99 protein-coding genes and 2 riboswitches (2 of these 101 running past the window's edge) are annotated in these 113174 nt (G+C 70.1%); of the genes, 32 read left to right on the top strand and 67 right to left on the bottom strand.

The window, feature by feature from the left end:
- The 3 genes from mreD to QTI20_RS28365 all read right to left on the bottom strand — a co-directional run.
- Positions 1–317: the 5' portion of a rod shape-determining protein MreD gene (gene mreD, locus QTI20_RS28375; protein WP_286554874.1), read on the bottom strand. It extends 205 nt beyond the left edge of the window; 317 of the gene's 522 nt are visible here — the first part of the coding sequence; the start codon lies at positions 315–317; its stop codon lies off the left edge, out of view.
- Positions 314–1294 carry a rod shape-determining protein MreC gene (gene mreC, locus QTI20_RS28370; protein WP_286554876.1) on the bottom strand — a complete coding sequence of 327 codons (981 nt, stop codon included), beginning with the start codon at positions 1292–1294 and terminating at the stop codon, positions 314–316. The genes mreD and mreC overlap by 4 nt, the downstream gene beginning before the upstream one ends.
- A 120-nt stretch (positions 1295–1414) precedes the next feature.
- Positions 1415–2458 carry a rod shape-determining protein gene (locus tag QTI20_RS28365; RefSeq protein ID WP_140844795.1) on the bottom strand — a complete coding sequence of 348 codons (1044 nt, stop codon included), beginning with the start codon at positions 2456–2458 and terminating at the stop codon, positions 1415–1417.
- A gap of 222 nt (positions 2459–2680) precedes the next feature.
- On the opposite strand from QTI20_RS28365, the gene gatC reads away from it, so the two are divergent.
- The 3 genes from gatC to gatB are packed head-to-tail and all read left to right on the top strand — an operon-like array spanning position 2681 to position 5960.
- Positions 2681–2980 (top strand): Asp-tRNA(Asn)/Glu-tRNA(Gln) amidotransferase subunit GatC, encoded by a 300-nt coding sequence (gene gatC, locus QTI20_RS28360; RefSeq protein WP_183029052.1) that lies wholly within the window; start codon positions 2681–2683, stop codon positions 2978–2980.
- Positions 2977–4467 (top strand): Asp-tRNA(Asn)/Glu-tRNA(Gln) amidotransferase subunit GatA, encoded by a 1491-nt coding sequence (gene gatA / locus QTI20_RS28355; RefSeq protein ID WP_286554885.1) that lies wholly within the window; start codon positions 2977–2979, stop codon positions 4465–4467. Before gatC ends, gatA begins: the two co-directional genes overlap by 4 nt.
- A gap of 2 nt (positions 4468–4469) precedes the next feature.
- On the top strand, positions 4470–5960 hold the full coding sequence (gatB, locus tag QTI20_RS28350) for an Asp-tRNA(Asn)/Glu-tRNA(Gln) amidotransferase subunit GatB (protein WP_286554888.1): 1491 nt from the start codon (positions 4470–4472) through the stop codon (positions 5958–5960).
- An 18-nt stretch (positions 5961–5978) separates the two neighbouring features.
- On the opposite strand, the gene QTI20_RS28345 is transcribed toward gatB, so the two are convergent.
- Both QTI20_RS28345 and pyrE read right to left on the bottom strand, forming a co-directional pair.
- Complete coding sequence (locus QTI20_RS28345) at positions 5979–6656, bottom strand: DUF4124 domain-containing protein (RefSeq protein WP_286554891.1); 678 nt, start codon at positions 6654–6656, stop codon at positions 5979–5981.
- 26 nt (positions 6657–6682) lie between these two features.
- Positions 6683–7363: an orotate phosphoribosyltransferase gene (pyrE, locus tag QTI20_RS28340; protein WP_183029056.1), complete on the bottom strand. Its 681-nt coding sequence runs from the start codon at positions 7361–7363 to the stop codon at positions 6683–6685.
- 12 nt (positions 7364–7375) lie between these two features.
- On the opposite strand from pyrE, the gene QTI20_RS28335 reads away from it, so the two are divergent.
- Positions 7376–8179 (top strand): exodeoxyribonuclease III, encoded by an 804-nt coding sequence (locus tag QTI20_RS28335; RefSeq protein WP_286554893.1) that lies wholly within the window; start codon positions 7376–7378, stop codon positions 8177–8179.
- Between the two features lie 30 nt (positions 8180–8209).
- On the opposite strand, the gene QTI20_RS28330 is transcribed toward QTI20_RS28335, so the two are convergent.
- The 5 genes from QTI20_RS28330 to QTI20_RS28310 form a co-directional block, all read right to left on the bottom strand.
- Positions 8210–8602: a VOC family protein gene (locus QTI20_RS28330; protein ID WP_286554896.1), complete on the bottom strand. Its 393-nt coding sequence runs from the start codon at positions 8600–8602 to the stop codon at positions 8210–8212.
- Positions 8599–9567, bottom strand: a complete 969-nt coding sequence (locus QTI20_RS28325; protein ID WP_183029059.1) for an isopenicillin N synthase family dioxygenase — start codon at positions 9565–9567, stop codon at positions 8599–8601. Before QTI20_RS28325 ends, QTI20_RS28330 begins: the two co-directional genes overlap by 4 nt.
- Positions 9568–9592: 25 nt before the next feature.
- Positions 9593–10609: an ABC transporter substrate-binding protein gene (locus QTI20_RS28320; RefSeq protein ID WP_286554900.1), complete on the bottom strand. Its 1017-nt coding sequence runs from the start codon at positions 10607–10609 to the stop codon at positions 9593–9595.
- A gap of 143 nt (positions 10610–10752) precedes the next feature.
- Positions 10753–11676: a LysR family transcriptional regulator gene (locus QTI20_RS28315; RefSeq protein ID WP_286554904.1), complete on the bottom strand. Its 924-nt coding sequence runs from the start codon at positions 11674–11676 to the stop codon at positions 10753–10755.
- Positions 11677–11728: 52 nt separating this feature from the next.
- Complete coding sequence (locus QTI20_RS28310) at positions 11729–13165, bottom strand: SGNH/GDSL hydrolase family protein (RefSeq protein WP_286554906.1); 1437 nt, start codon at positions 13163–13165, stop codon at positions 11729–11731.
- Positions 13166–13352: 187 nt separating this feature from the next.
- Positions 13353–13527, top strand: a riboswitch (yybP-ykoY riboswitch).
- Between the two features lie 10 nt (positions 13528–13537).
- Between QTI20_RS28310 and mntP the strand changes: the two genes are divergently transcribed.
- Positions 13538–14107, top strand: coding sequence for a manganese efflux pump MntP (gene mntP / locus QTI20_RS28305; RefSeq protein ID WP_286554907.1), 570 nt, complete (start codon positions 13538–13540; stop codon positions 14105–14107).
- 17 nt (positions 14108–14124) lie between these two features.
- Here mntP and QTI20_RS28300 read toward each other — a convergent pair whose 3' ends face one another.
- Positions 14125–14967: a M48 family metallopeptidase gene (locus QTI20_RS28300; RefSeq protein WP_286554909.1), complete on the bottom strand. Its 843-nt coding sequence runs from the start codon at positions 14965–14967 to the stop codon at positions 14125–14127.
- 37 nt (positions 14968–15004) lie between these two features.
- Between QTI20_RS28300 and QTI20_RS28295 the strand changes: the two genes are divergently transcribed.
- The 6 genes from QTI20_RS28295 to QTI20_RS28270 all read left to right on the top strand — a co-directional run bounded on the left by QTI20_RS28295 (position 15005) and on the right by QTI20_RS28270 (position 22220).
- Complete coding sequence (locus QTI20_RS28295) at positions 15005–16372, top strand: AmpG family muropeptide MFS transporter (RefSeq protein ID WP_286554911.1); 1368 nt, start codon at positions 15005–15007, stop codon at positions 16370–16372.
- 93 nt (positions 16373–16465) lie between these two features.
- Positions 16466–17689 (top strand): beta-ketoacyl-[acyl-carrier-protein] synthase family protein, encoded by a 1224-nt coding sequence (locus QTI20_RS28290; protein ID WP_286554912.1) that lies wholly within the window; start codon positions 16466–16468, stop codon positions 17687–17689.
- Entirely contained in the window at positions 17686–18489 is an 804-nt protein-coding gene (locus QTI20_RS28285) for a beta-ketoacyl synthase chain length factor (protein ID WP_286554915.1), read from the top strand. The genes QTI20_RS28290 and QTI20_RS28285 overlap by 4 nt, the downstream gene beginning before the upstream one ends.
- Before the next feature lie 2 nt (positions 18490–18491).
- Positions 18492–20168, top strand: a complete 1677-nt coding sequence (locus QTI20_RS28280; protein ID WP_286554917.1) for an NAD(P)/FAD-dependent oxidoreductase — start codon at positions 18492–18494, stop codon at positions 20166–20168.
- Positions 20169–20296: 128 nt separating this feature from the next.
- Positions 20297–21019 (top strand): response regulator, encoded by a 723-nt coding sequence (locus QTI20_RS28275; protein WP_286554920.1) that lies wholly within the window; start codon positions 20297–20299, stop codon positions 21017–21019.
- 19 nt (positions 21020–21038) lie between these two features.
- Entirely contained in the window at positions 21039–22220 is a 1182-nt protein-coding gene (locus QTI20_RS28270) for a sensor histidine kinase (RefSeq protein ID WP_286554922.1), read from the top strand.
- A gap of 7 nt (positions 22221–22227) precedes the next feature.
- On the opposite strand, the gene QTI20_RS28265 is transcribed toward QTI20_RS28270, so the two are convergent.
- The 3 genes from QTI20_RS28265 to QTI20_RS28255 are packed head-to-tail and all read right to left on the bottom strand — an operon-like array spanning position 22228 to position 24192.
- Positions 22228–23028, bottom strand: coding sequence for a glycosyltransferase family 2 protein (locus QTI20_RS28265; protein ID WP_286554924.1), 801 nt, complete (start codon positions 23026–23028; stop codon positions 22228–22230).
- Positions 23029–23041: 13 nt separating this feature from the next.
- Entirely contained in the window at positions 23042–23251 is a 210-nt protein-coding gene (locus QTI20_RS28260) for a zinc-finger domain-containing protein (protein WP_183029072.1), read from the bottom strand.
- 2 nt (positions 23252–23253) lie between these two features.
- Positions 23254–24192 carry a branched-chain amino acid transaminase gene (locus tag QTI20_RS28255; RefSeq protein ID WP_286554927.1) on the bottom strand — a complete coding sequence of 313 codons (939 nt, stop codon included), beginning with the start codon at positions 24190–24192 and terminating at the stop codon, positions 23254–23256.
- A 118-nt stretch (positions 24193–24310) separates the two neighbouring features.
- Here QTI20_RS28255 and QTI20_RS28250 point away from each other — a divergent pair, with 118 nt between their 5' ends.
- Together QTI20_RS28250 and QTI20_RS28245 are read left to right on the top strand one after the other, a co-directional pair.
- On the top strand, positions 24311–25285 hold the full coding sequence (locus tag QTI20_RS28250; RefSeq protein ID WP_286554929.1) for a recombination-associated protein RdgC: 975 nt from the start codon (positions 24311–24313) through the stop codon (positions 25283–25285).
- A gap of 2 nt (positions 25286–25287) precedes the next feature.
- Positions 25288–26547: an O-antigen ligase family protein gene (locus QTI20_RS28245; RefSeq protein ID WP_286554930.1), complete on the top strand. Its 1260-nt coding sequence runs from the start codon at positions 25288–25290 to the stop codon at positions 26545–26547.
- A 9-nt stretch (positions 26548–26556) separates the two neighbouring features.
- On the opposite strand, the gene QTI20_RS28240 is transcribed toward QTI20_RS28245, so the two are convergent.
- From QTI20_RS28240 to radA, 3 genes are read right to left on the bottom strand one after another with little or no spacing between them, the layout of a single operon-like run.
- Positions 26557–26985: a glycerate kinase gene (locus tag QTI20_RS28240; RefSeq protein ID WP_286554932.1), complete on the bottom strand. Its 429-nt coding sequence runs from the start codon at positions 26983–26985 to the stop codon at positions 26557–26559.
- 27 nt (positions 26986–27012) lie between these two features.
- On the bottom strand, positions 27013–28530 hold the full coding sequence (locus tag QTI20_RS28235) for a BCCT family transporter (RefSeq protein WP_286554933.1): 1518 nt from the start codon (positions 28528–28530) through the stop codon (positions 27013–27015).
- 25 nt (positions 28531–28555) lie between these two features.
- Positions 28556–29950 (bottom strand): DNA repair protein RadA, encoded by a 1395-nt coding sequence (gene radA / locus QTI20_RS28230; RefSeq protein ID WP_183029077.1) that lies wholly within the window; start codon positions 29948–29950, stop codon positions 28556–28558.
- Between the two features lie 91 nt (positions 29951–30041).
- Here radA and QTI20_RS28225 point away from each other — a divergent pair, with 91 nt between their 5' ends.
- The 4 genes from QTI20_RS28225 (at position 30042) to QTI20_RS28210 (ending at position 33929) form a co-directional block, all read left to right on the top strand.
- A complete protein-coding gene (locus QTI20_RS28225; protein WP_286554936.1) occupies positions 30042–30860 on the top strand; it encodes an aldolase/citrate lyase family protein in 819 nt (272 codons plus the stop codon).
- Between the two features lie 185 nt (positions 30861–31045).
- Positions 31046–32035, top strand: coding sequence for a Bug family tripartite tricarboxylate transporter substrate binding protein (locus tag QTI20_RS28220; RefSeq protein ID WP_286554937.1), 990 nt, complete (start codon positions 31046–31048; stop codon positions 32033–32035).
- 142 nt (positions 32036–32177) lie between these two features.
- Entirely contained in the window at positions 32178–32921 is a 744-nt protein-coding gene (locus QTI20_RS28215) for a class II aldolase/adducin family protein (protein WP_286554939.1), read from the top strand.
- Positions 32922–32942: 21 nt separating this feature from the next.
- Positions 32943–33929: a 2-dehydropantoate 2-reductase gene (locus tag QTI20_RS28210; protein WP_286554941.1), complete on the top strand. Its 987-nt coding sequence runs from the start codon at positions 32943–32945 to the stop codon at positions 33927–33929.
- A gap of 9 nt (positions 33930–33938) precedes the next feature.
- Here the strand turns inward: QTI20_RS28210 and alr are convergent, their stop codons facing one another.
- Entirely contained in the window at positions 33939–35045 is a 1107-nt protein-coding gene (gene alr, locus QTI20_RS28205; RefSeq protein WP_286554943.1) for an alanine racemase, read from the bottom strand.
- Between the two features lie 176 nt (positions 35046–35221).
- Here alr and lplT point away from each other — a divergent pair, with 176 nt between their 5' ends.
- Together lplT and QTI20_RS28195 are read left to right on the top strand one after the other, a co-directional pair.
- Complete coding sequence (gene lplT / locus QTI20_RS28200) at positions 35222–36526, top strand: lysophospholipid transporter LplT (RefSeq protein WP_286554946.1); 1305 nt, start codon at positions 35222–35224, stop codon at positions 36524–36526.
- Between the two features lie 35 nt (positions 36527–36561).
- Entirely contained in the window at positions 36562–37047 is a 486-nt protein-coding gene (locus QTI20_RS28195; protein ID WP_286554948.1) for a glutathione peroxidase, read from the top strand.
- Positions 37048–37061: 14 nt separating this feature from the next.
- Here the strand turns inward: QTI20_RS28195 and QTI20_RS28190 are convergent, their stop codons facing one another.
- The 8 genes from QTI20_RS28190 to QTI20_RS28155 form a co-directional block, all read right to left on the bottom strand.
- Positions 37062–37493 (bottom strand): carboxypeptidase regulatory-like domain-containing protein, encoded by a 432-nt coding sequence (locus QTI20_RS28190; RefSeq protein ID WP_286554951.1) that lies wholly within the window; start codon positions 37491–37493, stop codon positions 37062–37064.
- Between the two features lie 111 nt (positions 37494–37604).
- The gene (locus tag QTI20_RS28185) at positions 37605–38414 is read right to left on the bottom strand and encodes a hypothetical protein (RefSeq protein ID WP_286554952.1); all 810 of its coding nucleotides are present in this window, start codon (positions 38412–38414) and stop codon (positions 37605–37607) included.
- A 216-nt stretch (positions 38415–38630) separates the two neighbouring features.
- Complete coding sequence (locus tag QTI20_RS28180) at positions 38631–39512, bottom strand: LysR family transcriptional regulator (RefSeq protein WP_286554955.1); 882 nt, start codon at positions 39510–39512, stop codon at positions 38631–38633.
- Between the two features lie 70 nt (positions 39513–39582).
- Positions 39583–40602 (bottom strand): AraC family transcriptional regulator, encoded by a 1020-nt coding sequence (locus QTI20_RS28175; protein WP_286554956.1) that lies wholly within the window; start codon positions 40600–40602, stop codon positions 39583–39585.
- A gap of 73 nt (positions 40603–40675) precedes the next feature.
- Entirely contained in the window at positions 40676–41902 is a 1227-nt protein-coding gene (gene glcF, locus QTI20_RS28170; protein WP_286554958.1) for a glycolate oxidase subunit GlcF, read from the bottom strand.
- A 21-nt stretch (positions 41903–41923) separates the two neighbouring features.
- Complete coding sequence (locus tag QTI20_RS28165) at positions 41924–42745, bottom strand: YoaK family protein (protein WP_286554959.1); 822 nt, start codon at positions 42743–42745, stop codon at positions 41924–41926.
- Positions 42746–42755: 10 nt separating this feature from the next.
- The gene (gene glcE / locus QTI20_RS28160) at positions 42756–43865 is read right to left on the bottom strand and encodes a glycolate oxidase subunit GlcE (RefSeq protein ID WP_286554961.1); all 1110 of its coding nucleotides are present in this window, start codon (positions 43863–43865) and stop codon (positions 42756–42758) included.
- Positions 43866–43906: 41 nt separating this feature from the next.
- Positions 43907–44827, bottom strand: a complete 921-nt coding sequence (locus tag QTI20_RS28155) for an SMP-30/gluconolactonase/LRE family protein (RefSeq protein ID WP_286554963.1) — start codon at positions 44825–44827, stop codon at positions 43907–43909.
- Between the two features lie 137 nt (positions 44828–44964).
- Here QTI20_RS28155 and pcaD point away from each other — a divergent pair, with 137 nt between their 5' ends.
- From pcaD to QTI20_RS28135, 4 genes are all read left to right on the top strand, one after another.
- On the top strand, positions 44965–45741 hold the full coding sequence (gene pcaD, locus QTI20_RS28150) for a 3-oxoadipate enol-lactonase (protein WP_286554966.1): 777 nt from the start codon (positions 44965–44967) through the stop codon (positions 45739–45741).
- A gap of 32 nt (positions 45742–45773) precedes the next feature.
- Complete coding sequence (locus QTI20_RS28145) at positions 45774–46166, top strand: hypothetical protein (protein WP_286554968.1); 393 nt, start codon at positions 45774–45776, stop codon at positions 46164–46166.
- A 40-nt stretch (positions 46167–46206) separates the two neighbouring features.
- Positions 46207–47181, top strand: coding sequence for a Bug family tripartite tricarboxylate transporter substrate binding protein (locus tag QTI20_RS28140; RefSeq protein WP_286554969.1), 975 nt, complete (start codon positions 46207–46209; stop codon positions 47179–47181).
- A gap of 67 nt (positions 47182–47248) precedes the next feature.
- Positions 47249–48028 (top strand): IclR family transcriptional regulator domain-containing protein, encoded by a 780-nt coding sequence (locus tag QTI20_RS28135; protein ID WP_286554971.1) that lies wholly within the window; start codon positions 47249–47251, stop codon positions 48026–48028.
- A 218-nt stretch (positions 48029–48246) separates the two neighbouring features.
- Here the strand turns inward: QTI20_RS28135 and QTI20_RS28130 are convergent, their stop codons facing one another.
- The 3 genes from QTI20_RS28130 to QTI20_RS28120 form a co-directional block, all read right to left on the bottom strand.
- Entirely contained in the window at positions 48247–49662 is a 1416-nt protein-coding gene (locus tag QTI20_RS28130; protein ID WP_286554973.1) for an ammonium transporter, read from the bottom strand.
- Positions 49663–49696: 34 nt separating this feature from the next.
- Entirely contained in the window at positions 49697–50035 is a 339-nt protein-coding gene (glnK, locus tag QTI20_RS28125; RefSeq protein ID WP_183029109.1) for a P-II family nitrogen regulator, read from the bottom strand.
- Between the two features lie 62 nt (positions 50036–50097).
- Positions 50098–50829: a TorF family putative porin gene (locus QTI20_RS28120; protein ID WP_183029152.1), complete on the bottom strand. Its 732-nt coding sequence runs from the start codon at positions 50827–50829 to the stop codon at positions 50098–50100.
- A 217-nt stretch (positions 50830–51046) separates the two neighbouring features.
- On the opposite strand from QTI20_RS28120, the gene QTI20_RS28115 reads away from it, so the two are divergent.
- Positions 51047–52573, top strand: coding sequence for a YifB family Mg chelatase-like AAA ATPase (locus QTI20_RS28115; protein WP_286554976.1), 1527 nt, complete (start codon positions 51047–51049; stop codon positions 52571–52573).
- A gap of 13 nt (positions 52574–52586) precedes the next feature.
- On the opposite strand, the gene QTI20_RS28110 is transcribed toward QTI20_RS28115, so the two are convergent.
- Positions 52587–53771: a fumarylacetoacetate hydrolase family protein gene (locus tag QTI20_RS28110; RefSeq protein WP_286554978.1), complete on the bottom strand. Its 1185-nt coding sequence runs from the start codon at positions 53769–53771 to the stop codon at positions 52587–52589.
- A gap of 214 nt (positions 53772–53985) precedes the next feature.
- Here QTI20_RS28110 and yihG point away from each other — a divergent pair, with 214 nt between their 5' ends.
- Positions 53986–54894: a 1-acylglycerol-3-phosphate O-acyltransferase, YihG family gene (yihG, locus tag QTI20_RS28105; protein ID WP_286554980.1), complete on the top strand. Its 909-nt coding sequence runs from the start codon at positions 53986–53988 to the stop codon at positions 54892–54894.
- Here yihG and QTI20_RS28100 read toward each other — a convergent pair.
- The 11 genes from QTI20_RS28100 to QTI20_RS28050 form a co-directional block, all read right to left on the bottom strand.
- Entirely contained in the window at positions 54891–58643 is a 3753-nt protein-coding gene (locus QTI20_RS28100; protein ID WP_286554981.1) for a molybdopterin cofactor-binding domain-containing protein, read from the bottom strand. The genes yihG and QTI20_RS28100 overlap by 4 nt on opposite strands.
- Positions 58640–59116: a (2Fe-2S)-binding protein gene (locus tag QTI20_RS28095; protein WP_286554982.1), complete on the bottom strand. Its 477-nt coding sequence runs from the start codon at positions 59114–59116 to the stop codon at positions 58640–58642. The genes QTI20_RS28100 and QTI20_RS28095 overlap by 4 nt, the downstream gene beginning before the upstream one ends.
- 13 nt (positions 59117–59129) lie before the next feature.
- Positions 59130–59837 (bottom strand): bifunctional nicotinamidase/pyrazinamidase, encoded by a 708-nt coding sequence (gene pncA / locus QTI20_RS28090; RefSeq protein ID WP_183029120.1) that lies wholly within the window; start codon positions 59835–59837, stop codon positions 59130–59132.
- 34 nt (positions 59838–59871) lie between these two features.
- A complete protein-coding gene (locus QTI20_RS28085; protein WP_286554983.1) occupies positions 59872–60606 on the bottom strand; it encodes an ABC transporter ATP-binding protein in 735 nt (244 codons plus the stop codon).
- A 2-nt stretch (positions 60607–60608) separates the two neighbouring features.
- Positions 60609–61406 (bottom strand): ABC transporter ATP-binding protein, encoded by a 798-nt coding sequence (locus tag QTI20_RS28080; RefSeq protein WP_286554984.1) that lies wholly within the window; start codon positions 61404–61406, stop codon positions 60609–60611.
- 88 nt (positions 61407–61494) lie between these two features.
- Positions 61495–63417, bottom strand: coding sequence for an ABC transporter permease (locus QTI20_RS28075; RefSeq protein ID WP_286554986.1), 1923 nt, complete (start codon positions 63415–63417; stop codon positions 61495–61497).
- A 132-nt stretch (positions 63418–63549) separates the two neighbouring features.
- Positions 63550–64755: an ABC transporter substrate-binding protein gene (locus QTI20_RS28070; RefSeq protein ID WP_286554989.1), complete on the bottom strand. Its 1206-nt coding sequence runs from the start codon at positions 64753–64755 to the stop codon at positions 63550–63552.
- Between the two features lie 292 nt (positions 64756–65047).
- Positions 65048–65632 carry an amino acid synthesis family protein gene (locus tag QTI20_RS28065; protein ID WP_286554991.1) on the bottom strand — a complete coding sequence of 195 codons (585 nt, stop codon included), beginning with the start codon at positions 65630–65632 and terminating at the stop codon, positions 65048–65050.
- Between the two features lie 28 nt (positions 65633–65660).
- Entirely contained in the window at positions 65661–66302 is a 642-nt protein-coding gene (locus QTI20_RS28060; RefSeq protein ID WP_183029132.1) for an amino acid synthesis family protein, read from the bottom strand.
- Between the two features lie 22 nt (positions 66303–66324).
- Positions 66325–67224 carry a UPF0280 family protein gene (locus tag QTI20_RS28055; RefSeq protein WP_286554994.1) on the bottom strand — a complete coding sequence of 300 codons (900 nt, stop codon included), beginning with the start codon at positions 67222–67224 and terminating at the stop codon, positions 66325–66327.
- Positions 67225–67237: 13 nt separating this feature from the next.
- Positions 67238–68860, bottom strand: coding sequence for a 6-hydroxynicotinate reductase (locus QTI20_RS28050; protein WP_286554996.1), 1623 nt, complete (start codon positions 68858–68860; stop codon positions 67238–67240).
- Positions 68861–69202: 342 nt separating this feature from the next.
- On the opposite strand from QTI20_RS28050, the gene QTI20_RS28045 reads away from it, so the two are divergent.
- The 3 genes from QTI20_RS28045 to QTI20_RS28035 all read left to right on the top strand — a co-directional run bounded on the left by QTI20_RS28045 (position 69203) and on the right by QTI20_RS28035 (position 72114).
- The gene (locus QTI20_RS28045) at positions 69203–69976 is read left to right on the top strand and encodes a ferredoxin--NADP reductase (protein WP_183029137.1); all 774 of its coding nucleotides are present in this window, start codon (positions 69203–69205) and stop codon (positions 69974–69976) included.
- Between the two features lie 157 nt (positions 69977–70133).
- Positions 70134–70925 carry a TetR family transcriptional regulator gene (locus QTI20_RS28040; protein ID WP_286555000.1) on the top strand — a complete coding sequence of 264 codons (792 nt, stop codon included), beginning with the start codon at positions 70134–70136 and terminating at the stop codon, positions 70923–70925.
- 1 nt (position 70926) lies between these two features.
- Entirely contained in the window at positions 70927–72114 is a 1188-nt protein-coding gene (locus QTI20_RS28035; protein ID WP_286555003.1) for an amidohydrolase family protein, read from the top strand.
- 4 nt (positions 72115–72118) lie between these two features.
- On the opposite strand, the gene QTI20_RS28030 is transcribed toward QTI20_RS28035, so the two are convergent.
- A complete protein-coding gene (locus QTI20_RS28030; RefSeq protein WP_286555005.1) occupies positions 72119–72877 on the bottom strand; it encodes a zinc ribbon domain-containing protein in 759 nt (252 codons plus the stop codon).
- Between the two features lie 99 nt (positions 72878–72976).
- Positions 72977–74518 (bottom strand): MFS transporter, encoded by a 1542-nt coding sequence (locus QTI20_RS28025; protein WP_286555006.1) that lies wholly within the window; start codon positions 74516–74518, stop codon positions 72977–72979.
- Between the two features lie 145 nt (positions 74519–74663).
- Between QTI20_RS28025 and QTI20_RS28020 the strand changes: the two genes are divergently transcribed.
- A complete protein-coding gene (locus QTI20_RS28020; RefSeq protein ID WP_286555008.1) occupies positions 74664–75578 on the top strand; it encodes a LysR family transcriptional regulator in 915 nt (304 codons plus the stop codon).
- Here the strand turns inward: QTI20_RS28020 and QTI20_RS28015 are convergent.
- Positions 75563–76432: an oxidoreductase gene (locus QTI20_RS28015; protein WP_286555011.1), complete on the bottom strand. Its 870-nt coding sequence runs from the start codon at positions 76430–76432 to the stop codon at positions 75563–75565. The two genes, QTI20_RS28020 and QTI20_RS28015, sit on opposite strands and share 16 nt — an antisense overlap.
- A 109-nt stretch (positions 76433–76541) precedes the next feature.
- On the opposite strand from QTI20_RS28015, the gene QTI20_RS28010 reads away from it, so the two are divergent.
- Positions 76542–77510, top strand: a complete 969-nt coding sequence (locus QTI20_RS28010; RefSeq protein ID WP_286555014.1) for a LysR family transcriptional regulator — start codon at positions 76542–76544, stop codon at positions 77508–77510.
- A gap of 10 nt (positions 77511–77520) precedes the next feature.
- On the opposite strand, the gene QTI20_RS28005 is transcribed toward QTI20_RS28010, so the two are convergent.
- The 4 genes from QTI20_RS28005 to QTI20_RS27990 all read right to left on the bottom strand — a co-directional run bounded on the left by QTI20_RS28005 (position 77521) and on the right by QTI20_RS27990 (position 84088).
- On the bottom strand, positions 77521–78216 hold the full coding sequence (locus tag QTI20_RS28005) for a glycine zipper 2TM domain-containing protein (protein WP_286555015.1): 696 nt from the start codon (positions 78214–78216) through the stop codon (positions 77521–77523).
- A gap of 108 nt (positions 78217–78324) precedes the next feature.
- Positions 78325–81087, bottom strand: a complete 2763-nt coding sequence (metH, locus tag QTI20_RS28000) for a methionine synthase (RefSeq protein WP_286555016.1) — start codon at positions 81085–81087, stop codon at positions 78325–78327.
- A 23-nt stretch (positions 81088–81110) separates the two neighbouring features.
- Positions 81111–81187, bottom strand: a riboswitch (S-adenosyl-L-homocysteine riboswitch).
- A 180-nt stretch (positions 81188–81367) separates the two neighbouring features.
- Positions 81368–83587, bottom strand: coding sequence for an ATP-dependent DNA helicase DinG (dinG, locus tag QTI20_RS27995; RefSeq protein WP_286555018.1), 2220 nt, complete (start codon positions 83585–83587; stop codon positions 81368–81370).
- A 54-nt stretch (positions 83588–83641) separates the two neighbouring features.
- Positions 83642–84088 carry a PACE efflux transporter gene (locus QTI20_RS27990; RefSeq protein WP_183028394.1) on the bottom strand — a complete coding sequence of 149 codons (447 nt, stop codon included), beginning with the start codon at positions 84086–84088 and terminating at the stop codon, positions 83642–83644.
- Positions 84089–84193: 105 nt separating this feature from the next.
- Here QTI20_RS27990 and QTI20_RS27985 point away from each other — a divergent pair, with 105 nt between their 5' ends.
- Positions 84194–85093: a LysR family transcriptional regulator gene (locus QTI20_RS27985; RefSeq protein WP_286555021.1), complete on the top strand. Its 900-nt coding sequence runs from the start codon at positions 84194–84196 to the stop codon at positions 85091–85093.
- Here QTI20_RS27985 and QTI20_RS27980 read toward each other — a convergent pair.
- The 14 genes from QTI20_RS27980 to QTI20_RS27915 form a co-directional block, all read right to left on the bottom strand.
- The gene (locus QTI20_RS27980) at positions 85090–85899 is read right to left on the bottom strand and encodes an SH3 domain-containing protein (RefSeq protein WP_286555024.1); all 810 of its coding nucleotides are present in this window, start codon (positions 85897–85899) and stop codon (positions 85090–85092) included. The genes QTI20_RS27985 and QTI20_RS27980 overlap by 4 nt on opposite strands.
- A 90-nt stretch (positions 85900–85989) precedes the next feature.
- The gene (locus QTI20_RS27975) at positions 85990–87024 is read right to left on the bottom strand and encodes a homocysteine S-methyltransferase family protein (protein ID WP_286555025.1); all 1035 of its coding nucleotides are present in this window, start codon (positions 87022–87024) and stop codon (positions 85990–85992) included.
- A gap of 22 nt (positions 87025–87046) precedes the next feature.
- Positions 87047–88165, bottom strand: a complete 1119-nt coding sequence (locus tag QTI20_RS27970) for a histidinol-phosphate transaminase (protein ID WP_286555026.1) — start codon at positions 88163–88165, stop codon at positions 87047–87049.
- The gene (locus QTI20_RS27965) at positions 88162–89604 is read right to left on the bottom strand and encodes an FAD-binding oxidoreductase (protein ID WP_503011448.1); all 1443 of its coding nucleotides are present in this window, start codon (positions 89602–89604) and stop codon (positions 88162–88164) included. Before QTI20_RS27965 ends, QTI20_RS27970 begins: the two co-directional genes overlap by 4 nt.
- The gene (gene hutG, locus QTI20_RS27960; RefSeq protein WP_286555027.1) at positions 89549–90370 is read right to left on the bottom strand and encodes an N-formylglutamate deformylase; all 822 of its coding nucleotides are present in this window, start codon (positions 90368–90370) and stop codon (positions 89549–89551) included. Before hutG ends, QTI20_RS27965 begins: the two co-directional genes overlap by 56 nt.
- Complete coding sequence (locus QTI20_RS27955) at positions 90367–91752, bottom strand: formimidoylglutamate deiminase (RefSeq protein WP_286555028.1); 1386 nt, start codon at positions 91750–91752, stop codon at positions 90367–90369. Before QTI20_RS27955 ends, hutG begins: the two co-directional genes overlap by 4 nt.
- Before the next feature lie 148 nt (positions 91753–91900).
- Positions 91901–93115: an imidazolonepropionase gene (gene hutI / locus QTI20_RS27950; protein ID WP_286555030.1), complete on the bottom strand. Its 1215-nt coding sequence runs from the start codon at positions 93113–93115 to the stop codon at positions 91901–91903.
- Between the two features lie 2 nt (positions 93116–93117).
- Positions 93118–93693 (bottom strand): HutD/Ves family protein, encoded by a 576-nt coding sequence (locus QTI20_RS27945; protein WP_286555651.1) that lies wholly within the window; start codon positions 93691–93693, stop codon positions 93118–93120.
- A gap of 16 nt (positions 93694–93709) precedes the next feature.
- Positions 93710–95422 carry a urocanate hydratase gene (hutU, locus tag QTI20_RS27940; RefSeq protein WP_286555032.1) on the bottom strand — a complete coding sequence of 571 codons (1713 nt, stop codon included), beginning with the start codon at positions 95420–95422 and terminating at the stop codon, positions 93710–93712.
- 23 nt (positions 95423–95445) lie between these two features.
- The gene (gene hutH / locus QTI20_RS27935) at positions 95446–97026 is read right to left on the bottom strand and encodes a histidine ammonia-lyase (protein WP_286555033.1); all 1581 of its coding nucleotides are present in this window, start codon (positions 97024–97026) and stop codon (positions 95446–95448) included.
- Between the two features lie 71 nt (positions 97027–97097).
- Positions 97098–97946: a histidine utilization transcriptional repressor HutC gene (gene hutC, locus QTI20_RS27930; RefSeq protein WP_286555035.1), complete on the bottom strand. Its 849-nt coding sequence runs from the start codon at positions 97944–97946 to the stop codon at positions 97098–97100.
- 1 nt (position 97947) lies between these two features.
- A complete protein-coding gene (locus tag QTI20_RS27925) occupies positions 97948–98733 on the bottom strand; it encodes an ABC transporter ATP-binding protein (RefSeq protein WP_286555037.1) in 786 nt (261 codons plus the stop codon).
- Positions 98733–99566: an ABC transporter permease gene (locus tag QTI20_RS27920; RefSeq protein ID WP_286555039.1), complete on the bottom strand. Its 834-nt coding sequence runs from the start codon at positions 99564–99566 to the stop codon at positions 98733–98735. Before QTI20_RS27920 ends, QTI20_RS27925 begins: the two co-directional genes overlap by 1 nt.
- A gap of 44 nt (positions 99567–99610) precedes the next feature.
- Positions 99611–100576, bottom strand: coding sequence for an ABC transporter substrate-binding protein (locus QTI20_RS27915; RefSeq protein WP_286555041.1), 966 nt, complete (start codon positions 100574–100576; stop codon positions 99611–99613).
- A gap of 259 nt (positions 100577–100835) precedes the next feature.
- On the opposite strand from QTI20_RS27915, the gene recQ reads away from it, so the two are divergent.
- Positions 100836–102731: a DNA helicase RecQ gene (recQ, locus tag QTI20_RS27910; RefSeq protein ID WP_286555043.1), complete on the top strand. Its 1896-nt coding sequence runs from the start codon at positions 100836–100838 to the stop codon at positions 102729–102731.
- A 101-nt stretch (positions 102732–102832) separates the two neighbouring features.
- On the opposite strand, the gene QTI20_RS27905 is transcribed toward recQ, so the two are convergent.
- The 5 genes from QTI20_RS27905 to QTI20_RS27885 all read right to left on the bottom strand — a co-directional run.
- The gene (locus QTI20_RS27905) at positions 102833–105397 is read right to left on the bottom strand and encodes a YadA family autotransporter adhesin (protein WP_286555046.1); all 2565 of its coding nucleotides are present in this window, start codon (positions 105395–105397) and stop codon (positions 102833–102835) included.
- Positions 105398–105661: 264 nt separating this feature from the next.
- Complete coding sequence (locus QTI20_RS27900) at positions 105662–107464, bottom strand: beta strand repeat-containing protein (protein ID WP_286555049.1); 1803 nt, start codon at positions 107462–107464, stop codon at positions 105662–105664.
- A 191-nt stretch (positions 107465–107655) separates the two neighbouring features.
- The gene (locus tag QTI20_RS27895) at positions 107656–109422 is read right to left on the bottom strand and encodes a YadA-like family protein (RefSeq protein ID WP_286555050.1); all 1767 of its coding nucleotides are present in this window, start codon (positions 109420–109422) and stop codon (positions 107656–107658) included.
- Between the two features lie 247 nt (positions 109423–109669).
- Entirely contained in the window at positions 109670–111241 is a 1572-nt protein-coding gene (locus QTI20_RS27890) for a S41 family peptidase (RefSeq protein WP_286555051.1), read from the bottom strand.
- A 109-nt stretch (positions 111242–111350) separates the two neighbouring features.
- Positions 111351–113174 carry the 3' portion of an ATP-binding protein gene (locus tag QTI20_RS27885; protein WP_286555054.1) on the bottom strand. The gene runs 501 nt beyond the window's last position, so 1824 of the gene's 2325 nt are visible here — the last part of the coding sequence; its start codon lies off the right edge, out of view — the gene reads right to left on this strand; it ends in the stop codon at positions 111351–111353.

Raw genomic sequence — 113174 nt, 5'->3', positions numbered from 1 at the left:
AGCACCGAGTACCAGAGGATGCGCCGGTGGCCCATGATCGCCAGGAAGCTCAGCGAGGTGTACGACAGCGCGTGCTGGCCCAGCAGCGCCGACTGGTGCACGTCCATGCACAGGCCGAACGCGAAGGCCGCGCCGATGCCGATGCGCGCGGGCTGGTGCACGCTCCAGAACACGATCACCAGCGCCAGCAGGTCGGGCGCCCAGGCGCCGCGGCCCAGCGGCACCATGGTGACCAGGAAGGCCACGATCAGGCTGCCCCAGATGAAGAGCGGGTTGACCGGCAGCAGCAGCTGCTGCTGCCCGGGACGCATGATCATGGCGTGCGCCTTTCCCTGCGCGCCGGCCGGGTCTCGGGCGCGGCCGCCGCCGAGGCCGCGGCCTTCGGCGGCTTGTCGTTCTTCTTGGCCACGGCGGCTGCCGCGGGAGGCGCCGCGCTGGGCGTGCCGACGGGCGTCAGCACCAGCACGTAGCGCGCCGCCGTCACGCGCGCGAGCGGCAGGCAGTAGATGCGTGCGAAGCCGGAGTCGGCGCGCCGCTCGATGCGCTCGATCTTGGCCACCGGCAGGCCGGCCGGGTAGACGCCGTCGACGCCGCTGGTGGCGAGCAGGTCGCCCTCCTGCAGGTCGGCATTGGCGGCCATGAAGCGCAGCTCCAGCCCGCTGCCATGGGCGCTGGCGTCGCCGAAGGCCACGCTGCGCGCGCCGGTGCGGGCGTTCTGGACCGGGATGGCGAGGTCGCGGTCGATCACCAGCGTGACCTCGCTGGTGAAAGGCTGCACCTGGGTGACCTGGCCCAGCACGCCGTGCTCGTCGATCACCGGCGAGCCGGCCTCGATGCCCTGCGACAGGCCCTGGTCGATCACGATCTTGCGGGTGTAGGGGTCGGCCGCGTCGTAGAGCACCTCGGCCGCGCGGCCGGGGGTGCGGGTGGTCTGGCGCAGCTCGAGCAGCGCGCGCAGGCGTTCGTTGTCGATGGACAGCGTGTCGGCCTGGCTCGCGCGCTCGGCCTGCAGCGCCAGCGCGCGGCGGGCCTCGGCCTCGTTGCGCTGCGCGACCTGCAAGTCTTCCATGTAGAGGCCGCCCTGGGCGAACAGCTGCACCGGCTTGAGCGCCAGCCACTGGGCCGGATAGAGCACCGCGCCGATGCTCGCGCGCAGCGGCCGCGTCAGGTGGAAGCGCGCGTCGGCCACCATCAGGAACAGCGCCAGCGCACTGAAGAAGATTAGCTTGCTCAGCGCCGACGGCCCCTGGCTGAACAGGGGCGGCGCGGAGCGGTCGAGGGTGCCGAGTGGCATGACGCTTTATGCCACGAGTGGCAGGTGCCTGGCTGTGGCTTGTTTCAGGACGGGCGCGAAACCGGCTGGGCCGGGCTGCGGAGCCGCCCCGGCAAGGGCGGGCCGGCAACCAGGGGGAGCTTATTCGCTGGTGAAGATGCTGCCCAGACGGTCCATGCGTTCCAGCGCGATGCCGCAGCCGCGCACCACGCAGGTCAGCGGGTCTTCGGCCACCAGCACCGGCAGGCCGGTTTCCTCGGCCAGCAGGCGGTCCAGGTCGCGCAGCAGCGCGCCGCCGCCGGTCAGCATCATGCCGCGCTCGGCGATGTCGGCGCCCAGTTCGGGCGGCGTCTGCTCGAGCGCGTTCTTCACCGCCGAGACGATGTTGTTGAGCGGATCGGTCAGCGCTTCCAGCACTTCGTTGCTGCTGATGGTGAAGCTGCGCGGCACGCCTTCGGACAGGTTGCGGCCCTTGACTTCCATCTCCTTGACTTCGGAGCCCGGGAAGGCCGAGCCGATGGTCTTCTTGATGACTTCGGCCGTCGGCTCGCCGATCAGCATGCCGTAGTTGCGGCGGATGTAGTTGATGATGGCCTCGTCGAAGCGGTCGCCGCCGACGCGGACGCTGCCCTTGTAGACCATGCCGCCCAGCGAGATCACGCCGACCTCGGTGGTGCCGCCGCCGATGTCGACCACCATCGAGCCGCTGGCTTCGGACACCGGCAGGCCGGCGCCGATGGCCGCGGCCATGGGTTCCTCGATCAGGTAGACCTTGGTGGCGCCGGCCGCTTCGGCGGCGTCCTTGATCGCGCGGCGCTCGACCTGGGTCGAGCCGCAGGGCACGCAGATGATGATGCGCGGGCTCGGTGCGAGCAGCGAGCGCGGATGCACCATCTTGATGAACTGCTTGATCATCTGCTCGGTGATCACGAAGTCGGCAATCACGCCGTCCTTCATCGGGCGGATCGCCTCGATGTTGCCGGGCACCTTGCCCAGCATGGCCTTGGCTTCGCGGCCGACGGCCTGGATCACCTTCTTGCCGTGGGGGCCGCCTTCATGGCGGATGGCTACGACCGATGGCTCGTCCAGCACGATGCCCTTGTTACGGGCGAAGATGAGGGTGTTGGCGGTGCCGAGATCGATCGCGAGGTCGGTCGAAAAGTACCGACGGAAAGCTCCAAACATGTGGAATTCCTCTGAAGCACGGCATGCGCATCGGCATGTCGTCGCTTATTTTGTGGTCGTCTGACGGGGTGGATTGATCTGTTTTTGCAGCAAAAGCCAGCGCGTTCGCGGGGGTTGCGGCAAAGGCGGGATAATACCCGAATCCCCTGGGTTTCCCCCGCCTTCGCCCCCTTTGCAGGGCCGGTTTAGCTGCCGTTTCGCTCGATTTCAGCTCGATTTCTCATGTCACTCACCTCTTCCGATATCGCCCGCATCGCGACGCTCGCGCGCCTGCAACTGGCGCCCGACGAAAGCACGCGGATGCTGGGCCAGATCAACGGCTTCTTCGACCTCGTCGAAACCATGCGCGCGGTCGACACCACCGGCGTCGAGCCGCTGGCCCATCCGGTGGCCGCGATCGAGGACATCACGCTGCGCCTGCGCGACGACGTGGCGAGCGAACCGAACGCCCGCGAGGCCAACCAGAAGAGTGCGCCCGCGGTCGAACGCGGCCTGTTCCTCGTCCCCAAGGTGATCGAATGAGCGCCGATCTGCACCAACTCGGCGTGGCCGGCCTGGCCAAGGCACTGGCCGCACGTGACGTGTCGGCCGTCGAAACGGCCCAGCACTTCCTGGACCGCATCCAGGCCCAGCCCGCGCTCGGCGCCTTCGTCGCGGTCGATGCCGACGTCACGCTGGCCCAGGCCCGCGCGGCCGACGCCCTGATCGCCGCCGGCAACGCGCCCGCGCTGGCCGGCGTGCCGATCGCGCACAAGGACATCTTCGTCACCACCGACTTCCCGACCACCGCCGGCTCGCGCATGCTGGCAGGCTACCGCTCGCCCTTCAACGCGACCGTGGTGCAGCGCCTGGCCGACGCCGGCGCGGTGACCCTGGGCAAGCTCAGCTGCGACGAGTTCGCGATGGGCTCGGCCAACGAAAACGTGGCCGTGCCGGCCGTGGGCGGCGACGCCGTGGTGCCGGCGCGCAACCCCTGGGACACCAGCCGCATTCCCGGCGGTTCCTCGGGCGGCAGCGCGGTCGCCGTGGCCGCGCGCCTGGCGCCGGCCGCCACCGGCACCGACACCGGCGGCTCGATCCGCCAGCCGGCCTCCTTCTGCGGCGTGACCGGCATCAAGCCGACCTACGGCCGCGCCTCGCGCTACGGCATGGTGGCCTTCGCCTCCAGCCTCGACCAGGCCGGCCCGATGGCCCGCTCGGCCGAGGACTGCGCGCTGCTGCTGTCGGCCCTGTGCGGCCCCGACCTCGACCGCGACTCGACCTCGATCGACCGCCCGGCCGAGGACTATGCGCGCACGCTGAACGGCTCGCTCGACGGCCTGCGCATCGGCGTGCCCAAGGAATTCCTGGGCGACGGCGTGGCCCCGGGCGTGCGCGCCGCGGTCGACGCGGCGCTGGCCGAATACGAGAAGCTGGGCGCGAAGCGCGTGGCCATCACGCTGCCGCGCACCGAGCTGTCGATCCCCGTCTACTACATCCTCGCGGCCGCCGAAGCGTCGAGCAACCTGAGCCGCTTCGACGGCGTGAAGTTCGGCCACCGCGCCAAGGACTACAAGGACCTGGCCGACATGTACGGCAGGACGCGCGCCGAAGGCTTCGGCGACGAGGTCAAGCGCCGCATCATGATCGGCACCTACGTGCTCTCGCACGGCTACTACGACGCCTACTACCTGCAGGCGCAGAAGGTGCGCCGCATGATCGCCGACGACTTCCAGCAGGCCTTCGCGCAGTGCGACCTGATCGCCGGCCCGGTGGCGCCGACCGTCGCCTGGAAGCTCGGCGAGCACGGCGACGATCCGGTGGCCGACTACCTGGCCGACATCTTCACGCTGCCCGCCTCGCTGGCCGGCCTGCCCGGCATGAGCCTGCCCGTGGGCTTCGGCGAACACGCGATGCCCGTGGGCCTGCAGCTGATCGGCAACTACTTCGCCGAAGCGAAGCTGCTCAATGCGGCGCACCGCTTCCAGCAGGCCACCGACTGGCATTCCCGCGCACCCCAGGGCATTTGACGATGAGCGAACCCGTGAACTCCTTCGAAGAACAACAACAGGGCCGCCCGACCGGCCCGCTGGTGCAGGGCTATGAGGTCATCATCGGCTTCGAGACCCATGCACAGCTCTCGACCGCGTCGAAGATCTTCAGCCGCGCCTCGACCGCCTTCGGCGCCGAGGCCAACACCCAAGCCTGCGCGGTCGACATGGCGCTGCCGGGCACGCTGCCGGTGATGAACAAGGGTGCGGTCGAACGCGCGATCAAGCTCGGCCTGGCGCTGGGCTCGACCATCGCGCCGCGCAGCGTGTTCGCGCGCAAGAACTACTTCTACCCCGACCTGCCCAAGGGCTACCAGATCAGCCAGTTCGAGATCCCGGTCGTGCAGGGCGGCGCGGTGTCCTTCCTGCTGGGCGAGGAGACCAAGACCGTGCGCCTGGTGCGCGCCCACCTCGAGGAGGACGCGGGCAAGTCGCTGCACGAGGACTTCATCGGCCAGTCGGGCATCGACCTGAACCGCGCCGGCACGCCGCTGCTGGAGATCGTGACCGAGCCCGACATGCGCTCCACCGCCGAGGCCGTGGCCTATGCCAAGGAGCTGCACAAGATCGTGACCTGGATCGGCATCTGCGACGGCAACATGCAGGAAGGCAGCTTCCGCTGCGACGCCAACGTGTCGGTGCGCAAGCCCGGCGACAAGCTGGGCACGCGGCGCGAGATCAAGAACCTGAACAGCTTCAAGTTCATGCAGCAGGCGATCGACTACGAGATCCGCTGGCAGATCGAGGAGATCGAGGACGGCCGCAAGGTGCAGCAGGCCACGGTGCTGTTCGACCCCGACACCGGCGAGACGCGCGCGATGCGCACCAAGGAAGACGCGGCCGACTACCGCTACTTCCCCGACCCCGACCTGCCGCCGCTGGCGATCGCGCCCGAATGGGTGGAGCGCGTGCGCGCCGAGATGCCCGAGCTGCCGCGCGCGATGGCCGAGCGCTATGTCGCGAGCCATGGCCTGTCGGCCTACGACGCGACGCAGCTCACGCAGAGCACCGCGCTGGCGGGCTACTTCGATGCCGCCGTGGCCGCGGGCGCAGCGCCCAAGCTGGCCAGCAACTGGATCACCGGCGAGATCGCGCGGCGCCTGAACACCCAGGACATCGCGATCACCGAAGCGCCGGTGAGCGCCGTGCAGCTCGCGAAGCTGATCGTGCGCATCGGCGACGGCACGGTGTCGAACAACGCCGCGCGCCAGGTCTTCGAGGCGCTGTGGACCGGCGAAGCCAGCGAGGTCGACGCGGTGATCGAGGCCAAGGGCCTCAAGCAGATGAGCGACTCCGGCGCGCTCGAAGCCATCATCGACGGCGTGCTCGCGACCAACGAGAAGAACATCGCCGAATACCGCGCGGGCAAGGACAAGGCCTTCAATGCGCTGGTGGGCCAGGTGATGAAGGCCAGCCAGGGCAAGGCCAACCCGGCGCAGGTCAATGCGCTGCTGAAGGCGAAACTGGGCTGAGGCCGCGGGCCCGGGCGCTCAGCGTCCGGCGCCGGCCCCACCGGGTGGCGCATTGGCCGCCCACAGCGGCTTGAGCCGCACGCGCTCCTCGTCGAAGCGCGCGTTCACGCGCTTCTTCTCGTCGTCCTGCGCGGCGATGAAGCGGTTCTGCACCGCCACGCTCTGCTCGTTGTCGTCGAGCTTGCGGCGCAGCGAGGGCGGCGCCTTGCTGACGTCCTTCCTGTAGAACTCCATCTCGTCGTCGACCGACTGGCGCTCCTTGGCCAGTTCGCCCAGCCGCTTGCGCGCGGCATCGATCACGGTGTCGATCTGCTGCATGGCCTCGACGCGTTCGCGCTCGTGGGTGGCGAGGTTGGGATAGCGCATGAGCAACGCGCGCTCGCGGCGGCGCTCCTCGTTGAGCCGCGCGGCCTGCTGCGCGGCCTGGCGCGCGCGTTCGTCGCGCTCGGCCTGCTCCTGGGCGGTGTAGCTGGGTTCGACGATGCGGCGGGCACCGCTGGGGCTCAGGGCGCGCTGCTCGCGGTCGCTGCAGTCGGGAATCGGGCGATCGGCCGTGAGCGTGCGGCCGCGGGCGTCGGTGCAGCTGTAGATGCTGCCGCCGGAGGGCGATGCAGACTGCGCGGCGACGGTGCCGGCCGCGAGCAGCGGCAGCAGCATCGACCAGGCCCCGGCGTGGGTTCGATCTTGCAGTGCCATTCCTTCTCCAGTTGCAGAGTCGCGCCTCAGGCGCCGTAACGCTCCCTGTAAGCCAGCACGCCCGCACGGTGGACTTCGAGCTCTCCCGTGCCTTGCGTCGTGAGGTACTGTAACAAGTCGTCCAGCGTGGCGATCGCCAGCACCTGCATGCCCAGCTGATCGCGGACATATTGCACGGCGCTGTGGGGCACGTCGACGCCGTTCTCGGTGGCGCGCTCCTGGCGGTCGAGCGCGATGGCCACCGCATGGGGCGTGGCGCCGGCGGCGCGGATCAGCGCGATCGATTCGCGCACCGCGGTGCCGGCGGACATCACGTCGTCGACGATCAGCACCCGCCCGCGCAGCGGCGCGCCGACCAGCGTGCCGCCCTCGCCATGGTCCTTGGCTTCCTTGCGGTTGTAGGCGAAGGGCACGCTGCGGCCGCGCCGCGCGAGTTCGGTCGCCACCGTGGCGCCCAGCGGGATGCCCTTGTAGGCCGGGCCGAGGATCATGTCGAACTCGAGCCCGCTGGCGATCAGCCGCTCTGCATAGAATTCGGCCAAGCGCAGCATCTTCGCGCCGTCGTCGAACAGGCCGGCGTTGAAGAAATACGGGCTCAGCCGGCCGGCCTTGGTCTTGAACTCGCCGAACCGCAGCACGCCGGACTCGATCGCGAATTGCACGAAATCCAGAGCCGCCGCAGCGCCCGCCTCATTCACCTCAGCCATCAGGAATTCCTTTTGTTCAAACTGACCAGTCTCAACCTCAACGGCCTGCGTTCGGCGACCACCAAGGGCGTGGCCGACTGGGTGGCCGAACTGGCGCCGGATTGTATTTGCATGCAGGAAATCCGCGTCCAGGCCAGCGACATCGAGGGCCGCTTCGAGCAGATGGCGGGCCTGCAGGGCCACTTCCACTTCGCCGAGAAGAAGGGCTACGCGGGCACCGCGATCTACACGAAACATGCGCCCAGCGCGGTGGTGGTGGGCTGGGGCGACGCCGAATTCGACGCCGAGGGCCGCTACCTCGAACTGCGCTTCGACACGCCGAAACGCAAGCTCTCGATCATCAGCTGCTACTTCCCCAGCGGCTCCTCGGGCGAGGAGCGCCAGGCGGCCAAGTTCCGCTTCCTCCAGGGCTTCTTCCCGCACCTGCTGGCGCTGAAGAAGGAACGCGAGTTCATCCTGTGCGGCGACATCAACATCGCGCACCAGGAGATCGACCTGAAGAACTTCAAGGGCAACATGAAGAACAGCGGCTTCCTGCCCGAGGAACGCGCCTGGATGACGCGCCTGCTCGACGCCGGCGCCGAAGGCGCGGGCCTGGTCGACGTCTACCGCAAGCTCAAGCCCGACACCACCGGCGAGGCCTACACCTGGTGGAGCAACCGCGGCCAGGCCTATGCGAAGAACGTGGGCTGGCGGCTGGACTACCACCTGGCCACGCCGGCGCTGGGCGCGCTGGCGCAGCACGAGTCGATCTACAAGACGGTGAAGTTCAGCGACCACGCGCCGATCACCATCGACTACGACTTCACGCTCTGAGCGACGCGGGAGCGGGGCCGGCCCGCGGCTTCAGGCCTCGGCGCTGACCCGGAAGATCTGGTGCTCGGGGTCGTGCAGCACCGCCTGCCAGTGCCCGTAGTAGGTCCGGTACGGTGCCTTGACGACACCGCCGCCCAGCGCGACGGCCCGGTGGGCTGCCGCGTCCACGTCGGCGCATGCGTCCAGCATGAAGGTCGCATAGGCCGTCACCGGCGCCGCGGCCTCTGCCGCCGGCCGGCGCTCGGCCAGCGCCAGCAGCTCGTAGGCTGCCTCGCCGTTGAACCCCAGCTCCGTCTCCCCGGCCGCCAGCGCCCGGTAGATCGGCGAGCGCAGCTGCGACAGTTCGGGAAGGCCGAGCAGCGCGCCGTAGAAGCGCACCTGGGCCTCGATGTCGCGGCAGAACAGGTTGAACAGCACCCTCATGCGGCCACCGTGCCGTAGGTGCGGCGGTACATCTCGCGCAGGTGCTCGCCGGCGGTGCAGGGCGCGAAGCGCGGCGCCTCGCCCGGCGCGACGGTGCCCGGCACCGCCTCGATCCGCGCCAGGTAGTCGGGCTCGTAGAAGAAGGGGATGGAATAGCGCGGACGGCCGTTCGAGTAGCGGTTGCGCACCCGGTGCGGGTTGGAGTGGTAGAGCCCGTTGGTCCAGCGCGGGATCATGTCGCCCAGGTTGACCACGAAGCAGCCCTCGATGGGCGTGGCCTCGGCCCAGCTGCCGTCGGGCATGGCCACCTCCAGCCCGCCGTGCATGTCCTGCGCCAGGATGGTGAGCGCGCCCCAGTCGGTGTGCGCGCCCGCGCCGAAGGTGAGCGCGTCGGCATCGGCCGGATGGGCGGGGTAGCGCAGCATGCGCAGCGTCATCATGGGGCTGGCGCTGGTGGCGTCGAAGTAGTCCTCGGGCAGCCGCAGCGACAGCGCCAGCAGCTGCATCAGGCGGCGCGACAGCGCCAGCAGGGTCTGGATGTAGGCCTCGCACAGCGCCGGTGCCTCGGGCACTTCGTCGGGCCACTGGTTGCCGCCGTAGGTCTGGTAGCCGGCCCGCACATAGGGATGGTCGTCGGGGTAGGCCATGCCGCAGTAGAAGCTCTCCTTGATGTCGGGCCGCGACGCCAGGTCCAGCGTCTGCGCGCCCAGCATCTCGTAGCCGCGCAGGGTGGGCGAATTTGCCATGGCCAGGCGTTCGCGGGTGCGCGGCGGCACGTCTTCCAGGAGCTGGCGCGCCAGTTCGAACTGGCGCGCCACCTGCTGCGGCGGCACGCCGTGGTGGCGCAGGTAGAAGAAGCCCGAGCCGATGGCGGCTTCGCGCAGCTGGGCGGCGACCTCGGCGCTGCGCGGGCCGCCGCGCGCCAGGGCGCCGTCGAGGTCGAGGATCGGAATGGAAGGGGTCATGGCGATGTGCTGCGCGATCGGGCGCTCAGCCGCGCAGGCGGCGCTCGGATGCGGCGGGCAGGAAGGCATCGGTCCAGACCTGCTCCAGGCCCAGCGTCGACGTCAGGCCGAAGGCGCCGACCGTCTCGTCGACGGTGGCCTGGATGCGCGACGGCAGGGCCGCGCCCCAGCCGTTGGCGCGGGTCTGCGCGGTCTTCATGGTGCCGTCGACGATCATGCGCAGGCGCTCGGCCTCCAGCGCTTCGGTGACCAGGGGTTCGCGCGCCTTGACGGCCGCGGCGCCGGCGGCCGGATCGGCGATGGCATCGAGCCAGCCGCGGGTCGAGGCCGCCACGAAGGCCTTCATCGCACCGGCATTGGCCATGGCGCCCGGGCCGGCCACCAGGCCGTTGCCATAGGACTTCATGCCGTAGTCGCTGAAGCGGTAGACGTCCAGCGTCGACAGGTCCACGCCGCGCGCCTTGAGGTTCAGCAGGCCGGTGAAATAGAAATAGGCGGCGGCATCGAAGTCGCCCTTGGCGAAGCGCATGTCGCCGGTGCCCGGTTCGACGTTCTCCCAGCGCACGCCCGAGGCATCGAAACCCTGCGCCTTGGCGAAGACCGGGAAGAGCTTGCGCGAGGCGTTGAAGGGCTGGCCCAGGATGGTCTTGCCGGCGAAGTCGGCGGGGCCGCGGATGGGCCCGCCCTTGCGCGCGATCACGGCGTTGGGGTTGAGGTCGTACTGGATGGCGACCGCCTTGAGGCCGCCGCCGGGGTTGCGCACGCCGAACTCGATCATGGAAGCCAGGTCGGCCGAGGCGGCGTCGTAGGCACCGCTGGCCACCAGGCTGATGGCGGCGGCCGAGCCGTTGCCGGTGTCGATGCTCACGTCCAGGCCCGCATCGCGGTAGTAGCCGCGGTTCTGCGCCAGCAGGAAGCCGGCGGCCGAGGCCTCGAAGCGCCAGCCGAGGTTGAACTTGAAGCGGGTGGCGCTGGCGCGTGCGATGCGGGCGGCGCCCAGGGCGGCAGCGGTGCTGGCCTGGAGCAGGAGACGGCGTTTCATGGGCGGGGTTCCTGGAGATCGAAGAAGGAGCGTTTCGACCGCACTGTAGGGACCGGACCGCGCTGCCGCCAAGCGCAGAATTAGCAGCTACCCGCTCGAAAAATCAGAGCAGGGGCGCGGGCCGCCGCCTCGGCGTGCTGCCCTCAGCCTGTCTCGCGCGCCTCGGCGCGCTCGATGGCCTCGGCCATCAGCCGGATCAGCGCGTCCAGCGCCGGCGGCATGGCGCGCCCCGCGCGCACGTAGACGCCCAGTTCGCACACCAGCGCACCGGGCGACCGCAGGGGCACGAAGACCAGCGTGCCCGCCGCCAGTTCGGCCTCCAGGCCCAGCCGGGTCTGGAACGCGATGCCCACGCCGCCGCGGGCCAGGTTGCGCATCAGCTCGATCGAGCCGGATTCCAGCGGGATCTGCAGCGCGCGCGTCTGCCGCTCCAGCCAGGGGTGCAGCAGCCAGCGCACCGAGAGGTCGGCGCTGGGCAGCAGCATCGGATGGCGCGCGCAGTCGTTCAGGCCGACCGTGCGCCGTGCGGCCAGCGGGTGCTCCGGCGTCATCACCGCGCCGATGGCGAAACGCCCCACGGCCATCTGCGTGAGCTCGGCCCGGCGCGGGAGCGAGAAGCCGATGGCCGCGTCGGCCTCGCCCTGGGCCACAGCGGCGGCCATCGCGCCGGAGCCGCTGGGCCGGGTGATCACGCGCACGCCCGGGTAGCGCTCCATCATCGCGGCCAGCACGCCGGGCAGGAAGGCGGCATGCAGGCCCTCCACCGCCCACAGCGTGACCTCGCCCTTGCGGATGCCGCGCAGCGCGTCGATCTCGCTGTCGACCCGGCGCGCGTCCTGCAGCACCATGATCACGTGGCGGGCCACCACCTCGCCCGCGGCGGTGAGCTTGAGCCCCTCGGGCAGCCGGTCGAACAGGGGCGAGCCGATCTGGTCCTCGAGCTCGAGCAGCTGGCGGTTGACCGCCGAGGACGCGATGTGCAGCCGGCGCGCCGCCTCGCGGATGGAGCCGGCGCGCCGGATCGCATCGAAGTACGACAGGGCACGGGCATGCAGGCGCAGGGTCATGCCGGGGATTTCAGCACGGATGCCCGGCGGCCGGCCCGCCGGGCGCGGCGCCTCAGAGCCAGCCGCGCGCCGCCATCTTCTCCAGCACATGCCTGGCGAGCAGCGCGTAGTAGTAGGGCGTGGGGTGCACCTCGTCGGCATAGGCGTAGTGGCTGACGTCGCCCGCGTTCAGGTTCGAGGCATTGCAGACCAGCGAGCTGCCCAGCGCGTTCCTGCCCTGCGACATGTCGCAGGCCGTGTCGGTCACGTTGCTGAGGCCGTAGGCGACGGGGTGGGCGACCGAATCCTGGTTCAGGGCGTAGACGTCCACCAGCAGCACCCGGGCCTCGCCGCCCAGGGCGGCGCTCAACTGGGCGTTGAAGGCCTGGCCCATGGCCGCGATCAGGGCCTGGACCTGCGGCGACTCGGCGCGCCCGGCCGGCGTCGAGGCGACGTCCGGCAGGTTGTTGACGGTCACGAACTGCGCGCCGTTGGCCAGGATCTGGGTCTTCACCAGCGTGGCCAGTTCGGCACCGGCCGCGGCCAGCGCGGACACGAGTTCGGGGCCGTGGGTCGTGACGTAGTCGGCGCCCGCGGCCTGGCCGGCGGCCGTCGCGTCGGCATTGGCCTGCGCCACCATCGGCCCGTAGACGGCGGGCGAACCCACCGTCGCATTGCCCGGCTGGTCGGCCGCGGCACCGATGGCCGCCTGCGTGATGGTGGCGAGCGTGGCGCCCGGCGCGGCGCTCGCGCCCTGGATGGCCTGCGTGATGGCCGCGGCCGCCGCACCCGGATCGGTGGCGTTGGCGGCCAGCTTGGCGACCAGGCTGGCGAAGTAGGCCTGCCGGCCGGCCGCGTCCCCGGCCGACGTGGCCGCGGCATCGAGTTCGGCCAGCTGGAACAGCACGTCGTTGCCGCCGGCCATCACGAAGACCATGTCGTCCGGCTTGAACCGGCCGCCGGACACGGCCAGGTGGTTGGCGATCTGCTGGCGCACGGGCACGGTCAGGCCGCCCAGCACGCTGCCGGTCAGCTTGTGGCTCGGTCCGATGGGGTTGCTCACGCGCGAGCCGCCCTGGGCGTAGCCGTAGCAGCCCGCATGGGCCACCACCGGCACCGAGAAGCCCTGCGACGCGTCGCCGTCGAGGCCGGTCTGCGCCGCGCAGGGTGCCGGCAGATTGAAGCGGGCGGCCGTCAGCTCGGTCCAGTTGCGGCCGGTCAGGGCCGGATCGATCGCGGTGTTGTCGCCGTTGATGGTGAACTTGCCGCCGCCCAGGGCCTTGACCGTGCCCACCGCGTAGCTGCCGACATCGGACAGGCTGTCGCCGAAGGAGATCTGGGCCCCGAAGGCGGGCTTGGGCGCGGGCTCCGGTTGCGGCGAAGGTGCGGGGGCTGGCGCGGGGACCGGCGCGGGCGCGGGTGCCGGCGCCGGTGCGGCACCGTTGTCGCCGCCACCGCAGGCGCTCAGGAGGGACAGGGCCAGCAGGGCCGCCAGGTGCAGTTTGCGCATGAAGTCTCCGTTTTTTCGAGTCGCGGCAACACGGGCCGCCGCTCGCCGACGGGTGGCCATCGGTCCTTGTGCGGCCCATTCTCGCATCGCCGTAACAGAAAGTGACAGCGCCGTTTCACGCCGTGCGCGCCGCCGGTCAGACCGTGCACCCGCAGGGGCATCGGCCGGCGGTTATGCTCGGCGCTCTCCTATGGGGAGTAGCCGGCTTCCGCCTTTTTCGTGGAAGCGCCTGCGTCAACACACTCGGCCCGCCTCGCGGGCTGTGGCGCCGGCAACCTTTCGGGTTGGCGAGACCATCGGCGTGCCAGCACGACAACAGGTCGGGCAGTGGTGGCGCGCCGTTGCGTTCGCCCGGCCGGAAAAAGACCCCCGATGAATTTCGTCTCCATCTCGCTGCTGTCGCTGGCGATGTCCACCGACGCCTTCGCCGCCGCCGTCGGCAAGGGCACGGCCCTGCAGAACCCCCGTTGGCGCGAAGCGCTGCGCACCGGCGCGATCTTCGGCGTGATCGAGGCGCTCACGCCCCTGGCCGGCTGGGCCCTGGGCCTGGGCGCCGCCAGCTACGTCAAGGCCTGGGACCACTGGATCGCCTTCGTGCTGCTGGGCGTGCTGGGCCTGCGCATGGTGTGGGCCGGCTTCGCCGCGCCGGAGACCGAGCAGCCGGACAAGCCCGAGCGCCACGGCTTCTGGCTGCTGGCCGTGACCGGCTTCGCCACCAGCATCGACGCCATGGCGGTCGGCGTGGGCCTGGCCTTCCTCGACGTCGACATCCTGCCGGTGGCCGCGGCGATCGGCTTCACCACCTTCCTCATGGTGACGCTGGGCGTGATGGTGGGCCGGGTGCTGGGCGCGGTGGCCGGCAAGCGGGCCGAGATCATCGGCGGCGTGGTGCTGTTCGGCATCGGTACCGCCATCCTCTGGGAGCACCTGGCCGCGGGCTGAGCCCGGCCCGGCGGCCTTCAGCCGCGCTTCGCCGCGCGGTACAGGCCGTCGACCTTGGGCACGTTGGCTTCGAGGATGCGGATGCGGTCGGTGCCGCTGGGATGGGTCGAGAGAAAGTTCAGCCCGCCCTCGTTCTTCGAGGCCGCGGCCATCTTGGTCCAGAGCGACACCGAGGCCCGCGGGTCGTAGCCCGCGCGCGCCGCGAGCTCGAGGCCGACCAGGTCGGCGTCGGTCTCGTCGCCCCGGCTGAACTTGAGCGTGAGCAGCTGCGTGCCGGCCTTCGCCACCATGTTGCCCACCTCGCCCAGGCCGAACAGCTGCGAGGCGATCGACAGCGCCGCGCCCGTGCCCGCGCTCTTGGCCATGCGGGCACGCGCGTGCTCGCGTAGCGCGTGCGCCATCTCGTGGCCCATGACCATCGCGACCTCGTCGTCGCCGAGCTTGAGCTGGTCGAGGATGCCGGTGTAGAAGGCGATCTTGCCGCCGGGCAGGCAGAAGGCGTTGATCTGCTTGCTGCCGATCAGGTTGACCTGCCACTTCCATTGCGCGGCCCGCGGGTTCCAGCTGCCGACGAAGGGGATCAGCCGCGCGGCGATCGCGCGCAGGCGCTGCAGCTGCGGATGGCCGTCGGGCGCCAGCGCGCCCTGGGCCTTGGCCTTGGCCAGCAGCTCGCCGTACTGCTGCACGCCGGCCTGCTCGACGGTGTCGGCGGGCACCAGGTTGCGCGCCATCGAGGACTGGCCCACGTCGACCTGCGCCAGCACCGGCGCGGCCGAGACGGCGGCACCGGCCCCCGCGAGGCGCAGAAAGGCGCGACGGCCGTGCCAGGGACCCAGAAGAAGCTCGCAGCGTGAACACATGCGGGAATAATAAGCAGCCATTCCGATCGCCCCCTCAATGTCCCCACCCACGGCTGCCGAAGCTTCCTCCACCGCTCCCCCCGAGGCACCGCTGTCCTGGCGCGACTCGCTGCGGGTCTACCTCGAACCCGCGACGCTGCGCATGCTGGCGCTGGGCTTCTCCGCCGGCCTGCCGCTGCTGCTGGTGCTGGGCACGCTGAGCTTCCGGCTGCGCGAGGCCGGGGTGGCGCGCACCGACATCGGCTACCTGAGCTGGGTCGGGCTGGTCTATGCCTTCAAGTGGGCCTGGGCGCCGCTGGTCGACCGGCTGCCGATCCCGCTCTTCACCCGGCTCATGGGCCGGCGCCGCAGCTGGCTGCTGCTGGCGCAGGCGCTGGTGATCGCCGGGCTGGTGGGCATGGCGCTGGCCGATCCGCGCGCCGGGTTGCGGCCGCTGGTGTGGTGCGCGCTGCTGGTGGCCTTCGGCTCGGCCACGCAGGACATCGCGCTCGACGCCTTCCGCATCGAATCGGCCGAGACGCGCAAGCAGGCGGCGCTGGCCGCGGCCTACCAGACCGGCTACCGCATGGCGATGATCTGGGCCGGCGCGGGCGTGCTGTGGATCGCGGCCTGGGCCGAAATGTCGGTGGCGGAGGCCGCCACCACCGGCTACCAGAACGGCGCCTGGCGCATCGCCTATTTCGTCATGGCCGCCTCGATGGCCGTGGGCATGCTGACGGTGCTGGTGTCGGCCGAGCCGGCGCGGCGCGTGCTGCCGCCGGCGCGCAACACGGCCGAGTGGCTGCACAGCGTGCTGATCGAGCCCTTCGCCGACTTCATCCGGCGCTACAAGTGGCAGGCCGCGCTGATCCTCTCGCTGATCGCGATCTACCGCATCAGCGACGTGGTGATGGGCATCATGGCCAACCCCTTCTACGTGGACATGGGCTTCACCAAGGACGAGGTCGCCACGGTCAGCAAGATCTACGGCGTGGTGATGACGCTGGTGGGCGCCTTCGTCGGCGGCGTGCTGTCGATGCGCTTCGGCGTGATGCGCGTGCTGATGCTGGGCGCGGTGCTCAGCGCGGGCAGCAACCTGCTGTTCGCCTGGCTGGCGATGCGCGGCCACGACCTGGGGCTGCTGGTCTTCGTGGTGTCGGCCGACAACCTCGCGGGCGGCATTGCCTCGGCGGCCTTCATCGCCTACCTGTCGAGCCTGACCAACATCAGCTACTCGGCCACGCAGTACGCGCTGTTCAGTTCGCTGATGCTGCTGCTGCCCAAGTTCCTGGCCGGCTACTCGGGCGTCTTCGTCGACGCCTACGGCTATTCGGCCTTCTTCGTCGCGACCGCGGCGCTGGGCCTGCCGGTGCTGGTGCTGGTGGCGCTGGCGGCGCGCTGGCAGCGGGCCGGCGACGGCGGTTGACCGGGGGCACGGGGCATTGGCCGACGCGGCGGCGCCACGGCCGCTGCTAGTCTGTGGCATCGTTCACGCTTCGCCACTTCCCAGCCCACCACCGTGCCGTCCCGCATCCCTCCCCTCCAGATCAGCGCGTACACCGCGACGTCGGCCGTCGGCGTCGGCAAGACGCCGCTGCTCGACGCCCTCGAAAACTCGCGCAGCGGGCTGCGGCCCAACGACTTCGGCGACCTGCCGGCCAGCGGCCAGCGCCTGCCGACCTGGATCGGCCGGGTCGACGGCCTCGAAGCCCTGACGCTGCCCGAGTCCCTGGCTTCCTGGGACTGCCGCAACAACCGCCTGGCCTGGCTGGGCCTGCAGGCCGACGGCTTCGCCGAGGCGGTGGCCGCGGCCCGCGCCAAGTACGGCCCGGCGCGCGTGGCCGTGATCCTCGGCACCTCGACCTCCAGCATCGGCGAGACCGAAGCCGCCTACACCGAACTGACGTCCGACGGTGGCTTCCCGGCCGCGCAGCAGCGCCCGCTGGTCCACACGCCGCATTCGCTGTCCATGTTCGTGCAGGCCGCGCTGGGGCTCGAAGGCCCGTCGGAAACCATCTCGACCGCCTGCTCCTCGAGCGGCAAGGCCTTCGCCTCGGCCGAGCGGCTGATCCGCCTGGGGCTGGTCGATGCGGCCGTGGTCGGCGGCGTCGACACGCTGTGCGGCAGCGTGCTCTACGGCTTCAATTCGCTGGAGCTGGTGTCGCCCCAACCCTGCCGCCCTTTCGACGCGGCGCGCGACGGCATCAGCCTGGGCGAGGCCGCGGGCTTCGCGCTGGTCGAACGTGCCGCCACCGACGCGCCCGCCGATGCGCTCTACCTGCTGGGCTACGGCGAGGCCAGCGACGCCCACCACATGTCGACGCCGCACCCGCAGGGCGCGGGCGCCGAGCGCGCGCTCGACGACGCGCTGGCGCGTTCCGGCCTCGGCACCGACGACATCGACTACATCAACATGCACGGCACGGCCAGCACCAAGAACGACGAGGTGGAAGGCGCGCTGATCACGCGGCGCTTCCCCGAAAGCACGCACGCGAGCTCGACCAAGGGCTTCACCGGTCACACGCTGGGCGCGGCCGGCATCGTCGAGGCGGCCATCAGCCTGCTCTCGCTCGAGACCGGCCTGATGCCGGGCACCGTGAACACCAGCGTGCTCGACACCGACTGCGGCCCGCAGATCAAGCTGCAGCCCGCGCGCGGCGAGGTGAAGTACGCCCTGTCCAATTCCTTCGGCTTCGGCGGCAACAACTGCGCGCTGATCTTCGGCAAGGGAGCCGCCGCATGAGCACGCCCACCCTCTACATCGAAGGCCCGGCCTTCTGGGCCCCCACCCTGCCCGGCTGGGACATCGCCCGCGCGGCCTTCAACGGCACCGGCGCGCCGGTCGACCCGCCGGCCAAGCGGCCCGCGCCGCAGGTGCTGGCACCGGCCGAGCGCCGCCGCGCGCCCGACACCGTGGCGCTGGCGCTCGAAGTCGCGGCGCAGGCCGTGGCAGCGTCCGGCCGCGAGGCCAAGGACCTGCCCTGCGTGTTCGCCTCGGCGCACGGCGACCTGGGCATCAACGACTACATGTGCGGCACGCTGGCGGCCGACCCGACCATGCTGTCGCCGATCAAGTTCCACAACTCGGTGCACAACGCCGCGGTGGGCTACTGGACCATCGGCACCGGCTGCATGGAAGCGAGCAACTCGGTCTCGGCCTTCGAGGCCACCTTCGCCTCGGCGCTGCTCGAAGCCGCGGCCCAGTGCGCGGCCGACGACCAGGCCGTGCTGCTGGTGGGCTACGACATGCCCGCCGTCGGCGCGCTGGCCTCGGTCACGACCAGCCGCGGCCTGCTGGCGGCGGCGCTGGTGATCGCGCCCGCGCGCACCGAGCGCACGGTCGCGGCCTTCGACTGGTCGCTGGCCACCGGCCCTTCCACGCCGGCGGCACCGCGCTCCGAAGCGGCGCAGGCGCTCAGCGCCAACGCGATCGCCGACGCGCTCCCCCTGTTCGAGGCCCTCGCCGGCGGCCGCTCGGAAACCGTCTCGATGCCGCTCTCGGCGCAACTCTCGCTGCAACTGCAGCTTCGACAGCAAGGCTGAACATGACGACCCCCACCACGCCGACCGGCTCGCATCCGCAGCAACACGACGTGGTGATCATGGGCGGGGGGCTGGCCGGCCTCACGCTGGCGCTGCAGCTCAAGCAGCGCTTTCCCGACATCGACGTGCTGGTGCTCGAACGCCGCAGCCACCCGGTGCCCCATGCGGCGCACAAGGTGGGCGAGTCGTCGGTGGAGATCGGCGCGCGCTACTTCGACACGGTGCTGGGCCTGAAGCCGCACATGCAGGGCGAACAGCTGCGCAAGTTCGGCTTCCGCTTCTTCTTCAGCGAGGGCCGGCGCGACATCGACCAGGTGACCGAGATCGGCGCCAGCCGCTACCTCGCGGTGCCCAGCTACCAGATCGACCGCGGCATCTTCGAGAACTACCTGGCCGAGGAGGCCGCCCGGCGCGGCGTGAAGTTCATCGACCATGCGCTGGTGCGCGGCATCGAGCTGGCCGAGGACACGCATGCGCCGCACACGCTGCGCTGGACCCGCGACGGCGAAACCCACACCATCGCCGCGCGCTGGCTGATCGACGCCTGCGGCCGCGCGGGCATGCTCAAGCGCAAGCTGGGCCTGGCCGAGCCCAATGCGCACGACGCCAATGCGGTGTGGTTCCGCATCAGCGACCGCATCACGCTCGACGACTGGAGCGACGACCCCGAATGGCGCGCGCGCTGCACGCCGCAGGCGCGCTGGCTCTCCACCAACCACCTGGTGGGCGCGGGCTACTGGGTCTGGCTGATCCCGCTGGCCTCGGGCTCGCATTCGGTGGGCATCGTGGCCGACCCCAAGTACCACCCGCTCGACACCATGGACAGCTTCGACAAGGCCATGGACTGGTTCGCGCGCTACCAGCCGCGGCTGTTCGACGAACTCGACGGCAAGCGGCACCTGCTGCAGGACTTCGCCTTCTTCAAGAACTTCTCGTACGGCTGCAAGCAGGTGTTCTCGGACCGGCGCTGGGCGCTCACCGGCGAGGCGGGCCTGTTCCTCGACCCCTTCTATTCGCCCGGCAGCGACTTCATCGCCATCGGCAACACCTACATCACCGACCTGATCGGCCACGACCGCGCCGGCCATTCGCTGAGCGCGCGCGCCCAGCTCTACGACCAGCTCTACCACTCGTTCTACGAGAGCACCCTGGCGCTCTACCAGGACCAGTACGGCCTGTTCGGCGACCCCGAGGTGCTGCCGGTGAAGGTGATCTGGGACTACACCTACTACTGGGGCGTGCTCGCGCAGATCTTCTTCCACGACCGGCTGACCGACCTGGCGCTGCTGGGCAGCCTGAAGGAAGAGCTGCAGCATTCGCAGGCCCTCAACATCGAAGTGCAGGCGCTGATGCGCGCCTGGTCGGCGGCCAGCCCCAAGCACAACGCGGCCGTGATGCTCGACCAGGCCTCGCTGCCCTGGTTCGCCGAACTCAACCGCAGCATGAACGACACGCTCGACGACGCCGCCTTCCAGGCCCGCATCCGGGGCTCGGTGGCCCAGCTGCACCAGCTCGCGCAGGAGATCCGCGATCGCGCGCTGGCCTGCGACCCGACGATCGACGACAGCGCGCTGCGATCCCTTCTCGCCCCGCACAGGCAGGCGAGCCCGAATGCCGGGACGACCATGCTGTTCGACGCGCCCCCGTCCCCTTCCAGGACCACCGCGGAACCGGCTTAGCCGGGCCGCTGGTGGTGCCCCCGGTCGGGGGTTGGCGAAGCGACACGCAGTGTGCGCCGCCTCGGGGGCGAGCATGTTTACTTTAACTTTACGGAGCGTTCAAGCCGACTTGTCGGCACCGGAACATCATGGCGGCCATGAGCACACCCCAGATCCTGATGATCGAAGACGACGCCCGCCTCGCGCAGATGGTGAGCGAGTACCTGGCGCAATCGGGTTTCGGCGTCAGGCACGCGGCGGACGGCGGTGCCGGCCTGGCGCAGCTGCAGGAGCACGCACCCGACCTGGTGATCCTCGACCTGATGCTGCCCGACATCGACGGCCTCGAAGTCTGCCGCCGCATCCGCGCGCTGCCGGGCGCGCTGGCCAAGGTGTCGATCCTCATGCTCACCGCCAAGGGCGATCCGATGGACCGCATCATCGGCCTGGAGATCGGCGCCGACGACTACCTGCCCAAGCCCTTCGAGCCGCGCGAGCTGCTGGCGCGCATCCGCGCGGTGCTGCGCCGGCGCAGCGACAACACCAGCGAGACGACCGCAGCCGAGGTGGTGCGCTTCGGCACGCTCGAGATCGACCGCAACGCGCGCAGCGTGACGGTCGGCGGCGTGCTGGCCGACCTCACCTCCTACCAGTTCGACCTGCTGGTCGCGATGGCCGAACGCGCGGGCCGCGTGCTCACGCGCGACCAGATCATGGAAGCCGTGCGCGGCCGCGAACTCGAGGCCTTCGACCGCTCGATCGACGTGCACATGGGCCGCATCCGGGCCGCGATCGAGGTCGATGCGAAGAACCCCAAGCGCATCCTCACGGTGCGCGGCGTGGGCTACGTGTTCGCCAAGCAGCAGGACTGAGGCGAAGGCTGCCACGACCATGATCCGGCTCTTCACCCGCCACCTCTACGTGCGCATCTGGCTGGCGGTGCTGGCCGGCGTGGCCGTGGTGACGCTGGCTGCGGGCTGGGCCTGGCAGATGGCCGACGAGCAGCGCAGTGCGCCGCTGCCGCGCGAGGTGGTGCTGCGCGACGCGCAGGACCGCGTGATCGGCACCGGCCAGTCGCTGCGCACCAACCGGCCCGGCGAGGGCCTGGAGTTCACCGTCACGCTCAAGGACGGCCAGAACTTCCAGATGCAGTTCGGCCCGCGCCAGAACCGCGCGGGCGGCCCGCCGCCCTGGTCGCGGCCGCAGGGCTTCTTCTGGCTGCTGGGGCTGGTCGGGCTGGCGGTGGCGATCGGCCTGTTCCCCGTCGTGCGGCGCCTCACGCAGCGGCTCGAGACCCTGCAGCGCGGCGTGCAGCGCTGGGGCGAAGGCGACCTGTCGGCACGCGTGCCCGAAGAGGGGCAGGACGAGGTGGCCGACCTCTCGAAACGCTTCAACGCGGCCGCCGCGCGCGTCGAGACGCTGGTGCGCTCGCACAAGTCGCTGCTGGCCAACGCCTCGCACGAACTGCGCTCGCCGCTCACGCGCATCCGCATGGGCCTGGAGCTGATCGGCGAACGCCCCAGCCCCGGCGCGCGCGACGAGATCTCGCGCAACATCGGCGAGCTCGACCAATTGATCGACGAGATCCTGCTCGCGAGCCGGCTCGACGCCAGCGAAGCCGACATGGGCACCGTCGAGACGGTCGACCTGCTGGGCCTGGCGGCCGAGGAATGCGCGCGCACCACGGCCGAGCTCGACCTGGCCGAGGGCACCGACAGCGCGGCGCTGCAGGTGCGCGGCGTTTCGCGGCTGCTGCGGCGCGCGATCCGCAACCTGCTGGAGAACGCGCGCCGCTACGGCGCGGGCGAGATCAGCCTGCAGCTCGCGACGCACGGCGACCAGGTCCGCCTGAGCGTGAGCGACCGCGGGCCGGGCGTGCCGCCCGCCCTGCGCGACCGCATCTTCGAGCCCTTCTACCGCCTGCCGGGCGCGAGCGAGCGCGATGGCGGCGTGGGGCTGGGCCTGGCGCTGGTCAAGTCGATCGTGGAGCGCCACGAAGGCACGGTGCACTGCGAAGACCGGCCCGGCGGCGGCGCGAGCTTCGTGCTCGAGCTGCCGATGCGCGCAGCCTGAACCGCGTCTAGCGGCCGACCTGGCTGCTCAGCGATGCGCGGTCGTAGTGCAGCGCCGCGTAGCGGAAGAAGGCCTCGAGCGCCACGAAGTAGCAGTACAGGAAACCGGCGCCCCCGCAGAGGAAGCCGAGCCGGAACACATAGAGCCGCAGGAACATCGCGGTGCCGCCGGCCATGCCGCGCAGCACGCCGCCGCGCTTGCCCAGCGCGGCCCGCTTGGCGGCGCCGAGCATCGCGTACTGCGTGAGCTTTTCCAGGCTGCCGCGCACCGTCTCGCGCGAGTGGTGCAGCAGCTTGCCGCGCAGCACATGGCGCGGCGCCTCGGCGAAGCCCGGATTGAACACCGCCTCCTCGTGCACCACGCCGGTGTAGCCCGCCAGCATGTCGCGCCGGAACAGCCGCTCCGGGCCCTTGCCCGCGCGGTAGGCCTTGAGCTCGTGCCCGTAGGCCACCATGCGCCAGCAGACGCGCCAGACGGCAGCCTCGTTGGAACGCACCGCCGCCTCGATCTGCGCCTGCAGCGCGGGCGTGACGACCTCGTCGGCGTCGAGGAAGAAGACGAAGTCGCCGGTGGCGTGTTCGAGCAGCCGGCTGCGCTGCACGCCGAAGCCCTGCCAGTCGGGGTAGACCACCACGGTGGCGCCCGCGGCCTGCGAACGCGCGACCGTGGCGTCGGTGCTGCCGCTGTCGATCACCAGCAGCTGGTCGGCGAAGGCGGCGCTGCGCAGGCAAACCTCGATGCGGTGCGCCTCGTTCTTGGCGAGCACGCCGATGGTCAGCGTGGGCCTTGCGGCAGGCGCCTGGGTCACGCGATGGGCCGGATCAGTGGCCGTGGGCCACCGTTTCGCCGGCTTTGAGGCGGTACACCGTGCCGCAGTACGGGCACTTGGCTTCCCCGTTGCGGGCCACGTCGAGGTAGACCTTGGGGTGCCCGCTCCAGAGCTTCATGTCGGCCTTGGGGTTGGGGCAGAAGACGCCGCCCTGGTGGTTCAGGTCGGTGGCGAGCAGTTCGACGACAGCTTGGGTGGCCATGTTCAGACTTTCGTGAGCCAGTGGGCGTACTTGGGATTCTTGCCGTTCACGATGTCGAAGAAGGCCGCCTGGATCTTCTCGGTGACGGGGCCGCGCGAGCCGATGCCGATCTCGACCCGGTCGAGCTCGCGGATCGGCGTGACTTCGGCCGCGGTGCCGGTGAAGAAGGCCTCGTCGGCGATGTAGACCTCGTCGCGCGTGATGCGCTTCTGCACCAGCTCGATGCCGAGGTCCTTGCAGATGTGCAGGATGGTGTTGCGCGTGATGCCGTTGAGCGCGCCGGCCGACAGGTCGGGCGTGTAGACCACGCCGTCCTTGACCACGAACACGTTCTCGCCGGCACCTTCGGACACGAAGCCGCTGGCGTCCAGCAGCAGCGCCTCGTCGTAGCCGTCGTCCAGCGCTTCCATGTTGGCCAGGATCGAGTTGCTGTAGTTGCTGACCGCCTTGGCCTGCGTCATCGTGATGTTCACGTGGTGGCGGGTGTAGCTGGAGGTCTTCACGCGGATGCCGCGCTTCATGCCCTCTTCGCCCAGGTAGGCGCCCCAGGCCCAGGCCGCGACCATCGCGTGGATGGTGTTGCCGCGCGGGTTCACGCCCAGCTTCTCCGAGCCGATCCACACCAGCGGGCGCAGGTAGCAGCTCTCGAGATTGTTCTCGCGCACCACCTGGAGTTGCGCTTCGTTGAGCTCTTCCTTGGTGAAGGGCAGCTTCATGCGCAGGATCTTGGCGCTGTTGAACAGCCGGTCGGTGTGCTCCTGCAGGCGGAAGATCGCGGTGCCGCCCACGGTCTTGTAGGCGCGCACGCCTTCGAACGCGCCGCAACCGTAGTGCAGGGTGTGGCTGAGCACGTGGATCTTGGCATCGCGCCATTCCACCAGTCGGCCGTCCATCCAGATCTTGCCGTCACGGTCATCCAGCGAGGGGGGGAGCACGCTCATGTTGTTTGTCCTTTTGAAGCAACGGAAAGTCGCAAAAGCTTTCGATTTTACGATGGAGGCCGAAGCCGGCACCCCCACAATGGCCGGTTTTGCCAATCAGACCCCCAGGAAGGTTTCAGTGTCCGTATTCAAGAACGTCATCGTCTATCGCATCGAAGCGCCCTGGTCGCCGTCGCTCACCGACGCGGAGAACGCCCTGGCCGAACAGCGTTTCGTGCCCTGCGCCCCCTCCCAGGAGAAGTCGGCCGGCTGGGTCGAGCCCCGCGGCCAGGAGCACGGGCCGCTGGTCGAATCGGTGGGCGGCCAGTGGCTGCTCGAATTCATGATCGAGGCCAAGACCCTGCCGGGTTCGGTGGTGCGGCGCAAGGTCGACGAGCGCTGCGCGCAGATCGAGGCCACCACCGGCCGCAAGCCGGGCAAGAAGGAAAAGCGCGACCTCAAGGAAGACATCACGCACGAACTGCTGCCGATGGCCTTCACCCGCCATGCACGCGTCGCGGTCTGGATCGACCCCCAGGAACGCCGGCTGGTGATCAACGCCAGCAACGCGGCACGTGCCGACGAGATCGTGACCAGCCTGGTCAAGGCGCTCGAAGGCTTCGCCGTGACGCAGATCAACACCCAGATCGAGCCGGCCACCGCGATGTCGAACTGGCTCTCGAGCCAGGAAGCGCCGCCCGGCTTCACCATCGACCGCGAATGCGAGCTCAAGGCCACCGATGAATCGAAGTCGGTGGTGCGCTACGCCAAGCATGCGCTGGACATCGAGGAAGTGCGCCAGCACATCGCCGACGGCAAGCGCCCGACGCGGCTGGCCATGACCTGGGAAGACCGCGTGTCCTTCGAGCTCAGCGAGACCATGCAACTGCGCAAGATCGTGTTCATCGAAGGCACGGACGCGGCGCAGGACGGCAAGAAGGAAGACAACTTCGACGCCGACGCCGCGATCGCCACCGGCGAACTGGGCGAGATGGTGCCCGCGCTGCTCGAGGCGCTGGGCGGCGAGGCCGCCTTCACCGCCGCCGTGGCCGAGCCCGCGGCACCTGCCGTGGCGTCCGCAACGTCGGCCGAGGCCGACGACGCGCCCTTCTGAGCATGGCGTCCATTGCGAACCGGCTCCAGCCGGAACCGCCGTGGGGGCTGTGGCTGGTGCTGGGCGGCATGGCGATCGCCCCGCTGTCCACCAAGACTGCCGGGGCGGCCTGGATCCTCTTCTGCCTGGTCGGCGCCTGGGCCGCGCTGCGTCGGCCGCGCATCGACATCGCGCCGGGCGAGGACAGCGCCGCCCGCACCTGGCTGATCGCCTGCCTCATCGGCCTGGCCTTCGAGACGCTGGCCACGGCGATCTGGGGCGATCCCTGGGACGAACTCCATGCGCCGATCCGGCTGATGCTGGCGGCGGCCGCCACGCTGGGGCTGGTGCGGCGCTTCCGCTTCGGCGAGAACTTCCGCGACATCCTGGCGCACGCGCTGTCGCTGGGCTGCATCGCCGCGGCCGGGCTGGCGGCCTGGAAGGGCGACGACCGCAACAGCTACCCGACCAACGTGATCCCCTGGGCCGTGGCCGTGGGCTTCATGGTCTGCCTGCTGCTGCCCCGGACGCTGGACGCCACGCGGCCGCTGCGGATGCGCTTCGCCTGGATGGTGGCGTCGCTGGTCGGCATGGTGGCGGTGGTGCTGTCGCAGACGCGCGGCGCCTACGGCGTGGTGCTCTGGGCGGTGCTGTTCTACGGCGTGGCGATCCTGCGGCGCCGCAGCGTCACGCGCCACGGCGTGGGGCTGGGCATCGCGCTGGCGCTGGTGGTGGTGGCCGCCGGGGTGCTGCTGCCGCACGTGATCCAGACCTCGGCGCAACGCATCGAGCAGGCCGCGCATGAATTCGAGCTGGCGGCCGAAGCCCACAAGCCCGGCGACGGCGCCAACAGTTCGGTCGGCGCCCGCATCTACCTCTGGCAGATGGCCGTGCGCGGCTTCGAGAGTTCACCGCTGATCGGCATCGGCGGCGAAGAGCGCAAGCGGCGCATCAAGGCGCTGGGCGAGAAGACCCAGTCGCCGATGATCCTGAGCCTGGGCCACGTCCACAACCAGTACCTGCACGCGGCGATGGACCACGGCCTGCTGGGGCTGGCGGCCGTGCTGGCATGGATCGGCGGCCTGGCGCTGACGGTGCGCCGGCTGGGCCGCCAGGCGGCCGAGGCCCGCTGGCAGCTCGCGGGCGTGCTGTTCATGCACATGAGCGCGAGCCTGACCAACGTGAACTTCGCCCACACCTACTACGGGATCATGCTGTCGATGACGATCTCGCTGGTGCTGCTGAACGCGCGCAGGGAGCCGGTGGCACCCGCTGCCGCCTGAGCGCCTCGCTCAGTGCCCGCCGGCCGCGGCCTCGTCCTCGGCCGGCGGACGGGTCAGCGCCCAGCTCTGCAGCTTGCCGTTGAGGAAGATGCCTTCGACGTACGACAGGCCGCCGTCGGTCCAGCGGTAGGTCTCGGGCTGCTGCTCCTTGGGCGTCTTCAGTTCGCCCAGCGAGCGCGTCATGGCCACCACGTGCAGCAGCGTCACGCCCGGCTTGAGCTTGGCGTTGAGCATCACGGCGCTCGCGACATAGCCGATCGGCCGGTCGGAGGCGCGCTTGAGCACCGTCATCGTGCGTGTGAAGTGCAGCAGCAGGAACATCACGATGCCGCCGGTCACAACGGCCACGCCGGCCCAGCCGTAGCGGTAGAAGGCCAACACGAGGGCCGCCAGGCCGGTCAGCGGAACAAGGATTTTCTGAGAATTCATGGGCCGCATTGTCACCGCCCGCCCGGGCCGGCTTTTTCAATCACGCACGAACTCGCGCATCTTGCGGCGCAGCGCGCGCTCGCGCTTCTGCTCGGCTTCCCAGTCCTCGCGGATGGCCAGCGTGACCGAGACCGCCATCAGCACCAGCACCACCGAGAAGGGCAGCGCGAACACGATGGTCGCGGTCTGGATCGCCTTGAGGCCGCCGGCCAGCAGCAGGCTCAGCGCGATGGCCGCCACCAGCACGCCCCAGACCACCTTGACCCGGTTCGGCGGGTTGGGATTGCCGCCGGTGCTCATGGTGCCCAGCACCAGCGTCGCGGAATCGCCCGAGGTGACGAAGAACACGAACACCAGCACCGTCGCCACGCCCGACAGCACCAGGCCCATGGGCATGGCCTGGAACATCACGAACATGGTGGTCGACACGTTGGCCGTGACCGCCTCGGCCAGCGGCACGCCGTGGAAGATCTCCAGGTTCAGCGCGGTACCGCCGAAGATCGCGAACCAGACGAAGCCCACCAGGCTGGGCGCCAGCACCGTGCCCACCAGGAACTGGCGCACCGTGCGGCCGCGCGAGACGCGCGCGATGAACAGGCCCACGAAGGGCGACCAGGCCAGCCACCACGCCCAGTAGAAGATGGTCCAGTCGCCGACCCAGGAGTTCTCGCGGAAGGGCGACATGCGCAGGCTCATGCGCACGAACTCGCTGATGTAGGCGCCCAGCGTGTTGGTCAAGGTGTCGATGATGGCCACCGTGGGCCCGATGCACAGCACCACCAGCGCCAGCAGCCCGGCCAGCACCAGGTTGCCGATCGACAGCCATTTGACGCCACGGTCCACGCCGCTCACGGCCGAGGTGATGAACACCGCGGTCGTGACCACGATCACCAGCGACTGCACCAGCGGGCCGATGGGCAGGCCGAAGGCGGTGTGCAGCCCGCTGTTGATCTGCGTCGCGCCCATGCCCAGCGAGGCCGCGACGCCGAAGGCCGTGGCCACCACCGCGAGCACGTTGAAGGCCGGCGACAGCCGGCGCACGAAGGGCCAGGGCAAGGCCTCGGTGGCCGAGCTCACCAGCGGCAGCGCCTTGCGGCGGAAGGTGAAGAAGCTGATCGCGAGGCCGACGATGCCGTAGATCGCCCAGGGATGGAAACCCCAGTGGAAGAAGGCGTAGCGCATGGCCACGCCCGCGGCCTCGGGCGTGCCGGGCACGATGCCCGGCGGCGGCTTCACGTAGTGCGACACCGGCTCGGCGACGCCCCAGAAGACCAGGCCGATGCCCATGCCCGCGGCGAACAGCATCGCGAACCAGGCGCCGACCGAGAACTCGGGCTCCTCGTCCTCGTCGCCCAGCTTGAGGTCGCCGTAGCGGCTCACGGCCAGGAAGAAGGCCAGCACCACCAGCCCGAGCACGACCCAGAGATAGAACCAGCCGAAGCTGCGCGTGATGTCGGCCAGCAGCGAACTGAAGACGCGGTCGAGCGTGGCGGGCGACACCAGCCCCCAGAGCACGACGGCGGCGATGAGGCCGGCGGAGACGATGAGTTGCATGGTCGTTCCTTGGTGAATGCGGGGGTCAGTCGAGGCGGCGCACCACGTCCATCGCCTCTTCGATGCGCTCGACCGCGTGGATGGTCAGGCCCTCGATCTCCTTCGAGCCTTTCTTGGGCGCGTTGGCCTTGGGCACCACCGCCACGCTGAAGCCCAGCTTGGCGGCTTCCTTCAGCCGCTCCTGGCCGCGCGGCGCCGGCCGCACCTCGCCCGCCAGGCCGACCTCGCCGAAGGCGATGAAGCCCTTGGGCATGGGCTTGCCGCGCAAGCTGGAGGTGATGGCCAGCATCACGGCCAGGTCGGCCGCGGGCTCGCTGATGCGTACGCCGCCGACCGCGTTGACGAACACGTCCTGGTCCATGCAGGCCACGCCCGCATGGCGGTGCAGCACCGCCAGCAGCATCGCGAGCCGGTCGCGGTCCAGGCCCACCGACAGCCGCCGCGGGCTCGGCCCGCCGTTGTCGACCAGCGCCTGGATCTCGACCAGCATCGGCCGCGTGCCTTCGAGCGTGACCATCACCACGCTGCCCGGCACCGGCTCGGGATGCTGGCTCAGGAAGATCGCGCTGGGGTTGCTCACGCCCTTCAGGCCGCGCTCGGTCATGGCGAACACGCCGATCTCGTTGACCGCGCCGAAGCGGTTCTTGATCGCGCGCACCAGCCGGAAGCTCGAGTGCGTGTCGCCCTCGAAGTACAGCACCGTGTCGACCATGTGCTCGAGCACCCGCGGGCCGGCCAGCGCGCCCTCCTTGGTGACGTGGCCGACCAGCACGATGGCGGTGCCGCTGGCCTTGGCGAAGCGCGTGAGGTGGGCCGCGCACTCGCGCACCTGCGCCACCGAGCCGGGGGCCGAGGTGAGTTGGTCGGAGTAGACGGTCTGGATCGAGTCGATCACCGCGATCGCCGGGCGGTGCGCGTCGAGCGTGGCGATGATCTTCTCCAGCTGGATCTCGGGCAGCACCTGCACCTGCGAATGGTCCAGGCCCAGCCGGCGCGAGCGCAGCGCGACCTGCGCGCCGCTCTCCTCGCCCGAGACGTAGAGCGCGTTCTGCCCGGCGCGCTGCAGCGCGTCGACCGCCTGCAGCAGCAAGGTCGACTTGCCGATGCCCGGATCGCCGCCGATCAGCGTCACGCCGCCGGGCACGATGCCGCCGCCCAGCACGCGGTCGAGCTCGTCGATGCCGGTGGGGGTGCGGTCGACGTCGCTGGCCTCGATCTCCGACAGCACCGCCAGGTCGGCCGTGCCGCCCAGCGCCGCGAAGGGGGTGTTGAAGCGGTTGTTGGCGCTGGCGCCCGCCGGGGGCTGCGCCACCTGTTCGATCAGCGTGTTCCAGGCCCCGCAGCTGGGACATTTGCCCAGCCACTTGGCGCTGGTGCCGCCGCACTCGGTGCAGACGTAGATTGTTTTTTCCTTGGCCATCGGCAGAGTGTAGGCAGCGCACGGCTGCAGCTTTGGCGGGCGCATTCAATAATCGCCTTCCCCCGGACCTCCAACCCTGAAGAGACACGCCATGCACACACCGATCAATGCCTTCAAGAAAGCCATGCAGGAGGGCCAGCCGCAGATCGGCCTCTGGGTCGGGCTGTCCGACGGCTACGCGGCCGAGCTGCTGGCCGGGGTCGGCTACGACTGGCTGCTGATCGACGGCGAACACGCCCCCAACGACGTGCGCTCGGTGCTGGCCCAGCTGCAGGGCGTGTCCAGCGCCTGGGCCGCGCTGCCCCACCGCTCGCAGCCGATCGTGCGGCTGCCCCGCGGCGAGACGGCGCTGATCAAGCAGTACATGGACATCGGCGCCCAGACGCTGCTGATCCCGATGGTCGACACCGCCGAACAGGCGGCGCAGCTGGCGCAGGCGATGCGCTACCCGCCCGAAGGCATCCGCGGCATGGGCGCCGGGCTGGCGCGCGCCTCGCGCTGGCAGGCGCACCCCCACTACATCCACGAGGCCAACGCGCAGGCCTGCCTGCTGGTGCAGGCCGAAACGGCCGAAGCGATGCACAACCTCGACGCGATCGCGGCCACGCCCGGCGTCGACGGCGTGTTCATCGGCCCGGCCGACCTGTCGGCCTCGATGGGCTTCCCCGGCCGGCCCGACCACCCCGAGGTGCAGGCCGCGATCGCCGACGGCATCGCGCGCATCCTGAAGGCCGGCAAGGCGCCGGGCATCCTCTCGACCACCGAGGCGCAGGCGCGCAAGTGGCTGGCGGCCGGCGCGCTGTTCGTCGCGGTCGGCATCGACACGGCGGTGCTGACCACCGCGGCCCGGCAGCTGCTCGCGCTCTACAAGCCGAAGGACGCGGCCGCGCCGACCACGGCCGGCTACTGAAGCGGAAAGCGCGCAAAAAGCGCGCGAACGTGGCGTAAACGCGGGGGTACCGAAGGGTTCACAACTGGAAAAATGTGTGTCCCGCGCGCCCACGGAGGAATCCTTGCGCCGCAACCCCATCGGACGCGCACGCTTTTTTTCCCTGCCGTGGCGCGCCCCCGCTTCAACTTTCGGAGACAACCCGCATGAACTTCACCCGCCGCCATCTGCTGCAGACCACGGGCGCGTCGGCGCTGCTGGCCAGCATCGGCCAACAGGCCTTCGCCCAGGCCGGGCTCGAGACCACCACCTTCGTCACCGGCTTCGCGGCCGGCGGCACCTCCGACACCATCTGCCGTCGCCTGGCGCTGAAGATCAGCCCCGAGTTCGCGAAGGTCGCGGTGGTGGAGAACCGCACCGGCGCCGGTGGCCAGATCGCCATCACCTACGTCAAGGGCCGCCCGGCCGACGGCGGCACCATCCTGCAGACGCCGACGTCGATGCTGACGATCTACCCCCACATCTACAAGAAGCTGCCCTACGACCCGCAGGCCGACCTGGCGCCGGTGTCGCTGGGCTGCGTGTTCGACTTCGGCTTCGCGGTCGGCCCCTCGGTGCCGGCCAGCGTGAAGACCGTGCCCGAGTTCCTGGCCTGGGCCAAGGCCAACCCGGCCGGCGCCAACTTCGGCTCGCCCGCCGCCGGCTCCACGCCGCACTTCATCGGCGCGCTGCTGGGCAAGAGCGGCGACGTGGAGCTCAAGCACGCGGCCTACCGCGGCACGCAGCCCGCGATGCTCGACCTGCTGGGCGGCAACATCTCGGCGGTGTCGGGCCCGATCGGCGACATCACGCAGCACCTGCCCAGCGGCAAGGTGCGCATCCTGGGCGTCTCGGGCGCCAAGCGCAGCCGCTTCGCGCCCGACGTGCCGACCTTCGGCGAGCAGGGCATCAAGGACATGGCCCACAGCGAGTGGTTCGCCTTCTTCCTGCCGGCCAAGGCCACGCCCGAAGTCGTGGCGCGCCTCAACGCCGCGATGAAGACCGCGCTGGCCTCCAAGGACGTGGTCGACGGCCTGGGCACCTTCGGCCTCGAAGCCATGTCCTCGACGCCGGCCGAGCTGGCCGAGCTGATCAAGAAGGACACGGCGAAATGGGGCCCGATCGTCAAGCAGGTCGGCTTCACCGCAGAAGGTTGACCCACCCCCGAGCTGGCTCACTTCGTGTAGCCGACTCCCCCTCCGGGGGCAACACCAGCGGCCCGGCAAAGCCGGTTCCGCGGTGTTCCACGAACAACGTCGCCCGACATAGGCGGGCGCACATGAACCCTGAGGGGTGCAGATGAACCATCTCGACGAACGCGCGGCGCGCATCCAGCTCGCCGCGTGCTACCGCATCTTCGCGATGCTGGGCTGGACCGAGCTGATCTACAACCACATCACGGTCCGGCTGGCCGATGGGGCGGACGGGAGCAAGCAGTTCCTGATCAACCCCTTCGGCCTGCACTACAGCGAGGTCACGGCCAGCAACCTGGTCAAGATCGACCTGCAGGGCCGGGTGCTCGACGGGTCCACGCATCCGGTGAACCCCGCGGGCTTCACCGTGCATGCGGCGATCCACGACGGCCTGCCCGGCGCGCACTGCGTGATGCACACCCACACCGATTCGGGCATGGCCGTGGCCTGCGTCGAGGGCGGGCTGCAGCAGAGCAACTTCTACAGCGCGCAGCTGCACGGCCGCGTGGCGTACCACGACTTCGAGGGCATCACGGTGCATGCCGACGAAGGGCCGCGGCTGCTGCGCAGCATCGGCGACAAGCCGGCCGTGATCCTGCGCAACCACGGCCTGCTGGCCTGGGGCCGCACGCTGCCGCAGACCTTCGCTGTGCTCTGGACGCTGCAGCGCGCCTGCGACATCCAGCGCGCCACGCTGTCGATGGGCACGGGCCTGATGATCAGCGACGCGGTGGCGCGCGGCTGCGCGCGCGATGCGCTGCAGTTCCACTCGCCCGAGACCGGCGGGCAGGACATGTTCGACGCGCTGGTGCGCCAGGTCGACCGCATCGCTCCCGGCTACCGCGACTGAAGCTCTGGCACCATCGCGTCCATGAAAATCTGTATCTACGGCGCCGGCTCGATCGGCGGATGGATCGGCGCCGCCTTCGCGCAAGCGGGCGAGCGTCCCAACGTGGTGGCGCGCGGCGCCACGCTCGAGGCGCTGCAGCGCGACGGCCTGGTGCTGGTGCGTGGCGGCCAGCACACATCGGTCCCGGTGCATGCGGTGGCCGACCCGGCCGCGCTCGGCGTGCAGGACCTGGTGGTGATCGCCGTCAAGGCCCCGGCGCTGGCCGGCGTTGCGCAAGGCATCGCGCCGCTGCTGGGCCCCGACACCGTCGTGCTCACCGCCATGAACGGCGTGCCCTGGTGGTTCCTCGACGGCGGCTTCGGCGGCGAGCTCACGGGCCGCCGGCTGGCCGCGGTCGACCCCGACGGCGCCATCGCCGCCGCGATCCCCGCGCGCCACGTGGTCGGCGCGGTGGTGCACGCGAGCTGCTCGCTCGATGCGCCGGGCGTGGTGCGGCACCACTTCGGCAACGGCCTGATCGTGGGCGAGCCCTCGGGCCAGGCCAGCGAGCGCGTGCGCGCGCTGGTCGAACTGCTGGTGCGCGGCGGCATCGAGGCACGCGTCTCGCCGCAGATCCAGAAGGACGTCTGGTACAAGCTCTGGGGCAACATGACGGTCAACCCGATCAGCGCGCTGACCGGCGCCACCACGGACCGGGTGCTGGCCGACGACCTCGTGCGCGACTTCGTCTCGACCGTGATGCGCGAGGCCCAGGCCATCGGCACGCGCATCGGCCTGCCGATCGCCGAGACGCCCGAAGACCGCCATGCGGTGACGCGCAAGCTCGGCGCCTTCAAGACCTCGATGCTGCAGGACGTGGAAGCCGGCCGCGCGGTCGAACTCGATGCGCTGGTGGGCGCGGTGCGCGAGCTGGGTCAGCTGAGCGGCGTGCCCACGCCCTTCACCGATGCGCTGCTGGGGCTGGCGCGGCTGCAGGCACGCGGGCTGGGGCTGTACCCGGCCGCCTGAGGCGCGGCCTCAGCCTTCGTCCACCGCCACCGGCACGCGCGGGGCCACGGCGCACATCAGTTCGTAGCCCACGGTGCCCGCGGCATGCGCGACCTCGTCGATCGACAGCAGCGCGCCGCCGCTCGCGCGACCCCACAACGTGACCTCGCTGCCGAAGCCCGCGGGCCGGCCGGCCCGCAGCAGCGGGTCGAGGTCGACCATCACCATGTCCATGCTCACGCGCCCCACCAGGCGCGTGCGCACGCCATTCACCAGCACCGGCGTGCCGGTGGGCGCATGGCGCGGGTAGCCGTCCGCATAGCCGACGGCCGCGATGCCGATGGTCATGGGCGCGTCGGCCACGAAGGTCGAGCCGTAGCCCACGCTGGCGCCTGCCCGCAGCGCCTGCACGCCGATCAGCCGGGTCGAAAGCGTCATGCCCGGCTGCAGCTGCCAATGCTGCGCATCGTGCTCGGGGAAGTCGGGCGCGCTGCCGTAGAGCACGATGCCCGGGCGCACCCAGTCGGCGCGGGTCTCGGGCGCGTGGCGCAGCACGGCGGCGCTGTTGGCCACCGAGCGTTCGCCGGGCAGGTCCTGCGTGGCGTGCGCGAAGGCGGCCATCGCCTCGGCCACGCCGCGCGGGCCGTCGGCATCGCTGAAGTGGGTCATCAGCGAGATCTCGTCGACCTGCGGCAGCGCGTTGAGCCGGGTCCAGGCCGAGCGGAAGCGTTCGGGCGTGAAGCCCAGCCGGTTCATGCCCGAGTTCATCTTGAGGAACACGCGCTGCGGCACCTGCGTCTTGTGGGCCGCGAGCATGTCGATCTGCGCGTCGCAATGCACCGCATGCCAGAGGTCCAGGCGCGAGCACAGCTCGAGGTCGCGCGCCTCGAACACGCCTTCGAGCAGCAGCACCGGCCCGCGCCAGCCGAGCGCACGCACGCGCGCGGCCTCGGCCAGGTCGAGCAGCGCGAAGCCGTCGGCGGCGCGGAAGGCGTCGAAGACCCGCTCGATTCCGTGCCCATAGGCATCGGCCTTGACGACGGCCCAGACCCGCGCATCGAGTGCATTGCGGCGCACGCGCGCCAGGTTGTGGCGCAGGGCGTCGAGGTGGATGGTGGCGAGGATCGGGCGGGGCACGAAAAACTGAACCTTTCTGACGCGGAGGAAACCCATGGAAACACCGAGGGACATGGGCCCCGGCGCACCATTTTGGCATCGCACCCCCATGCTATAACCGCGCATTCGCCTGTGAGCGAAGCCTTTCTTCTACCGCCCTAACCAAGTCGCCAGCCCCCTGGCCAGCCAGCCCATCGATGAAGCGCGGTTTCTACACCATCATGTCGGCCCAGTTCTTTTCGTCACTGGCCGACAACGCGCTTTTCGTGACGGCCGTCGAACTGATGCGCACCTCGGGCGCACCCGAGTGGCAGCGCGCGGCGCTGGTCCCGATCTTCACGCTGTTCTACGTGGCACTCGCGCCGCTGGTGGGCGCCTTCGCCGACGCCTTCCCCAAGGGCCGGGTGATGTTCATCAGCAATGCGATCAAGGTGGTCGGCTGCCTGATGATGCTGTTCGGCTCGCACCCGCTGCTGGCCTACGCCATCGTGGGCCTGGGCGCGGCGGCCTACTCGCCGGCCAAGTACGGCATCCTCACCGAACTGCTGCCGGCCTCGCAGCTGGTCAAGGCCAACGGCTGGATCGAGGGCCTGACCATCGCCTCGATCATCCTGGGCATCGTGCTGGGCGGCGTGCTGGTCGGCCATGCGGTCTCGAGCCACCTGCTGGCGATCGACCTGCCCTTCATCGACACCGGCATCGAGACCGCGCCCGAAGCGGCGATCGCCGCGCTGATCTTCGTCTACATCCTGGCCGCCTGGTTCAACACCCGCATCCCGCACACCGGCGTCGAGATGCGGCCGCTGCGCGCCAACGCGCAGCACAGCTTCGCGCGCAACATGGTCGCGCTGCTGCCCGATTTCTGGCATTGCAACGCGCGCCTGTGGCGCGACAAGCTGGGCCAGATCTCGCTGGCCACCACCACCCTCTTCTGGGGCGCGGGCGGCAACCTCAAGTACATCGTGCTGGCCTGGGCCTCGCTGGCGCTGGGCTACAGCACCGCGCAGGCCTCGTCGCTGACCGGCGTGGTGGCCATCGGGACCGCGGTCGGTGCGGTGGTGGCCTCGATCAAGATGCGGCTGGACATGGCGACACGCGTGATCCCGATGGGCATCGGCATGGGCCTGCTGGTGATCGGCATGAACTTCATCGACAACATCTGGGTCGCGGTGCCCTTCCTGATCCTGCTGGGGGGGCTGGGCGGCTTCCTGGTGGTGCCGATGAACGCCCTGCTGCAGCACCGCGGCCACAACCTGATGGGCGCCGGCCGCTCGATCGCGGTGCAGAACTTCAACGAACAGGCCTGCATCCTGGTGCTCGGCGCCTTCTACAGCGCCTGCACCGGGCTGGGCCTGTCGGCCTACTCGGCGATCACGGCCTTCGGCGTGGTGGTGGCGGGCTTCATGTGGCTCATCAAGCGCTGGCACGAGAACAACCTGCGCAAGTACCCCGAAGAGGTCGAGCACCTGCTGAACATCGCGCGCAGCGACAAGCACCACTAGGGCATCGATTCGAGCCCGCCCCACCGGAACACCGCATGACCACCGTCTACGACTTCGAAGCCCAACGCATCGACGGCCAGCCGGTGGCGCTCGGCGCCTACCGCGGCCAGGTGCTGCTGATCGTCAACACCGCGAGCCAGTGCGGCTTCACGCCACAGTTCGCCGGCCTCGAGGCGCTGCACCAGCAGTATGCGAAGGAGGGCCTGATCGTGCTGGGTTTCCCGTCGAACCAGTTCGGCTCGCAGGACCCGGGCAGCAACGAGGAGATCGGGGCCTTCTGCACGAAGAACTACGGCGTGAGCTTCCCGATGATGGAGAAGATCGACGTCAACGGCGCCCATGCGGCGCCGCTGTACCGCTGGCTCACGAAGGAAAAGCCGGGGCTGCTGGGCAGCACCGCCATCAAGTGGAACTTCACCAAGTTCCTGGTGGGCCGCGACGGCCAGGTGCTCAAGCGCTATGCGCCGCTCGACAAGCCGGCCTCGCTGGCCCAGGACATCGAGAAGGCGCTCGCGGGCTGAGGCCCGCGGCCCCCTCAGCCCTTGCCGCCGAAGCGGAAATCCGCGGTCTTGTTGCCGGTGCCGACCGTGACGGACTGCTGCTTCACTTCGCCCTCCGCCTCCGCGTGGACCACGTAGCGGCCGGCCGGCAGGTCGATCAGGCAGACCGGGCCGCCGGCGCGCAGGGCCAGCACCGGGCGGCCGTCGGTGCCCTCGATGCGCACCCGCACCTCGGCCACATAGGCGCCGTCGGCGCGCGCGAACAGCAGCGACAGCGGATGGTCCTTCATCGCGGCCCGGAAGGCCGTCGATTCGTCCAGCCCGATGCCGCCGCAGGCGTAGCGCGCGGCGCCCTCGCCGCGCATCGGCGGCAACGGACCCGCCGGCTGGGCCAGGGCGACAGTCGAAAGGGACAGTGCGGCGCAGGCCATCAGCCCACGGCGCAGGTGCAAGGCGAGAGAAGTCATGACGAAACTCCAACAACAGGGTGAACGCATGCGATGTTCGCCCACCGCCGAGGCCCGCCGCGTCGGCGCACGGCGCATTCGGCCGTGCGCCGAATCGTCCTGGGCGCCCGCTCAGGAAAGCGTCACCAGGCTCTGAAAGCCATGGCCGACCCGTGCCCGGCTCGCCATGCGCAGGACCGCCGAGCCCAGCGCGGGCCGACCGGCCTCGGGCGGGACCGCCGCGAGCCGGACCGCCCCATCCTCCAGCGACTGGATCTGCCAGGCGGCGGGCGTCTGCAGGGCCAGCAGGTGCCGCACGCGGCTCACGCCCTCCTGGAGCGCCGAGGCGGAGATGGCGCGCGAGGGTGGCGCCAGCATGGTGTTCAACCAGCTCCGCGAGAGGCTGCGGCCCAGGTTGTGGAACAGCTCCAGCGCCAGCTCGAAATGGAAGATGGACAGCGACATCGGCAAGGCCTCGCCGATCTGGACCGTCCGGGCGGCCGGCCGAAAGCGGAATTCGCCCCAGTTCAGCGAGGTCTGCTGCGGATGGGGCCCGTGCGCCCACATGAAGTCCGAGATTTCGAGGTACAGCTCGCAAAAACGCGGCTGCAGCGGCATCACATGGTCGGCGGCGACCGTGGGCGCCTGCGCCACGCGCCGGACGGCCACGGGCTTGACGGCCAGCAGCAGGGGCACCGTGTCGTCCAGGCAGGCGCGCACCTCGCGCACCGTCTGTTCGATCGCCTCGTCGCCCGACGCGCATCCCAGGTAGGCCATCGCGAAGGGACGCTCGGTGGCGTCCACCTCCTGCATTTCCTCGATGCTGGCAAAGACGTAGGGCGCGTGGCCCGTGGCCCGGATCACGCGGCGCGCATGCTCGCGGCCACGCAGATCCGGATCGAGGATCGCGATGCGCTGCCGCCGAAAAAGCTTGGATTGCATAGTGAACTCCTGCACAGCCCGGACCTCCTCAGACCCGTTGCCGCAGGGCTGCATGACAGATGGCGCGGCATGCTCAGACTTTAGTTTTAGGCCGCGCGCAGCGTTAGTCGGATCGGGAACTGCCGATATGCAATTCGTGCAGCGATGGAAGAACCGTCCACATCCGGGTGCGCCGTGCGCCTGAACCGTGCCCGCGCCGGGCCGGAGGCCTGGGGCCTACCAGCGCGGCGTGCGGTAGTGTTCGGCCGCGTAGTCGACCAGCGCGCGCACCTTAGGCGACAGGTGGCGGCTCTGCGGATAGAGGGCGCTCAGCGTCAGGGGCGGTTGCCGGTAGTCGCCCAGCACGCGCACCAGCTCGCCGCGCGCGACCTCGCGGTGCACCAGAAAGGCCGGCGACAGGGCCAGGCCCAGGCCCGCCATGGCCGCGGCGCGCAGCGCGATGCCGCTGTTGGCCTGCAGGCTGCCCCGGACCGTGACGCTGTGGCCGGCGCCGTCGGGCCCGATGAAATGCGGCTGGGTGGCCTTCTGCATCAGCGAATAGACCAGGCAGTTGTGCGCGGCCAGGTCGGCCGGCACCTGCGGCGTGCCGTGCCGCCGCAGGTAGCCGGGCGTGGCGACCCACCACTCGTCGCAGACCGCGAGGCGTTTCACCACCAGCGTCGAGTCCGACAGCTGGTAGGCGAGCCGCAGCGCGACGTCGAAGCCTTCCTCGATCAGGTCGACGAAGCGGTCGTTGCAGACCAGGTCCACCGAGACCCCGGGATGGGCGGCCAGGAAGGCCGGCAGCCAGAGCGAGAGCTCCTCCAGCCCGAAGGACATCGGCGCATTGATGCGCAGCACCCCCGAGGGCTTGCCCTGGTGCTGCGTGACCGCGAACGCGGCCTGCTCGAGCTGGTCGAGGATCTGCTGGCTGTGCGCGTAGTAGGTCTGGCCCGCCTCGGTGAGCGCGAAGCGCCGCGTCGTGCGGTTGAGCAGCTGCACGCCCAGCAGGGCCTCGAGCTGCTGCACCTGGCGCGAGACCGCCGTGTGGGAAATCTGCAGCTGCGCCGCCGCGGCGGAGAAGCCCTGGGTCTCCACCACGGCGCGAAAGGATTTCATGGCGGCGAGTTGGTCCATCCGCGCATTCTCATGGACCTTTGGCCGCGCGATGCCGCAAAGACGAGGCGATTCAATTCGACGGCGAGGCTTCGTGAATTAGGTCGGATTTCCGTGCCAGCGCGCCGGGCGTGATGCCCTTCTGCTGACGGAACACACGGCCGAAATTCACCGGGTCGGCAAAACCGCATTGCCAGGCGATATCCGCCACCGTCGTCGAGGGCGCGCGCGTGCGCAGCATGCGGTCGGCCGCCGCCAGCCGCTCCTGCCGCAAGGTGCCGAGAAAGGTGCTGCCGCGCCCGGCCGAGGCGAACACCTTGTGCACGTAGCGCACCGACACGTTGAATTGCGCGGCCAGGGCCGAGGCGTCGAACGCGGTGTCGGCGTAGCGCTCGCCGATGCACGCGAGCATCCGGCGGTGGAGCACCTGGTCGCGCGGCGAGACGGGCTCGCGGCCGTCCTTCAGCAGCCCCTCCTGCGCCATCGCGAAGGACAGCAGCGAGAGCACATGGTCCGCCACCAGGGTCTGCTGCCGAGGATCGGCCACGGTGGCCAGGTGGTCGATCTGCAGCGCGCGCAGGTAGCCCGCCAGCATCGCGGCCCAGCCCCGCCGGGTGTCGAAGCGGTGGCCGGCGATCTGCTCGGCCGGGCCCAGCCAGCGGGTCACGAGCGGCGCCGACAGGCCGATCAGCAGCGCGTCGGTGGCCTGCCCGGAACACAGGCGCAGCGCCTGGCGCGAATCGTTCACCACCAGGTCGCCGGTCCGGAACGTGGTCGTCCGGTGGCCCTGCTCGATCAGCGAACCGCCTTCGCCGCCCAGCTTGAGCACCAGCTGCAGCGAGTACTCGGCCGCGTCCTTGAACAGGCTGTGCTGCGAGCGGTAGAGGTCGACGCCGCTGCCCTGCGCGCGCATGACGCAGATCGGGCCGGCATCCAGGATGTTCAGGCTCTGCCTGAACGCCGAGCGCTGCGGGCTGTCGTAGCGGGCCAGGCCGATCTTGCGGCCGAGTTCGTCGGCCCAGAAGCCGAAGCGGTCGCCGGGCGCCAGATCGTCGGTGCTGTGGTATTCAATTCGCGGCGCCGCCAGGGACATCGATCCATTTTCTGGCGAGCCTTAATGAATTGTCAATTACGACTTTCCATTCAATGGAAAGAGCGTTTCGTTCTCAATTGGACAAAGCGCTGTCCAGCAATTCGACCCAATGTCGCACCGGCGCCGCGCTCCCGCTTTGCAAATGCGTGATGCAGCCGATGTTGGCCGACGCAATGACCGTGGGCTGCAATTGCTGCAGATGCCCGAGTTTTCGGTCGCGCAATGGGTAGGCCAATTCGGGCTGCAACACCGAATAGGTGCCGGCCGAACCGCAGCACAGGTTGGCCTCGACCTTCGCGACCTGCACGTCGAAGCCCAGCGCGCGCAGGTGGAGCTCGACGCCGCCGCGCAGCTTCTGGCCGTGCTGCAGCGTGCAGGGCGGGTGGTAGGCGACCACGCCCTGCGGCGCCTTGACGCGCGACCGGAGCACCGGCACCAGCTCGGGCAGCAATTCGCTCAGGTCGCGCGTGAGCGCGCTGATGCGCGCGGCCTTGTGCGCATACGCGGGGTCGTCGCGCAGCAGATGGCCGTACTCGCGCACCGTGACGCCGCAGCCCGAGGCGTTCATCACGATCGCCTCGACCGCGCCGCCGTCGACCTGGGGCCACCAGGCGTCGATGTTGGCGCGCATCTGCGCCTTGCCGCCCTCCTGGTCGTTGAGGTGGAACTTCACCGCGCCGCAGCAGCCGGCCTCGGGCGCGACCAGCGTCTGGATGCCGGCGGCGTCGAGCACGCGCGCGGTCGCGCTGTTGATGTTGGGCATCATCGACGGCTGCACGCAGCCCGCGAGCATCAGCACCTGGCGCGCATGGGTGCGCGTGGGCCAGGTGCCGGCGTCCTGCCTGGCGGGCACCTTGGCCTTCAACGCCGCCGGCAGCAGGCCGCGCACCGACTGGCCCAGCTTCATCGCCGGGCCGAACAGCGGCGAGGGCAGCGCCTCCTTCAGCAGCCAGCGCGTGGCCGACTCCAGCGCCGGACGCGGCACCTTCTCGTCGACGATCCTGCGGCCGATGTCGACCAGGTGGCCGTACTGCACGCCGCTCGGGCAGGTGGTCTCGCAGTTGCGGCAGGTCAGGCAGCGGTCGAGGTGCAGCTGGGTGCTGCGCGTGGGTTCCTTGCCCTCGAGCACCTGCTTGATCAGGTAGATGCGCCCGCGCGGCCCGTCGAGCTCGTCGCCGAGCAGCTGGTAGGTCGGGCAGGTCGCGGTGCAGAAGCCGCAGTGCACGCATTTGCGCAGGATGGCCTCGGCCTCGCGGCCGTCGGCGCTGTCCTTGAATTCGGGGGCGAGTTCTGTTTGCATGGTGGGGCTTGTCTTGTTCTTCTAGGGATTGTCGGGCGGCGGGGTCGAAGGCGGCGCACCGCGCCGGAACCGGCGCGTGAGCGAGGCCAGCAGCGCCTGCAGGTAGGCCGAGCGCCGCAGGTCGCGCCGGAACGGCGGCAGCGACAGCGCGAGCAGCAGCGAGGCCAGCGGCACGACCCAGACGAAGCCCACGTACTTGAAGCCCGCCGCGCCGACCACGCCGCCCGCGATGAACATCGCCAGCAGGCCGCCATAGAAGCGCAGCGCCGCGCGATTGGCGCGCACCCGCTGCGCCGGCGGCGTGCCGGGCTGGTTGCGGTAGACCAGCCGGCCGAGCTCGAGGCCCAGGTCGGTGACATGGCCGGTCATGTGCGTGGTGCGCATCCTGCCGTGCGACATGCTCGAGCTCAGGCCGTTCTGCAGGCCCATGATGTAGGCCAGCAGCAGCACCGTGAGCGGCACCGCGAAGGGCGTGGGCCAGCTCAGCGTGACCGCGCCCAGCAGGCCGAAGACCAGCAGCAGCGCGGCCTCGAGCATCAGCGGCATGGCGAAGGCGCTGCGCAGATGGTGCTGATGGGCCCAGTGCACGATCACCGCGGTCGAGGCGGCACCGACCACGAAGGCCAGCAGCGCACCCAGCGCCCCCAGCAGCAGCGAGACGCTGCCCAGCACCAGCCCGTCGGCCAGCTGCGAGGCGAAGCCCGACATGTGCGAGGTGTACATGTGCACCACCAGCAGCCCGCCCGCATTCACCGCGCCCGCATTGAAGGCCAGCAGCAGGCCGAAGATCCGGTCGACCGAGGCCGTGCGATGCCGGCCGGTGAGGTGGAGCAGGCGGCGCATGGCGCTGGCGTCAGGGCGCCGTCGCGTCGCGGCGGTACAGGCGGCCGCGGTCGAACACGCCGGCCGGGTCGAACTCCTGCTGCAGGGCCGCATGGATGCGCATCAGCGGCGCCGACGGGCGCTCGAAGCGCGGCAGTGGCGATGCCGCCTCGCCGGCCGCGCGGAACAGCGTCGCATGGCCGCCGACCGCGGCGGCCGCGGCGCGCAACCGCGGGCCCTCGGCCGGTGCCGCGCGGTACCAGCGCTGGCCGCCGTGCCACTCGACCAGGGGCGGCGCATCGCCGCCGAGGTCCAGCACCGGCGCGGTCTGCGGCACCGACAGGCGCCACAGCTCGTGCCCGCCGGCCGCCTCGGTGAACCACGGCAGGCGCTGGTCGCGGCACAGGTCCCAGTCGGCCGCGGCATCGGGCTGGCGCTCGCCGCCCAACTGCGCGCAGGCCGCATCGACCGCCGCCACCGCCCCGCGCAGCCGCAGGTAGAGCACGCCCCGGCCCTGGTCCTCGACCCAACAGCTGGCGTTGAGCGGCAGGGGCCGGCCGCCCCAGCCGTTGAGCAGATCGAGCGCCTCGGCCTGGCCGCATTCGAAGCGCAGCGTGGCTTCGGCCGGCGCCACCGGCAGCACCTTGAGGCTGACCTCGGCGATCAGCCCGAGCACGCCCAGCGAGCCGGCCAGCACGCGCGAGACGTCGTAGCCGGCCACGTTCTTCATCACCTGGCCGCCGAAGCTCAGCACCTCGCCGCGGCCGTCGACCAGCGTGACGCCCAGCACATAGTCGCGCACCGCGCCCACGCTGGCGCGCGCCGGCCCCGAGAGCCCCGCGGCCACCATGCCGCCGACGGTGCCGCCGGCCCCGAAATGCGGTGGCTCGAAGGGCAGGCACTGGCCTTGTTCGGCCAGCAGCGCTTCGAGCTCGGACAGCAGGGTGCCGGCGCGCACCGTGACCACCAGCTCGCTGGGCTCGTAGCTGCGGATGCCGGCCAGCGCCCGGGTGTCGAGCACCTCACCCTGCGCCGCTTCGCCGTAGAAGTCCTTGGTGCCGCCGCCGCGGATGCGCAAGGGCGTGGCATGGGCATGGGCGGCGCGGATGCGCTCGGCGATCGTTTGAAGCTCGGAGTCCATGCGGTCGATGGTACCGCCGGGGCTCGGCGCGCTGGAGCGGGTCAGTCCTCGAAGAAGTGCACCGGCAGGCCCGGCGCCGCGACCCGCGTGGCGAACACGCTGCCCGAGGCCGGCAGGCGCGCGCGCTCGGCCTCGCTGCGGCCCTTGGCCGCGCTGGTGACGAACAGCGTGCGCAGGTCGTCGCCGCCGAAGCAGGGCATGGTCGGGCATTGCGCGGGCAGCGCCAGCGCCTCGATCCTTCGGCCCGCGGGATCGAAGTGCACGAGCTGCGCACCCTCGAACATCGCGACCCAGTAGTGGCCCGCCGCGTCGACGGTCGCGCCGTCGGGCCGGCCGTCGTAGGGCTGCGGCGATTCGGGCGTCCAGCCCGCGGGCTTGGCGTCGAAGCGCGCGAACTCGCGCGGGTTCGACAGCACGTTGGCCTCCATCGCCCAGTCCCAGGCCTTGACCGCATGCGAAGGCGTGTCGGCCCAGTAGAGCGTGCGCGCATCGGGCGAGAAGCCCAGGCCGTTGGCCGTGGTGGCCTGGCCCGCCATCCGCGTGAGCACCGGCGTGCGGCCGCCGCGCGCGTCGAGGCAGTAGAGCGCGGCGCTGGGCCCGTCCTTGGCCTCGTTCACCGTGCCGGCCCAGAAGCGGCCCAGCGGGTCGCACTTGCCGTCGTTGAAGCGCAGCGTGCGGGTGTCGTAGTCGGCGCGCGCCAGCAGCGCCAGTTCGCCGCCCCAGGCCTTCGCGCGGTAGATGCCGTCGCGCAGCGCCAGCACCAGGCCACCGCTGCGCGCGGGTGCGATGCAGCCCGGCTCGCTGGGCAAGCGCCAGCGCTCGACCGTCGCCGAAGCGCCCTCGCCGCGCGTGCGCAGCACCTCGCGCGCCACGATGTCGATCCAGTACAGCGCGCGTTCCTGCGGATGCCAGAACGGGGATTCGCCGAGCTGGCACAGAGAGTCTTCGATTGCATTCCACATGCGATGCATTCTGCCGCGCGTCCCGGACCCCGGTTTGACAAAAGCGCCAAGCCGATTCGATAATTCGCTATGCGCACGTTTGTGCGTTGTGCGCACAGAATGAATCGCACTGCTTTTTTGTTTCGCCAAGGACGCCCATGCCCGCCATCGACCACGCCCGCCTTCCCTACCGCCTCGACGGGCGCGCGGATGCGCCGGTGCTGGTGCTGGGCAACGCGCTGGGCACCGACGGTCGGCTCTGGGATGTGCAGGTCGAGGCCTGGCGGCGCGACTTCCGCGTGCTGCGCTTCGAGCTGCCCGGCCACGGCGGCACCGCGGCCTGGCCCGCGCCCTTCGACATGGGTGCGCTCGCCGAGGCGCTGCTGGCGCTGCTCGACGACCTGGCCATCGCGCGCTGCCACTACTGCGGCCTGTCGATGGGCGGCGCCATCGGGCTCGCGCTGGCCGCGCGTGCGCCCGAGCGCGTGCAGGGCCTGGTGCTGAGCAACACCGCCGCGCAGTTCGGCGCCGCCGACTTCTGGCGCCAGCGCCTGGCGCGCGCCCGCGACGAGGGCGTGATGGCGCTGTTCGAGGCCAGCAGCGCGCGCTGGCTCACACCGGCCCGGGCCGAAGCCGAGCCCTACACGGTGGCGCTGCTGCGCGACATGTTCTCGCAGGTGAAGGCCGAGGGCTACCTGCAGTGCGGCCAGGCGGTGATGGACTTCGACTTCCGCCCGCGCCTCGCATCGCTCGCGGTGCCGGCGCTGGTGATCGCCGGCACGCACGACCTCGCGACCCCGCCGCAGCAGGGCCGCGCGCTGCACGACGGCCTGCGCGCCTCGCGCTACCTCGAACTGCCGGTCGCGCACCTGGGCAACCTGGGTGCGCCGGCGGCCTTCGCGGACGCGGTCGCGCGTTTCGCGAGCTCGACCTGATCCCTTTTTCTTCCTTGCCTTCCAGGACCTGCATGCCCGATCAACGACACGACACCCAGACCGCCTGCTTCGCGGTGCTCGACCGCTTCATGGACGCGCTCAATGCGCACGACGCCGCCGCGATGGACGCGACCATGCACTTCCCGCACGTGCGCTTCGCGGGCGGGCAGCTGCGCACCTACGAAGCGGCAGGCAGCAACCCGATGGACCTGTTCCAGAAGCTCCAGGCCGAGGACGACTGGCGCCACAGCAGCTGGCGCACGCGCGAGCTCGTGCAGTTCAGCGAGACCAAGGCGCACGTCGCGCTGAGCTACACGCGCTTTCGCAGCGACGGCTCGGTGATCGGCATCTACGAATCGCTCTACGTGCTCACGCGCGTCGACGGCGCCTGGGGCATCCAGATGCGCTCGAGCTTCGGGCCCTGAGCGGGCCATCCACCTTCCTCCTTCAGCGAGTCTTTTTTTCATGAACACACGCTTCTTCCTCCGCGCCGTCGCCGGTGCCGCCCTGCTCGCCTCGGTGGCGGGCCTGGCCTCTGCCCAGGCCGCGTTCCCCGATGCGCCCGTGCGCCTGGTGATCCCCTTCCCGCCGGGCTCGGCCTCCGACACCATCGCGCGCACGCTGGCGAGCGCGGCCGCGCGCAGCCTGGGCCAGCCGGTGATCGTCGACAACAAGGCCGGCGGCGACGGCATCATCTCGGCCTCGGAAGTGGCACGCGCGCGGCCCGACGGGCTGACGCTGCTCTACGGCACCAACAGCGCGCTGTCGGCCTCGCCCGCGCTGAAGAAGAAGCTGCCCTACGACCCGGTGGCCAGCTTCGCGCCGGTGAGCTCGCTCGGGCGCTACACCTTCTTCCTCTACGTCAACGCGGGGCTGCCGGCCAAATCGGTGGCGGAACTGATCGACGTGGCGAAGAAGCGCCCGGGCCAGCTCAACTTCGCGACCGGCAACACCACGGCGCTGGTGTCCTCGCTGCAGTTCAATTCGATCAGCGGCATCCGCATGGAACACGTGGCCTACAAGGGCGAGCCGGCCGCGATCCTCGACGTGCTGAGCAACCAGGTGCAGGTGATGTTCGGCAATCCGGCGCTGGGCATTCCGCACCTGGCAACCGGCAAGCTGCGCGTGCTGGCCACCACCTCGCGCGCGCGCAGCCCGCTGCTGCCGGACGTGCCCACGCTCACCGAGGCCGGCGTGCAGGGCTTCAACATCACCTCGTGGGCCGGGCTCTTCGCGCCCGCGAACACGCCGGCCGACCGCGTCGCCAAGCTGCGCGCGGCCTTCCACGACGCGATGAAGGACCCGGTCGTGATGGGCACGCTGGAGAAGCAGGGCTTCGAGCTGGTGCCCAGCGACGGCGCCGGCCTGACCCAGCTGGTGAAGGAGCAGCTGGTGCGCTACGGCGACACCATCCGCGCGGCGGGCATCCAGCCCGAGTGACGGGGCGCGGCGATCGCGTCGGGCTGGGCTAGACTTTGCGCCCTCTCAGCCCGCCGATTGCACGCCCTTGGAACCGCGCCCCGTCGAATCCAGCACCTACGTCGACGCCTTCGCGCGCGGCCTCTCCGTGATCGGCGCCTTCGATGCCGAGCACCCCGAACTCACGCTGTCGGAAGTCGCGGCCATCGCGGGCGTCAGCCGCGCCGCCGCGCGCCGCCTGCTGCTCACGCTGTGCCACCTGGGCTATGCGCTCAACAACGGCCGCAGCTTCAGGCTCACGCCCAAGGTGATGCGGCTGGGCTATGCCTACCTGTCGGGCCTGCCGATCACCGACATCGTCGAGCCCTACGTGGTCGACCTGGCCGAGAAGACCGGCGAGTCGTGCTCGGTCTGCGTGCTCGACGGCCACGAGGTGGTCTATGTGGCGCGCGCCTCGACGCGGCGCGTGATGTCGCTCAACCTCTCGGTCGGCACGCGGCTGCCGGCCTGGGCCACGGCCACCGGCCGCATCCTGCTGGGCGGCCTCGACGAGGCCGACCGCGCCGAACGCCTGCGCCAGAGCGACCTGCGGCCGCTCACGCCGCGCTCCGAGACCGACATCGGCCGGCTCGAGGCGCTGATCCAGCGCGCGCACAAGGACGGCCACTGCTGGGTCAACCAGGAACTCGAAAGCGGCCTCACGGCCGTGGCCATGCCCCTGCGCGACCGCAGCGGCCAGATCGTGGCCGCGATCAACGTGGCGGGCCATGCGGAGCGCAACTCCAAGCAGCGCATGCTCAAGGAACAGCTGCCGCTGCTGACCGAGGCCGCGGCCCAGATCAACGCCGCCCTGCGCGCCACGCGCTGAGCCCCTGCCGCACCGCGGCACGCGCCCTCCCCGGACAAAAAAAAGCCCGCGACGCCGAAGCGCTGCGGGCTGAACATCCGAGGAGACTCTCGCGTAGAAAACTCGTCGGTCTATCCCTTCCAGGAACACCGCGGAACCGGCTCTGCCGGGCCGCCGGTGTTGCCCCCTTGAGGGGGAAGGGCCAGGCGACACGCAGTGCGCCTGGACCCTCGGGGGTGTTACCTGTTATATGCGGTCTCGCCATGCGAGGAGATGTCGAGGCCTTCGCGCTCTTCTTCTTCCGTCACACGCAGGCCGACGACCAGGTCGGCGATCTTGAAGGCGATGAAGGCCACCACGCCGGACCACACGATGGTGAACACGACGCTCTTGACCTGCACCCAGACCTGGGCGCCCATCGAGAAGGTGTCGGGGGTCAGGCCACCCGTGCCGCCCAGGCTCTGCGAAGCGAACACGCCGGTCAGGATGGCACCCAGGATGCCGCCCACGCCGTGCACGCCGAACACGTCGAACGCGTCGTCGGCGCCCAGCATGCGCTTGAGGCCGCTCACACCCCACAGGCAGACCAGGCCGGCCAGCAGGCCCAGCACGATCGAACCCATCGGGCCGACGAAGCCGGCAGCCGGCGTTACGGCGACCAGGCCGGCGACGGCACCCGAAGCGGCGCCCAGCATCGAGGCCTTGCCCTTGTGCATGCTCTCGCCCAGGATCCACGACAGCGTCGCGGCGGCGGTGGCCAGCACCGTGTTGATGAAAGCCAGGCCGGCCGCACCGTTGGCCGCACCGGCCGAGCCGGCGTTGAAGCCGAACCAGCCCACCCACAGCAGCGAGGCACCGACCATGGTCAGCGTCAGCGAGTGCGGCGTGAAGGCTTCCTTGCCGTAGCCCAGGCGCTTGCCCACCATGTAGGCACCGACCAGGCCGGCGATACCGGCGTTGATGTGCACCACGGTGCCGCCGGCGAAGTCGAGCGCGCCGTCCTTGCCCAGCAGGCCGCCGCCCCAGACGATGTGCGCCATCGGCAGGTAGCTGAAGGTGAACCAGATCACGGCGAACAGCAGCACGGCCGAGAACTTGGCGCGTTCGGCGAAGGCGCCCACGATCAGCGCCACGGTGATGGCGGCGAAGGTGCCCTGGAAGGCGATGAACACGTGTTCGGGAATGGTCGTCAGCGCGCCGAAGGTCTCGGTGGTGACGCCCTTCAGGAAGATCTTGTCCAGACCGCCGATGAAGTTGCCGTCGCCCGAGAACGCCAGGCTGTAGCCGTAGATGGCCCACAGGATGCTGATCAGCGAGAAGATGACGAAGACCTGCATCAGCACCGACAGCATGTTCTTCGAGCGGCCCAGGCCGCCGTAGAACAGCGCGAGGCCAGGGATGGTCATCAGGATGACCAGCAGCGTCGAGGTCAGCATCCAGGCGGTGTCGCCGGAGTCGACCTTGGGAACCGGGGCCGCGGCGGGTGCAGCGGCAGCGGGGGCCGCGGCGGCGACCGGGGCGGGCGCGGCGGCCGGTGCGGCGGCTGCGGGCGCCGACGCGGCGGGTTCAGCCGTGGCCGGTGTCTGGGCGAAGCCGGAGACACCGGCGGTGAGCACGCTCAAGCCGAGCGCCAACGAGACAAGCAGTTTTTTCATGTCGATTGTTCTTTCGTGCCGTGATGCGCTGGAATCAGAGGGCCTCGCGGCCGGTTTCGCCGGTGCGGATGCGCACGACCTGCTCCAGGTTGTAGACAAAGATCTTTCCGTCGCCGATCTTGCCGGTGCGCGCCGCGCCCTCCACGGCCTCGATCACGCGATCGACCAGTTCGTCGGCCACGGCCGCTTCGATCTTGACCTTGGGCAGGAAGTCGACGACGTACTCGGCGCCGCGGTAGAGCTCGGTGTGACCCTTCTGGCGGCCGAAGCCCTTGACTTCCGTCACGGTGATGCCCTGCACACCGATCGTCGAGAGGGCTTCGCGCACCTCGTCGAGCTTGAATGGTTTGATGATGGCTGTGACCAACTTCATGGAATTTCTCCTGGAGATGAAAGGGGGCGGCGCGGCAGCATGGGCCGCGCCTTGTTCTTTGTTCAGAGCGTCTTGCTGAGCGTGACGATGGCGCGTGCCTTGTTCACGTCGCCGAAGAAGGCCTTCTTGTTGGCGCCCTGCACGCCGCCGTAGAGCGCCACGCCGCTGCCGAAGTCGTACGACACGCCCACGGCGTAGTCGACGTAGTTGGGCACGCCCAGGTCCTTGATGTCGCTGGCGAAGCGGGTGTAGCCGACGTTGGCCTTGAGCGTCAGCGAGGGCGCCACTTCCTGGGCGAAGCCGAGGTTCAGGTAGCCGGTGTTCTGGCCCTTGAGGCCCGAACCCGAGTTCTCGCCGGCCCAGCCGAAGTAGTCCTTGGAGATGGTGTGCGAGTACTTGAGCGTCAGCGGGCCGTAGCTTCCGGCGACATAGAGCTCGGTGGTGTTGCCGTTCTTGTTGCCCGGGTAGATGTAGGTCAGCGCGCCCAGGTCCCAGCCGATGCCGCCGGCCGAGAACTTGTAGCCGCCGTAGAGGTCGCTCTCGATGCTGTTGCCCGGCAGCCAGTCGACGCTGGAGTTCCAGTTGCCCACGTACCAGCCGGTCTCGCCGAAGGCGTAGTCGAAGCCGCCCTGGATCGCCGGCTTGACGGCCTTGCTCTTGCTCGAATCCTGGTCCTGGCCGCGGAACTTGTAGTTGCTGGTCAGGGCGACGTTGGCCGAGAGCTGGGCGCTCGCGAACATCGGCAGGGCGGCAAGGGCAGCCACGGCCAGGGCCTGGGCGGTTTTACGGTGCATCATCGAACGGCTCCTCGGGGAATTGGAAGGTAGGGGGGAACCTTCTCAAAGCAGGGAGCGTGCCAAATGCGCCAGACCGCCTGTCACCGGGCTGGCCATCGGGGGAGAAGACGGTTGCGCCGCGTTACCGGCGTGTTTCAAATCCAGGCTGCGCACCAATGTGAGCTGTGCCCCCACGAGGCCGCCACTGCGCACCATGTTGGGGAAAGGGAGCGGAATGAGTCTGTCTTTGGTGCAAAGCCGTGCCTTGCTGGGGCTCGAAGCGGCCAGCGTCACCGTCGAGGTGCATCTGGCCAACGGCCTGCCCAGCTTCACGCTGGTGGGGCTGGCCGAGGTCGAGGTCAAGGAGGCGCGCGAACGCGTGCGCTCGGCGATCCAGAACGCGGGCCTGGAATTCCCGCACAACAAGCGCATCACCGTCAACCTGGCGCCGGCCGACCTGCCCAAGGATTCGGGCCGCTTCGACCTGCCGATCGCGCTCGGCATCCTGGCGGCCAGCGGCCAGATCGATGCCACCCGGCTGGCCGGCCACGAGTTCGCGGGTGAGCTCTCACTCTCGGGCCACCTGCGGCCGGTGCGGGGCGCGCTGGCCATGGCGCTGGCGCTGCACACGCGCGGTGTGGCGACCCGGCTGGTGCTGCCCGCCGACAGTGCGCAGGAGGCCGCGCTGGTGCCCGGCGCCGAGATCTATGGCGCGCAGCACCTGCTCGACGTGGTCGGCCAGTTCCTGGCGCAGGCCGAGGGCACGGCCGCGCCCGCCGCCGAGGGCTGGGCGCGCGTCCATGCGCAGCCCGGCGCGCCCACCGCGCCCGGGCCCGACCTGGCCGACGTCAAGGGCCATGCGGGCATCAAGCGCGCGCTCGAAATCGCGGCGGCCGGCCAGCACGGCCTGCTGATGGTGGGCCCGCCGGGCTCGGGCAAGTCGATGCTGGCCCAGCGCTTCGCCGGCCTGCTGCCGCCGATGACGGTCGAGGAGGCGCTGGAGAGCGCGGCCATCGCCAGCCTCGGCGGCCGCTTCGCCATCGAACGCTGGATGTGCCGTCCGACCGCGAGCCCGCACCACACGGCCAGCGCGGTGGCGCTGGTGGGCGGCGGTTCGCCGCCGCGACCGGGCGAGATCTCGATGGCGCACCAGGGCGTGCTCTTCCTCGACGAGTTCCCCGAATTCGCGCGCGCGGCGCTCGAGGCGCTGCGCGAGCCGCTCGAGACCGGCACCATCACCATCGCGCGGGCCGCGCGGCGCGCCGAATTCCCGGCCCGCTTCCAGCTGATCGCCGCGATGAACCCCTGCCCCTGCGGCTTCCTGGGCTCGGCCCTCAAGGCCTGCCGCTGCACGCCCGAGCAGGTGGCGCGCTACCAGGGCAAGCTCAGCGGGCCCCTGCTCGACCGCATCGACCTGCACGTCGAAGTGCCGGCGATCCCGCCGCAGCAGTTGCTCGATGCGGCCCCGGGCGAGTCGAGCGCCGCCATCCGCGCACGCGTCGCGGTGGCGCGCGAGCGTGCGATGGCGCGCCAGGGCACGCCCAACCAGGCGCTGCAGGGCACGGCGATCGACCGCCACGCCTCGCTGGCGGCCGAGGGGCTGCAGCTGCTGCACGCGGCCGCGAGCCGGCTGGGCTGGTCGGCGCGCAGCACGCACCGCGCGCTCAAGGTGGCGCGCACCATCGCCGACCTGGCGGGCGCCGAGGCGGTGCAGCCGGCGCACGTGGCCGAGGCCGTGCAGTACCGGCGCGCGCTGCGCTGAACAGCGCGCGCTCCTAGAGCAGCCCGCGCTTGGCCAAGTTGCGCATCAACGCCGTGATGCCGAAGGTCCAGCGCGGCGCCTGGTCGGCGTGCACCACGCGGTTGACCAGCGCGCCGAGCTCGGGCGCCGAGATCGTGACCTGGTCGCCCACCACGTGGGTGAAGCCCTGGCCCGGGCCGTGGCGGTCCTGCGTGGGCGCGAACATGGTGCCCAGGAACAGCATCAGGCCGTCGGGGTAGTCGTGGTGCTCGCCGATGGCCTGGCCGACCAGGTCGAGCGGGTCGCGGCTGATCTTCGACAACGAGCTCGAACCTTCGAGCGTGAAGCCCTCCGGGCCCCTGACCTGCAGCGCCACCGTGATGCGGCGCACGTCCTCGATGCCGAAGCCGGCATCGAACAAGCGGATGAAGGGGCCGATCGCACAGGAAGCGTTGTTGTCCTTGGCCTTGCCCAGCAGCAGCGCGCTGCGGCCTTCGAAGTCGCGCAGGTTGACGTCGTTGCCCAGCGCCGCGCCCAGGGTCTGGCCGCGGCTGTTGACGGCCAGCACCACCTCGGGCTCGGGGTTGTTCCAGACCGAGCCCGCATGGATGCCCACGTCGGCGCCGGTGCCCACGGCCGCCAGCACCGGGGCCTTGGTGAAGATCTCGGCGTCGGGGCCGATGCCCACTTCGAGGTACTGCGACCACGCGCCTTGCGCGATCAGCACCTCCTTCACCCGCGCGGCCTCGGGCGAGCCCGGCACGATGCCCGCGAGGTTGTCGCCGAGCACGCTGCCCAGCGCCTGGCGCGTGGCCTCGGCGCGCGAGGCGTCGCCGCGGGCCTGCTCCTCGATCACGCGTTCGAGCAGGCTCTCGACGAAGGTCACGCCGCTGGCCTTGACCGCCTGCAGGTCGCAGGGCGCGAGCAGCCAGGGCTGCGTGGCATCGCGGGCGCTCTCTTCGCTGTTGGCGATCACCGCGTCGAGCGCGGCGATGCGCGGCGCGATGCCGTCTTCCAGCGCCGCGCGCACCGCGACCGCCGGGGCATCGCCTTCGAGCAGCTGGCTCAGGGTGGGCGCCACGCGCGAGAGGTCGTGCAGATGGTCGCCATGCACCGCGACCAGCACCGGCCCGACTTCGGGCAGCCAGATCCGGCCGACCAGCGTGGCGGTCGCGGCGTCGCGCGGAAGGGCGGAGGAAATGTCGAGGGCGAGGGGCATGGTGTGTCTCTGGAATCTTGGAATGGAAGAACGCGACGCGCGCGGACGAAGGCCCGGGCGACGCAGCCCGCAACGATAACGCCTGCTGTTGGACCTGCGAAGCGAGGGGCTTTGGCGAGCCGGTTTGCGCTGCATCATCTCCCGGCTTCGCGCCATGCGCACAATCAACCCTTCTGCGCGCGCCGCACCTCTCCTCTCTTCCGCACCGACACCCATGCTTGGATTCCTCCCCCCGTTCGTCCGCGGCGTCATCGCCGGCCTGCTGCTGGTGATCAACACGCTGTTCTGGTGTGCGTTGCTGCTGCTGCTCTCGCTGGTCAAGCTGCTGCTGCCCTTCGCGGCCATACGCCGCGGCATTGACCCGGTGCTCAACGCCATCGCCACCGCCTGGATCGCCTGCAACAGCGGCTGGATGCGGCTCACGCAGCGCACCACCTGGGACGTGCAGGGCGTCGAGGGCCTGGCCTACCGCGGCTGGTACCTGGTGAATGCCAACCACCAGTCCTGGGTCGACATCTTCGTGCTGCAGCACACGATGAACCGGCGCATCCCGCTGCTCAAGTTCTTCCTCAAGCAGCAGCTGATCTACGTGCCGGTGATCGGCCTGGCCTGGTGGGCGCTGGACTTCCCCTTCATGAAGCGCCATTCGAAGGCCGACCTGCGCAAGAACCCCGCGCTGCGCGGCCAGGACCGCGAGACCACGCGCCGCGCCTGCGAGAAGTTCGCGCTGGTGCCCACCAGCGTGATGAACTTCGCCGAGGGCACGCGCTTCACCGCCGCCAAGCACCAGGGCCAGTCCTCGCCCTACCGCCACCTGCTCAAGCCCAAGGCCGGCGCGCTGGCGCTGGCGCTGGACGCGATGGGCGAGAAGTTCCAGTCGCTGATCGACGTGACCATCGTCTATCCCGAGGGCGTGCCCAGCTTCTGGGACTTCCTGTGCGGCCGCACCACCCGCGTGGTGCTGCGCGCGCGCGAGGTGCCGATCCCGGCCGAACTGGGCCGGGGCGACTACGAGGCCGACTCGGCCTTCCGCGGCAGCTTCCACCGCTGGCTGGCCGAGCTCTGGGCCTTCAAGGACGCGCAGATCGAGACGCTGCTCGCGTCCGCGAAGACCAGGGGTTAAGGCGGCGTGGCGGCGCGCACGCGCGCCACGTCCTTCGCCAGTTCGGGCCAGGGCGCGGCCTGCGGCGCGAAGCGCGCGCGCATGTAGCCGGCCAGCTCGGCGATCTGCGCATCGTCGAGCGCCTCGCGGAAGGCGGGCATGAAGCCGATGTCCTTCGAGGCCGGCTCGCGCACCCCGTCGAGGATGGTGCGCAGCAGGTTGTCGGGCCGGTCGCTCGTGAGGTTGCTGTTGAGCGCCAGCGGCGTGTTCACGCCCAGCAGCGTCGGGCCGTCGCCGTCGTGGTGGCAGGCCGCGCAGGCGTTGTCGAACAGGCGCTGCGGCGCGCCCATCAGGCGGCCCTTGTGGGCGGCCGCGGCCTGCACGGCCTGCGTGGCGAGCGCCTGCGGATCGGGCACCTCGGGGTTGAAGGAGGCGAGGTAGGTGCTCATCGCGCGGATGTCGGCATCGGGCACCTGGGCCAGTTCGCGCACCACCTCGGCCATCGGCCCGCCGGCCGTGCCGTGCGCGGGCGCGTGGCCGTTGCGCAGGTAGCGGTAGAGCGATTCGGCGTCCCACGGCACGGCCGCTTTCGAGCGGCCGGTGAGCGCGGGCGCTTCCCAGCCGTCGGCCATCGCGCCCGACAGGAAGGCGCTGCCGCCCTGCTCCGCGCCCAGCGCATTGCGCGGCGTGTGGCAGGCGCCGCAATGGCCCAGGCCATTGACCAGGTAGGCGCCGCGGTTCCATTCGGCGCTCTGCGTGGCGACCGGCGCATAGGGCGCGGGATCGTGGAACAGCGCGTTCCAGCCGGCCATCAGCGGGCGCACGCTGTAGGGGAATTTCAGGTCCGACTTCGGCGTCGCGGCGACCACCGGCGGCAGCGACATGAAGTAGGCGTAGAGCGCCTGCAGGTCGTCGTCGGTGGTCTTGGCGAAGGCCGTGTACGGAAAGGCCGGGTACAGGTGGTGGCCGTCGCGCGAGACGCCCTCGCGCATCGCGCGCTGGAAGGCGCTGAAGGACCAGCGGCCCAGGCCGGTCTCGGGATCGGGTGTGAGGTTGGTGGTGTAGATCGTGCCGAAGGGCGTGTCCATCGCGCGGCCTCCCGCATTGGGCGTGCCGCCCGCGGCCGTGTGGCACACCGCGCAGTCGCCCATCGCGGCCAGCACCCGACCGCGCTCGATGGTGGTGGCGCTGTAGACCGGCGCGGTGAGCGACACCGGCGCGATGGCCGAACGCCAGCCCAGCAGACCGGCGACCACGCCGAGGCCGCCGATGACCAGCGCTGCGCCGGTGGCCCAGAGGCCCTTGCGTTGCGGCCAAGGCATCTCTGCCTTGCTCCTTCCCCCTTTGGGGGAAGGCGGGGATGGGGGCACGACAGCCTCCCCTCGCCCAGGCCGCAGGCCCCCACCCCCGCCCTCCCCCGGAGGGGGAGGGAGCGAAGCTCGGTTCAATGCGGCCAGCACCGTCTCCGGCGTGAACGGCGGCGACCGGAAGCGCACACCCGTCGCATCGAAGATCGCGTTCGCGATCGCCGCCGTGCCCGGCACCGAGGACGATTCGCCCGCGCCCAGCGGCGCTTCGCCCTGGCGCGGCATGTGCATCACCTCGATCACCGGCACCTGGCGGAAGTTGAGGATCGGGTAGCCGCCCCACTCGCGGTTGGCGACCACGCCCGAGGCGGGCCGGCCCGCCATGAGCTCGCCGGCGGGCGCGCCGCCGGCCTGCTGCGGCGCGAAGCGCACCTCTTCCATCAGCGCGCGGCTGGTGGTCTGGATCACGTTGCCGTGGATCTGGTGCTCGACGCCCGCTGGGTTGACCATCATCCCGGCGTCGTGGCCCACCACCACGCGGCGCACATGCACCTCGCCGGTCACGCGGTTGACCTCCACGTCGGCCACCCAGGCGGCCCAGGCCGCGCCGAAGCCCGGCCACTTGCTGTGGATGTAGCGCGCGTAGGCGAAGCCTTGACCGAAAAGGATGTCGCCGCCTTCTCCGAGCCCGCCGTCGGCGTTCTCCTGCGGCCCGGTGCGCATGCGCCAGCCGGCCTTCTGCGCCGTGGCCTGCACCAGCTCGGCGGCGCGCGGGTCGTGCAGGTGGCGCAGCCGGAACTGCACCGGGTCGACGCCGGCCGCGGTCGCGAGTTCGTCGATGTACGACTCGTGCGCGAAGGAGCTGGGCAGCGCCGACACGCCGCGCAGCCACGAGGCGCGCACGATCGGCGCCATGTCGTTGACCTTCACCCGCAGGTTGTCGACCGTGTAGGGCGGGCGCGCGGTGCGGTCGCCCATCTCGTAGGCCTGCGCCACCGGCTCGACCGTGCGCGTGAGCAGCAGCGCCAGCGTGGGCGCGCCGTTCGACGGGTATGAAGTCTCGAAGTCGTAGGCGGCGATGCCGCCCTCGGCATCGAGGCCGCCGTTGACTTCCATCAGCTGCGCCGCGCCCTTGGGCTCCCACGCATGTTCCTGCTCGCGCGAGAGCTGCACCCGCACCGGCGCACCGACCGCGCGCGCCAGCAGCGCGGCGTCGGCCGCCACGTCGTCGGCGCCGTTGCGGCCGTAGCAGCCCGCGGCCTCCATGCGCACCACGTCGATCTGCAGGTCCTGCAGGCCCATGAGCTTGGCGAGGTCGGCGCGCAGCACATGCGGGTTCTGCGAACCGGCCCACACCTTGAGCTGGAAACCGTCGGCCGCGTCCGCGCACCAGTCGGCCAGCGCGCACGACGGCCCGATCGACGCATGCATCTGGTAGGGCCACACATAGGTGCGGCGCATCGGCTGCGCGGCGCGCGCCAGGGCGCCGTCGACATCGCCGTCGTCGACCAGCAGGCGCTGCGTCGCGGGGTTGTCGCGCAAGGCCTGCGCCACGTCCGACAGGTCGGGCATGCCGGGCCAGGCCTTCCAGCGCACGCGCAGTTCGCGCATCGCCTGCTCGGCATGTTCTTCGCGCTCGGCCACCACGCCGACGAAGTCGCGCAGCACCACCACCGCGCGGATGCCGGGGATGTGCGCGATCGAGGCCTCGTCGACCGACTCCAGCGTGTTGCCGATGTAGTCGCCGTGGTCGGCGCCCGCATAGGGCGGGCGCACCACACGGCCGTGCAGCATGCCGGGCACGCGCATGTCGTGCACGAACACCAGCTCGCCCGCGAGCTTGGCCGGGATGTCGACGCGCGACTGCCGCGTGCCCACCAGCCTGTAGTCGGCCGCATCCTTGAGCGGCGCATGGAGGTCGAGCGTGAGCACGGTGCGCTGGCCGGCGACCAGCGCGCCGATCGGCAGGCGCTGTGCCGCGTCGGCCTTGACGCTGACCACGCCGTCGTCGATGCGCAGCGCATCCACCGCCACGCCGAAGTGCGCGGCCGCGCGCGCCAGCAGCCAGGCGCGCGCCTGCGCCGCGGCGGCGCGCAGGGGCACGGCATGGATCTGGATCGAGGCGCTGGCGATGGTCGCGCCCTGGTTGGGCGCGCGCGCCGTGTCGCCCAGCACCATGTTCAAGGCACCGAGCGGCACGTCGAGCTCCTCGGCCGCGATCTGCGCCAGCGCGGTGCGGATGCCCGTGCCCAGGTCGACGTGGCCGTTGAGGGCGGTCACGCTGCCGTCGTCCCACACCGCGATCAGGATCTCGTCGCCTTCGGCCGGGTTGCCCGCCACCGCGATCGGCTGGCCCTTGGCCGGCGCCATCGGCGGCGGCGTGGGCCGGCTCACGACCAGCACGCCCTCGGCCGAGAGGAAGTCGCCGCGGGTGTGCGGCAGGTCGGCGCGCCGCGCGCTCATGCCGCGCCGCCGGCGATGCTTTCGGCCGCCAGCTGCACCGCGCGCACGATCTCGACGTGCGTGCCGCAGCGGCAGAAGTTGCCCGAGAGTTCGGCGCGGATGCGCGCCTCGCTGGGCCGCGGCTCGCGCGCCAGCAGGGCCGCGGCCTGCATCACCATGCCGTTGAGGCAGTAGCCGCATTGGGCGGCCTGTGCGTCCTCGAAGGCTTGCTGCACGGGGTGCCATTGGGCACGCGAGCCCAGTCCTTCCAAGGTGGTGATCTCTCGCCCATGCACACCATGCGCCGGAATCACGCAGCTGCGCGCCGCCACGCCGTCGACCCACACGGTGCAGGCGCCGCACTGCCCGAGCCCGCAGCCGTACTTCGGCCCGTTGAGGCCGAGTTCGTTGCGCAGCACATGGAGCAGCGTCGCCTCGTGCGACACGGCCAGCGTGGTCGCGCGCGAGTTGACGACGAGGGCGAGTTCGACCAACGCAGCGCCTGGCCTAGCCGATGTCGGAGGACTGGATGCGCTTCACGCCTTTGGACGCCATCTGCTTCCAGGCCGCGGCCAGCGAGCCGTTGAGGTCGATGCCGCGCGTCGCGTCCTCGATCACGTAGGCCTCGAAGCCGGCCTTTCGCGCGTCCATCGCGGTCCAGGCGACGCAGAAGTCGGTGGCCAGGCCGGTGACGAACACGGTCTTGATGCCGCGCGCCTTGAGGTAGCCGGCCAGGCCGGTCGCGGTCTTGTGGTCGGCTTCCTCGAAGGCCGAGTAGCTGTCCATCTCCTTGTGGAAGCCCTTGCGGATGATCAGCTGCGCGGTCGGCACCTTGAGCTCCTTGCCCAGCGCGGCGTCCTCGGTGCCCTGCACGCAGTGGTCGGGCCACAGCACCTGCGTGCCGTAGTTGAGCTTGGTGGTCTCGAAGGGCTTCTTGCCCGAATAGGTGCTCGCGAAGGAGGCGTGGCCCGCGGTGTGCCAGTCCTGCGTGACCACGATGTTCTCGAACGACGGCGCCAGCGCGTTGATCACCGGGATCACCTCGTTGCCGCCCTTGACCGCGAGCGTGCCGCCTTCGAGGAAGCAGTTCTGCACGTCGACCACGATCAGCGCGGCCTTGCCGCCGGGCTTGAGCTTGCCGGCGGCGAAGAGCTGCGGCGACAGCGCGACCAGCCCGAGGGCGGCGCCGGCTTGGAGAACGGTTCTGCGGTGCATGGTGGAACTCCTGACGAGGTGATGAGGAAAGGGATCAGACGCTGAGATAGGCGCGACGGACTTCGTCGTTCGCCGCCAGTTCGGCCATCGTGGCCTGGTAGCGGATCTGGCCCTTCTCGAGCACGTAGGCCCGGTCGGACACCAGCTCGGCGAAGTGCATGTTCTGCTCCGACAACAGGATGCTCACGCCCTGCGCCTTGAGCTCCAGGATCATGTTGGCCATCTGCTCGACGATCACCGGCGCCACGCCTTCGGAGGGCTCGTCGAGCAGCACCAGGTAGGGGTTGCCCATCAACGTGCGCGCGACCGTGAGCATCTGCTGCTCGCCGCCGCTCATGCGGCCGCCGGGGCGGTGGGGCATCTCGCCCAGGTTGGGGAACAGCTTGAACAGCCGCTCGGGCGTCCACACGGGTGCAGCGCTGCCGTCGTTCCAGCGCCGTTCAGGCTGGCGACCGACCTCGAGGTTCTCCATCACCGTGAGATCGGTGAACACGCGCCGGTCCTCGGGCACGAAGCCCAGGCCCAGGCGGGCCGCGACGTGCGGCTCGCTCCTGGAGATGTCCTGGCCCAGGAAGCTCACGCTGCCCTTGCGCTTGGCCAGCATGCCGATCAGCGTCTTGAGCGTGGTCGACTTGCCCGCGCCGTTGCGGCCCATGAGCGCGACCACCTCGCCGCGCCGCACCTCGAGGTCGACGTCGTAGAGGATCTGCGCGGCGCCGTACCAGGCGCACAGCGATTTCGCCGACAGCAGTGTCTCGTGCGTGCTCATGCTCAGGCTCCTACCGCGGCATTCACTTGCGCGGCTTTCTCTGCGATTTTTTCGAATGTCTTGCCGCTGCCGAAGTACACCTCCTGCACCTTCGGATGGTCGCGGATCTCCAGCGGCTTGCCCTGCGCGATGAGCCGGCCGCGGGCCAGCACGATCATGCGGTCGGCATAGGCGAACACCACGTCCATGCTGTGCTCGGTGAAGAGCACGGCCATGCCGCGCTGGATCACCAATTCCTTGGTCAACGCCATCAGCGAGTTGCGCTCCTTGGGCGCCATGCCCGCGGTGGGTTCGTCCATCAGCAGCAGCTTGGGCGCGTTGGCCATCGCGATGGCCAGCTCGACGCGCTTGACGTCGCCGTAGGCCAGTTCGCTGCAGGGGCGATCGGCCTGGGTCTTCATGCCGACCTGCTCGAGCAGCGCCAGCGCGTCCTCGCGCCGGTGGTCGGCCGCGCGCCGCCACATCGAGAACAGCTTGCCGTCGTGCGAGAGCAGCGCCATCTGCACGTTCTCGACCACGGTCAGCGAGGCGAAGGTCTCGGCGATCTGGAAGGTGCGGCCCACGCCCATGCGCCAGATCTCGCGCGGCTTCAGGCCCACGAGTTCCTGGCCGCCGAGCTTGATCGAGCCCTGGTCGGCCTTGAGCTGGCCGTTGACCATGTTGAAGGTGGTGGACTTGCCGGCGCCGTTGGGGCCGATCAGCGCCAGCAACTCGCCGGGCGCGAGGTCGAAGCTGATGCCGTCGACGGCCTTGACGCCGCCGAAGGACTTGCCCAGGTTGGTGACTTGCAGGAGGGTCATCGGGAATCTCGTTGGAAAGCGGTGCGCGCAGGCGCGCAGGGCAAGGCGCCCGGAGCGGCGACGGCGTGGAAAGAAAGCCCCCTGACCTTCACGCCTTCACCTCCCCGAGCGCCGGTGCTTCGGCCTTGGCGCTCTTGCGCCGGCGGTCGACCATCTGCTTGATCGAGCCCGCGATCCCCTGCGGGAACAGCAGCACGAGCAGCAGGATGATCGCGCCGAGCATCGCGCGCCAGTAATCGGTGTTGCGGGCCACGGTGTCGTGCAGCCAGGTGAAGGTCACGGCGCCCACCACCGGGCCGGCCAGCGTCTGGATGCCGCCCAGCAGCACCATCACCAGGCCGTCGACCGACTTGCCGACCGCCATCGATTCGGGCGAGATGCTGCCCTTGGAGAAGGCATACAGCGCACCGGCCAGGCCGGCCACCGTGCCCGCCACCACGAAGGCGGCCCATTGCATGCGCTTGACGTCGATGCCGATCGCGTCGGCGCGCAGCACCGAGTCGCGGCCCGCGCGCAGCGCATAGCCGAAGGGCGAGAACAGCACGCGGCGCAGCCACCACACGCCGCCGCCCACCAGCGCCAGCGTGACCCAGTAGTACACGCGCTTGTCCGACAGCCATGCCGAAGGCCAGACCCCGGTCAGCCCGTTGCTGCCGCCGGTGAAGCTGTCCCACTGGTAGGTCACGGCCCAGGTGATCTGAGCGAAGGCCAGCGTGAGCATGGCCAGGTACACGCCCGACAGGCGCACCGCGAACCAGCCGTAGACGAAGGCGCCGAGCGCGGCGATCAGCGGCGCGGCCACCAGCGCCAGTTCCATCGGCATGCCGCTGGAACGCACCAGCAGTGCCGCGGCGTAGGCCCCGAGGCCGAAGTAGGCCGCGTGGCCGAAGGAGTGCATGCCGGCCGGGCCCATGATGAAGTGCAGGCTGGCGGCGAACAGCGCGGCGATCAGCAGGTCGATCATCAGCACCACGGTGTAGGGCGCGTTGGCCGTGAGCAGCGGCACGGCCGCCAGCACCAGCGCGAACAGCGCGGCGCCGATCACGTAGCCGCGGCCCGCGCGGCGCAGCGGTTCTTCCTGCATGCCCACGTAGCGGCTGGGCGCCTGCGCCCGGCCCATCAGGCCCCAGGGGCGCCAGACCAGCACCACGGCCATCACCAGGAAGTCGACCACCAGCGTGAGCTTGGAGAAGGAGACGGCGAAGCCGAAGATGTTGACCACGCCCAGCCAGATGCAGATCGCCTTGAGCTCCGCGATCAGCAGCGCCGCGACGTAGGCGCCGGGCAGCGAGCCCATGCCGCCCACCACCACCACCACGAAGGCGGCGCCGATGGTGTTCAGGTCCATCTCCAGCGTCGCGGGTTCGCGCGGCAGCTGCAGCGCGCCGCCCAGGCCCGCGAGCAAGGCGCCGAGCGCGAACACGGCGGTGAACAGCCAGGCCTGGTTCACGCCCAGGGCGCTGACCATCTCGCGGTCCTGCGTGGCGGCGCGCACCAGCGTGCCGAAACGGGTGCGCGTGAGCAGCAGCCAGACCAGTCCCAGCACCACCGGGCCGACCACGATCAGGAACAGGTCATAGGAAGGGAACTGCCGGCCCAGGATCTCGACCGAGCCGCGCAGGCCGGGCGCGCGCGGGCCCAGCAATTCGTCGGGGCCCCAGAGCCAGAGCACCGCGTCCTTGATGACCAGCACCAGCGCGAAGGTGGCCAGCAGTTGAAAGAGTTCGGGCGCCTTGTAGATGCGGCGCAGCAGCAGCACCTCGATCAGCGCGCCGAGCACGCCCACCACCACGGCGGCGAGCAGCAGGGCCGGCCAGAAGCCCAGGCTGCCGCCCAGCTTCTCGACCAGCGTGTAGGCCACGTAGATGCCCACCATGAAGAAGGAGCCGTGCGCGAAATTGACGATGCGCGTCACACCGAAGATCAGCGAAAGACCGGCCGCCACGAGGAACAGCGAGGAGGCACCGGCCAACCCGTTGAGCAACTGAACGACAAAACCTGAAAAACTCATCGGGGATCCTTGGGGGACGCTTTATTCATTCGTGGGGGCCGCCGCGCGCGGCCGCCCGAAGCGGCCGGCCCGCCCCCGGTAGGGGGTTGGCGAAGCGACACGCAGTGCGCGCAGCCTGGGGGCGAGCAACAGTTACTCGGCGGGGCGCATCTTCTTGACTTCCTCGTCGCTCGGCTGGAACTTGGCACCGTCGAGGTAGACGTAGTCGACCATCACGCCCTTGCCGTTCTCGTTCTTGGTCTTGCCGACGTAGGCGCCCATGGTGGACTGGTTGTCCTGCGGGCGGTACATGAACTTGCCGAAGGGGCTGTCGACCTGCAGGCCCTTGAAGGCCGCGATCAGCTTCTCGGTGTCGGTGCTGCCGGCCTTCTTGATGCCGACCGCGAGCGAGTGGATCGCGCTGTAGCCGACCACCGAGCCCAGGCGCGGGTAGTCCTTGAACTTGGCCTGATAGGCATCGGCAAAGGCCTTGTGCTCGGCCGTCTTGAGCGAATCCCAGGGATAGCCGGTCACGATCCAGCCGTTGGGCGCTTCGTCCTTGAGCGGGTCGAGGTACTCGGGCTCGCCGGTCAGCACGCTGACCACTTCACGGCCCTTGAACAGGCCGCGCGTGTTGCCTTCGCGCACGAACTTCGACAGGTCGGCCCCGAAGAGCACGTTGAAGATCGCGTCGGGCTTGGCATCGGCCAGCGCCTGCGCCACGCTGCCCGCGTCGACCTTGCCCAGCGGCGGCGCCTGCTCGGCGACGAACTCGACGTCGGGCTGCACGGCCTTGAGCAGCTGCTTGAAGGTCGCGACCGAGGACTGGCCGTACTCGTAGTTGGGGTAGACCACCGCCCAGCGCTTCTTCTTGAGCTTGGCGGCCTCGGGCACCAGCATCGCGACCTGCATGTAGGTCGAGGGGCGCAGGCGGTAGGTGTAGCGGTTGCCGTTGCTCCAGACGATCTTGTCGGTCAGCGGTTCGGCCGCCAGGTAGAAGAACTTCTTCTGCTTGGCGAAGTCGGTCAGCGCCAGGCCGGTGTTCGACAGGAAGGCGCCGGTCAGCACGTCGACCTTTTCGCGCGAGACCAGTTCCTCGGCCACGCGCACCGCGTCGCCGGGGTTGGCGTTGTCGTCGCGGCTGATGAGCTCGAACTTCTTGCCGTTGACGCCGCCCGCGGCGTTGATCTCGTCGACCGCGAGTTCCATGCCCTTCTTGTAGGGCTCGAGGAAGGCCGGTTGCGCCTTGTAGCTGTTGATCTCGCCGATCTTGATCACGCCCTGCGCATGCGCGGGAACGAGGGCGGTGGCGAGCGTGGCGACGGCGGCCGCGCTGAAGACATGACGCAATGGGTTCATCGGGAAACTCCTAGGTGGAACAACGCAAAAAAATTTCGGACTTGACCGGACTCAAAGGGCGCAAAAACAAGGCGAAGCCGGAGAACAATTCCTGGATTCCTTCCGCGAATTCTGCGAAACCTTCGCGTCCTCTGCGTCCGGATGGGGGGCCGGGATCGGATACCGGACGCAGAAAGCGCAGAGATTTCGCAGAGGACGCAAAAGTAAAACCAGATCTTGGATCCTCTTTCTTGCGCCTTCTGCGTGATCTTCGCGTCCTCTGCGTCCAGATGTCCGTGTTTCTCGGGAAGGCCTAGCGAAGACCATCCTCGCCCTTGACCTCGGCATGCTGCAGCCCGCCGATGCGCGGCAGCGGACGCCCGCTGTCGGTCACGGCCACGGCCACCACGATCTCGTCGGCGCGCGGCGCATCGGACACGCGGGCCTCGATCGCGTCGAAGTGGCTGCGCACGAAGGCCGCATCCTTGTGGCCCAGCGGCACGTCGATGGCGGTGCCCAGCGTGCCGCGCTTCTTGGCCGAAGGCACCAGCGCGGCGCCCTTCTCGACCGCCACGCGCAGCGGCGCGCCCAGCTTGGGATGCAGGATCGCGGCCGCATGCTCGAGCTCGCCGGCCTCGCCCACGATGGCGGCCTTGCCGTAGCTCTGGGCATCGGCGGGCGCGATGCCCAGCGCGGCCACGGCCTTCTGGCCCAGCAGCGCGCCGAGTTCCTCGCCGATGGCGATCAGTTGGTCGAGGTTCTCGCTGTAGCGGCCCGCGTAGGGGTTCTCGATCACGGCGATGGCGACGGCGCGGCGCGTGGGCGGCGTGACGTCCTGGCCCATTTCCTTGCGGGTCTCGTCGACCTGGATGACGAGCTTGCGGATGTTGGCGGTCATGTCTGGATCTTCCTTGGTTGTCTCGGGCTCAGCGCAGGCCGTCCCACTTGGAGATGTTCTCGGCCAGCAGGCCGCCGACGCGCGCATGGATGCGGTAGCCGGTGCTCATCGCGAGGATGAAGACGATCTCGTCGGCCGCCGGCGCGCCGGGCACGCGCACCTCGATGGCGTCGAACTGGCCGCGCACATAGCTGGCGTTGATGTTGGTCAGCGGCACGTCGAGCGTGGCGCCGGGCGGGCCCACCTTCTTGGTCGAGGGCACGATCGACAGCGCGTTGCCGGGCTGCCCGCTCTTGTCCTCGGCCTTGCCCGCGGTGTAGGCCGCGCGGTCGCCCTTCCAGCCGAGCAGCTCGCGCATCGCGTAGCCGCCGGGCACATGCCACAGCGCACCGTGCTCGAGCTCGCCCGCGGCGCCGACGATGGCGCCCTTGCCGTAGGTGGCGATGGCTTCCAGCGGCACGTCCATGGCCGCGTGCAGCCGGTGCGCCATGTCCACGCCCACCGGGTCGAGCAGCGCCATCATCGGCAGGATGTCCGGCTCGTAGCGGCCGGCGAAGGGATTGGTCATCACCACGCCGATGGCGCCACGCACCAGCGGCGTCGCGGCGCGCGGGCCGAACTCGTGGTGGATGTGCTCGACATGGGTGAAGACGCGACGGATATCGATCATGGAATGAAGGCCTGTCTTTTCGTTAAGCAAATACTGAACCAACTGCAGCGGCCGGCACGTTGGCGCGGATGGAGCATAAGGGTTCGACCTGGCGCCATTGCCCCTGGCAAACCAGCACCGCGGCCCAGATCCGGCCCTGCCGTTGCAGCGCCTGTGCACGGCGCGCGCCCGCATCGAGTGCACGGCGCACCGAGTCGGGTGCCAGTGGCGGCACCTCGACCGTGACCGGGATGTCGCCGAGGTCGCTGTCGTCCTTGCACTCGCGCGCCGGCAGGCGCCGGATCGCGGCGTCGTCGACGTCCACCGCATTGGCGATCACCGTGGCCGCGGCATCGGCCTGCGAAGCGGTGGCGGCCAGCACCGTCACGCTGTCGGCGATGCCCAGCGAGAAACTCCGGCCGCGCCAGCCGCTGGTGGCGACGCCGCGCACCGGCTGCCCGGCCTGGATCTCGAACTGGCCGTCGGTCGCGAGCGGGCCGGTGTCGCGCAGGTCGAAGCGCGCCAGGTCGGCGAACAGCCCGACGCGCGCCGAGCGCCCGGGCGCCAGGTGCAGCGCGATGTCGCCGCCGTTGTTGACCCAGGCGCGTTCGATGCCGGGCCGGCGGTAGAACGCGACGATCTCCTCGGCCACCGCGCCCGCGACCGCGGCCATGGGCGTGATGAAGCTTTCGCCGAACGGTGCGCAGGCCTGCCACATGCGCTGGGCGACCGGGCCCTGCAGCGGGCAGTGCGCACCGACCGGCGCGCGCAGCGCGGGCAGCTCGCGCACCAGCTCGGCCAGCAGCGCTTCGAAGCGCGCCCAGGCCGATGCATGCGCGTCGGCCACGGCCGCGGCCTCTCCCTCGGCCTCGATCAGCAGATCGATCGGTCCGTGCTGGAAGTGCCAACGCTGGGCGTCGAGCTGGCGGCGTTCGGCGTGCATGGAATGGCCTGCGTCAGCCCAGCATCGGCGGCTGGCCCAGCGGCCACGGGTTCGCATCGTCGATGCGCACCCACTGCCGCGCGGTCGGCGCACCGTCGTCCTGCCAGGCGCCACGCGCCAGCGCCTCCTGCAGCGGGAACACATGCTCGACATGGCCGCCCAGCGCCGCGTAGTCTTCGAGGCGCATGCTGAATTCGATGGGCGCGACGATGGCCGGCGTGGGCACGGTGCCGAAGCTGTTGTCGGGCATGCGCATCACGTCGACCATCACCGTGATGCCGCCGCCCGGCCACACATAGGCCGGCGCGCCGCCGCAGGTCACGTTGACCAGCGCGCGCTTGATGGCGCGCGTGAGCAGCACCGGGTTCTCGGTCACGCCGGCGCGCAGGCTGCCGCCCGCACCGCCGAGGAAGAGCACGGTGCACAGCGAGGGCTCGCAGTTCTCGCCGATGCGATCCACGATGCGTTTGACTTCCGGCGGCATCGGCTGCTCGACCGGCTTGAGCGCCTCGTCGAGCACGTACCATTGCGCATGCTCGCCGGTGGTCGAGGTCATGAGCAGGCGCAGGCCGGGCTTGGCCACGCCCTCTTCCCAGCCCTCGATGATCGCCAGCGGATCGGCGATGTCGGTGCCGCCCCAGCCGTCGCCGGGGTTGGCCACCTGGAAGTAGCGCCCGGGCGTGGACTTGCGGCCCAGCATCTTGATGCCCGACTCGGGCATGTCGAGGCAGCGCCCGGCCTGGTGCTGCGTGAGCACGCCGGTGATGTGGTCGTCGACCACCACCACCTCGTCGGCCACGCCCGCGAACTGGCGCGCGAAGATCCCGACCGCGGCCGAGCCGCAGCCCACGCGCATGCGCTGTTCCTCGACGCCGTTGACGATCGGGGCCTTGCCGGCCTGGATCACGAGGCTGGAGCCGCCGTCGATGGTGCATTCGACCGGCTGCTTGTTGCCCAGCCGCTGCATCAGCTCGGCCGTCATCCGGCCTTCCTTCTTGCTGCCGCCGGTGAGGTGGTGCACACCGCCCAGCGACAGCATCTGCGAGCCGTACTCGGCCGTGGTGACATGGCCCACGACCTCGCCCTTGTAGCGCACGTTGGCCTGCTCGGCGCCGAGGAAGCGGTCGGTGTCGATCTTCACCTTGAAGCTGCAGTAGCTGAAGATGCCCTCGGTCACGACCGTGACCATGTCGACACCCTGCGCCTTCGAGCCGACGATGAAGGGCGCGGGCTTGTAGTCGGGGTAGGTGGTGGACGAACCCACGCCGGTCACGAAGACCTCGTCGGCATGCAGCAGGTCGCCGTTCCAGTCGGCCTCCACCCCATCGTCGCCCTCGGCCGCCGGTTCGGCGCCTTCGCGTGCGAAGGGCACCAGCGCGGGCGCGGGGCTCTGGAGTTCGCGCCGCAGCAGCACCACCGGGTCGACGCGCACCAGCACGCCGGCGCGGTTGGCATAGCGGTCGCAGGCGCCGGTGCGGCCCTCGGAGATCTGGCACAGCACCGGGCAGGCGTTGCACTCGACCTTGGCCGTGCTCATCTTTTCGCTGCGCGGCGGCGCCTTGCCGAAGCCCGCGGTATCGGTGGCCGTGGGAACGTCCATGCCCGGCAGGCCATCTGTCTTGGTGTGTTCAGTCATCGTGGCATCTCTCTTGAAGCGTCCTGCAGCACGTGCAACAAACATGCCGGTTCCACGCTTGTGCGCAATTTGTCATTTGTGTAGCATCCACTCCACTTTCATGTGGTGTTCACTACATTGGACGCATGAAATGTACCGATCCGGCCCGATGCTTGCATGGGTGTTTTCCTAGGGTCCGTTCAAGCTGTTTCCGGGGATCGGAGGCGGGTTGAACGGGCCTCGGCTCCCAGACTTGGTGCGCAGTGACCGACAATCGGGCGGAGCCCGCCGGTTGACGCTGCCAGCCAGGTACAGCAAGCCCTCGTCGCCTGCCATTTCGTCCACTTTTTTTCGAGTCATCCCATGAGTGCATTCAGCGAAGAACGCGTCCTCTCGGTTCACCACTGGACCGACCGCCTGTTCACCTTCACGACCACGCGCGACCCCGCGCTGCGCTTCTCCAACGGCCACTTCACCATGATCGGCCTCAAGGTGAACAACAAGCCGCTGCTGCGCGCCTACAGCATCGCCAGCGCCAACTACGAGGAATACCTCGAGTTCCTGAGCATCAAGGTCGACGAAGGTCCGCTGACCTCGAAGCTGCAGCACATCCAGGTCGGCGACACGATCATCGTGGGCCGCAAGCCCACCGGCACGCTGCTGATCGACTACACGCTGCCGGGCAAGCGCCTGTACCTGTTCGGCACCGGCACCGGCCTGGCACCGTTCATGAGCATCATCCGCGACCCGGAGACGTACGAGAAGTTCGAGAAGGTCATCCTGGTGCACGGCGTGCGCCAGGTCGACGAACTGGCCTACCACGACCTCGTGAGCGACCACCTGCCCAAGCACGAGATCCTGGGCGAGATGATCGAGAAGCAGCTGCTCTACTACCCGACCGTGACGCGCGAGGAATTCCGCAACATGGGCCGGATCACCGAGCTGGTCGAGAGCGGCAAGCTCACCGACGACCTCGGCCTGCCGCCGATCAACGCCGCCGAAGACCGCGTGATGCTGTGCGGCAGCCCGGGCATGCTGGTCGACCTCAAGCACATGCTCGAGGGCCGCGGCTTCAAGGAAGGCAATACCAGCACGCCCGGCGACTTCGTCGTCGAACGCGCCTTCGCCGAAAAATGACCCCCCCCGTGCCGCTGCGCGGCTCCCCCCCAGGGGGGCACATCCTGCGGTCTGGCGAAGCCAGTCCCGCGGATGTCGCCGGCATGGCTCGCTCCGCGGCAGTCGGCACGCATGGGCTGCCGGCGCTGGCCCTCGCGTGCCCGCACCGACGCACGGCATGAGCACCCGCAAGCCCGCCGCCAAGCCCCAGCGCAAGACCGGCGTGCGCGAAGCAGCGGCGCAGGCCACGCGCGACGCGATCCTCAAGGCGGCCACCAAGGTGTTCGCCCGCTACGGTTACGACGGCGGCAGCGTCGAGAAGATCTCGAAGGCCGCCAAGTCCTACGACCGGATGATCTATTACTACTTCGGCAGCAAGGAAGGCCTCTTCATTGCGGTGCTCGAAGGCATCTACCGGCGCATGGACGAGGCCGAGGCCGCGCTCGACCTCGACACCTCGCGCCCCGTGGAAGCATTGACGGCGGTGATCCACTTCGTGCTGGGCTACTACCGCAAGAACCCCGAGTTCGTCACGCTGCTCAACACCGAGAACCTGCACAAGGGCCGGCACATCGCGAAGTCGCTGCGCGCCAGCGAGTACTCCTCGCGCGCGGTCGCGATCGTGCGCGAACTGCTCGCCAGTGGTGCATCGCAGGGCCTGTTCCGCACCGACCTGGCGGCCCGCGACGTCTACCTGCTGATCGCGGCCACCGGCTATTTCTACACCTCGAACCGGCACACGCTGACGACCTTCCTCGGCGAGCCGCTCGAGACGCCGGAGGCGGTCGCGCATTGGGAAGACTTCATCGTCGAGACCGTGCTGCGCACCGTGCGTGCGGACGAGAACGAGAACGAGAACACAGAACCCACCCCACCCCACGAGGTAAACATGACCCCCATCGCTCACGTTCGTTCACGGCCCCCCAAGGGGGCGCAAGCCTCCCTTGGGGCGGCCCGGCGGGAGGCTTGACATGGCAGAAATCGCAGCCGGCGCAAAGTCGGGCAAGGTCGTCATCAAGAACATAGGCTTGCTGCTCTCGGGCGACATCGACAAGCCCATCCTGGACGCCGACACCATCGTGGTGAACGACGGCCTGATCGTCGCGGTCGGCAAGGAGAAGGACTGCGACCTCGAGGGCGCGAAGACGGTCATCGACTGCCGGAAGACCGCCGTCGCGCCGGGCCTGATCGACAGCCACGTGCACCCGGTGTTCGGCGACTGGACCCCACGCCAGAGCCAGCTGGGCTGGATCGACTCGTCGATGAACGGCGGCGTCACCACCATGATCTCGGCCGGCGAAGTGCACCTGCCGGGGCGGCCCAAGGACATCGTCGGCCTCAAGGCCCTGGCCATCACCGCGCAGCGCGCCTACGACAACTTCCGCCCCAGCGGCGTGAAGGTGCTGGCCGGCGCGCCGGTGATCGAGAAGGGCATGGTCGAGAGCGATTTCAAGGAGCTGGCCGAGGCCGGCGTGGGCCTGCTGGGCGAAGTGGGCCTGGGCACGGTCAAGGCCGGCTACGAGGCCAAGGAGATGGTCGCCTGGGCGCGCAAGTACGGCATCCAGAGCACCATCCACACCGGCGGTCCCTCGGTGCCGGGCTCGGGCTACATCGACAAGGACGTGGTGCTCGAGGCCGACGCCGACGTGATCGGCCACATCAACGGCGGCCACACCTCGCTGCCGGAAGCGCACGTGTGCGAGCTGTGCGAGAAGTCCTCGCGCGCGATCGAGATCGTGCACAACGGCAACGAGAAGACGGCCATCGCCGCGGCCCGCGCCGCCATCGAGCTCAAGTGCCCGCACCGCGTGATCCTGGGCACCGACGGCCCGGCCGGCTCGGGCGTGCAGCCGCTGGGCATCCTGCGCATGGTGTCCTTCATCTCGGCCTTCGCCAACATCCCGGCCGAGCAGGTTTTCTGCTTCGCGACCGGCAACACCGCGCGCATCCGCAACCTGAACTGCGGCCTGATCGAGGTGGGCCGCGACGCCGACTTCGTGTTCATGGACCGCGCCCAGCATTCGCCCGCCCCGGGCCTGCTCGAGAGCGTGGCGCTGGGCGACATCCCGGGCGTGGGCATGGTGATGATCGACGGCATCGTGCGCAGCGGCCGCAGCCGCAACACCCCACCGGCCACCGAAGTACCGGTGGTGCTCTGACGCCCTAACGCCCGCGCGCGCCGGGCGTCGAGAAGTCGTAGTGCGGGCCCGGGCCGGCCACCACCGGCGGCCCCGGGTCGGCCGGCTGCACCGGGGTGCCTGATGAACCCGCGGGCACCGCCGCACCCGCGGCGGGCCGGGGGCCCGGCACGATCGGCGGCCCATCGTCACGGTAGCTTGGCAAGGAGGTCATCGCGGGCGGCCGCGAGGGCTCGACCCAGGCGCCCGTGGCGGCGTCCCCCGCGCCCGCCTCGGCCGGCGCCGCCCGGGCGCGCGCGCGCGCGGCGCGGCGCTGCTGCGCGGACGGGGGCGGCGTGTAGGGAAACACATCGGACGGCGCGGCCGCGGTGCCGGTGGTGGCGGGCGGCGGGGCCACCGGCGGCGGCGAAGGGGCCACCGACGGCGCGGTGGCGACCGGCGGCGGCGATGGGGGTGGCGACGGCGCCACCGGCACCTCGGGCACCGCGGCGCCCTGCCCGGTCGGCGGTGGCTGCGGCACCTTGCTGCCCGTCAGCATGTAGAGCGCCCAGCCCATGAAAGCGAGCAGGATCACCAGCCCGCCGATGAAGACCTTGACCCAGATCGTGCCGGTGTCGGCCGTGGCCGGCGCCGCCGGCATGGCGGACGAGACGGGCACGGCCTCTTCCCCGATCGAGGGCTCGGCACCCAGGCGCGCGGCGCAGGCCGAGCAGAACCGTGCGCTCGCGGGGTTGCGCGCGCCGCATTCCGGGCAGACCATCGTCGAAGACCGCTGGCTGAACATGCGCAGAACTTTGCATCAGAACCCGGGACTCCGGCAGCCCTGTGACGTTTCCACATGTCACGACCTATGTCATGGCGGGCGGCCGTTGCGCCGCCATCATCAGCAGGCGCGCGGCTCCGAGGCCAGCGCCACGGCCTCGGGAAGATCCGGCTGCGCCTCCCCGCGCAGGAAGCCGAACACCGCCAGCGCGGTCAGCACCGTCACGGCCGCCAGCACGCACAGCAGCGTCGCGAAGGCCGCGCCGTAGGCATGCAGCACTTCGTCCCGGCCCAGCCCCGGAAGAAGCGCCAGCGCCTGCGACAGGTCACCGGTGGTCACGCGTTGCGCAGCCTGCGAGGCGGCCAGCGCGCCGTGGCCCGTGAGGCCCAGCTGCCGCGCCACCAGCGCCGTCAGCCCCGCGCCGACCAGCGCCAGCGCGATGCCCTCGCCGGCCACGCGCACGGTGTTGAAGATGCCCGAGGCCATGCCGGCGCGCTCGCGCGGCACCACGCTCACCGCCAGGCCGTCCATCAGGCCCCAGGGCAGGCCGATGCCCGCGCCGATCAGCAGCAGCGGCCCCACCATGCCGGGCAGCGGCGTGCCCGGCGCGCAGCGGCTGAGCCAGAACAGGCCGGTCGCACACATCAGCAGGCCCAGCGCCGACAGCACGCCCGCCGGATGGCGCTGCGCGAGCCAGGCCGCCAGCGTCGGCACCACCAGGATCGGCCCCGACAGCGCGAACATGAAGCCGCCCGCCTCCAGCGCGCTGCGCCCCTCGAGCCCGACGAAGCGCAGCGGCAGCAGCACCAGCAGCACCACGAAGCCGTAGGCCGGCGCCGCGGCCAGCAGCTGCACGCCGACGAAGCGCGGGAAGCGGAACAGCGACAGGTCGAGCATCGGATGCGCGACGCGCCGCTCGATGGCGACGAACACCGCGCCCATCAGCGTCGCGCCGGCCAGCGCACCGAGCACCCACGGGCTGCCCCAGCCGCTGTCGGGCGCCTGCAGCACGCCCAGCGTGAGCAGGCTCAGCGCGGCGGTGAAGCTCAGCGCGCCGGGCAGGTCCAGGCCCTGGGCCTGCGGGTTGCGCGACTCGCGCATGCCGGGCGCGGCGATGCACAGCGCCAGCAGGCTGACCGCGCCCGGGCTCAGCATCACGGCCTGCCAGCCGAAGGTCTGGGCCAGCCAGCCCGAGAGGATCGAACCGCAGGACAGCCCGACGCCGAAGGAGGTGCCGATCAGGCTGAAGGCGCGCGTGCGCGCCGGCCCGTCGAACACCTGCGCCAGCGCGGCCGTGCCGGCCGCGAAGCCCGCCGCCGAACCCAGCCCCTGCAGCGCACGCACCAGGTCGAAGGCCACGATGCCCGGCGCCCAGGTCAGCATCGAACAGCTCAGCGCCACCACCGCCAGACCGAGCAGGAAGACCCGCTTGCGCCCGAAGGCATCGGCCAGCGCGCCGGCCGCCAGCAGGGTGGCGCCGAAGCTCAGCATGAAGGCGTTGGTGACCCAGTTGAGCTGCACCGGGCTGCCGCCCAGCGCGGCGTGGATCGCGGGCAGCACCACCGCGGGGCCGGTGAAGCTCAGCGGCATGCCCAGCGCCGCGAGGCAGACGGCGGCCAGCAGCCAGGCCCTGGAGGCCGGAGAAGAAGACGGGGAAGACATCGCAAAGCTTTCACGCAGAGACGGAACGAGGGCATCGAAACGCCCAGGCGGGGCGTGGGGAGAAGATAGAAAGGATTCAATGCAATGAAAATAGCGGCCCGATTCCTCACACCCCCAACCTCAGGTTGCCAATCCCCTCGCACCCATGGACAGCTTCAGCGGACTCGAATCCTTCGTGCGGGCGGCCGACCTGCTGAGCTTCGCGGGCGCCGGCCGGCAGCTGGGCATCTCGGCCTCGGCCGTGGGCAAGAACGTGGCGCGGCTCGAGGCGCAGCTGGGCCTGCGTTTGTTCCACCGCACCACGCGCCAGGTGCGGCTCACGACCGAAGGCGCGCTGTTCCATGAACGCTGCCGCCGCATCCTCGACGAGCTCGACGATGCGCGCGCGATGATGCAGGACGCGGTCGCCACGCCGCGCGGCCACCTGCGCGTGAGCCTGCCGACCATCGGCTACCGCTTCCTGCTGCCGGTGCTGCCGGAGTTCAAGGCCCGCTATCCGGAGATCGAGCTCGACCTCGACTTCAACGACCGGCTGGTCGACGTGATCGCCGAGAACGTCGACGTGGCGATCCGCAGCGGCGAGCTGGTCGACTCGGGCCTGGTGGCGCGCCGGCTCGGCCCCTTCAACTTCGTGCTGGTGGCCTCGCCCGCCTACCTGGCGCGCGCGGGCGTGCCGCAGGCGCCGGCCGATCTGGCGCATCACTTCTGCCTGCGCTACAAGTTCGTGACCGACGGCCGGATCGAGGAATGGGACCTGGCCGGCCTGCCCGCGCAACTGCCGCTGTGCCTGGCGACCAACAACATGGAAGCCATGCTCGGCGCCGCGGTGGCCGGCCTGGGCCTGGCCTACATGCCCGACTTCCTCGCGCGCGATGCGCTGGGCCGCGGCGAGCTGCAGTGCGTGCTGGGCCCGCACGTGGTGCGCCAGGGCCAGTTCTCGGCGCTCTGGGCGTCGAGCCGGCAGCTGTCGCCCAAGGTGCGGGCCTTCGTCGACTTCGCGTGCGAGCGGCTGTTCAACGAAGCCGATGCGCCCGGCCGGCCGGCTCAGGCCGGCGCATAGTCGGTCGAGGCCGCCACCTCGGCCCATTCGGCGGTCTCGCGCTCGAGGTAGGCGATCTTCTCGCCGATGGCCTGGAGCGTGTCGGTGCCCAGCGGCAGGCGCATCGGCGGTGTCGGCGAAGCGACCAGCGCCAGCACGGCCTGCGCCAGCTTCTGCGGATCGCCCGGCTGGTTGAGGCTGATCGCGCGCGCGGCCGCGCGCACCTGGCCCGCCGTGCCTTCGTAGTCGGCGATCCGGCGCGGCGACACGGTGAGCGACGTGCTTTCCAGGAACTCGGTGCGGAAATAACCCGGCTCGACCGCGGTGACGTGGATGCCCAGCGGCGCGAGCTCGTGGTGCAGCGCCTCGTTGAGCCCCTCGACCGCGAACTTGGTCGAGCAATAGACGCCGAAGCCCGGGCCCGAGCGCTGGCCGCCGACCGAGGACAGGTTGAGGATGTGGCCGCTGCGCCGCGCGCGCATCGCGGGCAGCACCGCGCGCGTGACGTTCAGCAGGCCGAAGACGTTGGTCTCGTAGAGCTTGCGCACCTCGTCGGCCGTGGCCTCCTCGACCGCGCCCAGCAGGCCGAAGCCGGCGTTGTTGACCAGCACGTCGATGCGGCCGAAGCGCGCCAGCGCGGCCTCGACGGCCCGCGCGATCTGCGCCTCGTCGGTGACATCGAGTGACACGCCCAGGAGCGCCGGGTGCTCGCCGAAACGCTGGGCGATGGAGGCCGCATCGCGCGCCGTCGCGACCACGGCGTCGCCATGCGCGAGCGCGGCTTCGGCCATGCGGGCGCCGAGGCCGCGCGAGGCGCCGGTGATCATCCAGACGCGCGGGAATCCGGTGGGGGTGGAAGCAGGGGTGGCGGTCATGTCGGGTCTTTCAGGAAGGTTGCGATGAGGCCAATGTAGGTTCCCGATCCGCATCCGAATAGCCCACATTCCTTGGCTTCATTGACAAAGCAATCGTGATAATCTAGCCATGGCCTTCAACGAACTGCGCGCGATCTCCACCTTCATCCAGGCCGCCGAGCTGGGCAGTCTGCGCCAGGCCGCGGCCGCGCAGGCGATCACGCCGCAGGCCGCCAGCCAGGCGCTGGCGCAGCTCGAATCGCACCTGGGCGTGCGGCTGTTCCACCGCACCACGCGCAAGCTGAGCCTGACCGAGGAAGGCAGCCAGTTCCTCGAGGCCGCGCAGCCCGGCCTGAGCACGCTGCAGCGGGCGCTGCAGGGCGCGCGCCGCGGCCGCGAGGAGATCGCCGGGCCGCTGCGCATCGTGGCGCCGCGCGCGACCATGCTGCGCATCCTGTGGCCGGTGCTCGAGGAATTCTGCCGCCGGCACCCGCGGATCGAGCCCGACGTGCAGCTCGACGACCGGGTCGGCAACTGGGTCGAGGAGCGGGTCGACATCGGCTTTCGCGTGGGCAGCGCGCCGCAGGACGGGCTGATCGCGCGGCGCCTCATGCCGGTGCAGCTGGTGGTGTGCGCCGCGCCGGCCTACCTCGCGCGCTTCGGCACGCCCACGCACATCGACGACCTCGCCAGGCACCGCTGCAGCGGCTTCAGGCACCCGGCCACGGGCAAGGTGATGCCCTGGGAATTCAAGGTCGGCGAGGAGATCGTGTCACGTGATCTGGCACCGGTGTTCTGCACCAACGACATCGACCTCGAGGCCCAGGCCGTGGTGGCGGGCGAAGCGATCGGGCAGCTGGTGGGCGCGACCGCGGTGCCGCTGATCCGCTCGGGCCAGCTGCTGCCGCTGCTGACCGACCACGTCACCGAGCACCTGGGGCTGTACGTCTACTACGGCAGCCGGGTGGCGCAGCCGGCGCGGGTGCGGGCCTTCATCGACCTCGCGGCGGAGATGCTGGGCGACAACGAGGACTTCGTGCTCACGCCGCGCGACCTGGCGAAGGCGCCGCGGCGGCGCAAGCCGTCGGCGGCGCGCTGAGCGGGGTCCCTTATCCCATGCGCCCGTCGGCCGGCCGCAGCACCTGGCCCTTGAGCGTGACCGGCTTGCCGATGGGCGGCGCGGTACGCGTCTCGACCGTGCGCAGCGCGCCGTTGTCCATGCGCACGCGCACCTGGTAGAAGGTCTCGGTGCGGGTGCGCTTCTCGATCTCGTTGCCCGCGTAGCCGCCGCCGACCGCGCCGATCACCGTGGCGGCGGTGCGCCCGCCGCCATGGCCGAACTGGTTGCCGACCACGCCGCCCAGCACGCCGCCGGCCACGGCACCGACGCCGGTGGCCGGGGCCGCGCGCTTCACGACCTGCACCGATTCGACCCGGCCGCACACGGTGCAGACCGGCGCGGCGGGACGCGCGGCGGCGGGCGCGCCGTTGCCGGCCACGGCCGTCGGCGGCGCGACCTGCGCGGCCGGTGCCGGCGCCTGGACGGGCGCCGGTGCGGTGATGGCCGCCGGCGGTACCGCCGCGAGCGGAGCCGGCGGCGGGGTGCCGTCGTCCGGCGCATGCAGCGGCTGCGTGGCGGCCGTCGGCGGGGCGCCGGCGTTGCGGCCGCCCTGCTGGTAGAGCAGCGTGCCGCCGAGCGCGGCGACGGCGACGGCCAGGGCGCCGATCACGCCCCAGAGCGCCTTGGGCGCGCTGGAACGCGGGGCCGTTTCGGGGGCCGATGGGGAGGAAGAAAAGCTGTCCATCGCGGATGTCCTTTGCTGCGCGCCGCCAAAGGCGCGACAGCGCCAGCATGGACGCTTCCGCGTGCGCGCCGCGTCAGCCGGCGCTTGCAAGCCCCGTCGGAACAGGGCTCAGAGATTGGGCGCGAGCAGGCGCTCGAGTTCGCTCTCGGGCTGGCCGCGGCGCGCGGCCTGGTCGGCCAGCTGGTCGTGGCCGATCTTGCCGACGTTGAAGTAGACCGCCTGCGGATGGCTCAGCTGGAAGCCGCTCACGCTGGCGGCCGGCGTCATCGCCAGGCTCTCGGTCAGCGTCATGCCGATGTCGGCGCACTGCATCACCTCGAACATCGCGCGCTTGACGCTGTGGTCCGGGCAGGCCGGGTAGCCCGGCGCGGGGCGGATGCCGCGGTACTTCTCGGCGATCATGTCCTCGTTGCTCAGCGCTTCGTCGGCCGCATAGCCCCAGAGGTCGGTGCGCACGCGGTGGTGCAGCGATTCGGCGAAGGCCTCGGCCAGCCGGTCGGCCAGGGCCTTGAGCATGATGGCCGAGTAGTCGTCGAGGTCGTCGACGAAGTACTTCTCCTTCTTCTCCACGCCCAGGCCCGCGGTGACGGCGAACATGCCCACGTAGTCCTTCAGGCCGCTTTCCTTGGGCGCGACGAAGTCGGCCAGGCACCGGCTGGGGCGCATCACGCCGTCGATCACCTGCTTCTCGGTCTGCTGGCGCATGCCGTACCAGGTGAGCGCGACTTCGCTGCGGCTCTCGTCGGTGTAGAGCTCGATGTCGTCGTCGTTGACGGTGTTGGCCGGCCAGAAGCCGACGATGCCGCTCGCGCTGAGCCAGCGGCCTTCGATGAGGCGCTTCAGCATGCGCTGTCCGTCTGCATAGACGCGCACGGCTTCGGTGCCGACGATCTCGTCCTTCAGGATCGCCGGGAAGGCCCCGGCCAGGTCCCAGGTCTGGAAGAAGGGGCCCCAGTCGATGTACTTGGCCAGCTCGGTCAGGTCGTAGTTCTTGAACACGCGGCGGCCGATGAACTTGGGCACGGGGGGCGTGTAGTTCGACCAGTCGATCGGCGTCTTGTTGGCCCGCACCTTGGCCAGCGGCCACAGCGGCACCTGCTTCTTGTTGGCGTGCTGGTGGCGCACCTTGTCGTAGTCGGCGTTGAGCTCGTCGATGTACTTCGACGCCTGGTCGGACAGCAGCGACTGCGCCACGCTCACGCTGCGCGAGGCGTCGGGCACGTAGACGACCGGGCCTTCGTAATGCGGCGCGATCTTCACCGCGGTGTGCACGCGGCTGGTGGTGGCGCCGCCGATCATCAGCGGGATCTTCTTGATGCGGAAATGGTCGTCGCGCTGCATCTCGCCGGCCACGTACTGCATCTCTTCCAGGCTCGGCGTGATCAGGCCCGACAGGCCCACGATGTCCGCGCCCTCGACCTTGGCGCGCGCCAGGATCTCGTGGCACGGGACCATCACGCCCATGTTCACGACTTCGAAGTTGTTGCACTGGAGCACGACGGTGACGATGTTCTTGCCGATGTCGTGCACGTCGCCCTTGACCGTCGCGATGATGATCTTGCCCTTGGTGCGCACGTCGCGGCCCGCGGCCTCGTCGCGCAGCTTCTCTTCCTCGATGTAGGGCAGCAGGTGGGCCACGGCCTGCTTCATCACGCGGGCCGACTTCACCACCTGCGGCAGGAACATCTTGCCGGCGCCGAACAGGTCCCCGACCACGTTCATGCCGTCCATCAGCGGGCCTTCGATCACATGCAGCGGGCGGCCGCCCTTGGCCAGGATCTCGCGGTAGGCCTCCTCGGTGTCCTCGACGATGAAGTCGGTGATGCCGTGCACCAGCGCATGGCTCAGGCGCGCGCCGACCGTGACCGGCGCCTCGGGCGTGCCGCGCCAGTCGTTGCGCTTGCTCTCGTCCTTGGCGCCGCTCTTGGCGGTCTCGGCGACTTCGACCAGGCGCTCGCCGGCGTCGGGGCGGCGGTTGAGGATCACGTCCTCCACGCGCTCGCGCAGCACCGGCTCGAGGTCGTCGTAGACGCCGACCATGCCGGCGTTGACGATGCCCATGTCCATGCCGGCCTTGATCGCGTGGTACAGGAACACGGTGTGGATGGCTTCGCGCACCGGGTCGTTGCCACGGAAGCTGAAGCTCACGTTCGACACCCCGCCCGACACCTTGGCGCCGGGCAGGTTCTGCTTGATCCAGCGCGTGGCCTCGATGAAGTCGACCGCGTAGTTGTTGTGCTCCTCGATGCCGGTGGCGACCGCGAAGATGTTGGGGTCGAAGATGATGTCCTCGGCCGGGAAGTCGATCTCGTCGACCAGGATGCGGTAGGCACGCTCGCAGATCTCGATCTTGCGTTCGTAGGTGTCGGCCTGGCCCTTCTCGTCGAAGGCCATCACGACCGCGGCGGCGCCGTAGCGGCGCAGCAGCTTGGCATGGTGGCGGAACTGGTCCTCGCCCTCCTTCATGCTGATCGAGTTCACGATGCCCTTGCCCTGGATGCAGCGCAGGCCGGCCTCGATCACCTCCCACTTGGAGCTGTCGACCATGATCGGCACGCGCGCGATGTCGGGCTCCGAGGCGATCAGGTTGAGGAAGCGCACCATCGCGGCCTTGCTGTCGAGCATGGCCTCGTCCATGTTGATGTCGATCACCTGCGCGCCGTTCTCGACCTGCTGGCGCGCGACCGCCAGGGCCTCCTCGAACTGGCCGTTGAGGATCATCCGCGCGAAGGCCTTGGAACCGGTGACGTTGGTGCGCTCGCCGATGTTGACGAACAGCGTGCCGTCGCCGATCAGCACGGGCTCGAGGCCCGACAGCTTCATCGGGGGAACGGTTTCGGCGGCAGCGGCGGACGGGGAAGGAGCGGACATGGAACTCACCTGGATGCACAAGGTTCAGGTGAGCGTCGTTGCGGGGACAGACCCGAGCCTGGCGGGGCTGTGAAGCCGGCCGCTGCAACGCTCCTCGGGGGTGGGGATTTTAGGCGGGATTCCGGGTGTGAGGCAGATGAGGGGCTTGCAGCGGGGGCCTTCTTTCCCCTCTCCCTCTGGGAGAGGGCAGGGTGAGGGCATGGGCGGTGGATCAGGCACGCGTGATGTGAGGCTGACGCCCTCACCCCTGCCCTCTCCCAGAGGGAGAGGGAGAAATACCTCAGGCCGCGGCCGCTTCCCCGGCCGCCTCCCCCGCCCGCACCGTCGTCAGCGCAAACGGCGGCAGCCCCTGCAGCAGCCGTTGCCCGTAGGAGGTGCGCACCAGCCGCCGGTCGTAGCAATAGACGCTGGCCCGGTCGTCCTCGCTGCGGATCGCGCGGCCCACCCATTGCGCCAGGCGGATCGCGGTGGCGGGCACCACCAGCTCGGTGAAGGGGTCGCGGCCTACGGTGCGCAGCCATTCGGCGCGCGCCTCGCCCACCGGATCGTCGGGCGGCGCGAAGGGCAGCTTGGCGATGAACACCGATTCGCACAGCTTGCCCGGCAGGTCCAGCCCCTCGCCGAAGGACTGCATGCCGAAGATGACCGAGGGCAGGCCCTCGCCCACGCGGTGGCGGTGCGTGGCCAGCAGCTGCTGGCGCGGCAGGGCCGTCTGCAGCAGCACGCGCGGGCGCAGCGCCGCCGGCAGCGCCTCGACCGCCAGCCGCAGTTGCTCGCGCGAGGTGAACAGCACCAGCGCGCCGTGCCGCACCTCGGCCAGGTCGCGCACCAGGGCCTGCACCATCTCGGCCACGTAGCCGGCCGCATCGCGCGGGTCGGCCCGGGTCTCGACCGCGATCAGCCGGCCCTGCGCCGCGTAGTCGAAGGGGCTGGGCACCTCCAACGTGGTCGCGGCCTCGTCGCCGTGCAGGCCCGATTCGCGCAGGAAGAAATCGAAGCGCCCACAGCTGGTGAGCGTGGCCGAGGTCAGCACCGCGCCGCGCACCTTGTTCCAGAGCTGGTGGCGCAGCGTGGCGCCGGGCAGCAGCGGGCTCGCATGCGCCTGCAGCACCTCGCGCTCGCCGTAGACCTCGAGCGTGAACCACTTGGCGGCCGGCACCGCGTCGGGCGCGGCATCGCGCAGCAGCAGTTGGGCGGTGTCGAGCATCTGCTCCAGGCGCGGCGCCAGCGCGCCGAGCTGGGCATACATCGCCGACAGCTTGCGCGCCATGGCGGGCTGCTCGCGCATCTCTGCGCGCAGGGCGTTGGCGATCACGCGCAGCGCCTCCAGGAAACCCGAGGCGTGATGCGCCACCCGGCCCAGCGGGCCCTGCAGCACCTCGGGCAGTTCGCCCAGCGGCAGCCGGGCCCGCGCGGGGCCGCGCGCGGCCGGGCCGTCGAGGCCGGCGCGCAGGGTGTCGCCGTACAGGTCCATCACCAGCCGCTCGGTGTCCTGCAGCGCCTGGCGCATCTGCGCGGCATGGGTCGGGATGTCGGCCACCTCGGTCACCTCGAAGCGCACGCCCACGCGCACCGCCCGCCGGGCCAGCCGCTCGGCCCAGGCGTGCTGGCCCAGGTCCATGCGGCAGCCGAACTGGGCCAGCGCGGTGGCGGGCAGGTGGTGGGCCTCGTCGAGCACCAGCAGCGAGTTGTCGAGTTCGGGCAGCTGCCGGTTGCCCAGCGAGGCGAGCAGCAGGTCGTGGTTGACCACGATCACCTGCGCGCCGACCAGCGCCTTGCGGCGCTCGTAGTACACGCACTGGCTGAACGAGGGGCAGTGCTTGCCGCTGCACGAGGCGGCATCGGCTGCCATCGGCAGCCAGGCCTCGGCGGCGGGGGGCGTGTCCAGCGTGTCGCGGTCGCCGTCCCAGGCGCCGGTCGACAGCGTGTGCGCGATGCCGGTGTAGAACTTGAGCCGCGCCTCGACCTCGTGCGCCGGGCGGGTGGCGCGGGCCGCGGCTTCGCTGGCCTGTTCGTCGGCGAACAGGTCGTAGCCGCCCTCCTCCTCGTCTTCCTCGTCCAGTTCGCCGGCCATGCCGGTCAGGCGCTCGAGCTTCTGCTGGCACACGTAGCGGCCCCGGCCCTTGGCCAGCGCGAAGCGGAAGGGTTGGGGCAGCAGCGCCGCCAGCGCGGGCAGGTCCTTGTGGACCAGCTGCTCCTGCAGCGCCACGGTGGCGGTGGAGATCACGACGCGGGTGTTGCGCGCCAGCGCGAGCGCGATGGCCGGTGCGCAGTAGGCCAGCGACTTGCCGACGCCGGTGCCGGCCTGGATCACGGCGATGGCACGCACCGGCGGGGCGGCCTCCTCGTCATCGACCTTGCCCAGCGTGGCGGCGCCCAGCGTGTTCGCCACCTGCTCGGCCATGCGCCGCTGGCCTTCGCGGCCACGGAAGCCCTCGCTGGCCTGGACCACCGCATCGAACGCCTGCAGGGCGGACGCGGCCCATTCCAAAGAAGACATGCAGCGAGTGTGCACGACCCGCGCGCTTCGCCGCGGCGGGCCGTTCCGGCGGCCTCAGGCCGGTTGCGGCGCGCCCTTGGGGTCGACGGCCGAGGCCGGCAGGCCGAAGATGGCGTCGAAGGCCCAGTTGAAGACGAAGGTGTAGACCAGGAAGAAGACCACCAGGCCCAGGTCCATCACCAGCGCGGCCCAGAGGCTGATGTCCAGCCACCAGGCGATGGCCGGCACCAGGAAGGCGATCAGGCCGCCCTCGAAACCGATGGCATGGGCGATGCGGCGGCGCAGGCTGCGCCCGCGCACGGCCTGGCGCGACTCCCAGCGCTCGAACAGCCAGTTGAAGGTCAGGTTCCAGCACACGGCGATGGCCGAGGCAATGACCGACAGCACGCTCGAGTGCGCCAGCCCCTGCCCCGACATCAGCGCCAGGCCGATGCTGGCCGCCACGATGGCGATGCCTTCGTAGAGGGTGATGTAGACGACGCGGCGCTTGAGCCCTTGCATGATGAGAAACCTCGGAAGAATTCGGTGAACAGGCCTGGACTTTATGTGTCGACGGCTGATATATAAAGTCATCTTCTATCAGTTGAATTGACAGGTCGGCCGCCCATGGCTTTTTCCTCCGACAACCTGCAGGTGTTCCTCGCGGTGCTCGACCACGGCTCCTTCTCGGCCGCCGCGCGCTCGCTGGGCCGGGTGCCCTCGGCCGTCAGCATGGCGATCGCCGGCCTCGAAGCCGAACTCGACCTGCCCCTGTTCGACCGCAGCGGCCGCGAACCCAAACCGACCGCGGCGGCGCGCTCGCTGGAGCCGCAGGCCCGCCTGCTGGCCGCGCAGTTCAAGCAGCTGGAGGTGCAGGCGCTGGCCCTGACCCAGGGCCTCGAGAACCGGCTGACGCTGGCCATCGCGCCCGAGTTGCTGGCCGCGCCCTGGAGCGGCGCCCTGGCCGCCCTGGCGCAGGAGTACCCGCTGCTCGAGGTGGAGGTGCTGGCGGCGCCGCAGGCCGACGCGCTGGCGCTTCTGCACGCCGGGCGGGCCCAGCTTGCGCTGGTGTTCGAGCGGCCCAGCCTCGACGGCCGCGAAGGTTTCCAGGAGGTGGCGAGCGACACCATGGTGGCGGTGATGGCGCCCGACCACCCGGCGCTGGCCGCGGCCGGCGGGCGGCTGCGCGAGGAGCACCTGCACAACACGCGGCAGATCGTGGTGGCCGGCCGCGACCTCGCGACCAGCGACCCGCGCTTCGTCTTCGGCCGCCATGTCTGGCGCACCGACAACGCGCTGGCCGCGCTGAGCCTGATCACCGCCGGCCTGGGCTGGGGCTGGCTGCCGCGCAACTTCGCCAAGCCGCACGTGGCGGCCGGCGCGCTGCTGGAGATCCCGTTCGAGAACCTGAGCAACGGGCTGGACCTGTGGGTCGACGTGGTGTGGTCGCGCGAGCGGCCGCTGGGGCTGGGCGCGCAGCGCTTTGTCGCGCTGATCGCGCGCGACAAGGGGGCCGAGAAGGCCTAGCGGCCGTGGCGGCCCTCGCCGCCGCCGCCGCCGCCCCGGTGCTCGCCACCGCCCCGGTGCTCACCGCCGCGCCCCGGCCCCTGGGGCCGGCCGCCGCCTTCGCGCGGGCCGCCCTGCCCGCGGATGTAGAGGCCGCCGCCCGGCTGCTGGGCCTGCGGACGCGGCCGGTCGGGCCGCACCTCGGGCCGCGGACCCGGCGGTCGCACCGGGCGCACGCCCGGATCGGGCCGGGGCCGGAAGCCGTCGTCGCGCGGCGGCCGGAAACCGGGGCTGGGCCGCGGCTCCGGCCGCGGGCGAAAGCCCGGACCGGGGCCGCCCGGGCCGCCGGGGCGCCACGGATTGGGCCGCCATTCGGGCCGCGGCGGCGGCGGCGGGCGCCAGCCCTGCACCGGCGGCGGCGGGCGCTGGCCCCACCAGCGGCGGTCGCCGTACCAGGGCCGGTCGCGGTAGTAGTTCGACCAGTAGCTGCCCAGCGTGAAGGCCACGATCGGCACGCCGATCACCGCGCCGTAGGTCGCGAGCGGCACGCGCTGCTGCTCGTAGGCGTAGTCGAGGCTGGGCGCATAGACCCAGCCGCGCAGCCCGTCGGGCAGCACCACGTCGCACCAGCTGTAGCCGTTCGTGCAGCCCATCACGTCGACCGGCTGGCCGCCGCCCAGCGTGGCGACCACCGGGTAGTCGGGTGCCGGGCCGGCGCGCAGGTTCAGCGCGCCGCGGGTGAAGGCCTGCTGCGCGACGGCCGCGAGCGGCAGAGAGAGGGCGATCGCGCCGATGCCGATCCAGCGCCAGGCAAGCTTGTTCATCATGTCGGGATTCCTTCCCGTGCAGGGTAGGCGCCGCGCCGAAGCCCTGTCAATCGGCCGAGGCGCCAACCGCCCGGCCCGCCGCGACCGGCCTCAGGCCGCTTCGCGGTAGAACAGCGCGCGGCCCGGGACCGGCGCCACGGCTTTGCCGATGGCCGCGATGTGATCGGGCGTGGTGCCGCAGCAGCCGCCCACGATGTTCACCAGGCCGTCGGCCGCGAACTCGTGCAGCAGGCGCGAGGTGACGTCGGGCGTCTCGTCGAAGCCGGTGTCGCTCATGGGGTTGGGCAGGCCGGCGTTGGGGTAGCAGCTGATGAAGGTGTCTTCGGCCACGCGCGCCAGTTCCTGGATGTAGGGCCGCATCAGCGCCGCGCCCAGCGCGCAGTTGAGGCCGACCGCCAGCGGCCGCGCATGGCGCACGCTGTGCCAGAAGGCGGTGACGGTCTGGCCGCTGAGGATGCGGCCGGAGGCATCGGTCACGGTGCCGCTGATGAGCAGCGGCAGGCGGTGGCCCGAGTTGTCGAAGTACTCGTCGACCGCGAACAGCGCGGCCTTGGCGTTGAGCGTGTCGAAGATGGTCTCGACCAGGATCACGTCGGCCCCGCCCTCGACCAGCGCCTCGGTCTGCTCGTAGTAGGCCGCGCGCAGCGATTCGAAATCCACGTTGCGCGCGCCGGGGTCGTTGACGTCGGGGCTGATGCTCGCGGTCTTGGGCGTCGGGCCCAGCGCGCCGGCCACGAAGCGCGGCTTGTCGGGCGTGCTGAACTTGTCGCAGGCCGCGCGCGCGAGCTTGGCGGACTCGAGGTTCATCTCGCGCGCCAGGTGCGCCATCTTGTAGTCCTCCTGCGCGATGGTGGTCGCCCCGAAGGTGTTGGTCTCGATCAGGTCGGCGCCGGCCGCGAGGTAGCCCTCGTGGATGTCGGAGATCACGTCGGGCCGCGTGAGCGAGAGCAGCTCGTTGTTGCCCTTCACGTCGCGCTCGAAATCCTTGAAGCGCTCGCCGCGGTACTGCGCTTCCGTGAGCTTGAAGCGCTGGATCATCGTGCCCATGGCGCCATCGAGGATGGCGATGCGTTGGGCGAGGATGCCAGGCAAGGCCTGGCCACGGGTATAGACGACGGGCTTCATAGTGCCCGATTGTAGAAAGCGGTTAAAGAGCTTGCAGCACGGCCAGAAAGCGCGCGTTCTCCTCGGGCGTGCCGATCGAGACCCGGATGAAGGTCTCGAAGCCTGCGTCCTTCCACGGCTTGACGATCACGCCCTGCGCCAGCAGCGCCTCGTTCACCGGGACGTTGGGCCGGCCCAGGTCGAGGAACAGGAAGTTGGTGGCCGAGGGTGCGATGCGGAGACCCGGCAGTTTCAAGGCGCGCAGCTGCCCGGCCAGGACTTCACGCTGCTGCACGGTCTGGGCCACCGCGTGGGCCATGAAGGCCTCGTCGCCCCAGGCCGCCAGCGCCGCGACCTGCGCCGCCTGATTCACGTTGAAGGGCGTGCGCACGCGGTCGAGCAGCTGCACCAGCGCCGGGTCCGACGCGATGCCGTAGCCCACGCGCAGTCCCGCCAGGCCCCAGGCCTTGGAGAAGGTGCGCAGCACGATCCAGGGCTGCGCGCGGCCGCGCAGCAGCGCGAGCACGTCGGGGTAGCCGGGCGCGAGCCGCGCGTATTCCACGTAGGCCTCGTCGACCACCAGCAGCGTCTGCGGTGCCGCCGCATCGAGCAGGCGCGCGAAGTCGCCGGTGTCGAACATGCAGCCGACCGGGTTCGAGGGGTTGGCGATGAAGGCGATCTTCGGGCCGCGGGCCAGCGCCGCGCACCAGGCGTCGACGTCGAATTCGAGCGAAGGCGTGAGCTGCAGCAGTTCGACCTCGGCGCCCATCATCTTCGGGTAGATCTCGTGCAGGCCGAAGGCCGGGCGCTGCGTGAGCACGCGCTCGCCGGGCGAGAGGAAGGCCTGGCACAGCATCTGGAGGATGTCCTCGGAGCCGTTGCCGACCACGATGGCCTCGGGCGCGCAGCCGAGCCGCTGCGCGAGGGCCGCGCGCAGCGCGCTGCAGTTCGCGTCCGGGTAGCTGCCGACCGTCGACCCCAGGCCGGCCAGCGCACGGCCGACCGCCGGGCTCGCGCCGAAGGGGTTCTCGTTGCTCGCGAGGCGCGCGATGTCGCTCACGCCGTAGCGCGCACGCACCGCAGCGGAAGAGAGGCCGGCGTTGTAGACCGGCAGCGGCGGCACTTCGGGCCGCGCGAAGGCATGGAGGGCGGGAGCGTTCATCGGAGATCGAAGACCTTGCCGGGGTTGAGGAGGTGGAGGGGATCGAGCGCCTGCTTGATGGCGCGCATCGCGGCCAGCTCGGCCGGTGTGCGGCTGGCGCCCAGCCATGGCTTCTTGTGCGTGCCGATGCCGTGCTCGGCCGACACGCTGCCGCCGTAGGCGGCGACCTGTTCGTAGACGATGCGCTCGACGCCGGCCGCGTCGCCGTCGACGGTGCTGGCATCGGTGGAGATGTGCAGGTTGCTGTCGCCCACGTGGCCGAAGAAGAGCGAGACGTTGGCGGGCCAGCGCGCGTCGAGCGCGGCCCGGCAGGCCTCGGCGAAGCGGCCGATCGCGGCCATCGGCAGGCTCACGTCGAAGTTGATCGGCGGATGCATGTTCGCCGGCAGTTCGGCCGTGGCCTCGCGGATCTTCCACAGCGCGCGGGCCTGCGCCTGCGACTGCGCGACGACCGCATCGCGCGCCTCGCCGGCTTCCATCGATTCACCCAGCACTTCCTCGAGGGCCGTGCGCAGGCTTTCTTCGTCGGCACCCGTCACGTCGACCAATGCGGCGAAGGGATGCGTCGCATCGAAGGGCTCGCGCAGCGATTGCCATTGCAGCGACGCGGCCACGAAGTCGCGCCACATCAGTTCGAAGGCCGCGACCGCGCCCGGGAAGCGCGCCTGCAGCCGGCCCAGCAAGGCCAGCGCCTCGTCGAAGCCCGTGAGCGCCACCAGCACCGTGGCCCTGGCGCGCGGGGCCGGATGCAGGCGCAGCACCGCGCGCGTGATCACGCCCAGCGTGCCTTCGGCGCCGATGAAGAACTGCTTGAGGTCGTAGCCGGTGTTGTTCTTGATCATCGGCCGCAGCATCGGCAGCAGCGTGCCGTCGGCCAGCACCACCTCCAGGCCCAGGGTCTGCTCGCGCATCATCCCGAACTGCAGCACGCCGTTGCCGCCGGCATTGGTCGCGAGGTTGCCGCCGATCTGGCAGGAGCCGCGCGCACCGAGGTCGACGCCGAACTGCAGGCCGTGCGCGGCCGCCGCCTCCTGCACCGCCTGCAGCGTGGCGCCGGCCTGCACCGTGACCGTGGACGCGGCCGTGTCGACGGCCTCGATCGCGTGCATGCGGTCGAGCGACAGCGCGATGGCGTCGGCGTTCGGCACGGCCGCACCGGCCAGGCCCGTGAGGCCGCCTTGCGGCACGACGGGCACGCGGTGCGCGGTGCACACGCGCAGCACGGCCGCGACCTGCTCGGTGCTGCGCGGGCGCACCAGCGCCAGCGGCTGCACCGGCGCCGCGCCGCTCCAGTCGGTGTGGTGGCGCGCGGGAATCGCCTCGCCGGTCTGCACCGCGTCGGCGCCGGCCGCGGCGACCAGCGCGTCGATGAAGGCCGCGAACTCAGCCACGCGGCGTCTCGACGAAGGCCAGCACGGCCTCCAGCATGCGCCGCACATGCGGCTGCACACCGGCAGCGACCTCGGGCAGGTAGTCGAAGGGCAGCGCCTCTTGCATGTAGCTCGACTGCGTCATCTCCAGTTGCACCGCATGCACGTCGTGCGCGGGCTGGCCGTGGTGGCGCGTGATGTAGCCGCCGGTGAAGCGGCCGTTGAGCACGCCGGTGTAGCCGGGCGCGTTCTCGGCGATGCCGCGCAGTGTCTGCGCGAGCGCGGGGTCGCAGCTCGTGCCCTTGCCGGTGCCCAGGTTCAGGTCGGGCAGCTTGCCCTCGAAGAAGCGCGGCAGCACCGAGCGGATCGAATGCGCATCCCACAGCGCGGCGATGCCGTGCCGCGCCTTGATGCGCGCCAGCTCCTCGCCGAGCTTGGCGTGGTACGGGTGCCAGATGGCGTCGCGGCGTGCGGCGATCTCGGCCTCGTCGGGCCCGTCGTCGGCCGCTGCATAGATCGGCGTGTCGTCGAAGGTGTCGACCGGGCACAGGCCGGTGACGCTCTGGCCCGGGTAGAGGCTCGCGCCGTCGGGCGCGCGGTTGAGGTCGATCACGTAGCGCGAGTGCGTGGCGACCAGCACCGAGGCGCCGAGCGCATCGGCGAAGTCGTAGAGGCGTTCGAGGTGCCAGTCGGTGTCGGGCACCTGGCGCGCCTCGTCGGTGAAGCGCGCGGCCAGCGCGGGCGGCACGTGCGTGCCGACATGCGGCATCGAGATCAGCAAGGGCCGCGTGCCCTGGCGGAAGCGGAAGGCGGGTTCGGTGGTGTGGAAGCTCATGGCTGGTCCTCCTGAAGCAATTGGCGGCGCGCGGCGATGAAACCGGCGGTGGCGCTGTCGTGCAGCGGATGGCGGCCGGCCTGCACGCGCGGGCGGCCCGCGACCCAGACCGCCTCGATGGCGCTGCTGCGGTGGCTCGCGAAGACGTGCGACGAGAGCATGGTGGGCGCATCGAGGCCCGCGAGCGCGGGGTGCGCCGCATCGAGCACCGTGAAGTCGGCCTGCTGCCCGACCGCGAGGCCGCCCAGCGCACGGCCCGAGGCGCGTGCCCCGCCCTGCACGGCCGCCAGCGTCATGGCCGTGGCCACGTTCGGCTGCGCCGCTTCGGCCGCGACGTTGCGCCGGCGCGTGGCCAGGCGCTGGCTGTATTCGAGCATCAGCAGTTCCTCGGCCGCGTTGACGCAGATGTGGCTGTCGGAGCCGATGCCCCACGTGCCGCCCGCGGCGCGCCAGGCAGGCAGGTCGAAGAGGCCGTCGCCGAGGTTGGCCTCGGTGGTCGGGCACAGGCCCGCGACGGCACCGCTGGTGGCCGCGCGGCGGTACTCGTCGGCGTCCATGTGGGTGGCGTGCACCAGGCACCAGCGCGCGTCCACCGGCGCATGGTCGAGCAGCCAGGCGACCGGGCGCTGCCCGCTCCAGGCGATGCAGTCGTCGACCTCCTGCGTCTGCTCGGCGATGTGGATGTGCACGGGTGCGGTGGCGTCGATGGCGTCGAGCCCGGCCAGCGCCTCGCGCAGCGCATCCGGCGGCACCGCGCGCAGCGAGTGCGGGGCCAGGCCGAGGCGCGCGCCCTGGGCGTCGCACAGCGGCTTGAGCCTTTCGAGCAGGCGCAGCATCGAATCGGTCGAGCGGATGAAGCGCCGCTGCCCTTCGTTGGGCGGCTTGGCGCCGAAGCCGCTGGTCTGGTAGAGCACCGGCAGCAAGGTGAGGCCGATGCCGGCGCGCTGCGCGGCGCGCATCAGCGCATGGGCGAGTTCGGCATCGTCGGCGTAGGGCCGGCCGTCGCCCTGGTGGTGCACGTAGTGGAACTCGCACACCGCCGTGTAGCCGGCTTCGAGCATCTCGACATAGAGCCCGAGCGCGATCGCTTCGAGCTGCGCCGGGTCGAGCCGCAGCGCGAAGCGGTACATCAGCGTGCGCCAGCTCCAGAAACTGTCGCTGGCCTCGGCCCCGCGGAATTCGGTGAGGCCCGCGATGCCGCGCTGGAAGGCGTGCGAATGCAGGTTGGGGGTGCCGGGGATCAGCGGGCCCTGGGTGGTGGACGCGGCGTCGGTGTCGGGCTCGACGTGGGTCAGCCGGCCCTGGTCGTTCCAGGCCAGGCGGACGTTGCGGGCCCAGCCGGTGGGTAGCAGGGCGTGGGCTGCGATGAGGGATTGGGTCATGGGTGTCGCTGGAGAAGAGCGTCCTTCTTTTCCCTCTTTCTCTGGGAGAGGGCAGGGTGAGGGCATGGGCGGTGGATCGGGCGCGCGTCGTGCAAGGCTGACGCCCTCACCCCCGCCCTCTCCCAGAGGGAGAGGGAGCAAGACCGGCTCACAGCACCACCCTCCCCTGCCGCACCACGCCGCGCACCGGCCGCTGCCCGAACCAGTAGGCCAGTTCCGCGGCTTCCTTCAGGTCCCACAGCACGAAGTTCGCCGGCATACCGGCAGCGATCGCGCCGTGCGTGTCCTGCAGGCCCAGCGCGTGTGCCGCATGCACCGTGACGCCCGCGATGGCTTCGGGCACCGTCAGGCGGAACAGCGTGCAGGCCATGTTGGCCATCAGCAGCAGGCTCAGCGCGGGCGAGGTGCCGGGGTTGTGGTCGGTCGAGACCGCCATCGGCACGCCGGCCGCGCGCAATGCGGCGATCGGCGGCACCGTGGTGTCGCGCAAGGTGTAGAACGCGCCGGGCAGCAGCACGGCCACGGTGCCGGCGTCGCGCATCGCGTCGATGCCGGCCTGCGAGAGGTGTTCGATGTGGTCGCAGGACAGCGCGCCGTAGCGCGCGGCCAGCGCGGCGCCGCCCATGTCCGACAGCTGTTCGGCATGCAGCTTGACCGGCAGGCCCAGGGCCTTCGCCGCCTGGAACACGCGCTCGGTTTCTTCCAGCGAAAACGCGATGCGCTCGCAGAACACGTCGACCGCATCGACCAGGCCTTCGGCAGCCAGCGCGGGAAGCATCTCGTCGCACACGAGGTCGATGTAGTCGCCGCTGCGCCCCGCGTACTCGGGCGGCAGGGCATGGGCGCCGAGGAAGGTGGTGCGCACCGTCACGCCATGCGCTGCGCCCAGTCGGCGCGCCACGCGCAGCTGCTTGCGTTCGTGGGCCAGCGCCAGGCCGTAGCCCGACTTGATCTCGATCGCGCACACGCCTTCGGCCAGCAGCGACTGCAGCCGTTGCGATGCGCTCGCGAACAGTTCGTCCTCGCTGGCCTCGCGCGTGGCGCGCACGCTGGAGACGATGCCGCCGCCCGCCTTGGCCACTTCTTCATAGCTCGCGCCGGCCAGCCGCATCGCGAACTCGTTGGCGCGCTGGCCGCCATAGACCAGGTGCGTGTGGCAATCGACAAGGCCCGGCGTGACCAGCGCATCGCCGCCCTCGTGGGCGGGCAGCGATGCGAATGCCGCCGGCAGCTCGGCACGCGGGCCGACCCAGCGCACGGTCCCTTGTTCCACCACGATGGCGGCCTGCACGCCGGCATCGGAGGCCAGGCGCAGGCCGGTCCACAGGCCGTCGGCCGAGGGCGAGGCATCGAAGTCGTTCATCGTCAGGTCTCCTGGGATCTCGTGCGGAAGCGCACCGCCACGAGGCGTGCGTCGTCATCGCCGGCTGTCAGTGTCCACGCCATCGCGTCATCGGCCCACCAGAGGCCTTCGCCGACCGAGAGTGTCTGGTCGTTGGCCCGCCATCGGCCGTGCAGGCTCATCAGCAGGCCGCCCGATGCGGCGGCCAGCGATTGCGCACCGGCCAGCACGCGCACTTCGGCCTCGCAGCGCGCGCGCCGGCTCATCACGTTGAAGTCGTTCGATGCGCCGCCGAGCAGCGCGCAATCGAGTGCGACGTCGCCGCTGAAGGCGAAGGGCAGCAAGGGCGTGTCGAGCCGATGGTCGAGGCCGGCTTCGGCGGCCTGCAGCCGCACGCCGTCGCCCTCGAGCAGCATGATCGTGCGGTCCACGCCCGCGAACACCGAGAAGGGGCCGCTGGCGGCGATGGTCGCGATGCTCACGCGCCAGTCGAAGGCCTCGAGCCCCGCGCCCGGCGGCCAGCTCGCGATCTCGCGCGTGCTGCCGCCGCCGTTCTTCCAGGGCGTGGGCAGGAGTTGCGCGCGCGAGAAGCGTTGCATGGGCATGGCGTCGCGCCTACTTCACCATCGGCAGCTTGAGGCCCTGCTTCTTCGCCGTGGCGATCGCGATGTCGTAGCCCGCGTCCGCATGGCGCATCACGCCGCTCGCCGGGTCGTTCCACAGCACGTTGCCGATGCGCTTGGCGGCGGCCTCGGTGCCGTCGCACACGATCACCATGCCGGCGTGCTGCGAGTAGCCCATGCCGACGCCGCCGCCGTGGTGCAGGCTGACCCAGGTCGCGCCGCCCGCTGTGTTGAGCAGCGCGTTGAGCAGCGGCCAGTCGCTGACCGCGTCGGTGCCGTCCTTCATCGCTTCGGTCTCGCGGTTCGGGCTCGCGACCGAACCGGTGTCGAGGTGGTCGCGGCCGATCACGATCGGCGCCTTGAGCTCGCCGTTCTTCACCATCTCGTTGAAGGCCAGGCCCGCGAGGTGGCGCTCGCCCAGGCCCAGCCAGCAGATGCGCGCGGGCAGGCCCTGGAAGGCGATGCGCTCGCGCGCCATGTCGAGCCAGCGGTGCGTGTGCTTGTTCTCGGGGAACAGCTCCTTGATCTTGGCGTCGGTCTTGTAGATGTCCTCCGGGTCGCCCGAGAGCGCGACCCAGCGGAACGGGCCCTTGCCTTCGCAGAACAGCGGCCGGATGTAGGCGGGCACGAAGCCGGGGAAGTCGAAGGCGTTGGCCACGCCTTCGTCGAAGGCGACCTGGCGGATGTTGTTGCCGTAGTCGACCGTGGGCACGCCCATGGCCTGGAAGTCGAGCATGGCCTGCACGTGCACCACGCAGGACTTGGCGGCGGCGACGCTCAGCGCCGCGTGCTGCGATGCGTCCTTCATCGCGGCCTGCCATTGCGGCACGCTCCAGCCCGCGGGCAGGTAGCCGTGGATCAGGTCGTGGGCCGAGGTCTGGTCGGTCACCAGGTCGGGCTTGATGGCGGTGCCGGCCTTGGCGCGGCGCGCGAGCTCGGGCACGATCTCGGCCGCGTTGCCCAGGAGCGCGATCGACACGGCTTCCTTCTTCGCCGTGTGGTGCGCGATCAGCGCCAGCGCGTCGTCGAGGTCCTTGGCCTGCTTGTCGACGTAGCGTGTGCGCAGGCGGAAGTCGATGCTCGACTGCTGGCATTCGATGGCCAGCACGCAGGCACCGGCCAGCACGCCGGCCAGCGGCTGCGCGCCGCCCATGCCGCCCAGGCCGGCGGTGAGGATCCACTTGCCCGACAAATCGTTGCCGTAGTGCTGGCGGCCGGCTTCGACAAAGGTCTCGAAGGTGCCCTGCACGATGCCCTGCGCGCCGATGTAGATCCAGCTGCCGGCCGTCATCTGGCCGTACATGAACAGGCCCGCGCGGTCGAGCTCGTTGAACTTCTCCCAGTTCGCCCACTTGGGCACCAGGTTGGAGTTGGCGATCAGCACGCGCGGCGCATTGGCGTGGGTCTTGAACACGCCGACCGGCTTGCCCGACTGCACCAGCAGCGACTCGTCGTCCTCGAGTTCCTTCAAGGAGGCGAGGATCTGGTCGTAGCACTCCCAGTTGCGCGCGGCGCGGCCGATGCCGCCGTACACCACCAGGTCCTGCGGGCGTTCGGCGACTTCGGCGTCGAGGTTGTTCTGCAGCATGCGGAACGGCGCTTCGGTGAGCCAGCTCTTGCAGCTGAGCGTGCTGCCGCGCGGGGCGCGGATCACGCGGGTCGGGTCGTGGCGCGGGTCGGTGGCGATTTTTTCGGGTGCGTTCATGGTTCGGTTCTCCTCAACTGCGACTAGGCGGCAATGGCGTTGGACGAATGGCTGGGCAGGCAGGCCAGCAGGGCGGACGGCAGATCGGCGGCCAGCGCCCACTGGCGCATCGCCTCGATGTCGGGTGCGAGGTAGCGGTCGCGCTCGAGGAAGGCGACCTGGGTGCGGATCCGGGCGAATTCGGCTTCGACGAGCGGAGAACTCTTCAGGCCGCCGCCGCGCTTGAGCTCGATACCCTGGGCAGCGCACATCGCTTCGATGCCGACAACCACGGCCGTGTTGTCGACCATGTTGCCGAGCCGGCGCGCCGCGAAGGTCGCCATCGACACATGGTCTTCCTGGTTGGCCGAGGTGGGCAGGCTGTCGACGCTGGCCGGGTGCGCGAGCGACTTGTTCTCGGACGCGAGCGCGGCGGCCGTGACCTGCGCGATCATGAAGCCGGAGTTGAGGCCGCCGTCGTGCACCAGGAAGGGCGGCAGGCCCGACAGGCCGGTGTCGAGCAGCAGCGCGATGCGGCGCTCGCTGATCGCGCCGATCTCGCTCACCGCCAGCGCGATGATGTCGGCCGCGAAAGCCACGGGCTCGGCGTGGAAGTTGCCGCCCGAGATGACTTCGCCGGTGTCGGTGAAGACCAGCGGGTTGTCCGAGGCCGCATTGGCCTCGATCACCAGCACGCGCGCCGCATGCGCGAGGTTGTCCAGGCAGGCGCCCATGACCTGCGGGATGCAGCGGATCGAGTACGGGTCCTGCACGCGCCCGCAGTCGGCATGCGAGGGCACGATCTCGCTGCCCTCGAGCAATTCGCGCACGGCGGCGGCCACCGCGATCTGGCCGGGCTGCCCGCGTGCCGCATGGATGCGCGCATCGAAGGGCTTGATCGAACCCTGGATGGCTTCGAGCGACAGCGCGCCCGACATCAGGCCCGCAGCGAAGACGTTCTCGGCGCCGAACAGGCCCGCCAGCGCCAGGCCGGTCGACACCTGCGTGCCGTTGAGCAGTGCCAAGCCTTCCTTGGGGCCGAGCACGAAGGGCGCGAGACCGATGCTGCGCATGGCTTCGGCACCGCCCACGACCTGGCCGTCGGCCAGCGTCGCCTGGCCTTCGCCGATCAGCACGCAGGCCAGGTGCGCCAGCGGCGCGAGGTCGCCCGAGGCACCGACCGAGCCCTTGGCCGGGATGCGCGGCATCACGCCCGCGTTGAACAGCGCCAGCAGCGCCTCTACCAGTTCGGGCCGCACACCCGAGTGGCCGCGCGCCAGGCTCACCGCCTTGGTCGCCAGCACCAGCCGCACCACCGGCGCGGCCAGCGGCTCGCCCGTGCCCACGCTGTGCGAGAGCACGAGGTTGCGCTGCAGCTCGGCCAGGTGGTCGTTGCCGATGCGCGTGCTCGCCAGCTTGCCGAAGCCGGTGTTGATGCCGTAGACCACCTGGTCGTTGTCGACGATGTGCTGCACGGCGGCCTGGGCGGCGCGCATGCCGGCGGTGGTCGAAGGGTCGAGCGACAGGCGGACGCCGCCCGCATGGATGGCGCGCAGCAGCGGCAGGTCGACCGCGGCAGGTGTGAGAACGCGGGCGATCGGGGAGGCAGTGGAAAGACCGGTCATGTGAGTTGTCTATACAGGTGGGTCGGCGCGTGAGCGGGCGGATGGTGACAGCGAGAAAAAAGGCGGCGGCCTCAGCCGAAGCGGGGGTTGCCGTCGGCGCGGAAGCGGCTGCCCAGGCGGTAGCGCGAGGCGGGGTGCAGGCAGCGCACCCAGGTGACGGGCGTGCCGCGCGTCCATGTGCGGCGCGTCAGCAGCAGGCAGGGTTCGGCGACCGACATCGCGAGCCGCTCGGCCTGCTCGGGGCTGGGCAGCACCGCGTCCACCAGATGCTCGATCTGGTCGAAGGGCACGTTGCGCACCAGGTACTCGCTGGGCGGAATGGCTTCGAAGTCCTGCACCAGATAGTCGGGCACGACCAGCGGATTCACGTAGCGCTCCTCGAGCTGCACCGGCGTGCCGTTCTCGAGGTGCAGGCACACGCTGTGGAACACCGACGCGCCGGACTGCAGCCCCAGCCACACGGCCACCTCGGGCGCGGCGGCGATGCGTTCGACGGCCAGCATCTCGCAGCGGTAGTCGTGGCCGCGCTGGCGGATCTCGCTTGCGATGTTGGCGATCTGCAGCAGCGTCGACTGCGGCTTGTTCTCGGCCACGAAGCTGCCCACGCCGGCCACGCGGGTGATGCGCCCCTGCTCGACCAGCTCGCGCAGCGCGCGATTGACCGTCATGCGCGCCACGCCGAACTGCGCGACCAGTTCATGCTCCGACGGCAGCCGGTGGCCGGCCGGCCAGGTGCCGTCCTGGATCTTGCGGGAGATGTGGTCCTTCACCTGGGCATACAGCGCCAGGCTAGGCGGCACGCCGGCCTCCGGGCGTGAAGGCCGGGACGATTCCACCGCCTTGCCGACGGCCTCGGTTCCTTTCGCGTCCTTCGCGCGCTTCTGCGCCCCCTGCGTCCGGCTGCCCGATTCCGTCTTCATCTCAATGCTCCGCGGCCGCCATGGATTCGGCGCGGATCTCTTCGGTGAGCTGCGCCTTGATCGCCATGAACTCGGGCGAGGTCTTGATCGTGTAGTGGCGCGGGTGCGGGAAGTCGACCGCGATCTCGGTCTTGATGCGCCCCGGCCGCGCGCTGAACACCGCCACGCGGTTCGCCATGAAGATGGCTTCGTCGATGTCGTGCGTGACGAACAGCACCGTCTTCTGCGCCGACTCCCAGATGCCCAGCAGCAGCTCCTGCATCAGCACGCGGGTCTGGTTGTCGAGCGCGCCGAAGGGCTCGTCGAGCAGCAGCATCTTGGGGTCGTTGGCCAGCGCGCGCGCAATGGCGGTGCGCTGCTGCATGCCGCCCGAGAGCTGCTTGGGGAAGTGGTTCTCGAAGCCGCGCAGGCCGACCTTGGCGATGAAGAAATCGCTGCGCTCCTTCTGCTGCGCCTCGGTCATGCCGCGCTCGCGCAGGCCGAAGCGGATGTTCTGCGCGATGGTGAGCCAGGGGAACAGCGTGTAGCTCTGGAACACCACGCCGCGGTCGGCGCCCGGGCCTTCGATGCGCTCGCCGTCGAGCAGCACCTGGCCGGTGGTCGGGAAGTCGAGGCCGGCGACGATGCGCAGCAGCGTCGACTTGCCGCAGCCCGAAGGGCCGAGGATGGTGACGAAGTCGTTTTCCTTGACCTCGAAGTCGATGGGTTGCAGTGCCTGCGTGCGCTGGCCCTTGGTGCCCTCGAAGACGCGGGACACGCCCTGGATGGAGAGTTGGTTGCGCGACATCAGATCGTGCTCCATGCAAAGAGCTTGCGGTTGACGGCCTTGAACGCGAAGTCCGAGACCAGGCCGATGATGCCGATCACGATGATCCCGAAGATGATCTGCCCGGTGTTGAGCAGCGCCTGGCTGTCGGTGATCATGTGGCCGATGCCCGAGGACGAACCGATGAGCTCGGCCACGATCACGTAGGTCCAGGCCCAGCCCAGCACCAGGCGCAGCGTCTCCGCGATGCCCGGCGCGGCGCCCGGGATGAGCACCCGCTTGACGATGCCGCCGCTGTCGGCGCCCAGCGTGTACGCGGCCTCGACCAGGTCCTTGCGCGCACCGCCCACGATGACCGCGACCATCAGGATGATCTGGAACACCGAGCCGATGAAGATGACCAGCAGCTTCTGCGTCTCGCCGATGCCGGCCCAGAGGATCAGCAGCGGAATGAAGGCCGACGCCGGCAGGTAGCGGCAGAAGGACACGAAGGGCTCGAGGAAGGCCTCGACGGGCTTGTAGGCGCCCATCGCGATGCCCAGCGGCACGGCGACGACCGTGGCCAGCACGAAGCCGCCCAGCACGCGCCACACCGTCATGCCGATGTCGTGGATAAAGTTGTATTCGGTGAAGAGCAGCCAGGCTTCCTTCACCATCGTGACCGGGCTGGCCAGGAAGGTCGGCGACACGAAGCCGCCCAGGGTGAAGAAGGCCCAGACCGCGACGAACAGCACGAAGAAGCCGACGCCGAGCAGCCAGCGGGCGCGGGCGCTCACCGGTTCCAGCGGCGCGATGCGCCGGCGCCGCGCGGGCGTCGGCGTGGCCGCCGGGATCGAAGGGGGGGGCACGGGCATCGGTGCCGTTCGCGTGTTCGCCATTGTCTGTCTTGCTTGCTGCTTTACTTGATGAACGAGGCGTCGAAGGTCGTGGCCAGGTCGTCCGGCGCCTTGCGGATCACGCCGGCTTCCAGCAGGATCTTCTCGGCGTCCTTCATGAAGGCCGTGAGTTCACCCGCGAAGAATTTCTGGTTGGCCGCCTTGTCCTGCCAACGCAGGTAGGCCGCCGACTTGGCGAACTGTTCGCCGGTCTGCTTGACCGCCGAGCCCATCAGTTCGTTGGACTTGGCCGGATCGGCCTTGATCATCTCGAGCGCCTCGAAGTAGGAGTTGGTCAATGCCTGGGCCGCCTTGGCGTTGGCCTTGAGCCAGGTCGGCGCGCAGCCCACCGTGTCCATCACCATCGGGTAGTCGAGCGTGGTCGCGAGGATCTTGCCGGCAGCCGGGTTGCTGCGCACGGTCGAGAGGTAGGGCTCGTAGGTCATGGCGGCATCGTTCTGCCCGGCCACGAAGGCCTGCGCGGCGGCCTGCGGCGACAGCGTGGTGGTCTTCACGTCCTTGAGCGTCATGCCGTTCTTGCTGAGCATCCAGGCCAGGCCGAAGTAGGGCGCGGTGCCCGGCGCATCGACGCCGATGGTCTTGCCCTTGAGGTCGGCGAAGTTCTTGATGTCGCCGCGCACCGCGATGCCGTCGGCGCCATAGGACTTGTCCATCTGGAAGATCTGGACGATGGGCACGCCGTTGGCGTTCCAGGCCACGTGGGTCTCGATGGTGGTGGCCGCGCACTGGATGGCGCCCGACGCCAGCGCCAGGTGACGGTCCTTCTGCGGGATCATCTTGAGTTCGACGTCCAGCCCGTTCTTCTTGAAGATGCCCGCCTTGTCGGCCAGCGAGAGCGGCGCGAAGCCGGTCCAGCCGGACATGCCGAGCACGATTTTGGTGTCCTGCGCGGAAGCGGTGGTGGCAATGCCTGCTGCGCACAGGCCGGCTGCGAGCAGCGAGGTGACTTTGACGACCATCTTGACCATGGGTACTCCTGGATTCCGTTCGTGATGAAAAGCGAGCCGTTCGACGCGCCGGGGGCGGATGTCCCGCGACGGTGTTGAACGAATTGTGGCCGCGCGCCCCAACTTGTCTATACAGGGTTTTCCCAGCGCTCTTTCTCGGTGCATTGCCTCAGGGTAAATGCACCAATTTGCTGTCTAGACAGGAAGGTGTCGCGTGAACGCTGAAACGTTGCAAAGCGCGTGCCAGCCACGACACGGACCGATCGGGGACAATGGCCGCGTGTCCCTCGCCACCCTCCCCCACTCCACCGAAAACCAGGGCAGCGCCGCGCCCGCGGACATCCTCCACGAGGTGTTCGGCTACACCCAGTTCCGCGGTGCCCAGCAGGCCATCGTCGACCATGTGGTCGGCGGCGGCGATGCGCTGGTGCTGATGCCCACGGGCGGCGGCAAGTCGCTGTGCTACCAGATCCCGGCCATCGCGCGGCAGCGCGCGGGGCACGGCGTGTCGATCGTGGTGTCGCCGCTGATCGCGCTGATGCACGACCAGGTCGGCGCGCTGCACGAGGCCGGCGTGAACGCGGCCTTCCTCAATTCCACGCTCGACTGGGAACAGACGCAGGACGTCGAGCGCCGCATGCTGCGCGGCGAGATCACGCTGCTCTATGCCGCCCCCGAACGGCTCAACACACCGCGCTTTTTGTCGCAGCTCGACTCGCTGCACGAGCGCGGCAAGCTGAGCCTGTTCGCCATCGACGAGGCCCATTGCGTGAGCCAGTGGGGCCACGACTTCCGCCCCGAGTACCGCTCGCTCACCGTGCTGCACGAACGCTATGCGGGCGTGCCGCGCATCGCGCTCACCGCCACGGCCGACGACCTGACGCGCGCCGACATCGTCGAGCGGCTGCAGCTGGAGGAAGCACAGCAGTTCGTCTCGAGCTTCGACCGGCCCAACATCCGCTACACCATCGTCGAGAAGAAGGACGCCACCACACAGCTGCTGCGCTTCATCCAGCGTGAGCACGAGGGCGATGCGGGCGTGGTCTATTGCCAGTCGCGCAAGCGGGTGGAAGACGTGGCCGTCGCGCTGCAGGACGCGGGCATCAATGCCCTGCCCTACCACGCGGGCCTGGATTCGGCGGTGCGCCAGAAGCACCAGGACCGCTTCCTGCGCGAGGAAGGCATCGTGGTGGTCGCGACCATCGCCTTCGGCATGGGCATCGACAAGCCCGACGTGCGCTTCGTCGGCCACCTCGACATGCCGAAGAACATCGAGGGCTACTACCAGGAGACCGGCCGCGCCGGCCGCGACGGCGCCCCCGCCGACGCCTGGATGACCTACGGCCTGCAGGACGTGGTGAACCAGCGCCGCATGATCGACGAGAGCCCGGCCGGCGAGGAGTTCAAGCAGGTCATGCGCGGCAAGCTCGACGCGCTGCTGTCGCTGGCCGAGGCGAGCGACTGCCGGCGCGTGCGCCTGCTGGGCTACTTCGGCGAGAAGAGCACGCCCTGCGGCAACTGCGACAACTGCATCACGCCGCCGCAGGTCTGGGACGGCACCGACGCCGCGCGCAAGCTGCTGTCGACCATCTACCGCGTGAACCAGCACAGCGGCATCAGCTTCGGCGCCGGCCACATCATGGACATCCTGCGCGGCAAGCCGACCGAGAAGGTCAAGCAGTTCGGCCACGAGAGCATCAGCACCTTCGGCCTGGGCGCGGAGTTCAGCGAGGTGCAGTTGCGCGGCGTGCTGCGCCAGCTGATCGCGACCGGCGCGCTGGCGGTGAATTCGGAAGCCTTCAACACGCTGCAGCTCACCGACGGCTCGCGCGCGGTGCTCAAGGGCGAGCAGGCGGTGAGCCTGCGCGAGTCGGTGTCGACGCCGGCCGAGCGCAAGCCCCGGCGCGAGAAGGCGGCCCGCGGCGCGCCCTCGCCCGCGGCCGCCACGCTGGACGAGGCCGGCCAGAAGCGCTTCACCGCGCTCAAGGCCTGGCGCGCCGAGGTGGCGCGCGAACACAACCTGCCGGCCTACGTGATCTTCCACGACGCCACGCTGGCCGCCATCGCCGAACGCGCGCCCGCCACGCTGGAAGACCTGCAGGGCATCAGCGGCATCGGCACCAAGAAGCTCGAGGCCTACGGCGAGGACGTGCTGCGGGTGTGCAGCGCGTTCTGAGCCTCCGACCCATAAAAAAACCCGGTCAGGCCTGGGTGAGGCCTGCCGGGCTTGGAAGACGCCGACGGCGCACAGGGCGCCGTGGAGGCGTCGCCTTGGACTTACCAGGAGAACATGCCGCCCACACCGGCCGCGGCACGGCCGTCGGTGCCGGTGCCGACGTTGAGCTTGATCTGCAGCGATTCGGAAATGCGCGCCGCCAGGCCCACGGCCACCGCCGAACGGCCGTCGTAGGTGCCCACGCCCACGCCCATGCCGAAGTTCTTGCCGGCCTCGAGCGCCGGCATCGACGAGGCCGCCACGGCGATCGCGACGCCGGTGCCGGAGACCTTGCGGTTGTCGCTGAGCTGCTGCTGAACCTGCGCGTTGGTGCGCGCCTGCGCCGCGTTGGCATTGCCCTGCGCGTTGTTGAAGGCCGCCTGGTTGGCGTTCACCACGCTCTGGTTGCTGTTGATCGCGGCCTGCTTGTTGTTCACCACCGCCTGGTCGCTCACCACTTGGTTGAGCTGGTTCACGTTGGCCGCATCGGTGCCCGCCACACCGGCCGCGACGCCGCTGATGGTCTTGTTGTTGTTGTTGATGCCCTGGGTCGAGGTCACACCGCTCACGCTCAGGTTGCCGCCCACGGTGGCCGCGCCGCTGGTCGACAGCGTGGTGGTCGCGATGTTGCCGGTGTTGGTGAGGCCGGTGGTGGTGGTGGCGCCGGTCACGTTCAGGTTGCCACCGACCGTGGCAGCGCCGGTGGTCGTGAGCGTGTCGGTCTTGATGTTGCCGGTGTTGGTGAGGCCATTGGTGGTGGTGGTACCCGCCACGCTCAGGTTGCCGCCGACCGTGGCCGCGCCGGTGGTCGTGAGCGTGTCGGTCTTGATGTTGCCGGTGTTGGTGAGGCCGTTAGTGGTGGTGCGGCCCTGCACCGTCAGGTTGTCGGTGAGCGTGGTGTCGCCCAGGATCGTGTTGGTGCCGGTGGCGCCACTGCTAAAGATGCCAGTGGTCAGCGTGTTCGGTGAAGCGCCCGAAAAAATGCCGGTGGCGGTGGTGCTCGTGCCGCTGGCGGCGTCGTAAGCAGCGTCCATCCCGCTCAGTTGGCGCCCGGTGCTCTTGTCGAACGTGCCGATGCCGGCCCCTTGATCATCAGCAGCGGCGCCCGAGGCGATGGGGGCCGTCGCGTTGATGTGATACAGCAGCGCCGCATCGGGAGCCACACTGACCACCGAGGATCCGCTACTCAAGGAGATCGACGTTGGCGTCTGGCTGATCGTCGTAGCGCTGCCGGCATTGTCCTTGACGGTCGATTTGAAGGCCGTCGACGACTGTTGGAGGAATGACGCGTTCCCCGCAGTGTCCACCACGCCGAGAATGGTGCTGGTCGCTGTCTGACCGAGCGCCGACGCATTACCGGCAAGGTCGCGGACTGCGTTATTAGAACTTGTCGCCGTCTGCTCGAACTGCGCCGAGTTTCCGTTGCCGTCTTTCACCGCGTTGAGGCTGTTCGTCGCCGACTGGTTAAGCGATGCCTGGTTTCCGTTGGCGTCTTTCACACCGACGGCGTTAGCCGCGGCCGTCTGGTCGATGAGCGACACTTTGCCGGTGTTGTCGTTGACCTGAGAGTGGGAATTGGTCGACGTCTGACCAAGCGAGGTGTTGTTTCCGTTGCCGTCGTTGACCTTGACGACATTGCCCGTTGCAGTCTGATTGATCGCCGCTGCATTGCCATTGCCGTCGCTGACCTGAGAGTCGGATTTCGTCGCTGTCTGATTCAGCGACGCGTGGTTGCCGTTGCCGTCGTTCACCTTGACAACATTCCCGGTTGCAGTCTGATTAATCGCCGCTGCATTGCCGTTGCTGTCACTGACCTGAGAATTTGATTTTGTCGCGGTCTGCATCAGCGAGGTCGTATTTCCGCTGCCGTCCCTGATCCCGACGGCATTGCTCATCGCGTTTTGGCCTATTCCAGACAGATTTCCATTGCTGTCGCTGACCTGAGATCTAGAACTCGTTGCCGTCTGGACAAGGATCACCCGGTTTCCGTTGTTGTCTTTCACTCCGGCGATGTTGCCCGTGGCTGTCTGGTCAATGGTCGATGTATTTCCATTGCTGTCGTTGACTCTGACGACGTTGCTCGTCGCCGTCTGGTTAAGTCCCGCCTGATTGCCATTGCCGTCTTTCACCCCGACGGTGCTGGTTGTGGCCGTCTGATTGAGCGACGCTTTGTTTCCGTTGCCGTCGTTCACCCCGACGGCGCCGGTCGTCGCTGTCTGATCGATCTGCGACTGATTGCCGGCGTTGTCGCTGACCAAGGAGTCGGACTTCGTCGCCGTCTGATTCAGTGACGCCTTGTTTCCGCTAGCGTCGTTAACCCCGACAGAAGCAGTTGTACTCGTCTGTTGGAGGGTCGACAGATTGCCACTGCTGTCGAAGACTCGGGTGTTGGCGGTTGTCGTCGTTGTCTTGGACTGCGCCCCGTGGCCTGCACCGTCATCGACAGTGATAACGACCTTTTGCGAAAGAGGAGCGAGGGTGCCGGTCGTGGGGGTGCCGTTAGACAGCACCTCCGTGTAACTTTTGTCAGCTTCGACGCTCACGCTGGTTATCACTGCCTGAGCCGAGGCATTGGCGGCGCAAACGGCCAACACGGCAAGCGCCACCGGACGGAACAAGAAAGTCATGAAATTCCCCTGAATGTTTTGGAAGCAACCGCCACGCACAGTGCGTCGCCGTGCGACCTGGATCCTAGGGACTTCTGTTTTCAGACCGATAGAAAGGCATCAATAGAAAGTTCAGACGTGAAATAAGTCACGATTTTGAAGAATTTGCAATCCTTAATGAATTGACAAATTTCAACGGATGTCAGCACTTTTCAGTAGAAACGCCGATTTGCCGTCTCGCAGGCCGCAGCGCCGGCGGCCCAGTCCGCCGGCGCTGCTTGCCCTTTACCAGGCGTAATTCCCACCCACGCTCGCGGCCACACGGCCGTCGTTGCCGGTGCCGAGGTTGAAGCGGAGCTGCAGCGCATCGGACACCCGCGCGGCCAGGGCCACGGCCAGCGCCGAGCGGCCGTCGTAGGTGCCCACGCCCACGCCCAGGCCCACCTTCTTGCCGGTGTCGAGCGCCGGGATCGAGGCGATGGCCACCGCGGCGGCCACGCCGGTGCTGGCGAGCTTGCGGTTGTCGCGCAGCTGACGCTGCACCTGCGCATTGGTGAAGGACTGCGCCGTGTTGAGCTGGCGCTGGTGGTCGTTGAACACCGCCTGGTTGGCGTTGACCACGCGCTGCTGGCTGTTGATCGCGGCCTGGTCGTCGTTCACCGTCGCCAGGCTGCCGGCCACCTGGTGAAGCTGGTCCACGTTGGCCGCATCGGTGCCCGCCACGCCGGCCGCGACGCCGCGGATGGTCTTGTTGTTGTTGTCGATGCCGTTGGTCGAGGTGGCGCCGCTCACGCTCAGGTCGCCACCCACCGCGGCGTCGCCGCTGGTCGACAGCGTGTCGGTCGCGACCTTGCCGGTGTTGGTCAGGCCTTGGGTCGTCGTCGCACCGCTCACGTCCAGCTTGCCGCCGACCGTGGCGCCGCCGGTGGTCGTCAGCGTGGTGGTCGCGACGTTGCCGGTGTTGCTCAGGCCATGGGTGCTGCTGCTGCCGGCCACACCGAAGTTGCCGCCCACGCTGGCGTTGCCGCTGGTCGACAGCGTGGTCGTCGCGATGTGGCCGGTGTTGCTCAGGCCGCTGGTGGCCATCGCACCCGTCACGCCCAGGCTGCCGCCGACGTTGGCATTGCCGCTGCTCGACAAGCTGGTCGTCGCGATGTCTCCCGTGTTGGCGAGGCCCTGGGTGCGGCCCTGGCCGAGCACAGCGAAGTCGCCGCCCACGCTGGCATGGCCGCCGGTCGACAGCGTGGTGGTCGCGATGTGGCCGGTGTTGCCGAGGCCTTGAGTGCTGCTGCTGCCCGCCACGCTGAAGTCGCCGTCGACACGGGCATCGCCGCTGCTCGACCAGGTCGAGGTCGCGAGCTGGCCGGTGTTGCCGAGGCCGTGGGTGGTGGTCGTCCCTGCCACGTCCAGCTTGCCGCCCACCGTGGCATCCCCGGTGGTCGACACGGTGGTGGTGGCGATGTGGCCGGTGTTGGTCAGGCCATGGGTGGTGGTGGCGCCCTCCACCGTCAGGCTGTCGGTGAGCGTGGTGTCGCCGAGCATCGTGTTGCTGCCCGCGGTGCCGTCGCTGCGCAGGCCGGTCGACAGGCGATTGCGCGTGTCGAAGCTGCCGGTCTGGACGGTGTTCGTCGATTGGGCGGCATCGTAGTGGGTGAGCGTGCCGTTGCGCAGCTGGTCCTGGACGGCGCCGTTGTCGTTGTTCAGATCGGCTGCGTTGCCCATGAAGCTGCCGTTGTCGCGCACGATCGCGGCACTGAAGCCCTGGCTCCCGGGCGTCCAGCCCGTGGGGCTCCAGTGCGCCTGCGTCGCGCTGGCGTCGCGCACGACGACCTGGGACCTCATCACCGCCGTCTGGATGCCCTCGGCCATCTGGAGCACCTGCGAGACGTTGCCGGCGCCGTCGCCGACCGTCGTCTGGATGTTGGGTGCCTTTTCGGAGACCGACGGCGCGGTGCCGGCCGGCCTGAGGTCGGAGGCCTGGGTGCCGTTGTCGATGTGGACCGTGGCCGTCGCGGTCTGGGCCGCAGCCCCGAAGGCACAGACGGCCCATGCGGCGGCGAGCACCGCCGGGCGAAGAAAGAAGTTCATCGGATTCCCTGAATGTTTTTGTGAAAAGCACGGACCACCGGCGCGCGGCGTCCCCCTCTCGCAGGAGAGCCGCCGGGCACGGGGTCTTGTTCTTGAAGTCTGGGGACGCGGCGGCCTGCTTCGGCCGGGCGTCCTCAACGGTTGTCGCGCTTTGGGGGGGGGCGTCTGGAGAACGCCGCCCCGCGACCGGCCTACCAGGCGACCATGCCGCCGGCGCCAGCGGCCGCGCGGCCTTCGCTGCTGGTGCCGGCGTTGAGCTTGAGCTGCAGCGCTTCGGACACGCGTGCCGCCAGGCCCACCGCAACGCCCGAGCGGCCGTCGTAGGTGCCGACGCCCACCCCCAGGCCGATCTTCTTGCCGAGGTCGAGCGCGGGCATCGACGCCACCGCCACCGCGGTCGCGACGCCGCCGCTGGCGACCTTGCGGTCGTCGTCGAGCTGCTGCTGCACCTGTGCATTGGTGCGGGCCTGGGCCGCATTGATGCGGCGCTGCTCGTCGTTGAAGGCGGCCTGGTGGGCGTTGAGCACGCTCTGGTTGTTGTTGATGGCGACCTGGTTGCTGTTCACCGTCGTCAGGCTGCTGGCCATCTGCTGGAGCTGGTTCACGTTGACCGCATCGGTGCCCGCCACGCCGGCCGCCACACCGCGGATGGTCTTGTTGTGGTTGTCGATGCCGTTCGTCGACGTCGTGCCGCTCACGTTGAGATCGCCACCGACGGTGGTGTCGCCGCTGGTCGACAGCGTGCTGGTCGCAAGCTTGCCGGCGTTGGTGAGGCCGTTCGTGGTGGTTGCCCCCGTCACGCCCAGGTTGCCGCCGACCGTGGCATTGCCGCCGGTCGTCAGCGTGGTGGTCGCGAGCTCGCCGGTGTTGCTGAGGCCGTGGGTGCTGCTGCTGCCGGCCACGCTGAAGTTGCCGCTCACGCTGGTGTTGCCGCTGGTGGACAGGGTGGTCGTCGCGAGGTGGCCGGTGTTGACGAGGCCGTTCGTGGTCGTCGCACCGCTCACGCCCAGGTTGCCGCCGACATTGGCGTTGCCGCTGCTGGACAGCGTGGTGGTGGCGAGATGGCCGGTGTTGCTCAGGCCGTGGGTGGTGGTGGCGCCGCTCACGCCCAGGTCGCCACCGACGTTGGCGTTGCCGCTGCTCGACAGCGTGGTGGTCGCGAGGTGGCCGCTGTTGCTGAGGCCGTGGGTGGTGGTGGCGCCGCTCACGCCCAGGTTGCCGCCGACCGTGGCATCGCCGCTGCTCGACAGCGTGGTGGTCGCGACGTGGCCGGTGTTGCTGAGGCCGTGGGTGGTGGAGGCGCCGGTCACGGCCAGGTTGCCGCCCACGCTGGCATCGCCGCTGCTCGACAGGGTGGTGGTGTCGATGTGGCCGGTGTTGGCCACGCCGTGGGTGACGGTGGCGCCCTCCACCGTCAGGCTGTCGGTGAGCGTGGTGTCGCCGAGCATCGTGTTGCTGCCCGCGGTGCCGTCGCTGCGCAGGCCGGCGCTCAACTGGTTGTCGGTGCCGAAGATGCCGGTCTGGACGGTGTTCTTCGACGCGGCTGGGTCGTAGCTGGCGACCGTGCCGTTGCGCATGGACAGCGGCTGGCCGTCGGCGTCGACCCGGAAGGTGCCGATGGCGGCCGCGTTGTCGTTCACGTTCACGGCGCTGCGCACACCCGTCGGGCCGTCGTGTTCGAGCGATGCGCCATCGTTGCCCACGCGGCTGCGCGAAGCGCCCACCGTCGCCGTGATGTCCGTGGCGGTCTGGTCCAGCACCGAGGTACGACCGTTGGCATCGCCGACCATGTTCATGACCGAGGGCCCACGGGAAGAGGTGGGGTTCGGGCCGTCGGGCCCGATGTTCGAAGCCTGCACGCCATCGTCGACGTGGATGAAAGCGGTCTGGGCCGCGGCATGCGAAGCGCACACGGCCAGGACGGCGGCACAAGCCGCCGAGCGAGAAAAGAACCTCATTGAAAACTCCCTGGATGTTTTTTTTGAAAGCATCGACCCCGCACAGTGCGTTGCCGTGCGGCCGGGATCCTAAGGAATTTCTTTTAAAAGCTCTTTAAACTGTCAATAACTTGGGTTTTGTTCGTGCAAAAGTACTCTTTTTGACCCAGGCACGGGCTTCCCGCCGCATTGCACGGATCGCTCGGGGCCGGCAGGCGGCACATCGCGGCCGCAGCCGAGCCCCGACGCAGCGGTGCTGCCGCCTTCTCTACTGGAGGTCGGCGGACTCGACGATCCGGTTGGAGCGCAGCAGGTTGCGATCCAGGTAGGGCGTGCCGCTCGCTTCGGGCGAGGGCACGACGATGGCGCTGCGCCGCGCGGCGGAGGCCTGGGCCGGCACCGGGCAGACGCCGCTGGCGCGATAGCTCAGTGCCGCCGCGAAGCGGCCCTCGGCCGGGTCGCCCAGCGCATGCTCGAAGTCGTCGGCCACGGTGCAGGTCGGCGCCATGCCGTCGCCGTAGTCGCCGAAGCCCTTGGCGTTGACGCCCTGGAACTGGATCGCGAAGTAGGTGGTGCCGCAGTTGTCCTGCGGATAGAAGCCATAGGGCTTGCCGCAGGTGGCGGCGCCGATCAGGTCGACGGTGACGCCGATGCCGCGCAGGCCGTTGACCACCGACTCGCTGGCCGAGCAGGTGTCGGGCCCGGCCAGCACCGACACGCGCGAGAGGCCGAGCCGCGGCAGCGGCTGGCCGGCCGTGACCGAGTAGCCGCGCGTGGTGGTGGGGAAGATCACCGACGAACCCATGGCCGACACGTTGAAAGGATTCTTGCGGTTGAACTGCAGCTTTTCGAACACCGCGCCCTGGCTCGCCTGGGGCGTCGCGATCATGCTGGCCACCTCGCTGGCGATGCCCAGCAGGCCGCCGCCGTTGTAGCGCATGTCGAGCACCAGGTTGGTCACGCCAGCCGCGCTCAATTGCCCCATCGCCGTCACCAGCTGGGCTTCGGACTTCGCGACATGGTCGTTGAACTGCAGGTAGCCGACGCGGCCGCCGGGCGTGTCGATGGTGCGCACGTTCTGCACCGGCGAGCGCTCGATGCCGGCGGACACCAGCGTGACCGTGCGTTCCGTGCCGTCCTTGGCGCGCAGCTTGAAGGCGTGGCTCTGGCCGCTGGTGGCCGGCGCCAGCGCGCTGTTGAGCTGGTCGACATCGGCTTGGCTGCTGGCTTTGGACGCGTCGATCCCGTCGATGGCCAGCAGGGTGTCGCCGCGCACGATGCCGGCGCGCGAGGCCGGCGAGTCCGGTTCGGTATAGGCCACGCGGATGGTGCGCGGCGCCGTGCGCTGCAGGAAGGCGAACTCGACGCCATAGCCGACCTCGGTGCCCTGCTGCACGTCGCCGTAGGTGGCCGTGGGATAGCTGAAATGGAAGCGGTCCTTGGCGCGGCCGGAGGCGGTGAGCACCGGCGTCTTGAGCACGTCGAAGTAGGCGACCGGCGTGGCGTAGCTGGCGGCCTGGAGGTTGGTCGGCACCTCGTCGTACCAGAGGTAGGTCTGGTCGATCCAGCTGCGGACCCAGTTCTTCTCGTCGGCCACGGTGCCCGCGCGGTCGGCGTAGGCCAGCCCGGTGGACGGGTTGAGGCCGGTGCGCGGCGCGACGCACTGGGCCGCGCTGCTGGCCGCGCTCGGCGGCGGCTCCGTCGACGGGGTGGCGCCGGACGACGATGCGGCACCACCGCCGCCGCCGCCTCCGCCGCAGCCCGCGATCGACAGCACGGCGGCGCACGCCATGCCCCGCAGCACGAGGCGCACCGCGCCGTCCGGGTTCCGGTGAGTCATCTCTCCCCCCATCGCTTTCTTCGGGTGACGCCGCATCGGTCGCGACGCGGTCGTTGCGTCTGTTGTGGTGGCTGCCCCCTCGGGCAGGGTACGGTTGTGGCGGCCGACGCTATTGCACGAAGCCCATGCCGCGCGATTCGCGCACTTCGGGCTTGATGCGGTGCTCGGCCTCGAGCTGGTCGAGGAATTCGGCCGCCGAGAACACGGCCGCGAGGATATCCGTTTGCCGCTTCACGGCCGCGAAGTCGCCCGGGCACAGCTGCGTCAGGCGCGCCAGCCGCTGGCCGTGTTCGGCGTGCATCAGCGAGGCATCGCCGCCCAGCGCCTCGGCCACGAACATGCGCTCGCGCTGCGGCGCGGTCAGCGGCATGAACTTGATCTTGAAGGTGAAGCGGCGCAGCGCCGCCTGGTCGAGCCGGTCGAGCAGGTTGGTGGTGCAGACGAAGATGCCGCCGAAGCGCTCCATGCCCTGCAGCATCTCGTTGACCTCGGTCACCTCGTAGGTGCGCTGGGCGCCGCGCCGGTCCTGCAGGAAGGAATCGGCCTCGTCGAGCAGCAGCACGGCCTTCTCGGCTTCGGCCTCCCTGAACATGGCGGCCATGTTCTGCTCGGTCTCGCCCACGTACTTGCTCATCAGGTCGCTCGCCTGCTTGACGATCAGCGGCCGGCCGATGGCCTGCGCGATGTGCTCGGCCAGCGCGGTCTTGCCGGTGCCGGGCGCGCCGTAGAAGCACAGCGTGCCGTGGCCGCGCACGCGCAGCGCCTCGACGATGCGCGGGATCTCGAAGCGGGTCTCGACGTTGAGCATGCCCAGGTCGTAGGTGGTCACGCTGCGGCGCGCGCCAGGGGATTTGTCGACCGTGCCCAGCGCCAGGTCGGCGTTCCGGAGCTGGCGCTCGATCAGGCCCTCGACCGAGGCGTCGTCGGTGCGCGCCAGCTGCGCGAAGCGCACCGCGGTGCGGATCTGCGCGGGCGTCAGGCCGCGGCGCTCGGCCAGCTTGGCGGTGAAGGCGTCGGACACGGTCACGCCCTCGAGCGTCTTGCGCACCAGCTGCTCGCGCGCGCCCGGCGGCGGCGACTTGAGCTCGAGGTGGTAGGCGAAGCGGCGCCGGAAGGCCGGATCGATCTGCTCGATGCGGTTGGTGACCCACAGCGTGGGCACGGCGTTCGATTCGAGGATCTGGTTGACCCAGGCCTTGCCGCTCACGCTGCCGCTGGTGGGCGCGGGAATCTGCTCGGCGCGCGCCATGAATTGCGCGGCCTCGGTGCTGATCGGCGGGAACACGTCCTCGACCTCGTCGAACAGCAGCGCAGCCTGGGCGCTGCCCTTGAGGAAGACCTGCGCGATCTGCAGCGAGCGGTAGCGGTCGCGGCCCGAGAGCGAATTGCCGTCGCGGTCGGCGTACTCGACCTCGAACAGGTCCAGGCCCGCGGCCTGCGCCACCACCTTGGCCAGCTCGGTCTTGCCGGTGCCGGGCGGCCCGTAGAGCAGCACGTTGACGCCCGGCTCCTTGCGCGCCACCGCGGCGCGCAGCAGCGTGACCAGCATCCGCGCGTCCTCGGCCGCGAAGGAGAAGTCGCCGATGGCGAGCGTGCTCTTGGCCGAGGGCCGGGTGAACACCGCCATCAGCTCGCTGTGGTCGCGGTACTCGCGCATCAGCACCGGCGGCAGCTTCTCGCTGACCTTCATCAGGTCGGCCAGGTCGGTGATGTTGTGCTCGGAGATCAGGTTCTCGACCAGCCCGATGCGCTCGAGGCGCGAGCCGGCGCGCAGCGCCTCGCCCACGTCGCTGGCGCTCACGCCCGCCACCTCGGCGATCGCGGCATAGGCTTCCGGCGCGTTGTTGACCTTGAACTCGACCAGCAGCGAACGCAGGTCGCGCTGGTAGCGCGCCAGCGTGCCGTAGAGCAGCAGCGCGCGTTCGGCCTTGTT

The organism is Variovorax sp. J2P1-31 (assembly GCF_030317215.1).
In the GTDB taxonomy this organism is placed as follows: domain Bacteria; phylum Pseudomonadota; class Gammaproteobacteria; order Burkholderiales; family Burkholderiaceae_C; genus Variovorax.
Note: the sequence above shows the minus strand (reverse complement) of the source record. Positions and strands in the feature narration are given on the sequence as shown.

What these genes read in the sequence shown, in the direction of transcription:
- mreC (WP_286554876.1), bottom strand. Translation starts at nt 1,294, where the DNA reads ATGCCACTCGGCACCCTCGACCGCTCCGCGCCGCCCCTGTTCAGCCAG.
- QTI20_RS28365 (WP_140844795.1), bottom strand. Translation starts at nt 2,458, where the DNA reads ATGTTTGGAGCTTTCCGTCGGTACTTTTCGACCGACCTCGCGATCGAT.
- gatC (WP_183029052.1), top strand. Translation starts at nt 2,681, where the DNA reads ATGTCACTCACCTCTTCCGATATCGCCCGCATCGCGACGCTCGCGCGC.
- gatA (WP_286554885.1), top strand. Translation starts at nt 2,977, where the DNA reads ATGAGCGCCGATCTGCACCAACTCGGCGTGGCCGGCCTGGCCAAGGCA.
- gatB (WP_286554888.1), top strand. Translation starts at nt 4,470, where the DNA reads ATGAGCGAACCCGTGAACTCCTTCGAAGAACAACAACAGGGCCGCCCG.
- QTI20_RS28345 (WP_286554891.1), bottom strand. Translation starts at nt 6,656, where the DNA reads ATGGCACTGCAAGATCGAACCCACGCCGGGGCCTGGTCGATGCTGCTG.
- pyrE (WP_183029056.1), bottom strand. Translation starts at nt 7,363, where the DNA reads ATGGCTGAGGTGAATGAGGCGGGCGCTGCGGCGGCTCTGGATTTCGTG.
- QTI20_RS28330 (WP_286554896.1), bottom strand. Translation starts at nt 8,602, where the DNA reads ATGAGGGTGCTGTTCAACCTGTTCTGCCGCGACATCGAGGCCCAGGTG.
- QTI20_RS28325 (WP_183029059.1), bottom strand. Translation starts at nt 9,567, where the DNA reads ATGACCCCTTCCATTCCGATCCTCGACCTCGACGGCGCCCTGGCGCGC.
- QTI20_RS28320 (WP_286554900.1), bottom strand. Translation starts at nt 10,609, where the DNA reads ATGAAACGCCGTCTCCTGCTCCAGGCCAGCACCGCTGCCGCCCTGGGC.
- QTI20_RS28315 (WP_286554904.1), bottom strand. Translation starts at nt 11,676, where the DNA reads ATGACCCTGCGCCTGCATGCCCGTGCCCTGTCGTACTTCGATGCGATC.
- QTI20_RS28310 (WP_286554906.1), bottom strand. Translation starts at nt 13,165, where the DNA reads ATGCGCAAACTGCACCTGGCGGCCCTGCTGGCCCTGTCCCTCCTGAGC.
- mntP (WP_286554907.1), top strand. Translation starts at nt 13,538, where the DNA reads ATGAATTTCGTCTCCATCTCGCTGCTGTCGCTGGCGATGTCCACCGAC.
- QTI20_RS28300 (WP_286554909.1), bottom strand. Translation starts at nt 14,967, where the DNA reads ATGTGTTCACGCTGCGAGCTTCTTCTGGGTCCCTGGCACGGCCGTCGC.
- QTI20_RS28295 (WP_286554911.1), top strand. Translation starts at nt 15,005, where the DNA reads ATGTCCCCACCCACGGCTGCCGAAGCTTCCTCCACCGCTCCCCCCGAG.
- QTI20_RS28285 (WP_286554915.1), top strand. Translation starts at nt 17,686, where the DNA reads ATGAGCACGCCCACCCTCTACATCGAAGGCCCGGCCTTCTGGGCCCCC.
- QTI20_RS28280 (WP_286554917.1), top strand. Translation starts at nt 18,492, where the DNA reads ATGACGACCCCCACCACGCCGACCGGCTCGCATCCGCAGCAACACGAC.
- QTI20_RS28275 (WP_286554920.1), top strand. Translation starts at nt 20,297, where the DNA reads ATGGCGGCCATGAGCACACCCCAGATCCTGATGATCGAAGACGACGCC.
- QTI20_RS28270 (WP_286554922.1), top strand. Translation starts at nt 21,039, where the DNA reads ATGATCCGGCTCTTCACCCGCCACCTCTACGTGCGCATCTGGCTGGCG.
- QTI20_RS28260 (WP_183029072.1), bottom strand. Translation starts at nt 23,251, where the DNA reads ATGGCCACCCAAGCTGTCGTCGAACTGCTCGCCACCGACCTGAACCAC.
- QTI20_RS28255 (WP_286554927.1), bottom strand. Translation starts at nt 24,192, where the DNA reads ATGAGCGTGCTCCCCCCCTCGCTGGATGACCGTGACGGCAAGATCTGG.
- QTI20_RS28245 (WP_286554930.1), top strand. Translation starts at nt 25,288, where the DNA reads ATGGCGTCCATTGCGAACCGGCTCCAGCCGGAACCGCCGTGGGGGCTG.
- QTI20_RS28240 (WP_286554932.1), bottom strand. Translation starts at nt 26,985, where the DNA reads ATGCGGCCCATGAATTCTCAGAAAATCCTTGTTCCGCTGACCGGCCTG.
- QTI20_RS28235 (WP_286554933.1), bottom strand. Translation starts at nt 28,530, where the DNA reads ATGCAACTCATCGTCTCCGCCGGCCTCATCGCCGCCGTCGTGCTCTGG.
- radA (WP_183029077.1), bottom strand. Translation starts at nt 29,950, where the DNA reads ATGGCCAAGGAAAAAACAATCTACGTCTGCACCGAGTGCGGCGGCACC.
- QTI20_RS28225 (WP_286554936.1), top strand. Translation starts at nt 30,042, where the DNA reads ATGCACACACCGATCAATGCCTTCAAGAAAGCCATGCAGGAGGGCCAG.
- QTI20_RS28220 (WP_286554937.1), top strand. Translation starts at nt 31,046, where the DNA reads ATGAACTTCACCCGCCGCCATCTGCTGCAGACCACGGGCGCGTCGGCG.
- QTI20_RS28215 (WP_286554939.1), top strand. Translation starts at nt 32,178, where the DNA reads ATGAACCATCTCGACGAACGCGCGGCGCGCATCCAGCTCGCCGCGTGC.
- QTI20_RS28210 (WP_286554941.1), top strand. Translation starts at nt 32,943, where the DNA reads ATGAAAATCTGTATCTACGGCGCCGGCTCGATCGGCGGATGGATCGGC.
- lplT (WP_286554946.1), top strand. Translation starts at nt 35,222, where the DNA reads ATGAAGCGCGGTTTCTACACCATCATGTCGGCCCAGTTCTTTTCGTCA.
- QTI20_RS28195 (WP_286554948.1), top strand. Translation starts at nt 36,562, where the DNA reads ATGACCACCGTCTACGACTTCGAAGCCCAACGCATCGACGGCCAGCCG.
- QTI20_RS28190 (WP_286554951.1), bottom strand. Translation starts at nt 37,493, where the DNA reads ATGACTTCTCTCGCCTTGCACCTGCGCCGTGGGCTGATGGCCTGCGCC.
- QTI20_RS28185 (WP_286554952.1), bottom strand. Translation starts at nt 38,414, where the DNA reads ATGCAATCCAAGCTTTTTCGGCGGCAGCGCATCGCGATCCTCGATCCG.
- QTI20_RS28180 (WP_286554955.1), bottom strand. Translation starts at nt 39,512, where the DNA reads ATGAAATCCTTTCGCGCCGTGGTGGAGACCCAGGGCTTCTCCGCCGCG.
- QTI20_RS28175 (WP_286554956.1), bottom strand. Translation starts at nt 40,602, where the DNA reads ATGTCCCTGGCGGCGCCGCGAATTGAATACCACAGCACCGACGATCTG.
- glcF (WP_286554958.1), bottom strand. Translation starts at nt 41,902, where the DNA reads ATGCAAACAGAACTCGCCCCCGAATTCAAGGACAGCGCCGACGGCCGC.
- QTI20_RS28165 (WP_286554959.1), bottom strand. Translation starts at nt 42,745, where the DNA reads ATGCGCCGCCTGCTCCACCTCACCGGCCGGCATCGCACGGCCTCGGTC.
- glcE (WP_286554961.1), bottom strand. Translation starts at nt 43,865, where the DNA reads ATGGACTCCGAGCTTCAAACGATCGCCGAGCGCATCCGCGCCGCCCAT.
- QTI20_RS28155 (WP_286554963.1), bottom strand. Translation starts at nt 44,827, where the DNA reads ATGTGGAATGCAATCGAAGACTCTCTGTGCCAGCTCGGCGAATCCCCG.
- pcaD (WP_286554966.1), top strand. Translation starts at nt 44,965, where the DNA reads ATGCCCGCCATCGACCACGCCCGCCTTCCCTACCGCCTCGACGGGCGC.
- QTI20_RS28145 (WP_286554968.1), top strand. Translation starts at nt 45,774, where the DNA reads ATGCCCGATCAACGACACGACACCCAGACCGCCTGCTTCGCGGTGCTC.
- QTI20_RS28140 (WP_286554969.1), top strand. Translation starts at nt 46,207, where the DNA reads ATGAACACACGCTTCTTCCTCCGCGCCGTCGCCGGTGCCGCCCTGCTC.
- QTI20_RS28130 (WP_286554973.1), bottom strand. Translation starts at nt 49,662, where the DNA reads ATGAAAAAACTGCTTGTCTCGTTGGCGCTCGGCTTGAGCGTGCTCACC.
- glnK (WP_183029109.1), bottom strand. Translation starts at nt 50,035, where the DNA reads ATGAAGTTGGTCACAGCCATCATCAAACCATTCAAGCTCGACGAGGTG.
- QTI20_RS28120 (WP_183029152.1), bottom strand. Translation starts at nt 50,829, where the DNA reads ATGCACCGTAAAACCGCCCAGGCCCTGGCCGTGGCTGCCCTTGCCGCC.
- QTI20_RS28115 (WP_286554976.1), top strand. Translation starts at nt 51,047, where the DNA reads ATGAGTCTGTCTTTGGTGCAAAGCCGTGCCTTGCTGGGGCTCGAAGCG.
- QTI20_RS28110 (WP_286554978.1), bottom strand. Translation starts at nt 53,771, where the DNA reads ATGCCCCTCGCCCTCGACATTTCCTCCGCCCTTCCGCGCGACGCCGCG.
- yihG (WP_286554980.1), top strand. Translation starts at nt 53,986, where the DNA reads ATGCTTGGATTCCTCCCCCCGTTCGTCCGCGGCGTCATCGCCGGCCTG.
- QTI20_RS28100 (WP_286554981.1), bottom strand. Translation starts at nt 58,643, where the DNA reads ATGAGCGCGCGGCGCGCCGACCTGCCGCACACCCGCGGCGACTTCCTC.
- pncA (WP_183029120.1), bottom strand. Translation starts at nt 59,837, where the DNA reads ATGCACCGCAGAACCGTTCTCCAAGCCGGCGCCGCCCTCGGGCTGGTC.
- QTI20_RS28085 (WP_286554983.1), bottom strand. Translation starts at nt 60,606, where the DNA reads ATGAGCACGCACGAGACACTGCTGTCGGCGAAATCGCTGTGCGCCTGG.
- QTI20_RS28080 (WP_286554984.1), bottom strand. Translation starts at nt 61,406, where the DNA reads ATGACCCTCCTGCAAGTCACCAACCTGGGCAAGTCCTTCGGCGGCGTC.
- QTI20_RS28075 (WP_286554986.1), bottom strand. Translation starts at nt 63,417, where the DNA reads ATGAGTTTTTCAGGTTTTGTCGTTCAGTTGCTCAACGGGTTGGCCGGT.
- QTI20_RS28070 (WP_286554989.1), bottom strand. Translation starts at nt 64,755, where the DNA reads ATGAACCCATTGCGTCATGTCTTCAGCGCGGCCGCCGTCGCCACGCTC.
- QTI20_RS28065 (WP_286554991.1), bottom strand. Translation starts at nt 65,632, where the DNA reads ATGACCGCCAACATCCGCAAGCTCGTCATCCAGGTCGACGAGACCCGC.
- QTI20_RS28060 (WP_183029132.1), bottom strand. Translation starts at nt 66,302, where the DNA reads ATGATCGATATCCGTCGCGTCTTCACCCATGTCGAGCACATCCACCAC.
- QTI20_RS28055 (WP_286554994.1), bottom strand. Translation starts at nt 67,224, where the DNA reads ATGCACGCCGAACGCCGCCAGCTCGACGCCCAGCGTTGGCACTTCCAG.
- QTI20_RS28050 (WP_286554996.1), bottom strand. Translation starts at nt 68,860, where the DNA reads ATGACTGAACACACCAAGACAGATGGCCTGCCGGGCATGGACGTTCCC.
- QTI20_RS28045 (WP_183029137.1), top strand. Translation starts at nt 69,203, where the DNA reads ATGAGTGCATTCAGCGAAGAACGCGTCCTCTCGGTTCACCACTGGACC.
- QTI20_RS28040 (WP_286555000.1), top strand. Translation starts at nt 70,134, where the DNA reads ATGAGCACCCGCAAGCCCGCCGCCAAGCCCCAGCGCAAGACCGGCGTG.
- QTI20_RS28035 (WP_286555003.1), top strand. Translation starts at nt 70,927, where the DNA reads ATGGCAGAAATCGCAGCCGGCGCAAAGTCGGGCAAGGTCGTCATCAAG.
- QTI20_RS28030 (WP_286555005.1), bottom strand. Translation starts at nt 72,877, where the DNA reads ATGTTCAGCCAGCGGTCTTCGACGATGGTCTGCCCGGAATGCGGCGCG.
- QTI20_RS28025 (WP_286555006.1), bottom strand. Translation starts at nt 74,518, where the DNA reads ATGTCTTCCCCGTCTTCTTCTCCGGCCTCCAGGGCCTGGCTGCTGGCC.
- QTI20_RS28020 (WP_286555008.1), top strand. Translation starts at nt 74,664, where the DNA reads ATGGACAGCTTCAGCGGACTCGAATCCTTCGTGCGGGCGGCCGACCTG.
- QTI20_RS28015 (WP_286555011.1), bottom strand. Translation starts at nt 76,432, where the DNA reads ATGACCGCCACCCCTGCTTCCACCCCCACCGGATTCCCGCGCGTCTGG.
- QTI20_RS28010 (WP_286555014.1), top strand. Translation starts at nt 76,542, where the DNA reads ATGGCCTTCAACGAACTGCGCGCGATCTCCACCTTCATCCAGGCCGCC.
- QTI20_RS28005 (WP_286555015.1), bottom strand. Translation starts at nt 78,216, where the DNA reads ATGGACAGCTTTTCTTCCTCCCCATCGGCCCCCGAAACGGCCCCGCGT.
- metH (WP_286555016.1), bottom strand. Translation starts at nt 81,087, where the DNA reads ATGTCCGCTCCTTCCCCGTCCGCCGCTGCCGCCGAAACCGTTCCCCCG.
- dinG (WP_286555018.1), bottom strand. Translation starts at nt 83,587, where the DNA reads ATGTCTTCTTTGGAATGGGCCGCGTCCGCCCTGCAGGCGTTCGATGCG.
- QTI20_RS27990 (WP_183028394.1), bottom strand. Translation starts at nt 84,088, where the DNA reads ATGCAAGGGCTCAAGCGCCGCGTCGTCTACATCACCCTCTACGAAGGC.
- QTI20_RS27985 (WP_286555021.1), top strand. Translation starts at nt 84,194, where the DNA reads ATGGCTTTTTCCTCCGACAACCTGCAGGTGTTCCTCGCGGTGCTCGAC.
- QTI20_RS27980 (WP_286555024.1), bottom strand. Translation starts at nt 85,899, where the DNA reads ATGATGAACAAGCTTGCCTGGCGCTGGATCGGCATCGGCGCGATCGCC.
- QTI20_RS27975 (WP_286555025.1), bottom strand. Translation starts at nt 87,024, where the DNA reads ATGAAGCCCGTCGTCTATACCCGTGGCCAGGCCTTGCCTGGCATCCTC.
- QTI20_RS27970 (WP_286555026.1), bottom strand. Translation starts at nt 88,165, where the DNA reads ATGAACGCTCCCGCCCTCCATGCCTTCGCGCGGCCCGAAGTGCCGCCG.
- QTI20_RS27965 (WP_503011448.1), bottom strand. Translation starts at nt 89,604, where the DNA reads ATGTGCGGCGCATGCTGGAGGCCGTGCTGGCCTTCGTCGAGACGCCGC.
- hutG (WP_286555027.1), bottom strand. Translation starts at nt 90,370, where the DNA reads ATGAGCTTCCACACCACCGAACCCGCCTTCCGCTTCCGCCAGGGCACG.
- QTI20_RS27955 (WP_286555028.1), bottom strand. Translation starts at nt 91,752, where the DNA reads ATGACCCAATCCCTCATCGCAGCCCACGCCCTGCTACCCACCGGCTGG.
- hutI (WP_286555030.1), bottom strand. Translation starts at nt 93,115, where the DNA reads ATGAACGACTTCGATGCCTCGCCCTCGGCCGACGGCCTGTGGACCGGC.
- QTI20_RS27945 (WP_286555651.1), bottom strand. Translation starts at nt 93,693, where the DNA reads ATGCAACGCTTCTCGCGCGCGCAACTCCTGCCCACGCCCTGGAAGAAC.
- hutU (WP_286555032.1), bottom strand. Translation starts at nt 95,422, where the DNA reads ATGAACGCACCCGAAAAAATCGCCACCGACCCGCGCCACGACCCGACC.
- hutH (WP_286555033.1), bottom strand. Translation starts at nt 97,026, where the DNA reads ATGACCGGTCTTTCCACTGCCTCCCCGATCGCCCGCGTTCTCACACCT.
- hutC (WP_286555035.1), bottom strand. Translation starts at nt 97,946, where the DNA reads ATGAAGACGGAATCGGGCAGCCGGACGCAGGGGGCGCAGAAGCGCGCG.
- QTI20_RS27925 (WP_286555037.1), bottom strand. Translation starts at nt 98,733, where the DNA reads ATGTCGCGCAACCAACTCTCCATCCAGGGCGTGTCCCGCGTCTTCGAG.
- QTI20_RS27920 (WP_286555039.1), bottom strand. Translation starts at nt 99,566, where the DNA reads ATGCCCGTGCCCCCCCCTTCGATCCCGGCGGCCACGCCGACGCCCGCG.
- QTI20_RS27915 (WP_286555041.1), bottom strand. Translation starts at nt 100,576, where the DNA reads ATGGTCAAGATGGTCGTCAAAGTCACCTCGCTGCTCGCAGCCGGCCTG.
- QTI20_RS27905 (WP_286555046.1), bottom strand. Translation starts at nt 105,397, where the DNA reads ATGACTTTCTTGTTCCGTCCGGTGGCGCTTGCCGTGTTGGCCGTTTGC.
- QTI20_RS27900 (WP_286555049.1), bottom strand. Translation starts at nt 107,464, where the DNA reads ATGAACTTCTTTCTTCGCCCGGCGGTGCTCGCCGCCGCATGGGCCGTC.
- QTI20_RS27895 (WP_286555050.1), bottom strand. Translation starts at nt 109,422, where the DNA reads ATGAGGTTCTTTTCTCGCTCGGCGGCTTGTGCCGCCGTCCTGGCCGTG.
- QTI20_RS27890 (WP_286555051.1), bottom strand. Translation starts at nt 111,241, where the DNA reads ATGACTCACCGGAACCCGGACGGCGCGGTGCGCCTCGTGCTGCGGGGC.